Raw genomic sequence first — 110,999 nt, 5'->3', positions numbered from 1 at the left:
CGCCTGGCGCGCCGGTGGCCGGGTCGGCGGCGTAGGGTGTGCAGCTCACGCCTTTGGGCAGCTTGGGCCGGTGGCGCGCCGAGAGCTTCCTCATGTCGGCGCGGATCTCGGCCACCACCAGCGCCTGACCGGGCTTGCGCTTGACCTTGCGGCGCAGGTAGAAGTTGATGACCGAGGCGGTGAGGCTCATGACGACGGTGGGTGGAACTGTTCGGCCCTAAAGCGCCGGGTGAGCCGTCGGAACGCGAAGGTCGAGCCCGGCCACAGCGCGGTGTTGCGGCCGCTCGCGTTGAGATACCAGCTGCGGCAGCCGCTTGCCCACACCGTGCGTCCGAGCCGGCGGCGCAGGCCCTCGTTGTAGCCGGCCTCGACCTCGGCCTTCACCTCGAGGCTGCGCGCGCGGCCCTGGCGCAGCGCGCGCAGGGCCTGCATGACGAACTCGATCTGCGACTCGATCATGAAGATCATCGAGCTGTGGCCGAGCCCAGTGTTGGGACCGACCAGCATGAACAGGTTGGGGAAGCCGTTGATGCAGCTGCCGAGGTAGGCCTGCGGGCCGCCCTGCCCGGCCCAGCGCTCGCCCAGATCGAGGCCGTCGCGGCCGAAGAACATGCCCGGCGGCACGCCCTCCTGCACCTTGAAGCCGGTGGCGTGGATGATCACGTCGACCTCGCGCTCGACGTCGCCAACGACACCTCGCTCGGTGATGCCACGGATCGGCTCGGTGATCACCTGCACGTTGGACCGCGCCAACGCAGGGTAGTAGTCGTTGGCGATCAGGATGCGCTTGCAGCCGGGCGTGTAGCCGGGCGTGATCTTCGCGCGCAGCGCGGGGTCGTCGATGCGGCGTGCGATCTCCTTCTTCACCAGGCTGCCGAGCAGCTTCATGACCCTTGGCCCGCGCAGGAACAGCAGCACGCGCGACTCCAGCGCCCAGTAGATGCCGAAGCGCCAGAGGCGCTGGCGCCAGGGCTGGCGCTCGAAGCGCTCCTGTTCGGCCGGCGCGATCGCGCGATCGGGCTTGGGCAGCACCCAGGGTGGCGTGCGCTGGTAGTAGTCGACGCGCGCCGCGCCGGCCGCGATCCGCGGCAGGAACTGGACCGCGCTCGCGCCGCTGCCGATCACGGCCACGCGCAGCCCGTCGAGCGGCAGGTCGTGGCGCCAGTGCGCCGAGTGGAAGCTCGGGCCGGCAAAGCTGTCGCGCCCGGGAATGTCGGCGAAGGCCGGGTTGCTCAACGCGCCCATCGCCGGCACCAGCACCGGCGCCTCGAAGCGGCGGCCGTCGGCGCAGCGCACCCGCCACAGCGCATGTTCTTCGTCCCAGCGCGCCTCGACCACCTCGGCGTTGAAGCGGATGTGCGGCAGCAGGCCGTGCCGGTGCGCGCAGCCCTTGAGGTAGTCGAGGATCTCGCTCCAGCCCGAGTACATGCGGCTCCAGCGCGGGTTGGGCTCGAAGGAGTAGCTGTAGAGATGCGAGGGCACGTCGCAGGCACAACCAGGGTAGGTGTTGTCGCGCCAGGTGCCGCCCAGTTCGGCCGCGCGTTCGAGCAGCACGAAGTCCTCGACGCCATCGCGCCGCAGCCGCATCGCCATGCCGAGGCCGGCAAAGCCGGTGCCGATGATGATGACGTCGTGGTGGGCCGGCGTGGTGTCGCCGGCGCTGGGGGCGAGCTCCATCAGCGCGCCGGCAGTTGCGGCGGGTTCGGGTGCAGCCGCGCCATCGAGTGCGAGTCGACGTAGGCGCCGTCGCGCAGCGCGTAGGCACGGTGCGTGCCCTCGATCTCGAAACCGTGCTTGCGGTAGAGCGCGATCGCCGGCGCGTTGTCGCAGTAGACGTTGAGTTCGAGTCGCAGCACATGCGCCCAGCGGTCGGCGTAGTCGCACAGCGCCTGCATCAGCGCGCTGCCCACACCCTGGCGCTGCGCCTGCGGCAGCACCGAGATGCCGAGGATCATCGCGTGCCGGCGCCGCACCGAGGGATGCACCGGGTGCAGCCCGCAGGTGCCGAGCACCTCGCCGGCGCGCTCGGCCAGCAGCATCAGCTCGGGCGGTTGCAGCGGCTTGGCCAGGCGCTCACGCCACAGCTCGACGCTGGTGTACGGGATCTGCATCAGGCCAGGATAGATGCCCGGGTCGCCCATCACGCGCGCCACGGCGGCGGCGTCGTCGAGGGTCACGCGGCGGATGATGAGCGCGTCGTTCATGCCGGCGATGCTGCCATGAAGAAGGGGCGCCGCAGCGCCCCTCGGGATCGGGTCGTGGTCAATCAGACACGCTCGGCGACCCAGCCGCGCACCGAGGCCAGCGCCTGCGCCAGCTTGCTGGCGTCGGTGCCGCCGGCCATCGCCAGGTCCGGCTTGCCGCCGCCCTTGCCGCCGACCTGCTGGGCGACGAAGTTGACCAGCTCGCCGGCCTTGAGCTTGCCGGCGGTGTTGGCCAGCACATCGGCGGTGACGCCGGCCGCCAGCTGCACCTTGTCGCCATCGACCGCCGCCAGCACGATCGCCGCGCTCTTGAGCTTGTCCTTGAGCTTGTCCATGGTGTCGCGCAAGGTCTTCGCATCGGCGCCTTCGAGACGCGCCGCCAGCACCTTGAGGCCGCCGACGTCGACTGCCTGCGCCATCAGCTCGTCGCCCTGGGCCGAGGCCAGCTTGCCCTTGAGCGCGGCAATTTCCTTCTCGAGCGCACGCACCTGTTCGAGCACCGCCGCGACGCGCGGCTCCAGCTCGGCCGGCGTCACCTTGAGGCTGCCGGCCAGATGCGAGACGGTGCCCTCGAGCGACTGCAGATAGGCCAGCGCGCCGGCGCCGGTGACCGCCTCGACCCGGCGCACGCCGGCCGCGACGCCGCCCTCGGCGACGATCTTGAACAGGCCGATGTCGCCGGTGCGCTGCACGTGCACGCCGCCGCACAGCTCGCGGCTGCTGCCGATGTCGAGCACGCGCACCGTGTCGCCGTACTTCTCGCCGAACAGCATCATCGCGCCGAGCTTCTGCGCGTCGTCGATAGTCATCACGCGCGCCTGCGTGCCGGCGTTGGCCAGGATCTCGGCGTTGACCTGCTGCTCGATGCGGCGGATCTCGTCGTCGCTCAGCGGCGCGTTGTGGCTGAAGTCGAAGCGGGTGCGCTCGGCGTTGACCAGCGAGCCCTTCTGCGCCACATGGGCGCCGAGCACCTCGCGCAGCGCCTTGTGCATCAGGTGCGTCGCGCTGTGGTTGCGCACGGTGCGGGCGCGCGTTTCGGCGTCGACCTTGGCGGCGAGCGCGTCGCCCACCTTGATCGAGCCTTCGAGCACCCGACCCTGGTGGCCGAAGACATCGGCCTGGATCTTGGTCGTGTCCTCGATGCGCACCCGCGCGGTGGCGTTGCGCAGCTCGCCGGTGTCGCCGACCTGGCCGCCGCTCTCGGCGTAGAAGGGCGTGTGGTCGAGCACGATCACCGCGTCGTCGCCGGCATTGACCTGCTGCACCGGTGCACCGTCGAGGTACAGCGCCGTGACCTTGGCGCCCTCGTGCGTGAGCTCGTCGTAGCCGTGGAAGGCGGTGGCCACGCCGCTGTAGGCCAGGCCCTGCGCCATCTTGAACTTGCCGGCGGCGCGTGCCTGCTCGCGCTGGCGGTTCATCGCCAGGTTGAACGCGGCCTCGTCGACCGTGACGCCGCGCTCGCGGCAGACGTCGGCCGTGAGGTCGAGCGGGAAGCCGTAGGTGTCGTGCAGCTTGAAGGCGAGTTCGCCGTCGAGGGTCTTGGTGCCCGCCGTTTCAACGTCCACGAGCGCCGACTCCAGGATCTCCATGCCGTTGGCGATGGTCTGGAAGAAGCGCTCCTCCTCGGTCTTGAGCACCGCGGTGATGCGCTGCGCGTCGCGCGCCAGTTCGGGATAGGCCCCGCCCATCTCGGCGGCCAGCGGAGCGACCAGCGTGTGGAAGAAGGGCTTGCGCGCGCCGAGCTTGTAGCCGTGGCGGATCGCGCGGCGCGCGATGCGGCGCAGCACGTAGCCGCGGCCCTCGTTGCCAGGGATCACGCCGTCGGCGATCGTGAACGAGCAGGCGCGGATGTGGTCGGCGATCACCTTCAGCGAGGCGGAGTCCTTGTCGCACCCGCCGCCGTCGGCGGCGGATCCAGGTCCGCCGGCACCGGCCGCATCGACCGCCTTCTTGGCCGCCGTCAGCAACGCGACGAACAGGTCGATCTCGTAGTTGCTGTGCACATGCTGCATCACCGCGGTGATGCGCTCCAGGCCCATGCCGGTGTCGACGCTGGGCTTGGGCAGCGGATGCATCACGCCGTCTTCAGTCCGGTTGAACTGCATGAAGACGTTGTTCCAGATCTCGATATAGCGGTCGCCGTCCTCGTCCGGGCTGCCCGGCGGGCCGCCGGCCACGTCCGGGCCATGGTCGAAGAAGATCTCCGAGCACGGGCCGCAGGGGCCGGTGTCGCCCATCATCCAGAAGTTGTCGGAGGCGTAGCGCGCGCCCTTGTTGTCGCCGATGCGCACGATGCGCTCGGCCGGCAGGCCGATCTCCTTGAGCCAGATGTCGTAGGCCTCGTCGTCCTCGGCGTAGACGGTGGCCCAGAGCCTCTCGGCCGGCAGCTTGAACTCGACCGTCAGCAGCTCCCACGCAAACTTGATCGCGTCGCGCTTGAAGTAGTCGCCGAACGAGAAGTTGCCGAGCATCTCGAAGAAGGTGTGGTGGCGCGCCGTGTAGCCCACGTTCTCGAGGTCGTTGTGCTTGCCGCCGGCGCGGATGCACTTCTGGCTGGTCGCAGCGCGGCTGTAGGGCCGCTTGTCGAAGCCGAGGAAGACGTCCTTGAACTGGTTCATCCCGGCGTTGGTGAACAGCAGCGTCGGGTCGTCGCCGGGCACCACGGGGCTCGAGGCCACGATCTGGTGGCCCTTGGACTCGAAGTACTTCAGGAAGGTGGAGCGGATCTCGGCGGCTTTCATGCAGGCTCTCGGTCGACGGCGCTGCGCGGTGAACGCGCGCAAGTGCTTGAAAAAGCAAAGATTTTCATTATAGGTTTGGCGTCCTTATGGACCGGGCCGGCGGGTCGGCGCGACTATCATCAACCGAGGCAGCAACCGATCGAGACGACGATGGACATGAACACCTCTCCGCTGGCAAGCTTGGCCGATGCCGGCCTGCTCAAGACCGATGCGCTGATCGATGGCGAGTGGGTTGGCCACGCCAGCCGCTTTGCCGTCAACGACCCGGCCACCGGCCGCGAACTCGCGCAGGTCGCCAACCATGGCGCCGCCGCCGCCGAGCAGGCGATCGCCGCCGCCAACGCCGCCTGGCCGGCCTGGGCCGCCAAGCCGGCCAAGGAACGCGCCGCGATCCTGATGGCCTGGTTCAGGCTGATGCAGCAGCACGCCGACGACCTGGCGCGCATCATGACCGCCGAGCAGGGCAAGCCGCTGGCCGAGGCCAAGGGCGAGGTCGGCTACGGCGCCAGCTTCCTCGAGTGGTTTGCCGAGGAAGCCAAGCGCGTCTACGGCGAGACGGTGCCGACCACCGATGCCAACAAGCGCTACCTGGTGCTCAAGCAGCCGATCGGCGTCTGCGCGGCGATCACGCCGTGGAATTTCCCGATCGCGATGATCACGCGCAAGGTCGCACCCGCGCTGGCCGCCGGCTGCCCGGTGGTGATCAAGCCGGCCGAGCAGACGCCGCTGTCGGCGCTGGCCGTGGCCGAACTGGCACAGCGCGCCGGCATGCCCAAGGGCGTGCTCAACATCCTCACCGCCGACGGCCCCAACTCGATCGCGATCGGCAACGTGCTGTGCGCGAGCGACGTGGTGCGCCACCTCAGCTTCACTGGCAGCACCGAGGTCGGCCGCATCCTGATGAAGCAGTGCGCGCCGACGGTCAAGAAGCTCGGGCTCGAACTCGGCGGCAACGCGCCCTTCATCGTCTTCGACGATGCCGACATCGACGCCGCGGTCGAGGGCGCGCTCGCCAGCAAGTACCGTAACGCCGGCCAGACCTGCGTCTGCGCCAACCGGCTCTACGTGCAGGACGGCGTCTACGAGGCCTTCGTCGAGAAGCTGGCGGCCAAGGTCAAGGGCATCAAGGTCGGCAATGGCTTCGAGGCCGGCGTCAACCAGGGTCCGCTGATCGACGACGCGGCGATCGCCAAGGTCGAATCGCACGTGGCCGACGCGATCGCCAAGGGCGCGAAGCTGCTGGCCGGCGGCAAGCTGATCGAAGGCCGATTCTTCGAGCCCACCGTGCTGGCCAACGCCACCAGCGAGATGCTGTGCGCGCGCGAGGAGACCTTCGGCCCGGTGGCGCCGGTGTTCCGCTTCAAGACCGAGGCCGAGGCGATCGCGGCCGCCAACGACACCGAATTCGGCCTCGCCAGCTACTTCTACAGCCGCGACATCGGCCGCATCTTCCGCGTCGGCGAGGCGCTCGAGTACGGCATGGTCGGCGTCAACACCGGCCTGATCTCGACCGCCGAGGTGCCCTTCGGCGGTGTCAAGCAGAGCGGGCTCGGCCGCGAAGGCTCGCACCACGGCATCGACGACTATGTCGAGGTCAAGTACCTGTGCCTGGGTGACATCCTCAAATGAGGCGCCCGGGAAGGCCGCATTCGACCGAACACTCGAGCCACCTGCGGGCCGGCTTCGCGGTCGCCGGTCTGGCGCTGACGCTGTCGGCGGCGCAGACCGCCGCGCAGCCGCCGTCGGCCGCTGCGGCGCCCGTCGCCGAGGCCTCGCGGGCCTGCGTGGTGCTGCTGCACGGCCTGGGCCGCACCTTCCGCTCGATGGACCGCATCGCCGACGCCACCCGAGGCGCCGGCTACGCCACCGTCAACGTCGACTACGCCTCGCGCAGCTACCCGATCGAGAAGCTGGCCGCCGAGGCCGTGCCGCGCGGCGTCGCCCAGTGCCGCGCGCTGAGCGCGGCGCCGATCAACTTCGTGACCCACTCGATGGGCGGCCTGGTGCTGCGCTACTACCTCAAACACAACCCGCTGCCCGAACTCGGCCGCGTCGTGATGATGGGGCCGCCCAACCAGGGCAGCGAGATCGCCGACCTGCTGCGCGAGCAGACGGCCTACCAGCGCATCAACGGCCCGGCCGGCCAGCAGATCGGCACCGGCCCCGACGGCATCCCGGCCCGGCTCGGGCCGGTGGCCTTTCCGGTCGGCATCCTCACCGGCAACGACCGGACCTACATCGACGAGCTGCTGTCGGGCTTCATCCCGGGGCCGAACGACGGCAAGGTTTCGGTGGAGCGCGCCAAGGTCGATGGCATGACCGACTTCATGGTGCTGCCGGCGACCCACACCTTCATCGTCAACGACCCGGTGGCGATCGACCAGACGCTGTACTTCCTGAGCAACGAGCGCTTCCGACGCTGATCGCGGCGCCGGCGCAAGCCAACAAAAAAAGGGCCCTGACGGGCCCTTGTGCATGCTGGAGCGGGTGAAGGGAATCGAACCCTCGTATGAAGCTTGGGAAGCTGCCGTTCTACCATTGAACTACACCCGCAGTGCCGCGAATTCTACGCGGGCAGCGATGCCAGCCTGCCCGGCGACCCGCTCCTCGCGTCGAGCCTGCCCTTTCGGGCGTGCGCATGCCGGACATGTCTTCCGTCCTAGTGCCGGCCTGAGGTGCAGGTCACCGCGATCACGTCGCCCGTCGCCGGGTCGACGGTCGTCGTGCAGTTGCTCGGCTCCACCGGGCCGACCGGCGGCGTCCAGGGGTCGCCGGGCAGGCCGGTCGGCATGCCGCAGGATCCCTTCTTGCCGCTCGGGCAGGTCGCGTTGTCGGTGATGACCGCGGTGCCCGAGCTGCCGCCGCCGAGCTTGGTCGGCGGCCGGTTCACCGCGAAGTACTGGTACTGCACCGGCTTCTGGTAGCGGTCGGGGTCGGCCAGCACTTCGATGTAGACCTTGCCCTCGTCGGTGGTGCTCACCGCGGCGTTGTAGAGGTTGGCGCAGCTCAGGTCGGCGCCGATCAGGGTCGCCCCGCGCAGGTTGGCGGTACCGAAGACCGCCTTGGTGCCGCAGGTGGTCCCGCCACCGGCGCTCGCGCTCGTCAGGTCGGCGTTGATCAGTTGCGTGTTGGTCATGTTGACGCTTTGCAGGACCGCGTTCCTCAGGTCGAGGTTGGGCAGGTCCGCCAGGTTGAAGCTCGCGCCGGTGAGGATCGCGTTGGCCCCGCTGGCGTTGCCCACGCCCGGGCTGCTGTTGAACCACGAGGCCCCGTCGAGCACCGCGCCCACCATGTGGGCGGCGGACAGGTCGGTGTTGGCCATGTACGAGCCCGCGAGGATGGTCGGACCCTGGCCGCCCGCGTCGCTCTCCATCCAGGCGCCGGCGAGATTGGCGCCGCCCAGGTTGCTCGGCGACATCTGCGTGCCGCGGAAGAAGGCGCCCGGCAATTGCGCGTTCTTCAACGAGGCGCGCGCCATCAGCGCCAGGTTGAACACCGGCGGGCTGCCTGCGGGTGCGCTGGCCGATTCGAAGCTGGAGCCACTGAGGTCGGCCCCGCTGAAGTCGGTGCTGGCGAGGGTCGCGTGCGCGAAGGTCGTGCCGACCGCGCTCACGCCCGTCATCACGACGTTGTCGAGCCGGGCGCTGCTCAGGTCGGCGCTGCTCAGGTCGGCCGCCGGGTACACCGCGCCGCCGCCGTTGGGCACCGCGCCGTCGCTCTGGAAGATGGCGTTCGTCAGCACCGCGCCGCTGAGCTTGGTGCCCACGAGATGCGCGCTCGCAAACAGGGCGCGCGCCGCCTTGGCGTTGCTGAGGTCGGCGTGGCTGAGGTCGGCGCGCGAGAGGTCGGCATCGTTCAGTACGGCGCCCTGCAAGGGCTGGTTCGACAGGTCGACGGCCTGCAGGTTGCACTTCTCGCAGGCGTTGGTGCTGAGCAGCGTCGTCCTGCTCGTGCTGGGCGTGTAGGTTTCGGCGACCATCGACCTGGCCTGCGGATAGCCGTGGCCGTTGTAGTCGTAAAAGTTCAGGTTCGGCGTGATCAGCTTGCGCGAGCCGCGAAAGCCGGTTTCCGAATAGACCGTCACCTGGGTGTTGGGCCCCGCGTAGTAGAGAAGGTAGGTCGTGGAGCTCGAGGAGGCCGAGGGCGCGATCAGCCCGATGTCGCCGCAGGCCCCGGTCACGGTGACCGCCTCTAAAGGTGCGTGTTGGAGCACGAACTCGCTGGTCGCGATGTCGTCGAATGTGAGGATCGCCTGCGGACAGGTCCAGACCGGGACCGCGGCCACCGGCGTCGCGGCCGCCGCGGCCGCCGCGGCCCGGGAGGCTGCCAGCGCGCGCGCCGCGGTGTCCTGCTGCGGCATCAGGAAGACCAGGTCGAGCGCGCTGCTGCGGCCCTCGCCGAAGCGCAGCAGCGCCGTGTAGCGACCGGCCGCAATCGTCTGCGTCACGCAGGGGCCGCCTTCCTCGACCACCAGCACCTCGCGCCGCGCCTCGTCGCGCAGCACCATGCGGTGCGGCACGCCGCCGCCCGCCGCCTGCCGCGCCGCGCCGTCCCAGCAATAGGTGCGCGGCCCGGTGTCGAGGAAGTCATAGGGAACGACGTCGAAGCCCAGCTTGTCGAGCGCGGCCGCGGCGCTCGCGCCGAGTTGTGCCGGGTTGTGCAGCACCACCAGCACGCCGTTGTCCGGGTTCGCGGCCAGGCGCGAATCGGCCAGGAAGTGGCCCCCGGTGTAGAAGCTCTGCGTGCTGACCCGCGGCGCGCTGGCGGGGACCGCCTCCTCATCGTCGTCGCCGCCGCACGCGACGAGCAGCACGGCCGTGCAAAGTGTCGCGGCGGCGAGCCACCGCGACGCCGGCGAGGGCGGGATCCGTTGTGCCATGAGGCCTCTCCTGCTTCGTGCCCTGGACCAGGACCGCCGACCTAGGTCGACGGGCTCCATACGCTCACCGATGGCTCGACGACCGGCGAGCCCTTCACGGTCTCGTAGTTCAGCGTGTAGAGCCCGCGGAAGCGGTCGACAACGATGCTGGCGGCGGCGATGCCGGTGTTGCGCACGATGCGCTGGCCGGTGCCGCTGTCGTAGATGTCGAGCCGGAAGTCCGACATCTGCGTGCCGGTGCCGGTGTGCGAGAGCACGTAGAGCAGGTTCGTCGGCTCGATGCTGATGTCGAGCCAGGTGACGACGAGGCCCGCTTCCGCCACCAGATCCAGCACGCTGCTGGTCTCGCCCTTGAAGAACTTCCACGGCTTGCCGTCGATGTCGAAGGCCTTCACGCTCTTGGTCGCGCCGCCTTGCAGGATGAGGATCGCGCCGCCGTCTGCGATCGCCAGCGCGCTCGGGGCGTACAGCAACTCATCGTTGCCCTCGCCCTGGCCCGACATCACTTTCGCGTTGTTGGCGAACTCGTCGCCGTCGTAGGGCGCGTCGGGCAGGTCGAGCACCGCCAGTTTGTGGGCCAGCGTCGAGATGCCGACCACGCGCGGCGACGAGCCCTTGCTGTAGACCGCGATGCGGTCGATCGGGATGCGAAAGCGCCCCCAGCTCTGGGTCGACGGCGCCGTGACCGGCGTGCTCGTGTCGAGCACGATGCGGCGCAGGTGGCTTTCCGGGCTGCTCTTGCTGACGTCGATGACGTCGAGATAGAAGTGCAGGCCGTTGGGGGCCCCGACCTTGGCCGACATGTCGTAGGCCAGCGGCGCGGCCGCCGGGAAGCCGCAGCCCGGCGTCTTGTAGGCCAGGTTCGGGTCGCTCTTCAGGCTCAGGTTGCGCAAGGCGTAGAGCTGCCCGGTGGCGCTGCCACCGCGGCAGCTGGTCACCGTCGGCGAGGCGGCCTGCCACGAGGCTCCGATCATCCCGCCGGGCAGCCAGACGGCGAGATTGCCGAGCCGGCACAAGCCGCTGGCGTTGGTGCACACGGCGGCTTCGATGGCCGGGGGCGTGGCGGTGTACGTCCAGCCGTAATGGCCCGATGCGTACGTGAGCTTGTGGTGGTGGGTGTACTTGGTCGACGCGGTGATCGGCACCGCGTTCTCGACGGTCGGCACGTTGACCACCAGTGTGCTGCCGTCCGCCGGCGCCGAGTTGGTGAAGCTCACGTCGCCGGCGACCGGGTTGCCGTTGGCATCGGGCACCGGCTTGCCGTTGATGTCGACCGCCGCGCTGTGCGCCAGCGGATAGTTCGTGCTCGACAGGAAGATCACGCTGACGGTCGCCGGCGCGCCGGTCGCGGGGATGTCGTCGATCGTCACGCTGAGCGTGTCCGGCCAGGTGTTCCCCGGACGCTGCACGACGGTGCCGGGCGTGATCGCCGTGGTGCCGGCGGTGACGCTGAGCACGCAGTGCGTCGCGTCGCGCGGGAACTCGAAATCGAGCGGGTCGTAGCTGATCGAGAAGTTGATCGAGTGCTTGAACGAGACCGTGTTGCTGATGACGATCGGGTTGCCGGCGATCTCGGCGGTGGTGGCGACCATCGCGCCGATGGTGCCGGCCACGGCCACCGCGCGCAGGATCCAGCCGACGAAGGGCACGCTGTCCTCGACCTCCTCGCTCACGAAGGTGCCGGTGATCCACGCCCACAACTCGGGCGACAGCTCCTCCATCGGGATGACCAGCGCGTTCTGCACCACGGCCGTCAGCAGGCTCTCGACCGAGCCCTCCAGCCCGAGATCGTTCTTGTTCGAGCCGGTCGCGCTGGAGATGATCGCCGACAGCTCGCCCAGCGTCTTGATCCAGATGCTGGGCTTGTCGAGGATCAGCTCGATCAGCGTCTTGGTCGAGTCGATGCCGGTGCCGCTCGCCAGGAAGAACATCGGCAGCATGTACTGGCACACCGCGGTCATCGCGATGCCGGGGATGGCCGACGGCCCCCACGGCAGGTTGCCGTAGCCGCCCGGCCCGATCAGGTTCAGCCGCACCGAAGCCACGCCCGCCGGCAGGTCCTTCATCGTGATGCTGTAGGGGAACGGCGTCGGGATGCCGAAGATCGCCGGCGGGCTGCTGATCATGTCCCAGAACGCCAGCCGGTCGGTCTCGATGAGCAAGTCGCCCATGACACCGGCGAGCGTGCCGCTGCCGGTCACGTTCATCGCGTGTCCGCTGGCGTCGAGGTGTTCGAAGAACAGCCCGTACCAGACGAAGTTCATGTTCAGGATCTTGAGCGTGAACTGCCGATTGGCCGCCGAGCCCTGATCGCCGTAGAAGAGGATGTTGTGGTGGTAGCCCAGCGTGCTGAAAGTGACCTCGGAGGCGGTGGCCTGCGGCGCCGGGACGCTGCCGCCATCGCCCACCAGTGGCGTCGGGTTCGCCTCGGGAAAGCTCGCGGTGTCGATCGGGTCGCCGTGGTAGATGACCTGGTACTGCTGGTCCTTCAGCGCCGCGTCGTTCCTGATCGCCTGCACGATCGCCTGCACCGGGTCCACCAGCGCCTTGCTGGTGGCGTCGTTGTAGACGTAGTCGAAGGTGGGATTGCCCTCGCTGTCGAGGATCTTCGAGCCGTCGGACAGCAGCCGCGGCACCAGCACGGCCCAGCCGTCGTGGAATTGGCCGGTGATGTCATGCTCGTAGGCCGGCCCCAGGTCGCACAACACCTGGGTGAAATTGTCGACCGCGGCTGCCTGGTCGCCGTCCATGTGCGTCTCGACCTGCGCCGCGATGTCGCCATCGAGGTTCAGCACGTCGGGGTAGTGCGTGATGATCGCCTTCGCGGTGCTGCGGCCGCTGACGAAGCCATCCTCGACCTGGTCCTCGAAGGTGCAGATATCGTCGCCTGCGGCGCTCGCGCACAGGCCGCGGCACGACGCGGCACCGAGGCCGCGCGCGCGGCGCGCCGCGATGCGCGAGGCAGTCGGGATGTACATCGCGACCAGCGCCACGCCGTGACCTCGCGTCGGGCTCCGGGTCGTCACGTGCATGCGCTGCTGGCGCGTCAGGCTCACCGCGACGCCGTCGACATAGTGGGTCAGGTGCCGGTCGGGCACGCCCGCAAGGCCGGGCCTTGCCAGGCGCGCGGCCTGGCGCGACTGCTCGTCATGCACCTTCAGCGGATAGCGCCTGCCGCCGACGCGCAGCACATGCGGGTCATCCGCCGGCACCGCGCTGAGGTCGAAGTGGAAGCTCTTGAGCTCCGCATCCAGCGGCGCTGCAGGTGGCAGTTCGTAGTCGCTGCCGCCGCACGAGCCGAGCACGACGCCGGCCGCGCCGGTCAGGCCCAGGCGCCACGCCGCGCCGTTGAACTGCCGCCGAGTGATTCCCATCGCCATCGCCCTCGCATGGCCCCGCGTCCGGCACGTCGCTCGGACCAGAGTTCAAAGGCAGTAGGCTCCCTGAGACCACGGCGGTCTGCCTGCGTGCTTCTGCAGCAGCGGCGCCACGGAAGCGGCGGACACTAGCGAAGATCGCCGCCCTCGTCCAGCCCCACGAGCCGCGCGTCCCACGTGCTTGGGAGCTCGCGATTGCCGCTCTGGCGGCCGAGCCAAGCGGCGTGCACGGAGGTCTCCGCTGAACGACGGTCCCGGTTCAGCGTGCGCCTTCGCCCGGAAGCGCGAGTTCGCCGCGATGCTCGAAACGCACGCTGTTGAACAGCGGGCCGCCGATCTTGCCGCGCAGCTCGTAGTCGATCTTCTGCGGCATCTGGCCACCGGTGGCGACGCCGATGATCTGGCGCACCGCGCGCAGCGCCGACACGCTGACCGGCACCACCAGCACCGTCTCGCCAAAGCGCGGGATCGTGCCCTTGGCGTCGCTGACGCCGGTGGCGAAGCTCCTGCCCTGCACGTCCAACTCGACGAACAGGCCGTCGAAGTCGATCGGCGCGTCGTTCGGGTTCTGCACTCGCAGCTTGACGTTGAAGCGCAGTTCCATGCCCTCGCCCGCCAGCGGCTCGATGCCGACCACGCTGACCTGCACCGGTTCGCGCCCGGGCATGCTGGCGCAGGCGCCGAGCAGCGTGGCGACGGTCACGGTGGCGAGCGCGGCGAGCGCGCGGCGGCGTGTGGCCATGAGAGAGGCTCCCGACAGGCCCGGATCGGGCGCCGACGCAGTCTAGCGTCGCATGCCTGACGCGCCTGTCGCCGGGCGCGCCGATCACGCCTCTCAGCGCGCGCTCGGCTGGAACGTCCGGGCCACGCCCTTGCCCGCCATCGCCTCGATCGCCGAACCGAGGCCCAGCGGTGCCGGCAACGCGTTGAGGATCCGGCGGAACACCGTGCGATAGGCCTCGTCGCCCTCGTAGCCGGCAAGCGGATCGCGGTTCTGCTCGAAGGCCGCATCCAGTTCGGCCCAGTCCTGCTCGGTCAGCACGCGCTCGGCCAGCGGCAGGACGAGACTTTCCTCGATCCGCATGTGCTCGAGATAGAAGCCGACGTAGCGGTTCATCGCGTCCTCGAAGCGCTGGCGCCGGGCCGGCCCCTGGACCGTGTCGGCCATCATCTCGAAGCCGAGCAGATCGTGCTCGAGTTCGCGGATCGCCACCTCGCCGCCGGCGTGGTCGCGGTCGAGCCGGCTCAGTACCTCGGCCGCCTCCGGGCTGCGCTGGCGCAGCCTCGGGAACAGCAGCTCGCTCTCCTTCGTGTGATGCAGGCGCTGCGGGAACTCGTCGACATAGAACAGCATTGCGCGCAGCACGCCGAAGTCGGGCAGTGCGTCGTGCCTGCGCAACTCCGCCAGCAGCAGCACGATCGAGCGCAGCATGGCCGACAACGCGGTGTGCTCGCGGCGGATGATGGTGAGCGTGGCGTGAGTCATGGCGCGGACCTCCGATCGAAGCGCGCGGTGCACGCGGCACCTCGCCTGCGCAGCGTGCGCCTTGCGGCCGGCGCCCGGCTTGCGCTGGATCAATGGAGGCCCAAAAGCAAAAGCCCGCCGGAGGGCGGGCTTTGCGGATGGGTTGGCGGAGTCGGAGGGATTCGAACCCTCGATGCACGTTTTAGCGCACATACTCCCTTAGCAGGGGAGCACCTTCGGCCACTCGGTCACGACTCCAGGCCAGACCGCGATTATGCCTCAGCCGGCTGGTCGAGGTCGAAGGCCTTGTGCAGCGCACGCACGGCCAGCTCCATGTACTTCTCGTCGATGACGACCGAGGTCTTGATCTCGCTGGTCGAGATCATCTGGATGTTGATGCCCTCCTCGCTCAGCGAGCGGAACATGCGGCTGGCCACACCGACATGCGAGCGCATGCCGATGCCGACGATGCTGACCTTGCAGATCTTCGGGTCGCCGACCACGCTGCTGGCGCCGCAGGCCGGCGCCACGGTGTTCTTGAGCAGATCCATCGCGCGCGCGTAGTCGTTGCGGTGCACGGTGAACGAGAAGTCGGTGCGGCCGTCGTGCGAGACGTTCTGGATGATGACGTCGACGTCGATGTTGGCGTCGGCCACCGGGCCCAGGATCTGGAACGCGATACCCGGCTTGTCGGGCACGCCCATCACGCTGACCTTGGCCTCGTCGCGGTTGAACGCGATGCCGGAAACAACGGCCTGTTCCATTTTTTCGTCTTCCTCGAAAGTGATCAGCGTGCCCGAGCGCGCCTCTTCATTGATGTCGATGTCCCAGTCGGTGAAGCTGCTCAGCACGCGCAGCGGCACCCGGTACTTGCCGGCGAACTCGACCGAGCGGATCTGCAGCACCTTGGAGCCAAGGCTGGCCATCTCGAGCATTTCCTCGAAGCTGATGGTCGAAAGGCGCCGGGCCTCGGGCACGATGCGCGGGTCGGTGGTGTAGACGCCATCCACGTCGGTGTAGATCAGACACTCGGCCGCCTTCATCGCCGCCGCCACCGCCACCGCCGAGGTGTCGCTGCCGCCGCGGCCGAGCGTGGTGACGTTGCCCTCGGGGTCGATGCCCTGGAAGCCGGTGATGATTACCACGCGGCCGGCTTCGAGATCGGCACGCACCCGGACGTCGTCGATGCTCTGGATGCGCGCCTTGGTGAAGGCGCTGTCGGTGGCGATCGGCACCTGCCAGCCGGCGTAGCTGACCGCGTCGATGCCTTCGGCCTGCAGCGCGATCGCCAGCAGTCCGACCGAGACCTGCTCGCCGGTGGCGGCGATCAGGTCGAGCTCGCGCGCCAGCGCGGTGCTGTGCGTCGCGGGCGAGAGTTCCTTGGCCAGGCCGAGCAGGCGATTGGTCTCGCCGCTCATTGCCGAGGGCACCACCACCATCTGGTGGCCGGCGCGATGCCACTTGGCAACGCGCTTGGCGACATTGCGGATGCGCTCGGTCGAGCCCATCGACGTGCCGCCGTACTTGTGAACGATCAAAGCCATGAGTTGAACTAAGGCCGACGCGGGCACCCACGGCGCCCAAACGCGAACCCGGGATTCTACTGAGGCGGCTGACGCGGCTCTTGCGCGCCAGGCTCCCAGCGCAGCGCGAGCTGCGCCACACCGGGCGCGGCCTGCGCGCGGGCGTCGACGCCCAGGCCGGGCACCATCAGCAATGCACCGTCGGCCGCGTAGAGCAGCGGACCGTCGCGCTGCCACTCGGGCACGCCGAGCGCCTGGTACTGCTTCTTCAGGCTGCGCGGCGGCCGCTGCGGGCCGAGCTGGAACTGTTCGCCGCCGCTGCGCGCGCGCAGGCTGAGCGCGGCCAGCTGCTCGGTGGCAATGCCGCCCTGCTTCACGCGCGTCGCCACCAGCGTGCCGCCCCAGCCGGGCACGGGGAAGCGGCCGGCGCGGTGCAGGCCGAGCGTGGCTTCGACGGCCGGCGGCTTGGCAAGCGGGACCACTTCAAGACGCAGTTCGCCCCGGTAACGCCTGAGCTCGCGTGCATCGCCGGCGCCGACTGGCCAGCGCGCCGGGTCGCGGCCGACGCCAATCTCCCCGCACAGTCGCTCGACCAGTGCCGCGCTCGGTGCGCGACCCAGACGCGCCTTGAGCCAGTGCCGCAACAACAGTCGTGACTCGGACGGCGGTCGCCGCGCCCAGGCCGCGATGTCGAGCCGCTCCGGCATCGGTTCGGCCGCGGCAGCGGCCTTCGTGGCATCGATGGTCTGCTGCGCGCGGCGTGCCGCATCGGCAAGGCTCGCCTCGGCCTGCGGGAAGGCGGCGACCAGCGCCGGCCAGACCTCGAGCCGCAGCCGGTTGCGCGCGAAGCGCGGATCGTCGTTGCTGTCGTCGTCGATGAAGCGCAGGCGGCGTCGGCGCAGATAGGCCTCGATCGCCTCGCGCGGCTGCTCGAGCCAGGGTCGCAGCCAGCTGATGCCATCGCGCTCGACGCCGCGCGGCATTGCGGCCTGGCCTTCGGCGCCAGCCCCACGCAGCGCCTGCAGCAGGAAGGTCTCGGCCTGGTCGCGCCGGTGGTGGGCGAGCAGCACGATCGTCGCGCCCGCCGCGTGCGCCATGCGCGCCAGCGCCGCGTAGCGCGCGTCGCGCGCGAGCGCCTCGACGCTCTGGCCGCGCCGCGGCTTCAGGCTCAAACGCTCGTGATGAAGAGTGACCGGCAAGCCGGCACGGTGCCAGCGCTCGCACTGCGAGGTGCAGTGCGCGAGCCACTCGTCGGCGTGTGCACTCAGCCCGTGGTGGACGTGCAGCGCATGAACCTGCAGGCCGGCGTCGCGCGCGGCAAGCAGGGTTGCATGCAGCAGCGCAGTCGAATCGCGCCCGCCGCTGTAGGCGACCGCGAGATCCACACCTGCCGTGCTCATCTTGCCGCTCGCAGAGCTCGCGGCCCTCGACCCGTCCATGTCCAAACTGTTGGACATGGAGCCGCGCGCCATCGTGCCACTCGCAGAGCTCGCGGCCCTCGCGAGCCGTCCAAGCCCGAACTGTCGGGCTTGGAGCCGCGGCTCATCGGTCCTTGGTGTCGTTGAAGCGGCCGTAGCTCTTGAGCCGGTCGTAGCGCCGGTTCAGCAACTCGGTCGGCTTGAGGTCGGCCACCTGGCGCAGCGCGTCGTTGAGGGCGCGCTTCAAGAACGCCGCCATCGCCTTCGGGTCGCGGTGGGCGCCGCCAACCGGCTCGTTGACGATCTTGTCGATCAGACCGAGTGCCTTGAGGCGGTGAGCGGTGATGCCCATGGCCTCGGCCGCCTCGCTGGCACGTTCGGAGGTCTTCCACAGGATCGAGGCGCAGCCCTCGGGCGAGATCACCGAGTAGACCGAGTGCTGCAGCATCAGCACCTGGTCGCCGACGCCGATCGCCAGCGCGCCGCCGGAACCGCCCTCGCCGATGATGGTGGTGATGATCGGCACCTCGAGCCCGGCCATTGCGAAGATGTTGTGGCCGATCGCCTCGCTCTGGCCGCGCTCCTCGGCGCCGATGCCGGGGTAGGCGCCGGGCGTGTCGACGAAGGTGAAGACCGGCAGGCCGAACTTCTGCGCCAGCGTCATCAGGCGCAGCGCCTTGCGGTAGCCCTCGGGCCGGCTCATGCCGAAGTTGCGCGCGGCGCGCTCCTTGGTGTCGCGACCCTTCTGGTGGCCGAGCACCATGCAGGCCTGGCCGTTGAAGCGGGCCAGGCCGCCGACGATGCTCTGGTCGTCGGCAAAGGCACGGTCGCCGTGCAACTCGTGGAAGTCGGTGAACAGCTCGTTCACGTAGTCGAGCGTGTAGGGCCGCTGCGGATGGCGCGCGATCTGCGTCACCTGCCACGGCGTCAGGCTCGAATAGATCTCCTTGGCCAGTTGCTGGCTCTTCACGCTCAGGCGGTCGATCTCTTCGGAGATGTCGACCGCCGACTCGCTTTGCACATAGCGCAGCTCGTCGATCTTGCTCTCGAGTTCGGCGATCGGCTGCTCGAACTCCAGGAAATGCTTCTTCACCGTGCTCATGCGGGAAGCTCCTTGTGCTCATGCGCCGGCAGGAACCGGCGATCATGGATTGTCAGTAGTCCACCGGCAGCGGGTCAAGGCTGCGCCAGAGGTACCAGGTGGCGACGCTGCGGTACGGCGCCCAGGCGTCGCCCACCTCGCGCGCCTCGGCGCGCGAGACCGGCTCGCCGCTGAAGTAGTTGTCGCTGATGCCCTTGAGCAGCCCGAGGTCGTCGAGCGGCAGCACGTTGGGGCGCATCAGGTGGAAGATCAGGAACATCTCGGCTGTCCAGCGACCGATGCCGCGAATAGCGACCAGTTCCTCGATGATCGCCTCGTCGTCCATCGTGCCCCAGCGTTTGACATGCACGCTGCCCGACTCGAAATGCTGGGCCAGGTCGCACAGGTACTCGACCTTCCGGGCCGAAAGCCCGGCGCCGCGCATATCGGCGTTGCTCAGTTCGAGCACGCCGCCGGGCGCGATGCGGGCCGCCTCGCCGGGCAGCAGCGCGGCAAAGCGGTTCCACACCGACTGCGCCGCCTTGACCGAGATCTGCTGACCGACGATCGAGCGCGCCAGCGTCGTGAAGGCATCGCCCTTGCTCTGCAGTCGCGCCTCGCCAAACTGCGGGATCAGCTTCTTCATGACGCGATCGCGCCGCGAAAGGTGCTTGCAGGCCTCGTCCCAATAGTCTGGAGTCACTTCGGGAGTGACACGGGCGGATGTGCCGCGTGGAGCCATGATCGATCCGATGCGGGCGCCGGTACTCAGGCCCGCACCCAGGTCGTGCCCTGGGCCGAGTCCTTGAGCACGATGCCGCGCGCGAGCAGCGCCAGCCGGATGCGGTCGGCCTCGGCCCAATCCTTGGCCGCCTTGGCCTGCGCCCGCAGCGCGATCTGGGCCTCGATCTCGGCCGCCTCGTCGACACCCGCGCCGCCGCCCTGCAACCAGACGGCCGGGACCTGCTGCAGCAGGCCGAGCGTGCCGGCCAGCACCTTCAACAGCCCGGCCAGCGCGCTCGAGCGGCCGCGATTGATTTCGCCGGCAAGTTCGAAGAGCACCGACACCGCGATCGGCGTGTTGAAGTCGTCGTCCATCGCGGCCCTGAAGCGGGCCGCGTACGGCTCGGTCCAGTCGACCGTCGCCACGTCATCGGCCGCCACCGCATCGAGCGCGGTGTAGAGGCGGGTCAACGCGGCCTTGGCATCGACCAGTCCAGCGTCGCTGTAGTTGAAGGGGCTGCGGTAGTGGGCGCGCAGCATGAAGAAGCGGATCGTCTCGCCGTCGAAGTGCTTGAGCACGTCGCGGATGGTGAAAAAGTTGCCCAGCGACTTGGACATCTTCTCGTTGTCGACGTTGAGGAATCCGTTGTGGACCCAGAACCTGGCCATCTGGCGGCCATGCGCGGCCTCGCTCTGCGCGATCTCGTTCTCGTGATGAGGGAACTGCAGGTCCATGCCGCCGCCGTGGAGGTCGAAGCTCTCACCAAGCAAGGCGCAGGCCATTGCCGAGCATTCGATGTGCCAGCCGGGGCGGCCAGCACCGAAGGGCGCGTCGTACTTGGCGTCGGCCGGTTCCTCGGGCTTGGCGGCCTTCCACAGCACGAAGTCGAGCGGGTCGTCCTTGCCCTCGAGCACCGCCACGCGCTCGCCGGCGCGCAGCTGGTCGATCGACTTGCCGCTGAGCTTGCCGTAGCCCTCGAAGCGGCGCACCGAGTAGTTCATGTCGCCGCCGCTGCCCTGGTAGGCGTAGCCCTTGCCCTGCAGCGCCTGGACCATGCCGATCATCTGCGACACGTACTCGGTGGCGCGCGGCTCGTGCGTCGGTCGCTCGATGCCGAGCGCGCCGATGTCCTGGTGCATCGCGGCAATCATCTCGTCGGTCAGCGCGCGGATCGTGATGCCGCGCTCGAGCGCACGCTTGATGATCTTGTCGTCGATGTCGGTGATGTTGCGCACGTAGGTGACGCGATAACCGCTCACCTTGAGCCAGCGCTGCACCACGTCGAAGGCCATCATCATCCGCGCATGACCCACATGACACAGGTCATAGATCGTCATGCCGCACACATACATGCGGACATGACCGGGTTCGAGCGGGGTGAAGACTTCGGTGCTGCGGCTGAGCGTGTTGTGGATGCGCAGGCTCATCGGGCTGGGAACGGCAGGCACTCGTGGTGGCAGGTCGGCGCGCAAATGCTGGTGGCAAAAGCCCGGCGGCCGACGGAAGAAGCGCCGCAGTATAGCCACGCGACCGGCAACCGGAAGCGGCCTTCCGTGGACAATAGCGCGACCGACCCACCGGAGTTTCCATGAGTCCCGTCTCATCCATTGTTGCCGCCATCGGGCGGCGCGCAGCGTTGCTCGCCGGCTGTGCCTTCGTGCTGGCCAGCCTCGCCGCCCCGGCCCAGGCCGCCACCGAGCGCGTGCGCCTGAAGACCAGTGCCGGCGACATCGTCGTCGAGCTCGACCGCGCCAAGGCGCCCAAGACCGTCGACAACTTCGTCGCCTACGTCAAGGCCGGCCAGTACGACGGCACGATCTTCCACCGCGTGATCCCGAACTTCATGATCCAGGGCGGCGGCATGAGCAAGGACATGAGCGCGAAGCCGACCAAGGCGCCGATCGCGCTCGAGAGCCGCAGCGGCCTCGTCAACCAGCGCGGCACGATCGCGATGGCGCGCACCGCCGACCCCAACTCGGCCACCGCGCAGTTCTTCTTGAACCTCAAGGACAACGCCTTCCTCGACCAGGCCAACGCGCGCGACGGCCAGGGCTACGCGGTGTTCGGCAAGATCGTCTCGGGCATGGAGGTGGTCGACAAGATCGCGGCCGTGCCCACCACCAGCAAGGGGATGCACCAGAACGTGCCGGTCGAGCCGGTGGTGATCCTCCAGGCCAGCATGGAGAAGTAAATGAGCAAAGTCGAACTGCAAACCAACCACGGCAAGATCGTCCTCGCGCTCGACGAGGTCAAGGCACCCGAAACCGTCGCCAACTTCCTCGCCTACGTCAGGAGCGGCCATTTCGACGGCACGGTGTTCCACCGCGTCATCAAGGGCTTCATGATCCAGGGCGGCGGCATGGAGCCGGGCCTCAAGCAGAAGCCGACGCTGGCGACGATCAAGAACGAAGCCACCAACGGCCTCAAGAACGACAAGTACACGGTGGCGATGGCGCGCACCAACGATCCGCACTCGGCGAGCTCGCAGTTCTTCATCAACGCCGCCGACAACGCCTTCCTCAACCACACCGCGCCCTCGGGCAGCGGCTGGGGCTACGCGGTGTTCGGCAAGGTGGTCGAGGGCCAGGCCGTGGTCGACGCGATCGAGAAGGTCAGGACCGGCCGCAGCGGCTTTCATGACGACGTGCCGGTCGAGAACGTGCTGATCGAGCGCGCGGTCGTCGTTGACTGAGATCGCGAGGCGCGTGAGCACCGGTGCAGCCGCGGCCCTGCCGCTGCCGAGCTTCTGGGAGCTGGCCGCGCCGCGCGACTGGCAACGGATCGACCTGATCTCGGACCTGCACTTGCAGCAGGGCGAGCCGGGCACCTTCGACGCCTTCGCCGCCTACCTGCACTCGACGGCCGCCGACGCGGTGCTGATCCTGGGTGACCTGTTCGAAGTCTGGGTCGGCGACGACGCGCGCTTCGAGGGCTTCGATGCCCGCTGCACCGAACTGCTGCAGGAGGCCTCGAGCCGGCTCAGCCTGAGTTTAATGGCCGGCAACCGCGACTTCCTGGTCGGCGCCGAGATGCTGCGCCACTGCGGCATCACCGCGCTGCCCGACCCGAGCGTGCTGGTCGCGTTTGGCGAGCGCGTGCTGCTGACCCACGGCGACGCGCTGTGCCTGGCCGACACCGGCTACCAGCGGGTGCGCGCCGAACTGCGCAGCGAGGCCTGGCGCACGCGCATGCTGGCACTGCCGCTGGCGCAGCGACGCGCGATCGCGGCCCAGGCACGCAGCGCCAGCCAGGCCCACCAGGCCGAACAGAATCGGCGCCAACCCGAGGGCTACGCCGACGTCGACGCCGCGAGCGCGGTGCAGTGGATGCACCAGGCGGCCGCGCCGGTGATGATCCACGGTCATACCCACCGACCCGGTACCGAGGAACTGGCGCCGGGCTTCACGCGCATGGTGCTGAGCGACTGGGAACTCGACCACCAACCGCCGCGGGCCGAGGTGCTGCGGCTCTCGGCGCGCGGCTTCGAGCGGCTCGCGCTGGACCAGGTCGGATGATCGGCGGCTGGTGGCGACGCCGCCGTGATGCGCGCGCACTGCGCGAGCGGGCGATCCCCGACCCGCTCTGGGACGAGATGCTGGCGCGCTACCCATTCATCGCCGGCCGCTCCGAGGCCGAGCGACAGCAGTTGCGGCGGCTGAGTTCGTTGTTCCTCGACCGCAAGGAGTTCCATGCCGCCGGCGGCCTGCAACTCGACGACGGCATGGCGCTGGCGGTGGCGGCGCAGGCCTGCCTGCCGGTGCTGCACCTCGGCCTGGACGCCTACGATGGCTTCGTCGGCATCGTGCTGCATCCGGACGAGGTGCTTGCACCGCGCAGCGTGACCGACGAGCACGGCATCGTCCACGAGTACGAGGAGCCGCTCGCCGGCGAGGCGATGGAAGGCGGGCCGCTGATGCTGTCGTGGCGCGACGTGGCCGACGCCGGACCGCGGCCGGACGGTGCCTACAACGTCGTGATCCACGAGTTCATGCATGTGCTCGACATGGCCGACGGCCGCGAGCCCGACGGTGCGCCGCCGCTGCCCGATGCGGCCGCGCGCCGCCACTGGCTGCGCGTGATGGAGGCCGGCCACGACCGGCTTTGCCGCGCGGTCGATGCCGGGCGCGTCACCGTGCTCGACCCCTACGGCTGCGAGGGCGTCGACGAGTTCTTCCCGGTTGCCAGCGAGGCCTTCTTCGTCGATCCGCACGGGCTGCGCGACGAGGCGCCGGCGCTCTACGAGCTGCTGGCCAACTACTTCAGGCAGGACCCGGCGCGCGATCTGCCGCCACCATGAGAAAGGGCTCCCGAGGGAGCCCTTTGCACTGGTCGCGCGTACTCTGATCAATCGGCCGTCGCCGGCTCCGCCTTGTTCGGCTTGTCGTTCTTCTTGATCGGCTGGATGTCGAGCACTGGCTGGCCTGCGGCATCGATGTCGACCGTCAGCCGGCCGCCGTCGACCAAGCGGCCGAACAGCAGTTCATCGGCCAGCGCGCGCCGGATCGTGTCCTGGATCAGGCGCTGCATCGGCCGCGCGCCCATCAGCGGGTCGAAGCCCTTCTTGGCGAGGTGCTTGCGCAACTCGTCGCTGAAGCTCACCTCGACCTTCTTCTCGGCCAGCTGGCCCTCGAGCTGGAGCAGGAACTTGTCGACCACCCGCATGATGATGTCTTCATCGAGCGAGCGGAAGCTGACGATCGCGTCGAGCCGGTTGCGGAACTCGGGCGTGAACAGGCGCTTGATGTCGGCCATCTCGTCGCCCTGCTCGCGCTGGGTCGTGAAGCCGATCGTCGCCTTGTTGATGGTCTCGGCGCCCGCGTTGGTGGTCATGATGATGATCACGTTGCGGAAGTCGGCCTTGCGCCCGTTGTTGTCGGTCAGCGTGCCGTGGTCCATGACCTGCAGCAGGACGTTGAAGACATCCGGGTGCGCCTTCTCGATCTCGTCGAGCAGCAGTACCGAATGCGGCTTCTTGCTGATCGCCTCGGTCAGCAGCCCGCCCTGGTCGAAGCCCACGTAGCCCGGCGGCGCGCCGATCAGGCGGCTCACCGTGTGGCGCTCCATGTACTCGCTCATGTCGAAGCGGATCAGGTCGATGCCGAGGATGAAGGCGAGCTGCTTGGCGACCTCGGTCTTGCCGACCCCGGTCGGGCCGCTGAACAGGAAGCTGCCGATCGGCTTCTCCGGCTTGCCCAGGCCCGAGCGCGCCATCTTGATGGCGGCGGCCAGCGCGTCGATCGCCGGATCCTGGCCGAAGACCACGCTCTTGAGGTCGCGATCGAGCGTCTTGAGCTTGCTGCGGTCGTCGTTGCTGACGCTCGCGGGCGGGATGCGCGCGATCTTGGCGACGATCTCCTCGACCTCGTTGCGGGTGATGGTCTTCTTCTGCTTGCTCTTGGGCAGGATGCGCTGCGCGGCGCCGGCCTCGTCGATCACGTCGATCGCCTTGTCGGGCAGGTGGCGGTCGTTGATGTACTTGGCGGCCAGCTCGGCCGCGGCCTGCAGCGCGCCAAGGGCGTACTTGACCTGGTGGTGGTCCTCGAAGCGCGATTTCAGGCCCTTGAGGATCTCGATGGTCTGCTCGACCGAGGGCTCGACCACGTCGATCTTCTGGAAGCGCCGCGACAGCGCCGCGTCCTTCTCGAAGATGCCGCGGTACTCGCTGAAGGTGGTGGCGCCGATGCACTTGAGCTGGCCGGTCGACAGCGCCGGCTTGAGCAGGTTGCTGGCGTCGAGCGTGCCGCCGCTGGCGGCGCCCGCGCCGATCAGCGTGTGGATCTCGTCGATGAACAGCACCGCGCCGGCCTGATCCTTGAGCGACTTCAGCACCGCCTTGAGGCGCTGCTCGAAGTCACCGCGGTACTTGGTGCCGGCCAGCAGCGCGCCCATGTCGAGTGAGTAGACGGTGGCCTCGGACAGCACCTCGGGCACCTCGCCCTGGGTGATGCGCCAGGCCAGGCCCTCGGCGATCGCGGTCTTGCCGACGCCAGCCTCGCCCACCAGCAGCGGGTTGTTCTTGCGCCGCCGGCACAGGATCTGGATCACGCGCTCGACCTCGTGCTCGCGGCCGATCAGCGGGTCGATCTTGCCGTCGCGGGCGAGCTGGTTGAGGTTCTGCGTGTACTGCTCGAGCGGCGAGCCCTTGGCCTCGGCCGCCTCTTCCTTGTCGGCATCGGCACCACCGCCCTCGCTGCCCTTGCTGGGCTCGGGCGGCTCGCTCTTCTTGATGCCGTGGGCGATGAAGTTCACCACGTCCAGGCGCGTCACGCCCTGCTGGTGCAGGTAGTAGACGGCGTGCGAATCCTTCTCGCCGAAGATCGCCACCAGCACGTTGGCGCCGGTCACTTCCTTCTTGCCGGAGCCGGTGCTCTGGACGTGCATGATCGCGCGCTGGATCACGCGCTGGAAACCCAGCGTCGGCTGGGTGTCCACCTCGTCGGAGCCGCCCACGGTGGGCGTGTTCTCCTTGATGAACTGGGTCAGGCTCTTGCGCAGGTCGTCGATGCTGGCCGAACAGGCCTTGAGCACCTCGGATGCGGAAGGGTTGTCCAGCAGCGCGAGCAGCAGGTGCTCGACAGTGATGAACTCGTGGCGCTGCTGGCGGGCTTCGACGAAGGCCATGTGCAGGCTGACTTCTAGTTCCTGGGCAATCATGCGGCCTCCATGGTGCATTGCAACGGGTGCCCGGAGCGCTTGGCAGCGGTGAGCACCAACTCGACTTTGGTGGCGGCGACATCCTTGCTGTAGACCCCGCACACGCCCCGACCCTCATGATGGATCTTGAGCATGATCTGAGTCGCGGTCTCGATGTCGCGCTGGAAATACTCCTGCAGCACCATCACGACGAACTCCATCGGCGTGTAGTCGTCATTCAGCATCACGACCTGGTACATCCGCGGCGGCTCGGTCTTCTGGACCTTGCGCTCGGCCACGACCGCACCCTGGCCGGCGTCCGCCGGTGGCGGCGCGGGACGAGGTGGAACGGGCGGAACGGAGGGCTCGTCGGGCATGGTTCATTCTATAGACCGGACCTGATCCCAGGCCGCCTGTGGCGTCGATAGCGACGCTGCAAATAGTGCTGCTCTGCACAGTCAAGTGGAGGCGGCGCCCGCCCCTTCAAGGCCCCCGTCGATGGTCTGACCAAGGCGTTGCGGCCTCATGGTAGACGCTCCCTTGACACTAGTTTGGGGCCTTCAGAGAATCCCTAGAGAAGACCACAGCGCCACGAGCGCATACATACAAGCAGGAGGGGCGCCATGGCAACCGGCACCGTCAAATGGTTCAACGACGCCAAGGGATTCGGGTTCATCGAGCCCGAAGGCGGCGGTGAAGATGTGTTCGCCCATTTCTCGGCGATCCAGATGGAGGGCTTCCGCACCCTCAAGCAGGGCTCGCGCGTGAGTTTCGAGCTGGTCGACGGTCCCAAGGGCAAGCTGGCGCAGAACATCTCGGCGCTCGAGACGGGCAGCGTGGCCCGCTCGGGAAGCGAGGCCTCGGCCCCGCAGATCTCTCCCTGAGCAGGCCACCCGAGCAAAAAGCCCGCCTTCCGGCGGGCTTTTTGCGTGTTGCGTCTTCGCCTCGGCGCAGTGGCCGGCGCGCGACGACGCATGTTCTCGATCAAGGCAGGGTGACGCGCCCAAGCCACGGCCAGGCAACGCGTCGCGGCCCCGACAACGTCCGCCGATCGACCGCCGGCCTCCCGATCCTCAGCGGCAGGCTCGGCAAGAGGACATACTCACCTTGACCTTGCCGCGCAAGGCGCGCCGGCAACATCGTGCTGGTTGGCGATGTTTCCCCAGTGGCCCCCTGGAGGAGTCCAAGCCATGAGCCGGTTTTCCGTCGCGTTCGCCGTTCTCACGACTCCTGCGCTGCTGCTGGCATCGGCCGGCCTCGTCGCGGCCGAGCCGCCGCCGCGTCCGGACAAGTACTTCGTGCCGTTCTCGGCGCCGCAGAACTTCATCGACCACGCCCGCTACTTCAAGGAAGAGGCGATCAAGGTCGGGCCGTACAAGATCTGGAGCATCAACACGCCGAACGGCGGCATCGGCAACGTCATCGTCATCGAGGGCACCGATGGCGTGGTGCTGATCGACTCCAGCGTGGGCGTCGAGCACGCCACCAGGGCCCGCGAACTGATGCGCGGGCTCACCAGCAAGCCGGTCGTCGCGCTGATCTACACGCACCACCACGCGGATCACACGAACGGCACGGCGGCCTTCGTCAGCCGGGAGGACGCGCAAAGCGGCAAGGTCAAGATCATCGCCGCCGAGAACTTCATGCGCGAGAACGAGCGCGAGAACGGCGCCAGCGGCCCGATCATGGCGCTGCGCGCGGGCTACATGTACGGCGTCCTGCTGCCGCCCGACGCCGAGGGCACCCACTACCACATCGGCTGCTGCGGCTTCACCGTCACCGGCGCGCCCGGCTTCATCGCTCCCAACACGCTGGTGCCGCTCGACAAGCCGACCGAGATGACGCTGGCCGGGCTCAAGTTCGTGTTCTTCCACACCGGCGGCGAGGCGGCCAGCCACATCGGCATCTACCTTCCCCAGCAACGCATCGTCTTCGCGGGCGACGAGATCCAGGGGCCGACCTTCCCGCAGCTCCATTCGCTGCGCGGCACACGGCCGCGCGACATCGAACGCTGGTTCGGCGCGATCGACAGGATGCGCGCCTACAAGGCGGACTACCTGGTGCCCGGCCATGGGCAGATCGTCGCCGGGGCCGACAAGGTCGAGACCATGCTCACCAACTACCGGGACGCGATGCAGTACGTGCTCGACCAGAGCGTGCGGCTCATCAACATGGGCCTGACGCCGGACGAGCTCGCCGAGACCGTGGCCCTGCCCAAGGCGGTGCAGGTCGAGCCCTGGGGCATCGAGTACTACGGCAACGTCCACGTGAGCACCCGCAACGTGTACGGCGGCTACATCAGCTGGTGGAACGGCGATCCGGCCGAGCTCGGCCCGACCCCGCGCCTGGAGAAGGCACGCCGGACGGTCGCGATGATGGGCGGTCGCGACAAGGTCTTTGCCGAGGCGGAGCGGGCCTTCTTTGCCGGCGACGCCCAGTGGGCGGCCGAGCTGACGACCCCGCTGATCCGAATCGACATGAACGACTGGCCGGCGCGACACCTGAAGGCGGCGGCGCTGCGGGTGATCGGCTACAAGCAGACCAGCAGCAGCCTGCGCGGCTTCTACCTGACCGGCGCGCTCGAGATCGAGGGCAAGGTCGATCCGGCCGCGCTGCAGCGCAAACTCGCCGCGCAGATCTTCGCGGCCGAGACCGAGCCGAGCGAAACACTGTTCAACATGCTGCGCTACAGGATCAATCCGCAGCGAGCCTCCGGCAAGCTCCTGAGGCTGGGCTACAGGCTCACCGACACGAACGAGGACTTCACGCTGACGCTGCGCAACAGCGTGCTGCAGGTTCAGACCGAGCGCGTGGCCGAGGAGGATGCCCGGGTCGAGATGACGCGCAAGCAGTTCAACCAGTTGCTCGACGGCACCCTGAGCCACGACAAGGCGGTGGCCGGCGGCGCCAGGATCAGCGGCAATCCGGCGGTCATCGGCGAGCTCTTCGCAGTGATGGACCGACCCGAGGAACTGCCGACGCCCAACACCTCGCTGCGCTGAAGCCGAAGACAGGACGCTCCGACAACGACAAGGCCCCGATCTCCTGCGGGAGATCGGGGCCTCGTTGCGAGAACTCAGCGGACGTCGTGAGACGGACTCACATGTGCTCGATCATCACCTGGCCGAAGCCCGAGCAGCTGACCTGGGTCGCGCCCTCGAGCAGGCGCGCGAAGTCGTAGGTCACCTTCTTGCTCAGGATCGACTTCTCCATCGACGAGATGATCAGGTCGGCGGCCTCGGTCCAGCCCATGTGGCGCAGCATCATCTCGGCCGAGAGGATCTCGGAGCCCGGGTTCACGTAGTCCTTGCCGGCGTACTTGGGCGCGGTGCCGTGGGTGGCCTCGAACATCGCGATCGAGTCGCTCAGGTTCGCACCCGGGGCGATGCCGATGCCGCCGACCTGCGCGGCCAGCGCGTCGGAGACGTAGTCGCCGTTGAGGTTGAGCGTGGCGATCACCGAGTACTCGGCCGGCCGGAGCAGGATCTGCTGCAGGAAGGCATCGGCGATCACGTCCTTGATGACGATGTCCTTGCCGGTCCGCGGGTTCTTGAACTTGGCCCACGGGCCGCCGTCGATCAGCTCGGCGCCGAACTCCTTCTGCGCCAGCGCGTAGCCCCAGTCACGGAAGCCACCTTCGGTGAACTTCATGATGTTGCCCTTGTGCACCAGCGTCACGCTCGACTTGTCGTTGTCGATCGCGTACTGGATCGCCTTGCGCACCAGGCGCTCGGTGCCCTCGCGCGAGACCGGCTTGACGCCGATGCCCGAGGTGCCGGGGAAGCGGATCTTCTTGACGCCGAGTTCGTCCTGCAGGAACTTGATCAGCTTCTTGGCCTTGTCGCTCTCGGCCTCGAACTCGATGCCGGCGTAGATGTCTTCCGAGTTCTCGCGGAAGATCACCATGTCGGTCTTGTGCGGCTCCTTCACCGGGCTCGGCACGCCCTTGAAGTACTGGATCGGGCGCAGGCAGACGTAGAGGTCGAGTTCCTGGCGCAGCGCGACGTTGAGCGAGCGGATGCCGCCGCCCACCGGCGTCGTCAGCGGGCCCTTGATCGAGACCACGTACTCCTTGAGCACCTGCAGCGTCTCTTCCGGCAGCCAGACGTCGGGGCCGTAGACCTTGGTCGACTTCTCGCCGGCGTAGATCTCCATCCAGTGGATCTTGCGCTTGCCGCCGTAGCTCTTCTCGACCGCGGCGTCGACGACCTTGATCATCACCGGCGTGATGTCGAAGCCGGTGCCGTCACCCTCGATGTACGGAATGATCGGCTGGTCGGGGACGTTCAGCGAGTAGTCGGCGTTGACGGTGATCTTCTGGCCGCCCGCGGGCACCTTGATGTGCTGGTACATGAGGCTCTCTTTCGTCTTCGCGAAGGCATCGCGATGGGATTCGGGGCAGACCCTGAAGCACTACCGGGTCCGGCTTGAAATTGTAGGCGACACCCGGCTCGGTCCAGCCCGGCTCGCGAGCTCAACCCGGAAGGCACCAGGGCGCTGCGGCGCCACCGCGCAGCGTCTGCAGCAGGGTCCAGGCGCCGGCTGCCACCAGCAGCGCGCCGGCACCGCGGATCGCCAGCGTGGCCACGCGCTGGCCGCGCTCGGCCGCGGCGAGTCGCCCCAGCAGCAGCGGCAGCGCCAGCAGGCCACCGGCGCTGGTCAGCGCGAAGGCGCCCATCACCAGCGCCCCCGACGCCGGCGAGCTCGCCAGCGTCGCGACGGCCAGCGCCGCGTAGAGCAGTCCGCAGGGCCAGCCGACCCAGGCCAGGCCCAGGCCGAAGGCCAGCGCCGGTCGCCGCTTCGGTGGCGCCGCGTGCCGACCCGGCCCCTGCACCGGCAGCCACGCCGCCGGGCCGGGGCCGAGCGACCAGAACGGCGGCCGACCGCTGATCAGCAGCCACAGGCCGAGCACCAGGCCGGCCGCCTGCAGCAGCGTCCACAGCGGGCGCAGCCAGGCCGAGCTGCGCACGAGTTCGAACATCGCACCGCTGCCGGCCGCGACCAGCGCACCGGCAGCGGCATAGGCCAGCAGGCGACCACCATGCCAGGCGCCGAGCGCCCGCGCCGGGCGGTCGCCGCCACAGCCGCGCGCGATCGCATGGCAGGGCGCGGTGCACATCGCCAGGCAATGCGGGCTGCCGGCCGCGCCCATCAGCGCGGCGGCGGCGATCAGTGGCCAGTCCAAGGCTTCAGCGCGTCGGCGTGGCGCCGCTGCGCTCCGGTGTCGGCGCCGCAGGCGTGTTCGCGAGGTTGCGCCCCTCGCGTGCCGGCAGCGCGGCGCGCCCCGCATCGCTCGCGTCGCGCGGCACGACGATGTCGGCGCCGCGCACCGCGATCACCACCGTCGTCAGCCCCGCCACCACCACCACCAGCGGCCCGCCGATCACCAGCCACCAGATCGGCATTCGCCACCAGCGGTTGTCGGTGTCGGCCGGGTCGGCTTGCGAATCCTGATTCATGGCATCAACGGGGAATGATGAAGGTCGATTTCTCGGCCACGTGGGCGCCCTCGCCCTGCTGCCTGACCACGAACTCGATAGCATGGGCGCCGGCACCAAGAGTCTGCGCCGCCTGCGGCGGAATCTGCACCGCCACCGGCACCCAGCGGGATTCGGCCGGGCCGAGCACGAGCGCGCCGCGAACCTCGGCCTGGGCGCCGTCGATACCGCGCACCTCGATCACCAGCGGCACCGCCGACTCGGTGCTGTTCATCAGTTGCAGCCGGTAGCTGTTCTCGATGCGGCCGTCCTCGACCAGACGCGCCAGGGCACCGCGGTCGCGCACGACATCGACCCGCAAGGGCTGACGCAGCCAAAGCGAGGCGACGAAGGCGCTGCCGATCGCCGCCAGGATCAGCCCGTAGACGATCACCCGTGGCCGCAGCATGCGCTTGAGCGTCAGGTGCTCGCGTTCGCCGGCGTCGATCTCGCGCTGGGTGGCGTAGCGGATCAGCCCGCGCGGGTACTCCATCTTGTCCATCACGCCGTCGCAGACGTCGATGCAGGCGGCGCAGCCGATGCATTCGTACTGCAGGCCCTTGCGGATGTCGATGCCGGTCGGGCAGACCTGCACGCACAGCGTGCAGTCGATGCAGTCGCCCTTGCCGGCGGCCGCCAGTGCCTCGTGCTTGGTGCTGCGCGGGCGCGAGCCGCGCGGCTCGCCGCGGTGGGGGTCGTAGCTGATGATCAGCGTGTCGGGGTCGAACATCACGCCCTGGAAGCGGGCGTAGGGGCACATGTACTTGCAGACCTGCTCGCGCATGAAGCCGGCGTTGCCGTAGGTCGCGAAGCCGTAGAACAGGATCCAGAAGCTCTCCCAGGGTCCGAGCCCGAAGGACGCCACGCCGCGCGCGAGTTCGCGGATCGGCGTGAAGTAGCCGACGAAGGTGAAGCCGGTCCACAGGCCGATCGCGATCCAGATCAGGTGCTTGCCGCCGCGGCGCATCAGCTTTTGCGCGGTCCAGCCGGAGGCATCGAGCTTGAGGCGCGCGTTGCGGTCGCCCTCGCACTTGTGCTCCACCCACATGAAGATCTCGGTGTAGACCGTTTGCGGGCAGGTGTAGCCGCACCACAGGCGGCCGGCGACCGCGGTGAACAGGAACAGGCCATAGGCGCTGAGGATCAGCAGCCCGGTCAGGAAGATGAAGTCCTGCGGATACAGGACCAGGTTGAAGATGTAGAAGCGGCGCTCGCCGAGGTCGAACAGCACCGCCGGTCGGCCGTTCCAGCTGAGCCACGGCAGGCCGTAGAACACCAGTTGCGTGAGCCAGACCATGGCCCAGCGCCAGGTCGCGAAACGGCCGCTGACGGCGCGCGCCTGGATCTTGGCCTCCGACTGGAACATCGAGACGATCTCGCCGGCGGCATCGCCCGCCGCCGGCATGATCGGCACGACGCGCGCGCCGGGCCGTGGGGTTTCAGCCATGAACGGGTCAGGCCAGGCGCCGGGCTGCCCCGAGCGGGCCTGCAGCCCCTCGTGGGGCCGCGAGCGAGGCGAGCGCCGTCGTCGTCATTTCAGCGCGATGCCGGGACGCCGGCGGCAGGCACCGACAGGCTCTTGACATGGGCGGCCAGGATGCGGATCTGCGGCTCCGAGAGCCGCCCCTCGAAGGCCGGCATCACGTTGAGCTTGCCCTCGCTGATCATCCTGATCACCGCCTCCTCGCCCCAGCCGTGCAGCCAGTTCTTGTCGGTGAGGTTGGGCGCGCCGAGCGCGGCGTTGCCCTTGCCGTCGGCACCATGGCAGGCCGCGCACGCGACGAACTTGGAGCGACCGAGCTGCGCGGCAATGTTATTGTGCGGGCTGCCCGACAGGCTCAGCACGTAGTTGGCGACGTTGCGCACGTCCTCGGCGCTGCCGACCGCGGCGGCCATCGGCGGCATGTTGCCCTGGCGACCCTGGGTGATGGTCTGGACGATGTTGGCCTGCTCGCCACCCCAGAGCCAGTCGCCGTCGGTCAGGTTGGGGAAGCCCTTGCTGCCGCGCGCGTCCGAGCCATGGCACATCGCGCAGTTGTTGAGGAAGAGCCGCTCGCCGATCGCACGCACCTCGGCATTGCCGATCAGCTGCTCGTCCGACATCGCGGCAAAGGGCGCGTAGCGCTCGGCCATCTTGGCCGCCGCACGCGCCTGCTCGGCCTCGTACTGGCCTTCGGATGTCCAGCCGAGCCGGCCCGGGTTGGCGCCAAGGCCGGGATAGAGCACCAGGTAGATCGCGCCGAACACGACCGTCAGCACGAACAGCCCCATCCACCAGCGTGGCAGCGGATTGTTGAGCTCCTTCAGGTCGACATCCCAGGTGTGGCCGGTCGTGTTGTCGGCCGCCATCACCTTGCGCCGCGCCGCGATGACCAGCAGCGCAAGGCAGGCCAGCAGGCTCAGCACGGTGACGATCGCGATGTAGAGCGACCAGCCGCGCGAGACGAAGTCACTCATGGCGAGGCTCCTTCTTCAGAGAGTTCGGGCCATCCGGATCAGCGTGGGCGGCGTTCGCCTCGCGCCTGCGGTCGTCGAGGAAGGGCAACTGCGCCGCCTCGTCGAAGCGCTGCTTGTTGCGCCGCGAGTAGGCCCAGACGACGATGCCGACGAAGACGACCAGCAACAGCACCGTCGTCAGGCTGCGCCATTGGTTGATGTCCATCGGCCGCTCCTACTTGATCGAGGTGCCCAGCACCTGCAGGTAGGCGACCAGCGCATCGAGCTCGGTCTTGCCCTTGACCTCGGCGGCGGCGCCGGCGATCTCCTCGTCGGTGTAGCCCGCGCCAAGCGTGCGCAGCGCGCGCATCTTGGGCGCCAGTTCCTCGGGCACCAGCGCGGTCTTCGGCAGCCAGGGATAGGCCGGCATGTTGGACTCGGGCACCAGGTCGCGCGGGTTGATCAGGTGAATGCGGTGCCAGTCGTCGCTGTACTTGCCGCCCACGCGGTGCAGGTCGGGGCCGGTGCGCTTGCTGCCCCACTGGAACGGCCGGTCGTAGACGAACTCGCCGGCGCGCGAGAAGGGCCCGTAGCGCAGCGTCTCGGCACGCAGCGGCCGGATCATCTGCGAGTGGCAGTTGTAGCAGCCCTCGCGCACGTAGATGTCGCGCCCGGCCAGTTGCAGCGGACCGTAGGGCTTGAGTCCCGGCGCCGCGGTCGTGGTGCTGGTCTGGAAGAACAGCGGCACGATCTCGACCAGCCCGCCGATCGCGATCGTGATCAGGATCAGCACGATCAGCAGCAGGTTGTTGGTCTCGATCTTCTGGTGGCTGAAGCCGTCGGAGGATGGATCACTCATGCCTTGCTCCCCTGTTGCGTTTCGGCGGATCGATCAGGCCGTCGCCAGCACGGCCGGCACCGGCTCGCGCACGACCTGGCCGGCGCGCACCGTCATCACCACATTCCAGGCCATCAGCAGCATGCCGGCCAGGTACAGCAGGCCGCCGAGCAGGCGCACCACGTAGAACGGATAGGTGGCCTTGACGCTCTCGACGAAGCTGTAGACCAGGGTGCCGTCGGGGTTGACCGAACGCCACATCAGGCCCTGCATCACGCCCGCGATCCACATCGCGGCGATGTAGAGCACGATGCCGATGGTGGCGATCCAGAAGTGCAGCTCGATCGCCGGCACGCTGTACATCTGGCGCCTGCCGTACATGCGCGGGATCAGGTAGTAGAGCGAGCCGAAGGAGATCAGGCCGACCCAGCCGAGGGCGCCGCTGTGCACGTGGCCGATGGTCCAGTCGGTGTAGTGACTGAGCGCGTTGACCGTCTTGATCGACATCATCGGCCCCTCGAAGGTCGACATGCCGTAGAAGCTCAGCGAGACGATCAGGAACTTCAGGATCGGGTCATCGCGCAGTTTGTGCCAGGCACCGCTGAGCGTCATGATGCCGTTGATCATGCCGCCCCAGCTCGGTGCCAGCAGCACCAGCGAGAACACCATGCCGACGCTCTGCACCCAGTCGGGCAGCGCGGTGTAGTGCAGGTGGTGCGGGCCGGCCCACATGTAGGTGAAGATCAGCGCCCAGAAGTGGACGATCGACAGCCGGTACGAATACACCGGGCGATCGGCCTGCTTCGGGATGTAGTAGTACATCATCCCGAGGAAGCCGGCGGTGAGGAAGAAGCCGACCGCGTTATGGCCGTACCACCACTGCACCATCGCGTCCTGCACGCCGGCGTAGGCCGAGTAGCTCTTCCACAGGCTGACCGGCAGCGCCGCGCTGTTGACCACGTGCAGCAGCGCCACCGCCAGGATGAAGGCGCCGAAGAACCAGTTCGCGACGTAGATGTGGCGCACCTTGCGCATGCCGATGGTGCCGAAGAAGACGATCGCGTAGGACACCCAGACCAGCGTGATCAGGATGTCGATCGGCCACTCGAGCTCGGCGTACTCCTTGGAACTGGTGATGCCCAGCGGCAGCGTGATCACGGCCGAGACGATCACCAGTTGCCAGCCCCAGAACGTGAGCTCGGCCAGCCAGGGCGCGAACAGCCGGGTCTGGCAGGTGCGCTGCACGACGTGGTAGCTGGTGGCGAAGAGCGCGCAGCCGCCGAAGGCAAAGATCACCGCATTGGTGTGCAGCGGCCGCAGCCGGCCATAGCTGAGCCAGGGGATGCCGAAGTTGAGCTCCGGCCAAGCCAGCTGGGCGGCGATGAAGACGCCGACCGTCATGCCGACCACGCCCCACAGCACCGCCGCCAGCGAGAACTGGCGTATCACGCGATCGTCGTAGCTCGGCATGGCCGTGCCGCGGGTTCCGGCTGAAGCTGCAGCTGCACTCATCGTCCCTCTCCTTGTCGGCTATGGCTCAAACAGCGGACATTCTCCGGGGCCGGGCGTCGACCGGACTTGACCTGGATCAGGGTCTCACTCGACGCGCGTTGCTTCGGCCGGGGTCTCTTCGAGCAGCCGCTGGCCCTCGCGCTCGAGGTCCTCGAACTGCCCGCTGTGAAGCGCCCAGGCAAAGACGCCAAGGATCGCAAGCACCAGCAGCACCGACAGCGGCACCAGCAAAAAGAGAATGTCCACGCTTGATGCTCGCACGCCGGGCGCCGCCTGTCACCCGCTGGTTGTTGCCGGCGTCCGGTCGCTGTCCATGCGCGGGCTCGACAGCAGCCGCAAGGAGTTACCCACCACCAGCAGCGAGCTCAGCGCCATGCCGAGCCCGGCGGCCCACGGCGCGAGCAGGCCGGCCAGCGCCAGCGGCAGGGCCAGCAGGTTGTAGATCACGGCCCAGGCCAGGTTCTGGCGCATCAGCTGCCGCGTGCGGCGCGCCAGCCTGCGGGCCGCGGCGATCTCCGGCAGGCGGCTGCCGAGTACCACCAGATCGGCGCGCAACTGCGTCAGCGCGGCGCCATGGCCGAGTGCGATCGAGACATCGGCCTGGGCCACCACCGGCGCATCGTTGAGGCCGTCGCCGACCACCAGCACGCGCCGTCCCTCGGCCTGCTCGCGCTCGACCGCCAGCCGCTTGTCCTGCGGCGTGGCCGAGGCCTGCCAGGCATCGGCTCCGACCCGCCGCGCCAGCACCTCGACGGCGCCGGCACGGTCGCCGGACAGCACCTGCACCCGCACGCCGTCGGCACGCAACGCAGCTACCAGCGCGTCCGCCCCGGCGCGCGGGACCTCGTCGAACTCGAAGCGCCACGCGCTGCCGGTGGCGCCGGGCGTCACCGCGGCGAAGTACAGCGCCGGCCGGCCCGGGTCGCTGTCGTCGTCGGCGCCGACGAAGGACGCGCTGCCCAGCCGCCAGCGCCGGCCCTGGGCGTCCGCAGCCTCGAGACCGGCGCCGGGCTGCTCGCGCAACTCGGTCCAGGCGGTCGCGTCGGCATCGACGCTCGCCGCCAGCGCCTGCGCCAGCGGGTGGCGCGACTGGCGCGCTAGCGCCGCGGCGGCGGCCAGCGGCGCGCCCTGCTCCGGCACGACGCGCGCCAGCGCCAGGCGCTCGTCGCTGAGCGTGCCGGTCTTGTCGAAGGCCGCCACGTCGATCGCCGCCAGCGTCTCGATCGCGTCCAGCCGTTGCACCAGCACGCCGCGCCGCGCCAGTTCGGTCGCCGCCGCCAGCAGCCCGGTCGGCGCGGCGATAGCCAGCGCGCACGGGCAGCTCACCACCAGCACAGCGACCGCGACCGCGAGCGCCTGCGTCGGATCGATCCGTTGCCAGCCGATGAAGGCAGCCAGCGCGAGCAGCAGCACCACGGCCATGAACGGCCCGGCGATGCGGTCGGCCAGGCGCAGCGTCGGCGGCCGCGCGAGACCGGCGCGATCGACCAAGTCGGCAATCTGCTGCTGGCGTGTGTCGGCACCGAGGCGCTCGACGCGCATCAGCAGCGGCGCGGCAAGATTGAGGCTGCCGGCCACCACCGCATCGCCGACACGGCGCTCGACCGGGCGCGACTCGCCGCTGAGCAGCGCCTCGTCGAGCGCGCTCTCGCCCTCGAGCACCACGCCATCGCCCGGCACCAGTTGCCCGGCGGCGACGCGGACGCGGTCGCCGACGCGCAGCCGCAGCACCGGCACCAGGCTGAAGCGGCCGTCGTCGCTCTCGCGCTCGACGCTGTCGGGCAGGCGCCGCAGCAGCACGTCGAGCGCGCGCCGACTGCGCCCGCGCAGGCGCTGCTCGAGCCAGCGACCGGCAAGCAGGAAGGTGACGAACATCGTCAGCGAGTCGAACCAGACATCATCGCCAAAGGCGCCGCCAGGGGCGAAGGTGGCGCCGGTCGAGGCGACGAAGGTGATGACGATCGCCAGCGCCACCGGCAGGTCCATACCGATGCGCCCGGCGCGCAGCGCGCGCCAGGCGCCGCTGAAGAAGGGCGTCGCCGAGAACATCAGCACCGGCAGGCTCATGACCCAGCCGGCCCAGCGCAGCAGCTGGTCGAACTCGGCGCCGATCTCGGCCCGCGTCGCGAGGTAGGACGGTGCCGCCACCATCATCACCTGCATCATGCAGAAGGCCGCGACGAACAGCCGCCACAGTGCGTCGCGCTCGGCACGCCGCTGCGCCTCGAGCACGGCCTCGGCATGGGCCGGATGGGCGCTGTAGCCGGCGCGCCGCACCGCCTCGATCAGCGCGGCAGCGCCGGTGCGCTGCGGGTCCCAGCGCACCAGCGCCCGCTCGCGCGCCGCATTGACCTGCACCGCGCCGACGCCGGGCTCCTGGCGCAGCGCGGCTTCGATGATGCCGGCGCAGGCGGCGCAGTGCAGGCCGCCGAGTGCGAACAGCGTCTGCGCCTCGCGCGTGCCATCGGCGCGCTCGCGCCACTCGGTGCACTCGGCAAGCGCCAGGTCGTCGTCGAGCGCGGTGGCGGCACGGGCGTCGAGCGCCAACGAAGCCGGCGTCGGCTGCACGGGGCTGATCGGCGACGAGATGGCTGCGCTCATGGGCTGCGCTAATCTAGCCGCATTCCCTGCCTTCGTTTCCGTCCATGCGCGTCGCCTTGATCCATCGCATCCTTCGTTCCTTCTTCACCCGCATGCTGTTGCCGGCAGGCCTCGTTGCGGCGCCATTTGCACAGGCCCAGGAGGCGCCGCAGAAGCTGAGCCAGGTCCAGCTCAGCGCCGGCATGCACCTGATCCATGCCGAGGTCGCGCGCACCGAGGAGCAACGCTCGATCGGCCTGATGCACCGGCCGAGCCTGGCCGCCAACGACGGCATGCTGTTCGTCTTCGACCGGCCGGGCGTGCAGTGCTTCTGGATGAAGAACACGCTGATCCCGCTGTCGATCGCCTTCGTCGCCGACGACGGCACCATCGTCAACATCGCCGAGATGAAGCCGCGGAGCCTTGACTCGCATTGCTCGGCCAAGCCGGTCAGGCTCGCGCTCGAGATGAACAGCGGCTGGTTCGCCAAGCGCGGCATCGCCAGCGGCGCCACGATCGGCGGCATCGCCGCCAAATGAGAACGGCCGGCCGGGACATCAAGCCCGGCCGGCCGTTCTGTTCAGACCGGGCACTCAGGCGAAGTTGGCCTGCGCGAAGTCCCAGTTCACCAGCGAGTTGAGGAAGGCCTCGACGAACTTCGGCCGCGCGTTGCGGTAGTCGATGTAGTAGGCGTGCTCCCAGACGTCGATCGTCAGCAGTGCCTTGTCGACGCCGGTCAGCGGCGTGCCGGCAGCGCCCATGTTGACGATGTCGACGCTGCCATCGGTCTTCTTGACGAGCCAGGTCCAGCCGGAGCCGAAGTTGCCGACCGCGCTCTTGGCGAAGGCTTCCTTGAAGGCGGCATAGCTGCCCCACTTGGCATCGATGGCCGCGGCCAGCGCGCCGCTCGGTGCGCCGCCGCCGGCCGGCTTCATGCAGTTCCAGAAGAAGGTGTGGTTCCAGATCTGCGCCGCGTTGTTGTAGAGGCCGCCGGAGGCCTTCTTGACCACGTCCTCGAGCGGCGCTTCTTCGAACTCGGTGCCCTTGATCAGGTTGTTGAGGTTCGTGACGTAGGCCTGATGGTGCTTGCCGTAGTGGTATTCGAAGGTTTCCTTCGACAGGTGCGGCGCGAGCGCGTCCATCGCGTACGGCAGCGGCGGCAGGGTGTGTTCCATGAGCGGTGTCCTTCCTTCTGGCTTGAAGAGCTTGGGTGGGTGACCGGGTTGTCGATGGCGGCAGTTGCCGGCTCGAGATCGAATGATTGTAGGCAGCGCGCTTGGCCTTGGCGGGCGCGCAGGATCAGCCTGCAGGCAACGCCGCCGGCTGCACGGCCGTGACGCTGGCCTCGACCCGGCCATCGGCCAGCATCGCCGCGAACTCGGCGCCGACCGAGAGTTGCGACACCGAGCTCAGCGGCGCGCCGCCGGCATCGACCAGACGCGCGTAGCCACGCGCCAGCACGCGCTGCGGATCGAGCCCCTCCAGGCGCGTCGCCGCCAGCGACAGCCGCTGCTGCTGGCGCTCGCGGCCGCGCGCCCCGGCCTGCAGCCAGCGCGTCGCCAGACGCCGCTCGCGCTCGGCGCACTCGGTGAGCCTGCGCGCCACCGCGGCGCGCAGGCGACCGGCCAGCAGCGCCAACCGGGCCTGACGCGCCGCCAGCGCGTGGCCGGGGCGGGCCAGCCGCAGCGCCGCGCGGTCGAGCCGCTGCGCATCGGCGTCGAGGCGCCGGTGCAGGCCACGCCACAGGCCATCGGCCAGCGACTGCAAGTCGGCCAGCAGTTCATCGCGCGGCGGCGCCGCGAGCTCGGCGGCCGCGGTCGGCGTCGGCGCGCGCAGGTCGGCCGCGAAGTCGGCCAGCGTGACGTCGGTCTCGTGGCCGACGCCACTGATCACCGGCACCGAGCAGGCCGCGATCGCGCGCACGACGACCGCCTCGTTGAAGGCCCACAGATCCTCGAGCGAGCCGCCGCCGCGGCAGACCAGCAGCGTGTCGACCTCGGCCCGGCGCGAGGCGAGAGCTATCGCCGCCGCCAGTTGCGCCGGTGCGTCGGCGCCCTGCACCGGGCTCGGGTAGACCAGCAACTCGACCTGCGGCGCGCGCCGTGCCAGCGCGGTGGCCACGTCGCGCAGCACCGCGGCGCCGAGTGAGGTGACGATGCCGACGCGGCGCGGATAGCCCGGCAGCGGCCGCTTGCGCGCCGCATCGAACAGGCCCTCGGCCTCGAGTTCGGCCTTGAGCCGCAGGAAGCGCTCGTAGAGAGCGCCGGCTCCGGCGCGCTGCAAGGACTCGACGATGAACTGCAACTCGCCACGCGGCTCGTAGACCGCAAGCCGGCCACGCAACTCGACCGCGTCGCCCTCCTGCGGCGGCGAGGCCATCAGCGCCGCCGCACGACGAAACATCGCGCAGCGCAGCGAGGCCGCGCCTTCGGCATCCTTCAGCGTGAAGTAGCAATGACCGCTGGCGGCACGCGTGAAGCCGCCGATCTCGCCGCGCACGCTGACCACCGCGAAGCGCTGTGCCAGCGTGTCGGCCACCGCGCGCACCAGCGCGGCGACCTCCCACACCTGGCGCGCGCCGGTGCGCTCCGTCAGGTCTTCAAGCCCGGCCATGGACCTGCGCATCCGCCGCCAGGGCGCGCCATTGCTGGCCCGGGTACTCCACACGCCAGCAATGGCGCGGGCCGCGCCGCATTGAGCTTGTCATCATCTCGTCGCAATCTCGCAAGACGTTGATTTATATAGACTTTTTGTTGCTCATTCTTTGAGCAATCTGAACCGGAGCACGCAACGACGCGGTCTGCGCGGGTGTCGGGGGCGGTTTCCCACAAAGTTGTCCACAAGTTCGGTGGACGGCGCGGCCGCCATTCGTGAACTGTCCACGCCAGAAAACAAATGGACGCCGTTTGCAAGGCCGTGGTCTGCCGTTGGCCGCCATAATCCGCGCCGATTCAGGTCGCGGTCTTCGCGATCGACACTGGAGTTTTCCCTTGTTTTCGATCATACAAGCGGCCGGCTGGCCGATCTGGCCCCTGCTGCTGTGCTCGGTGGTGGCACTGGCCCTGGTACTGGAGCGTTTTGCCAGCCTGCGCACCGCCCGGATAGCTCCGCCCAAATTGCTCGACGAGGTGCTGGCGGTCAGCCGCAACAGCCTGCCGGCCCCCGACGTCGTCACCAAGCTGGCGCAGAACTCGGTGCTCGGCCAGGTGCTGGCGAGCGGATTGCATGCGGTGATCAGCGAGCCGCGCATCAGCGAGAACGCGCTGCGCAATGTCTTCGAGAGCCAGGGCGCGGCTGCGATCCACAAACTGGAGCGCTACCTCAACACGCTCGGCACCATCGCCGCCGCCGCGCCCTTGCTGGGCCTGCTCGGGACGGTGATCGGCATGATCGAGATCTTCGGTTCGCAGTCGCCTACCGGCGGCAGCAATCCGGAGCAGCTGGCGCATGGCATCTCGATCGCGCTCTACAACACCGCCTTCGGCCTGATCGTCGCGATCCCGACGCTGATGTTCTACCGCTACTTCCGCGGCCGCGTCGACGACTACGCGGTCGAGCTCGAGCAGGCCAGCGAGAGGATGGTGCCGCACCTGATGCGCTTCTCGGTGCGCACGCCGCTGCACACCGCCGGCACGCCTTCCTCGTTCTGAAGCCACCATGGCCGTCAACTTCCGCCACCGTCGCACCGAGGACCCGGAGATCAACCTGATCCCGTTCATCGACGTGCTGCTGGTGATCCTGATCTTCCTGATGCTGACCACCACGTACAGCAAGTTCACCGAGCTGCGCGTGAACCTGCCGGTGGCCGACGCCGAGAAGGCGCGCAACGCGCCCAAGGAGATCATCGTCGCGGTCTCCGCGGATGGCCGCTTCTCGGTCAACAAGCAGGCGGTCGACGGGCGCGACGTGACGCAACTCGCGTCGGTGCTTGCCAACGCCGCGGCCGGCTCCGAGAACCATCTGGTGATCATCTCGGCCGACGCCAACGCGACCCACCAGAGCGTCATCACGGTGCTCGACGCGGCGCGGCGCGCCGGCCTGCCGCAGCTGACCTTCGCGACCCAGAGCGCACGCGGCGCCGCGCGCGCCGGCGACGGCCGCTGAGCGGCAGCCAGGAAGCACGGTGAGCCTCGAGCAGCGGCTCACACAAGCCTGGCAGCGACGCGGGCCACTGGCGCTGCTGCTGTGGCCGCTGTCGCTGGTCTACGGCGCGCTGATCGCGCTGCGCCGGCTCGGCTATCGGCACGGATGGCTGCGCAGCGAGCACCCCGGCGTGCCGGTGGTCGTGGTCGGCAACCGCATCGTCGGTGGCGCCGGCAAGACACCGGTCGTGATCGCGCTGGCCGAACACCTGCGGCAACGCGGCATGCGGCCAGGCATCATTTCGCGCGGCCACGGCCGCGCCGATGTCGAGGACATCCGCGCCGTGCACGCCGATGACCCGGTCGACGCGGTCGGCGACGAACCCCTGCTGCTGGCGCTGCGCACCGCAGCGCCGGTGTTCGTCGGACGCGACCGCGCCGCCACCGCGCGCGCGCTGCGGGCGGCGCACCCCGAGGTCGACGTGATCCTCAGCGACGACGGCGCCCAGCACCTGGCGCTGGCACGCGACATCGAGATCCTCGTCTTCGATGCGCGCGGCGCCGGCAACGGCTGGCTGCTGCCGGCCGGGCCGCTGCGCGAGCCGCTCGCGGTGGCCTCGACCGCGCGCCACGCGCTGGTGCTCTACAGCGGCAACGAGCCCAGCACCCCGTTGGCGGGAAGCGTCTCCTCGCGCGGCCTGCGCGGCCTGGTCGAGCTTGGCGACTGGTGGGCCGGGCGCGCGGCCACGGCGCAGGCGCTGGCCGCGCTGGCGCAGAGGTCGCGGGCTGCGCCCGAGGCCGTCTTCGCCGGTGCCGGCATCGCCCGGCCACAGGCCTTCTTCGAGATGCTGGCCGCGGCTGGCGTCCGCGCCGCCGGCCTGCCGCTGGCCGACCACGAGCGCTACGCCGAACTGCCGTGGCCGGCGGCGGCGCGCGAACTGGTGGTGACGGAAAAGGACGCCGTCAAGCTGCGCCCCGATCGTCTCGCCCTCGAGCGGCCCGGGCTGCGGGTCTGGGTGGCGCCGCTAGACTTCGAGCCCGAGGCCGCGTTCTGGCCGCGGCTCGACGCCGCACTGGACGATGTCGTGGCGACGGCCTCGTGAAATTCTGAAAGCTCCCCACATGGAAACGCGCCTGATCGAATTGCTGGTGTGCCCGATCTGCAAGGGCCCGCTGACGCACGAGCGCGAGGCGCGCGAGCTGGTCTGCGCGGCCGACCATCTTGCGTTCCCGATCCGCGACGGCATCGCGGTGATGCTGGAGTCGGAGGCACGCACGATCGACGACAGCGCGCCCGTGGCCCCGGTCTTCCCCGCACCCGAGGCGCCCGCGGCCGAATGAGCTTCACGGTCCTGATCCCGGCCCGGCTGGCCTCGACGCGGCTGCCCGACAAGCCACTGGCCGACATCGCCGGCAAGCCGATGGTGGTGCACGTGGCCGAGCGCGCGGCGCGCAGCGGCGCGCGCCAGGTGGTCGTCGCGGCCGACGACGCACGCATCGTCGCGGCCTGCGCCGCGCATGGCGTGCGCGCGATCCTGACCCGCGTCGACCACGCCACCGGCAGCGATCGCCTGGCCGAGGCCTGCACCCTGCTCGGCTTGGCCGACGAGGAGATCGTGCTCAACGTGCAGGGCGACGAGCCGCTGATCGATCCGGCGCTGGTCGACGCCTGCGCGGCGCTGCTGGCGGCGCGCCCCGAATGCGTGATGGCGACCGCCGCGCATGCGATCGACACGGTCGAGGAATTCGTCAACCCGAACGTCGTGAAGCTCATCTGCGATGCGCAGGGGCGCGCCCTCACCTTCTCGCGCGCGCCGCTGCCCTGGTGGCGCGACGGCAATGTCGCGGGCGTGATCGCGCAACTGCCGAGTCCGCCGCCGCTGCGTCATGTGGGTCTGTATGCCTACCGCGCGGGCTTCCTGCGCCGCTATCCGACATTGCCAGCCTGCCCGCTGGAGACGATCGAGTCGCTCGAGCAACTGCGCGTGCTGTGGCACGGCGAGCGCATCGCGGTCCATGTCGCCGCGTCGCGGCCCGGGCCTGGGGTCGATACGCCGGAAGACCTCAAGCGCGTGCGGCGCCTGCTCGCTCAGGGCTAGCGCGCAAGTAGTTCCACCGAGGCGCGACGGACGCGTCGGCGTCAGCTTGCGCAAGGGGTGCGTGCTATCCTCGTTTTGAAGATCCGGCCTCCGGCGTGGCAGCGGTCTCACCGCCGCCGCGAGCGTGTCGCTCTACGCACGTTGCCGACCCCATAAGAACTCCGAGGATTCCCATGAGACTGATCCTGTTGGGCGCTCCCGGCGCCGGCAAAGGCACGCAGGCCGCGTTCCTGTGCAAGCACTTCGGCATTCCGCAGATCTCGACCGGCGACATGCTGCGCGCCGCCGTCAAGGCCGGCACGCCGCTCGGCCTGGCCGCCAAGCAGGTCATGGACAGCGGTGCCCTGGTCGGCGACGACATCATCATCGGCCTGGTCAAGGAACGCATCGCGCAGCCCGACTGTGTCAACGGCTTCCTGTTCGACGGCTTCCCGCGCACGATCCCGCAGGCCGACGCGATGAAGGCCGCCGGCGTCAAGATCGACGTCGTGCTCGAGATCGACGTGCCCGACGAGGCCATCGTCGAGCGCATGAGCGGCCGCCGCACGCACGCGCCTTCGGGCCGCACCTATCACCTCAAGTTCAACCCGCCCAAGGTCGAGGGTCGCGACGACCTGACCGGCGAAGAACTGATCCAGCGCGACGACGACAAGGAAGAGACCGTCAAGAAGCGCCTGGCGGTCTACCAGAGCCAGACCCGGCCGCTGGTCGACTACTACTCGGCTTGGGCCGCGACCGGCGATGCCCAGGCGCCGCGCTATCGCAAGATCGCCGGGCTCGGTTCGGTCGACGACATCACCGCGCGCGCGCTCGCCGCCCTCGCCTGATTTCCCGCTAGATTCCAAGCAGAGGCCGCCGCACGCGGCCTTTGTTTCCAGCCCCGGTTGACGTTGACGTCAACGTCAACCTCATCTCTTCAGGAGCAACTTCATGGATATCGCAAACAAGGTCTTCATCGTCACCGGCGGCGCCTCAGGCCTCGGCGAAGGCACGGCACGCATGCTCGCCGCGCACGGCGCCAGGGTCGTGATCGCCGACCTGCAGGTCGACAAGGGCGAGGCGGTCGCCAAGGAACTCGGCGGCGCCTTCGTCAAGTGCGATGTCTCGAGCGAGGCCGACGGCCAGGCCGCCGTCGCCAAGGCGCTCGAGCTGGGCGCGCTGTTCGGCCTGGTCAACTGCGCCGGCATCGCGCCCGCGGTCAAGACGGTCGGCAAGGACGGCGCCCATCCGCTGGCGGTGTTCGCCAAGACCATCACCGTCAACCTGATCGGCAGCTTCAACATGATCCGGCTCGCCGCCGAGGCCATGAGCAAGAACGCGCCCGAGCCGACCGGCGAGCGCGGCGTGCTGATCAGCACCGCCTCGGTCGCCGCATTTGATGGCCAGATCGGCCAGGCGGCGTATTCGGCCAGCAAGGGCGGCGTGGTCGGCATGACGCTGCCGATCGCGCGCGACCTGGCGCGCAGCGGCATCCGCAACATGACGATCGCGCCCGGCATCTTCGGCACGCCGATGATGTTCGGCATGCCGCAGGAGGTGCAGGACTCGCTGGCCGCCAGCGTGCCCTTCCCGAGCCGGCTCGGCACGCCGGCCGACTTCGCCAAGCTGGTGCACCAGATCGTCACCAACGAGATGCTCAACGGCGAGGTGATCCGCCTCGACGGCGCGATCCGGCTGGCGCCGCGCTGAGCGAGCCGGCATGAGCCGGCGGACGGCGACCTGCTGGGCTGCCGCCGCGCTGACCGCGCTCACGGGTTGCCAGGCGCCGCCGCCGCTCGCCGATCCGGCCCTGCAGCCTGAGGCAGCGAGCGACTACCGGGGGCGCGCGCCGCAGCGCTTCCAGCGCGAGGCGGTGGTCGCTGCCCATCCGCTGGCGGCCGAGGCCGGTGCGGCGATGCTGGCCGCCGGCGGCAGTGCCGCCGATGCCGCGATCGCGGCGCAACTGGTGCTGGCGGTGGTCGAGCCGCAGTCCAGCGGCCTCGGCGGCGGCGGCTTTGCGCTGGTCTGGGACGGGCAGCGCGTCAGCAGCTGGGACGGCCGCGAGAGCGCGCCGGCGGCCATCGACGAGCGCCTGTTCCTCGATGCCGACGGGCGGCCGCTGGCCTTCGAGGCGGCCGCGCTCGGCGGCCGTGCGGTCGGTGCGCCGGGGTTGCCGCGGCTGCTGGAGTCGCTGCACCGGCAGCACGGTCGCCTGCCGTGGGCAGCACTGTTCGAACCGGCGATCCGCGCCGCCGATGCCGGCTTCGCGCTCGGCCCGCGTCTGCACCGGCTGCTGACCGACGACGCCGCCCGGCTGACGACCGACGCGCGGGCCCGAGCCCTGTTCTTCGATGCCGACGGTCGGCCCTGGCCGATCGGCCACCAGTTGCGCAACCCGGCGCTGGCGCAGACCCTGCGCCTGCTCGCGGCGCGTGGCGCCGAGGCCTTCTACGCCCCCGGGCAGCCGATCGCGCCGGCCGTCATCGCGGCGGTGCGCGGCGACGCCGGCAATCCGGGCCGGCTGGCGCTGGCCGACCTGGCGACCTACCGCAGCATCGAGCGCGAACCGCTGTGCCGGCTCTGGCAGGCCTACCGGATCTGCGGCATGGCGTCGCCCTCCTCGGGTGGCTTCACGCTGCTGCAGATCCTGCTGCTGCTCGACCGCGTGCCGGCCACCTCGGCGCCGCTGCTGGATGGCTTGCCCGCGCCGGAACTGCTGCATCGCTACAGCGAGGTATCGCGCCTGGCCTTTGCCGATCGCGAGATCCTTGTCGCCGACCCCGCCTTCGAGCCCGCCGCGACCGCGGCGATCGCGCGCGCCCTAGCGCCGACCTACCTGGACGCGCGCGCGGCACGCGTCGGCACGCGCTCGATGGGCCGCGCCGAACCGGGCCTCGAACTCGGACTCGGCCGCGATGCCGGCCTGCCGCCACCGTCGACCACCCATCTTTCGGTGGTCGACGCGCAGGGCCGGGCGGTGGCGCTCACCAGCAGCATCGAGTCGCAGTTCGGCGCGCGCCGGATGGTGAGTCCGTGGCCCGGCCTGGCCGGCGGCTTCCTGCTCAACAACCAGCTCACCGATTTCAGTTTCCTGCCCCGCGATGCGCAGGGGCGGCCCGTCGCCAATCGCCCGGCGCCGTCGAAGCGGCCGCGCTCGAGCATGGCGCCGACGCTGGTATTTGCCTGCCCGCCGGCCGGCTGCGCCGAAACCGCGGACGACCAGCCCGGGCCGGGCGAGCGCCTGCAACTCGTCACCGGCTCGCCCGGCGGCGTGCCGATCATCCACTTCACAGCCAAGACGATTCTCGGCACGCTGGCCTGGAACCTGGACGCGCAAGCCGTCGCCGATCTGCCGAACTTCGGCTCGCTGAACGGGCCGACCTTGCTGGAGTCGGGGCGCTTTGCCGCCGCCACCCTGCGCCCACTCGAGGCCCGCGGCCACCGAATCGTCGAAACCGCGCTTCCGAGCGGCGCCCATCTGCTGCTGCGGGCCGGGCCGGGCTGGGATGCCGGGATCGATCCACGGCGCGAAGGTGCCGCCAGCGGTCGCTGAGGCCCAGAAATAGAAACCCCGCCCGACCTTTGACGGTGGGCGGGGCTGGTGGATTAACCACCGTGGTGCTCCGGAGAGTTGAGGTCCGGGGCCCCTGGTGCGCAGAGACTGCGCCTTTGAGATTGCCTGCGTGCAGGCAACTGAACATTAACCGGCGGCGGACGCGATTGCCAGCACTGGCTGTCAATGAAGCGTCATACGTTCATTGAACTGCAGCCATTGACGCCGCCCGCCTTCGGGGGCATGCGTTCAGCTCTTCACCAGCACGGCACGCACCAGCGCCTCGACCCTTGCCTCGATCCCGGGCTCCATCACGATCGGCCGACCCCATTCCCGGCTGGTCTCGCCCGGCCACTTGCTGGTGGCATCGAGCCCCATCTTGCCGCCCAGGCCCGAGACCGGCGAGGCGAAGTCGAGGTAGTCGATCGGCGTCTGCTCGACCAGCGTGGTGTCGCGCACCGGGTCCATGCGGGTCGTGATCGCCCACACCACTTCCTGCCAGTTGCGGATGTCGATGTCCTCGTCGACGACGACGATGAACTTGGTGTACATGAACTGGCGCAGGAAGCTCCACAGGCCGAACATCAGTCGCTTGGCATGGCCCGGATAGGCCTTGCGGATGCTGATGATCGCCATCCGGTAGCTGCAGCCCTCGGGCGGCAGGTAGAAGTCGGCGATCTCCGGAAACTGCTTCTGCAGGATCGGCACGAAGACCTCGTTGAGCGCCACGCCCAGCACCGCCGGCTCGTCGGGCGGCTTGCCGGTGTAGGTCGAGTGGTAGATCGCGTCCTGGCGACGGGTCAGGCGCGAGAGCTCGAAGACCGGGAACCAGTCCTGCTCGTTGTAGTAGCCGGTGTGGTCGCCGAAGGGGCCTTCCAGCGCATGCAGGTAGCCGCCAATCTCCTTGAGCGGCACGCCATGTGCGCTAACGCCCGCGAAGCCGGGCGCCGCGACCGGGATGTGGCCTTCGAGGACGATCTCGGCATGGGCCGGCACCTGCAGCTTCAACTCACCTTCGCCGACCGTGGTGTCGGCCACCTCGGTGCGGCCGCCGCGCAGCAGGCCGGCGAACTGGTACTCGGAGAGCGTGTCTGGCACCGGTGTCACCGCACCGAGGATGGTGGCCGGGTCGGCGCCCAGCGCCACCGCGATCGGGAACGGCTGGCCCGGATTGGCTCGGGCAAATTCGCGGAAGTCGAGCGCCCCGCCGCGATGGGCCAGCCAGCGCATGATGACCTGGCGCGGGCCGATCACTTGCTGACGGTAGATGCCCAGGTTCTGGCGCCGGCGCGGCGCCGCCACGCCCTGCGGGCCGCGGGTGACGACCAGGCCCCAGGTGATCAGCGGCCCAGCGTCCTCAGGCCAGCAGGTCTGGACCGGCAGTTCGCCGAGATCGATGTCGCCGCCCTCGAGTACCAACTCCTGGCAGGGCGGCTTGCGCAGCACGGACGGCTTCATGTCCCACAGCGCCTTGGCCATCTGGACCAGCCGGCCTGCATCCTTCAGCCCCTTGGGCGGTTCGGGCTCCTTGAGCGAGGCCAGCAGGCGACCGACCTCGCGCAGGTCGGCCAGCGACTCGCTGCCCATGCCGAGCGCGACCCGATCCGGCGTGCCGAAGAGGTTCAGTAGCACCGGAAATTTGTAACTGCGGTGACCGTCGATCGGGTTCGACAACAGCAGCGCCGGCCCCTCGGCTCGCAGCACACGGTCAGCGAGCGCTGTCATTTCAAGCCGCGTGGACACTGGCTCCCGAACATGTCGAAGCTGGCCACGGTGTTCAAGCCCGTGCAGAAAGTCGCGCAGATCCCGGTATTTCATTCTGAATTAGAATTAAGAACTACTTCATTAGTCTTGACAGGCATTTCAGAGGCTCCCTAGACTCCGCCCGCTTCCCTTTACCAAGGGATTTCCCGCGCCCTCGTGGCGCGACGCTGCCGATCAAGCCTTGCCGCCGCCAACCCTGTTGCCGGGGCTGTCACTGTAACGGTGAGGCTGGATTGCTGTGACGAAGCGAGGCCGGCTGGACGCACATTCAGCTTGCAACGCGGAGTCCACAGACATAAGGAGTGACATGACAGCGTTCGCTTCCGCTACCGCCGCCTTGAGCCGCGGCGCCCGCCATGCCGGTCGTCCGGTGGTGGTCTTTCTCAAGGATGCCGGGCATGGGCTGCTCGAGGTGTCCCACAGCTCGCTGGCCCTGGTCGGGCTGACGGTGGTCGGGCTGTGCCTGTTCCTGGCCAGTCGTCCAGACATGCGTCAGACGCTCGAACTCGAGGCCTTCGGCTGGCTGCAGTCGCGCCAGGTGGCCCGAGTCGACACCGACCCGAGCGTGGTCGTGGCGCTGGCCGAGCCGGACGCCGTGCAACGCGCCACCGCCATCGACCCGCGCGAACTGAGCAAGCAGCAGGCCGCGGTCGCGACCTGGATCTCGCGCCGCTACAAGGTGGCGGTCGAGCCGGTCAGCCGCCTGGTGCAGGAAGCCTGGTCGGTGGGCCAGCGCACCCGCCTCGATCCCACGCTGATCCTGGCGATCATGGCGATCGAATCCGGCTTCAACCCCTTTGCCCAGAGCCCGGTCGGCGCCCAGGGCTTGATGCAGGTGATGACCCGGGTCCATGACGACAAGTACGAGTCCTTCGGCGGCAACCATGCGGCCTTCGACCCGGTGACCAACCTGCGCGTCGGCGTCCAGGTGCTCAAGGAGTGCATCGCGCGCGCCGGCTCGCTCGAGGGCGGGCTCAAGTTCTACGTCGGCGCCGCTAACCTCGCCGACGATGGCGGCTATGCCGGCAAGGTGCTGGCCGAGCAGGCCCATCTGCGCTCGGTCGCGGCCGGCAAGAGCGTGCCGCCGAGCGCGCCTTCGATCCCGCTGCCGGTCATCGTGCCGCCGACGCCGAACATCGAGGCGGCCGAGCAGCCGCGCGAAGACGACGAACGGGTCGCGCTGTTGCGCTGAACCGCGGTCGCTGCCTGCAGAGCGGGCACGAGCTCCCGCTACACTTGCAATCTCTCGCAGCGCGACTGGCGATAAGGCCTGCGCCCGCAGGCCCGAGGTGGTGAACCACTGGGAAGCGCTGCCGCACCGGTGAGCCACACCGGAGGCGCTTTCCGCCGTTCGCCTGGGCAGCCCCGAACCCGTGCCTCACGGGCTCGCGGGCTCTTCACCCTGAAGAGCACTGCCACGCCATGTTCGACCGTTCCACCTCCACCGTTGCTTCCGTCGACCCCGAAGTCTGGGCCGCGATCCAGGCCGAGAACCGCCGCCAGGAAGAGCACATCGAGCTGATCGCCTCCGAGAACTACGCCAGCCCGGCGGTGATGGAGGCGCAAGGCAGCCAGCTGACCAACAAGTACGCCGAGGGCTATCCCGGCAAGCGCTACTACGGTGGCTGCGAGCATGTGGACGTGGTCGAGCAACTCGCGATCGACCGCCTCAAGAGCCTGTTCGGCGCCAACTTCGCCAACGTGCAGCCCAATTCCGGCTCGCAGGCCAACCAGGGCGTGTTCTTCGGCCTGCTGCAACCGGGCGACACGATCATGGGCATGAGCCTGGCCGAGGGCGGCCACCTGACCCACGGCATGCCGCTCAACATGAGCGGCAAGTGGTTCAAGGTCGTCAGCTACGGCCTCGACGCCAACGAGGCGATCGACTACGACGCGATGGAGCGCCTGGCCCACGAGCACAAGCCCAAGCTGATCATCGCCGGCGCCTCTGCCTACGCGCTGCGGATCGACTTCGAGCGCTTCGCCAAGGTCGCCAAGGCGGTCGGCGCGTACTTCATGGTCGACATCGCGCACTACGCGGGCCTGGTCGCCGGTGGCGTCTACCCGAACCCCATGCCCTTTGCCGACGTGGTCACCTCGACCACCCACAAGAGCCTGCGCGGCCCGCGCGGCGGCATCATCCTGGCCAACGACGAGGCCATCGCCAAGAAGATCAACAGCGCGATCTTCCCCGGCATCCAGGGCGGCCCGCTGATGCACGTGATTGCCGCCAAGGCGGTCGCCTTCCAGGAGGCGCTGCAGCCGGCCTTCAAGACCTACCAGCAGCAGGTGCTCAAGAACGCCGATGCGCTGGCCCGCACGCTTGTCGAGCGCGGCCTGCGCATCGTCAGCGGCCGCACCGAGAGCCACGTGATGCTGGTCGACCTGCGGCCGAAGAACCTGACCGGCAAGGAAGCCGAGGCGATCCTGGGTAGCGCCCACATCACCTGCAACAAGAACGGCATCCCGAACGACCCGCAGAAGCCGATGGTGACCTCCGGCATCCGCCTGGGCAGCCCGGCGATGACGACGCGAGGCTTCAAGGAAGAGCAGGCGGTGCTGACCGGCCATCTGGTGGCCGACGTGCTCGACGCGTCGCACGACCAGGCCAGGCTCGCCGCAGTGCGCGCCAAGGTCGCGGCGCTGACGCGCGACTTCCCGGTGTACCGCTGACCGATCGAGCACGGGCCGCTCACGCGGCCTCTTTCTCTGAAGCCACTGCCCGATGCGCTGCCCCTTCTGCACCCACGAAGACACCCAGGTCGCCGAGACCCGCGAGTCCGACGAGGGCGATGTGGTGCGTCGGCGGCGGCGCTGCCCGGCCTGCGACAAGCGCTTCACCACCTACGAGCGGGCCGAGCTGGCGATGCCGGCGATCGTCAAGAAGGACGGCTCGCGCAGCGAATTCGACCGCAACAAGATCCGCGCCTCGATGTCGTTGGCGCTGCGCAAGCGCCCGGTCAGCATGGATCAGGTCGACGCCGCGCTGGCCCGCATCGAGGAGAAGCTGCTGGCCAGCGGCGCCAACGAGATCGCCTCGGCCAAGATCGGCGAGATGGTGATGCGCGAGCTCAAGAAGCTCGACAAGGTGGCCTATGTGCGCTTCGCCTCGGTCTACCGCAGCTTCGAGGGCGTGGACGAGTTCAGCCGCCTGATCAAGGACATCTAGCACCCCCGCGCTTGCGACCACGTCGCGGCGCTGCCCCATGGGGCGCAGCCGGGTTTGGGCGGTCTGTCGCTCCGGCAGACCCTCCAAGGGGTGCCCTCCGCGGCTCCCCCGCGCGAGCGAAGAGCGGCCAGACGACGCTGCCTAGAGTGATTCCCACGGTCCAGCCGGACCGGCCAGGGGGATCAAATGAACAGCAACCGCAAGAGCAGCGGACCGCGCCAGCGCGGGCTCACGCTGATCGAGGCCGCGATCACCACCACCATCGTCTGCATCGCGCTGGCCGGCACGATGGGGGGCTTCGGCGACATGCTGCAGCGCCATCGGCTCGAGGGCCAGGCACATCGGCTGGTGGCCGATCTGCAGCAACTTCGCTTCGAGGCAGTCACCCGTAGCGAGGGCCTGCGCGTGCGCTTCGACAGCCATGCCGAGGGCAGTTGCTACGTGCTCCACTCGGGGGCCGCCGGGGACTGCCACTGCGACGCCGGCGGCGCCGCACAGTGCAGCAATGGCGCGGCCGAGATCAAGACGGTCTGGCTGCCAGTGGCCGAACGCGTGCAGTTCGACGCCAACGTCAGTTCGCTGCGCTTCGACCCGGTGCTCGGCACCGTCACCCCAGCCGCCAGCGTGCGGATGGCCAGCGGCACGCGCCGCCTCAACGTGGTCGTCAACCTGATGGGCCGGGCACGGGTCTGCGCGCCGGATGGCTCGATGCCGGGGCAGCGGCCATGCTGATGTCTGCCCCCAAGGTCGCCGCTACGCGGCGCCCGTCCCCCCGAGGGGGAGCAAGGAAGCTTGGGGCGGCCCGGCGCTTCCGTGGGCTCGGCGGTTTCACGCTCGTCGAGATGGTCATCGTGATGGCGGTGACCGCGGTGCTCACGACCATTGCGCTGCCCTCGTTCATCAGCCAGGTGCATGCCGCCCGGCGCCTGGAGGCGATCGCCGACATCGGCCGCGTGGTCCAGGCCCAGGAGCGCTACCGGGCCCAGCAGCCCGGCTACGGCGATCGCTTCATCGTCGCCGGTGGCGCGCTGCGCGGCGTCGGCAGCAGCACCGACAGCGGTGCTGCCGACAGTGTCGACAGCGCCGGCGCCCACTATCTGCTGAGCCTGGCCGATGTCGGCACCAGCCGGCATGCCGTGCTTGCCACCGCGCAAGGCGGCCAGGCTGCCGACAGTGCCTGCCGCGTGCTGCGCCTGAGCCTGGTCGGCGGCAACCTGGCACTCGACGCCGGTCCTAGCGCGACCGAGCTGCACGGCGCCGGATCGAGCGCGGCCCGGCGCTGCTGGAGGCAGTGATGACGAGCCGCTTCACCCAGCGTGGCCTGTCGCTGGTCGAGCTGATGGTCGGCGCGGCAGTCGGCCTGATCGTCGTCGCCGGGGCGCTGCAGTTGCACGCGCGCCACCTGCGCGACAACCGCCAGCTGCTCATCGAGGCCCGGCTGCAGCAGGAGCTGCGCGGCGCGACCGATCTCATCGCGCGCCAACTGCGGCGCAGCGGCTACTGGCAGCATGCGATGGCCGGTATTGCGCGACAGCCCTTCGAGCCGGCCGCCAGCAACCCGCATGACGGGCTGACCACCGGCGTCGCCGGCGCCTTCGGCGCCGATGTCGACGACGTGGAGGGCGCCGCCACCGACGGCGAGGCTCGCTGGGGACTGCGCCTCAACGGCTCCCGGCTGCAGGCCCGCATCGGTGCGGGCACCTGGCAGGACCTCAGCGACCCGGGTTTCGTCAGCATCGAGTCCTTCGAACTTCGGCCGGTCGAAAGCGAGGTCGACCTGCTGCCGCGCTGTGTCGTCGGCACCTGCCCGGCTGGCAGCACGAGTTGCCCGCCGGTGCAACTGATCCGCAGTGTCGAGATCCTGCTGCGGGCGCGCGCCAGCGCGGATGCGAGCCTCGTGCGCGAAGCGCGCGAGACCGTGCGCCTGCGCAACGACGCGGTCCGCGGCACCTGCCCACCGGCCTGAGACGACCCACGCGAGGAGCCCTGATGGACACCTTCTGCTGCACCCGCGCTTCACGGCCGCATCGCCAGCGCGGCATCGCCGCCCTCGGCGTGGCCCTGGTGCTGCTGTTCACGATGAGCGTGATCCTGCTGTTCGCCAATCGCAACCTGATCTTCGAGCAGCGCAGTGCCGCCAATCATCAGCGCGCCACGGCCGCGCTCGCCGCCGCCGACGCCGGCCTCGAATGGGGCCTGGCACGCCTGAACGATCCGCGACGCGCTGACACGAGCTGCCAGCCGGCCGCGACGCCGGGCCTCGTCTCGGCGCGCGAACGCTGGCTCGGCAACGCCGTCGGCAGCTTTGACGCCATTGCCACCGGCGCGCGCCCGGGCTGCCACATGGCGCACGGCGGCGAGCTGCACTGCGTCTGTCCGGCCGTCGGCGGCAGCGCGCCCGCCGGCAGCAATGGCGCGCGCTTCACGCTGCGCCTGGCGCCAGTGGCCGGCGATCCGCTGGCGGTCGAACTGCGTAGCGCCGGTTGCATCAACGAAGCCGGCGATTGCAGCGGCGCCGGCGACGCCGTCGCCACCACCCGCCTGCTTGCCCGCCTGCTGCCGCGCCCGCGCCAACTGCCGGCCGCGGCCGTCACTGCCGGTGGCGAACTGGCGGCGGGTGCCGGCGTGACGCTGGTCAACATCGATGCCGACGCGATGGGCCTGGCCGTCCACACGGCCGGCAGCGCGCCCGAACTGCCCGGCCAGATCAGGACGCTTCCCGGCACGTCCGAGACCTCCGCCCGCGCCACCGGCGATCCGATGCTGCTCGGCCTGGCCGCGGCCGACACCAGCGGCCAGCGCCTGCTGCGCGCCTACCTCGGCGCCGAGGCCGCCAGCCTGCGCGAGCTGCCGTCCTCCGCCTGGTTGTGCAACGCCGGCCAGTCGGCGTGCGCGCCGCGAGCGACCGCCTGCGCCGATGCCGATGCCTGCGGCACTGCAGCGCGCGATGCCGCCGACGCCGGCTTCAGCCTGATCTGGATCGATGGCGCGCTCACGCTGGACGGCCCGCTCGGCGACGCCACGCATCCTGTGCTGCTGGTCACCAGCGGCGCGCTGAACCTGCGAGCCGGCGCCTCGCTCACCGGCATGGCGGTCGGCTCGACCCCGATCTGGACCTTGAGCGGCGAGACCGGCAGCCGTGTGCTCGGTGCCGCGCTGGCGGCGCGCGATCTGGCACTGCAGGGCACGCTGGAGATCGGCTTCGATGCCGAGGTGTTGCGCCGCCTTCAGCGCGAAGCCGGCCAACTCGTGCGGGTCGCCGGCAGCTGGCGCGATGAACTCTGACCGAGCCCGGAGCCAGCCATGTCAACTCTTCGCCTTCGTCAACGCGGCTTCACGCTGATCGAAGTGCTGGTCGCGCTCACGGTGCTCGCGATCGGCACCCTGGCGCTGAGCAGCCTGCAGCTCTGGCTCGACCACGGCACCGCGCTCGCACGCCAGCGCAGCGACGCCGTGCGCCTGGCGCAGAGTCAGCTCGAGCAACTGCGTGGATTCGATCGCATTGCCAGCGCCTCCGGCCACCTCGCCCACGCCGACCTCGCCAGCGGCAGCGATGCGCCGGCCGCCGCCAGCGACGCGAGCTTCGAACGCCGCTGGAGCGTGAACCAGCCGAGTGCCTTCGAGAAGCAGCTCGTGGTGGAGGTCGGCTGGGCCGATCGCCACGGCCAGGCGCAGCAAGCACAGCTGGCCACCCTGCTCGCGGCCATCGAACCCGCCGACAGCGGGGCGCTCGCCGCGCCGCCCGCAGCCGGCGCACTGGCGTTGCCGGCGCATGCGCTGCCACCGGTGCCGGGCGCGGCGCACTACCTCGGCCGCGGCCTGAGTGCGCTGCAATGGCCCGGCAGCGGCAGCTATCTCGTCTTCGATGCCATCCGCGGCCGCACCACGAGCCGCTGCGTCGGCGCCGTCAGCGCCAGCCTCAGCGCCGACAACGTCTGCAGCACGCCCTTCGAAGCCACCATCGTCAGCGGCAGCATCGGCGGCCTGCCGGCCGGCTTCGACAGCGACGCGCAGGCCGCCGCCCTCGCGCTGGAACTCGCTCCCGGCCACAGTGCGGCGGCAGCGGCCGAGTGCCTCGTCAGCCGCGTGCCGGTGCCCGGCCCCTGGCCGCGCAGCCCGGGCACCTCGGCACCCGCCGCCAGCGCCACGTCGAGCTACCACTACGCCTGTCTGGTGCCGATGAGCGCCGACAGCTGGTCGGGCACGCTACGGATCGCAGCGCGCAGCGCAAGCCTGCTGCGCAGCAACGATCGCTTCTGCGCGCTCAGCTGGGAACGCAACCGCAGCGGCGTGCGCGGCGATGCCAACGAGGAGCATCCGCCCGTTTATGCCGGGGTGGAGCGCTCGCTGGCGGCGCAGAACTTCCTGTTCATGCCGCGCATCGACGCCACCACGCCGGCGCCCTGCCCGGCCGACGCGACGGTCGGCGGGCTGCTGGTCGCCTACCTGCCGCTCACGCCACTCTGAGCGGGCAGTGGTTAGCATCGCCGCATGCTCAACGATCGCGATGCCGTCTTCACCCGCACCCTCGCGCTTGCCGAACAGGCCATCGGCCTGAGCGATCCCAACCCGCGCGTGGGCTGCGTGCTGCTGGCGGCCGACGGCGCGGTGATCGGCGAAGGCCACACCCAGCGTGCCGGCGAGGCCCATGCCGAGATCATGGCGCTGCGCGCGGCGCGCGCCGCCGGCCTCGACCCGCGTGGCGCAACCGCCGTGGTCTCACTCGAACCCTGCTCGCACCACGGCCGCACGCCGCCCTGCTGCGACGCGCTGGTCGAGGCCGGCGTCGCGCGCGTGCTGGTCGCCAGCACCGACCCCAACCCGCAGGTGGCAGGGCGCGGCATCGAGCGCCTGCGCGCGGCAGGCATCGAGGTCGAGCTGGTCGGCGGCGCCTGGGGCATGGCGGCGCGCGAGCTCAACATCGGTTTCTTCTCGCGCATGGAGCGCGGCCTGCCATGGGTGCGGCTGAAGATCGCCGCCTCGCTCGACGGCCGCACCGCGCTGGAGAACGGCGCGAGCCAGTGGATCACCGGCCCCGAAGCGCGCGCCGACGGCCATGCCTGGCGCCGGCGTGCCGGCGCGGTGCTGACCGGCATCGGCACCGTGCGCGACGACGACCCGCGGCTGGACGTGCGGCTGGTGCCGAGCGCCCTGCAGCCGCTGCGGGTGGTGGTCGACTCGCGGCTCGAGCTGGCACCAGCCGCACGCCTGCTGGCGCCGCCGGGACTGGTGCTGGTGGCCTGCGCGCTCGACCCTGACGGCGCCGAGCAGGCAAGCCGCGCCGCCGCGCTGCGCGATGGCGGCGCCGAACTGGTCTGCCTGCCCGGAGCCGGCAACAAGGTCGATCTGGGACGCCTGCTGCAGCACCTGGCCGAGCGCGAGCAGGTCAACGAGCTGCACATCGAGGCCGGCCACAAGCTCAATGGCTCCCTGCTGCGCGCCAGCCTGGTCGACGAGCTGCTGGTCTACCTCGCGCCCACGCTGCTTGGCCTCGGCCGCGAGATGGCGGCCTTCGGCCCGCTGAGCTCGCTGACCGAGGCGCTGGCCTTCGGCTTCACCGGCGTCGAGCGCGTCGGCGCCGACCTGCGCCTGCTGGCGCGACGGCGAGAATAGGCCGATGTTCACCGGAATCATCAGCGGCGTCGGCCGCATCGACACGGTCGACGCGCTCGGCGCCGATCCCGACCACGGCAAGCGCCTCACCATCGCGGCGCCGGCCGGCTACCTCGACGACGTCGCCCTCGGCGACAGCATCGCGCTCAACGGCGCCTGCATGACGGTCACGTCCTTCGACGCCGCCGCCGCCCGTTTCACGATCGACATCTCGGCCGAAAGCCTGGCGCGCACCGCCGGCCTCGACGCGCCGGGCGCGATCAACCTCGAGAAGGCGCTGCGCGCCCACGACCGGCTCGGCGGCCACCTGGTCGCCGGCCACGTCGACGGCATCGGACGCGTCGGCCACTTCGCGCCGGTCGGCGAGAGCTGGGAACTGCGCATCGACGCACCGCGTTCGTTGGCGAAGTACCTGGCCTACAAGGGCTCGATCACCGTCAACGGCGTCAGCCTTACCGTCAACTCGGTGCTGGACCGCGCCGAGAGTTGCGAGATCAGCATCAACCTGATCCCGCACACGGTTCAGAACACGGCGCTCGGCGCACTGGTCGCGGGTGCCCCCGTGAATCTGGAGGTCGACTTGATCGCGCGCTATGTGGAGCGCATGCTGGGCAATCGCAACTGATAGCCCGAGCATGCGTCACCGCCTGAGCCGCTTCGCGCTGGGACTGCTGTTGTTCGCCGGCAGTTCAACCGCCTTCGCGGCCGACACGGCGGCCTGTGCGCCGCTCGACCTGGGCTTTGGCAGCGGCAACGGCTGGAGCTACCGGCCCCTGTCGAAACTCAAGCGCGACACCGCCTATTCGCTGCTGACCGAGGACAAGGTCGGCAGCGTGTTGCAGGCCGTCGCCGACAACTCGGCATCCCTCTACGTCAGGCCGATCGACAAGGCACCGGCCACGACGGCAACGCTGAGCTGGCGCTGGAAGACCGACGCGCTGGTGCCCGGCGCCGACAACCGCGACCGCAAGCGCGAGGACGCGCCGCTGCGCGTGATCGTCGCCTTCGACGGCGATCGCAGCAAGCTGACCGAGGCCGAGCGCGAACGCTTCAATCGGGCCAAGCGGCTCTCCGGCGTGGAGCCCCCCTATGCCACGCTGATGTACATCTGGAGCGACCAGGTGCCGGTAGGCACGCTGATTCCTTCGGCGCACAGCAGCCGGCTGAAGATGATCGTCGTCGCCTCCGGGGCGGCCGGGCTCGGCCAATGGCAGGCGGTGGAGCGCCGCCTGGCCGAAGACTTCAAGCGCAGCTTCGGCGAGCCGCCCGGGCCGCTGGTCGGGGTCGCGGTGATGACCGACACCGACAACACCGGCACCAAGGCCAGCGGCAGTTACGCGGACATTCGTCTCACATGCGCCGGCGCCTGATCCTGCTGGTAGTGCAGTTCACGGCGGTGCTGTCCGCTCTCGTCGGCTGTGCCTCGCTACCGTCGCAGGAAGGTCGCGGCGAATCGCATGCCATCGAGAAGACGGCGGACACCCGGCTCGGCCAGATCGCGGTTCGTGCCGCGGCGCCGCATCCGGGCCAGTCGGCCTGCATGGCCCTGCCCGACGGCGTCGAGGCCCTCGTGGCCAGGCTCGCGCTGGCGGGCCGGGCCGAGCGCTCGCTCGACCTGCAGTACTACATCTGGCACGACGACCTCACCGGCCGCTACCTCACCGAAGCCCTGCTGCGCGCCGCCGACCGCGGCGTGCGGGTGCGGGTGCTGCTCGACGACGTCGGCGCGCGCGCCGACGACCAGGTGCTCTCCAGCCTCGACGCCCACCCCAACATCGAGATCCGGCTCTTCAATCCGGTGGCCTGGCGCAGCCTTCGCCTGCTCGGCACCGCGGCCGACTTCGGGCGCGTCAACCGGCGCATGCACAACAAGGCCTTCGTCGCCGACAACCAGGTCGCGATCCTCGGCGGGCGCAACATCGGCGACGAGTACTTCGGCGCCCCCGGCGACGTTGCCTTCGGCGATCTCGACGTGCTGACTACCGGCCGCGTGGTGCCCGAGGTCTCGGCCTCCTTCGACCGCTACTGGAACTCCTCGCATGCCTACCCGATCGCCACGCTGCTCGGCCGGCCGGGCGATCCGGCGCAACTGGCGGCGCTGCGCGGTCGACTTGCGAACTACGTCGCGGCCCAGCGCGACAGCGCCTACGCTTCCGAGGCAACCGAGAGCTGGCTCGAGAGCCGGGCCGGGAACGGCCCGCGTCTGCACTGGGGACAGGTCCGGCTACTGGCCGACGATCCGGACAAGATCGAGCTGAGCGCGGACGAGATTGCCACCCAACGGGCGACCAACCGGTCGCCGACGGCGAGTCCGGTCCGACGCGAGCTGCTGATTGTCTCGCCCTACTTCGTGCCCGGCGACAAGGGCGTCGCGGCACTGGCCGCGCTGGTGGCGCGCGGTGTGCGCGTCACCGTGCTGACCAACTCGCTGGCGGCCACCGACGTCGGCGCGGTCCACGCCGGCTACGCCCGCCAGCGCAAGGCGCTGCTGGTGGCTGGCGTGCGCCTCTACGAACTGCGCCCGCACGCTGACAAAGACAGCGAGCCGGCGGCGCGGCGCAAGAAGGACACCTTCGGCTCCTCGCGCGCCTCGCTGCACGCCAAGACCTTCATCTTCGATCGCGAGTCGGTCTTCATCGGCTCGCTCAACCTCGACCCGCGCTCGCTCTACCTCAACACCGAGGTCGGACTGGTCTGCGAGAGCGCAGCGCTGTCGGCCATGCTCGCCGACGGCATCGAGCGCGGCCTCGACAGCGCCACCTGGCAGGTCCTGCTCGAGGACGACACGAGCGGCCGACGCCTGGCCTGGATGCAGAAGGACGGCGAGACTTTCAAGAAGCTCGACGCCGAGCCGGAGGTCGGCACGCTGCGCAAGCTCGGCGTCTGGCTGCTCGGACTGCTGCCGATCGAGTCCCAGTTGTAGCCCCACGAGGCGCCCGCAGGGGCGCCGCCACCTACAATTGCGGGCTTATGCCGATTGCACCGATTCCCGAACTCGTCAGCGAGCTGGCCGCCGGCCGCATGGTCATCCTGGTCGATGAGGAAGACCGCGAGAACGAGGGCGATCTGGTCCTCGCCGCCGACCTCGTCACGCCCGAGGCGATCAACTTCATGGCGCGTCATGGTCGTGGCCTGATCTGCCTGACGCTTACGCGCGAGCGCTGCGAGCGCCTGCGCCTGCCGCCGATGGCGGTGCGCAACGGCACCCAGCATGGCACCGCGTTCACCGTCTCGATCGAGGCGGCCAGCGGCGTCACCACCGGCATCTCGGCCGCCGACCGCGCCCGCACGGTGCAGGCCGCGGTCGCCAGGGACGCGCACCCGAACGACCTGGTCCAGCCCGGCCACATCTTCCCGCTCCAGGCCCAGGACGGCGGCGTGCTGATGCGCGCCGGTCATACCGAGGCCGGCTGCGACCTCACCCGCATGGCGGGACTGAGCCCGAGCTCGGTGATCTGCGAGATCATGAAGGACGACGGCACGATGGCCCGGCTGCCGGACCTGGAGATCTTCGCCCGCGAACATGGGCTGAAGATCGGCACCATCGCCGACCTGATCCACTACCGCAGCCGCCACGAGTCGCTGATCGAGCGCGTCACCCGGCGCACGCTCGACACGCCGCACGGTGCCTTCGAGGCAGTGGCTTACCGCGACCGCTCCGGCGCCGCCCACATCGCGCTCAGCGTCGGTCGCTGGACAGAGAGCGACGAGGTGCTGGTGCGCGTTCACGAGCCGCTGTCGGTGCTCGACCTGCTCGACACCGGCGCCTGCGCCCATTCGTGGCCGCTGGCGAAGGCGCTGGCCGCGCTGCGCGAGTCGGGCCGCGGCGTCGCGGTGCTGCTCAACTGCGGCGAGGCCGGCGATGCGCTGATCCGCGGCCTGTCGAACTCGCGCGAGGCGGCCCCGGCGCCGCGCGGCCAGATGGACCTGCGCACCTACGGTGTCGGCGCCCAGATCCTGCGCGACCTCGGCGTGCAGCGCATGAAGCTGCTCGGCAGCCCGCGCCGCATGCCGAGCATGACCGGCTACGGCCTCGAGGTCACCGGCTTCGTGGCTGCAGCCTGAACCCGTTTCTCCTTCTCCAGCAAAGCGACCCGATGCAAGACGCAGATCAAGGCACGCCCGAGGGGCTCGACGGCGAGGGTCTGCGCATCGGCATCGTGCAGGCGCGCTTCAACGCGCCGCTGACCGCCGCGCTGGCCAATGCCTGCCGGGCCGAGTTGATGGCGCTCGGCGTCGCCGAGAAGCACATCGAGCTGGTGCTGGTGCCCGGCGCGCTCGAGGTGCCGGTGGTGCTGCAGGCCATGGCGCGGCGCGACGAGTTCGACGCGCTGGTGGCCCTTGGCTGCATCATCCGCGGCGAGACCTATCACTTCGAGCTGGTCGCCAACGAGAGCGGCGCCGGCGTCACCCGTGTCTCACTCGACCACGGCGTGCCGATCGCCAACGCGATCCTCACCGTCGAGAACGAGGCCCAGGCCTGGGCCCGCGCCGAGGACAAGGGCCGCGACGCCGCGCGCGTCGCGGTCGAGATGGCCAATTTGCTGGAAGACATCACGTGAGCGAACAACATCCCGCGCCGAAGGCCGACGCTGCGCGCAAGGCGCCGACGCGGCGCCCCGGCCAGCCCAAGTCGGCCCGCCGCCGCTCGCGTGAACTGGCGCTGCAGGGTCTCTACGAGTGGCTGATCTCGGCCGCCGAGGCCGGCGTGATCGACGCCCACATGCGCGAGCAGGAAGAGTTCCGCGGTGTCGACGCCGCCCACTTCGACGCGTTGCTGCACGGCTGCATCGCCGAGGCCGCGCTGCTCGACGCGGTGCTGGCCCAGCATGTGGATCGCAAGACCAGCGAGCTGTCGCCGGTCGAGCATGCGGTGCTGATGATCGGCGCCTACGAACTCAAGCATTGCCTGGACATCCCCTACCGGGTGGCGATCAACGAGGCGGTCGAGCTGGCCAAGAGCTTCGGCGGCACCGACGGCCACAAGTACGTCAACGGCGTGCTCGACCGCGCCGCGCTGCAGTTGCGACCGGTCGAGGTCAAGGCGCGCAACGCACAGCGCTGAGAGCGTCGGGCGATCCGGGATCGATCGCGCGGCGCCTGCGCCTTCGTCGGCGCAGGCAGCTTCCAAACTAGGGGTCGGGCTGGCACCGCGGCGCCAGCGAGCCCACACTGCGCCACGACCTGAGCGAGTGCCCGTCGACGGCAAGGCTGGGGCCACGGCGACCGCCCCCTGGCGGCCTTCTTCACGTTCGGAGGAGCTGTCCATGAACGGATTCGATCTGGATGCAGGCGTCGCGCAGCGTCGACGCCAGCTGGCAGGCGCGTCGGCCTTGGCCGCGGCGCTGGTGGTCGCCGGCTGCGGCGGCGGCAGCGACGGTGACGAGCCGGCTTCAGCATCTTCTTCCAGCGCCGGCGCGCAGGCCGCAACGAATGCCTGCGCTGCGCGCGTCAACAACACCTTCAAGAAGCTGCTCGAGTGCGTCGGCCTGGCCGGCGTCCGCGCCCACCAGGCGGCGCTGCAGACCGTTGCCAATGGCAACGGCGGCAACCGCGCGGCGGGCACCACAGGCTACGACGCGAGCGTCGACTACATCGTCGGCAAGATGAGCGCGGCAGGCTATGTGGTCTCGCTCAACCCCTTCGCCTTCGTCTACAACCCGCCGTCGGTGCTACAGCAGACGGCGCCGGTGGCGGCCACCTACGCGACCGGCACCTTCACCGGCTCGGGTTTCGGCAGTGTCACGGCGAGCGTGACGCCGGTCGACATCAACCTCGTGCCACCGCGCGCGAGCACGAGTGGCTGCGAGGCGACCGACTTTGCCGGTTTCCCGGTCGGCAACATCGCGCTGATCCAGCGCGGCACCTGCTCCTTCGCCATCAAGGCGGTCAATGCGCAGGCCGCCGGCGCGGGCGGCGTGATCATCTTCAACCAGGGCGACACACCGCTACGCGAGGGGCTGATCGTCGGCACGCTGGCCCCTGCAACGGTCACCATTCCGGTGGTCGGCGCGTCCTTCGCCGACGGCTCGGCGCTGGCGCAGGCTGATTCGGTGGCGTTCATCAACGCGCCGGCACCGCAGAACGTGACGCAGTACAACGTGATCGCCGAGTCACGCGACGGTGACCCCGGCAACGTCGTGATGGTCGGCGCGCACCTGGACTCAGTGCAGGCCGGCCCGGGCATCAACGACAACGGCTCCGGCAGTGCCGCGATCCTCGAGACCGCGCTGCAGATGGCCAAGGTCAAGCCGCGCAACAAGCTGCGTTTTGCCTGGTGGGGCGGCGAGGAGTCCGGACTGGTCGGCTCTACCGCCTATGTCGCCGGGCTGAGCGAGTCCGAACGCCAACGAATCGCCCTGTACCTCAACTTCGACATGGTGGGGTCGCCGAACCACGTGTTCTTCATCTACGACGGCGACAACTCCGACGGCACCGGCGCGCCGGCAGGGCCGGCCGGCTCGGCCGAGATCGAGCAGGCCTTCGAGCAGTTCTACAGAGACCGCGGCGTGCCGTTCAAGGGCACGGACTTCAGCGGCCGCTCGGACTACGGCCCCTTCATCGCGCTGGGCGTCGACATTCCCGCCGGCGGCCTGTTCACCGGTGCCGAAGGTGTGAAGACAGCCGCCGAGGCAGCGCTTTGGGGTGGTACCGCCGGGCAGCAGTACGACCCCTGCTACCACCTGGCCTGCGACACCTACGCCAACAACAACGACGTCGCGCTCGACACCAATGCCGATGCGATTGCGTACACGACGCTGCTGTTCTCCATGAACACCGAGTCGGTGAACGGCAAGCGCGGCAAGGGGAACTTCTCACGGCCGGCGCTGAAGTGGCCGGAGCATCCGCCGCAAGAGCAGTGACGGCGCGCTCCTGACGAACCATGGCGCCTGGCTGCCGGCGGTGGCCAGGCCCCATTTGCAGCCCGACGCCGCGTCGGGCGCTTAGACTCGTTGCTTTTGCCCAACCGGCCGCGGTGGTCATGGCGCCGCTCCTGGCGCGCATGAAGCCGCCAGCGCGGGCATCGGATTCATGAAGCTTGCCAATCGACTGAGTTCGATCGAACCCTTCTACGTGATGGAGTGCGCCAAGGCGGCGCAGCGCATCGCCGCCAGCCCGGCCTGCGACCCGGCCCGGGGCGGCGAGCCGATGATCTACCTCAACATCGGCGAGCCGGACTTCGGCGCGCCAAGCGCGGTGCTCGAGGCGGCGCACGACTGCCTCGCCCAGGGCCGCACCCAGTACACCCAGGCCACCGGCCTGCCGGCGCTGCGCCGGGCGATCTCGGGCTGGTACGCCAGCCGCTTCGGGCTGGCCGTCGATCCCGATCGCATCATCGTCACCGCTGGCGCCTCGGCCGCGCTGCAACTGGCCTGCCTGGCGCTGTTCGAACGCGGCGACCAGGTCCTGATGCCCGATCCGAGCTACCCCTGCAACCGGCATTTCGTGGCGGCGGCCGATGCCGAACCGGTACTGCTGGCCTGCGGCCCGCAACAGCGCTTTCAGCCGAGCGCGGCCCAGATCGAGGCCGCGTGGACGCCACAGACGCGCGGCGTGCTCCTGGCCTCGCCGTCCAACCCGACCGGCACCTCGATCGAGCGCGCCGAGATGGGCCGCATCGTCGAGGCGGCGCGGGCGCGCGGCGGCGTCACGCTGGTCGACGAGATCTACCTCGGCCTGAGCTTCGACGAGGCCTTCGGCCACAGCGCGCTCGAGCATGGCGAAGACGTGGTCTCGATCAACAGCTTCTCGAAGTACTTCTGCATGACCGGCTGGCGCCTGGGCTGGCTGGTGGTGCCGCCGGCGCTGGTGGCCCCGATCGAGCGGCTGGCGCAGAACCTGTTCATCTGCGCCTCGAGCCTGGCCCAGCAGGCGGCGCTGGCCTGCTTCACGCCGGCCGCGATCACCGAGGCCGAGGCGCGCCGTGCCGCCTTCAGGGCGCGGCGCGACTTCGTCGTGCCGGAGCTGGAGAAGCTCGGGCTGCGCGTGCCGGTCATGCCGGATGGCGCCTTCTACGCCTGGGTCGACGCCTCGGCCCACCTGCGCCCCGGCCAGACGAGTTGGGAGCTGGCCTTCGAGCTGATGGACAGCGCCCACGTGGCGCTCACGCCCGGCCGCGATTTCGGGCCGGCGATCGCCGCCAGCCACCTGCGCCTGAGCTATGCCAGCAGCCTGGACCAGCTGGAACAGGCGATCGCGCGGCTGGCGCGGGTACTGGCGGCACGTCGATGAAGGAAGCCCGCCTCCAGGAGCCTGGTCGCGTGGCGGCGACGCCAATCCACGTGCCGGCGCCCGCGTGGCCGATTGCACGATCCCTCACGGGCGCCGTTACCTCCGGCAGCAATGCCGTGACGCCCGGCCGCCGGGTGGGCTTTGGCATGCTCTAAGCTCCGGATCGTGGCAAATCTTCCGGTCGACCCCTTTCCCCCCGCGTCCCCGTCGCTGGCATGGCGGGCGACGCTTGCGCGCTGGCGCCAGTTGCTCGGTGGCCGCCGCAGGCAGGCTGCCGCCGACAGCACCGGCCTGGCCAGCACCGTGGTCGACACGGTCCAGATGAGCGAGCAGCCCGATCCGACCGCCGCCGCGCCGCTCGATGGCGCGCCGACGCGCATCGGCCGCTACACGCTGCGCCAGCGCATCGGTGAAGGCGGCCTCGGCACCGTCTACGCGGCCGACGATCCGCTGCTCTCGCGCCGGGTCGCGATCAAGACCGTCAATCTGGCCGCGGCCGGCGACACCCACCCCGGCGGGCGCTCCTACAACGAGCTGTTCCTGCGCGAGGCACGCGCCTCGGCACGCCTCTCGCACCCGAACATCGTCACCGTCTTCGATGCCGGCCTGAGCACCGAGGGCGCCTACATCGCGATGGAACTGATGCCCGGGCGCGACCTGCGCCAGCGCCTGGCCGAGGGCTGGCGGCCGACGATCGGCGAGGCGCTGCTGGTGGCGCGCCGGGTCGCCGACGCGCTGGCCTACGCCCACAGCAAGGGCGTGATCCACCGCGACATCAAGCCGGCCAACATCTTCATGGTCGGCCGCACCCACCCCAAGGTGCTCGATTTCGGCATCGCCCGCGTCACCCGCGTGCGGGTCGAGGGCGACAGCGAGCAGCCGGCCTTCCTCGGCGGCTCGCCGCACTACATGGCGCCCGAGCAGTTGCTGGGCGGCGAGACCGACGCCCGCACCGACGTCTTCGCGCTCGGCGCCGTGCTCTACGAGATGCTGGCCGGGCGCAAGGCCTTCGACGGCCAGACGCTCGAAGAAATCGGCCAGGCCGTGCTCGCCACGCCGCCGCGCCCGGCGCACGAGCTGGCGCCCGGCGTGCCGGCGGCGGTGTCGCAGATCGTCTCGCGCGCTCTGGCGCGCGAGCCCGACGCCCGCCCGCGCTCGGCGCGCGCGCTGGCGCGCGAACTGCGCGACTGGCTGCGCGACCACCCGGAATCGCTCGAAGCCGGCGACGTCGAGGCCCAGCCGCTGGCGCAGGCCGGACGCTGGGTGCTGGCCGGCGTGACCGCGGCCGGTCTGATGGTGGCCGGCTTCGGTGTCTGGCTCGCCAACGAGCGCAACCATGACGACCTGCTGGTGGCGGCAACGGCTCCGGCCATCGACTCGGCGCCGCCAGCAGCCGCGCTCGAGGCCACGGCTCCCGTGCCTGCGATCGCGCCGCAGCCGGCGCCGGTCGCCGCCCCGGTGGCGGTGGCGCCTCCGGTGGTGCGCGAATCGACGCAGCCCGCCCCGCTGCCCGCCACGACAGCCAAGGCCGTCGCTACCACCACGACGGCGACGGCGGCCGCGGCAACCGCGCCGGCCGTGGCCGCCAGCGGCGTGCTGCAGCTGGCCGTCACGCCATGGGCCGAGGTCGAGGTCGACGGCAAGAAACTCGGCGTCACGCCGCCGCTGAACCGGCTCGTGCTCGCCACCGGTCAGCATGAGCTGGTGCTGCGCAACAGCGGACGTCCGCCGCAGCGCATCACGGTCGAGATCGACGCCGAGCAACCGACCACCATCAGACACCGCTTCTGACTATGATTTCGAACGCCGCGCATCGTCAGCCGTCGACTTCTTCTTCATCCTTCGCCTCGTCGTCGCGCCCCTGGCTGGCGCTGCTGGCTACGTGCACCGTGCTGCTTGCGGCCTGCCAAACCGCGCCGCCGCCGGCCCCGGCGCCGATCGCCGTGCCCAGCTGCCCGCCGCCCCCCGCCCCCGCGCCGGCGCCGGCCTGCCCCATGCCGGCGCCGGTGAGCGTGGTCGAACTGAGCTCGCGCCCGGCCGAGAAGGCCTTGCTGGCCGGTCTGCGCGCCTATGAAGACGCGCAATACAAGACCGCCGAGCAACGCCTCACCCTGGCCCTCAAGACCGGCCTCCCGGCGCCGGCCGATGCCGCCGCGGCCCACAAGACCCTGGCCTTCGTTTATTGCAGCAGCCAGCGCATCAAGCCATGCGAAGCGGCGTTCCGCAGCGCGCGCGCGGCCGACCCGTCCTTCGACCTGAGCAAGACCGAAGCCGGGCATCCGCTCTGGGGACCGGTCTGGAAGCGGGTTGCCGCCGAGAAGCCGGCGAGCTGATGAGCGGCGCCCCTGACAGCATCGACTACCGCCACCGCCTGCGCGTCTACTGGGAAGACACCGACGCCGGCGGCGTGGTGTTCTACGCCAACTACCTCAAGTTCTTCGAGCGCGCGCGCACCGAGTGGCTGCGTGCGCTCGGCTTCGAGCAGCAGGCGATGCGCGAGCAGGACGGCGCGATCTTCGTCGTGAGCTCCACCGCGGTGAACTACCTCGCGCCGGCACGGCTCGACGACCAGCTCGAGGTGACGGTGCAATTACGCGAACGCGGCCGTGCCAGCCTGGCGTTCCACCAGCAGGCCTGGCGCCTCGGCGCCGACGGCGCGCCGGCGCTGATGCTGGCCGAGGGCACGATCCGCATCGGTTGCGTCGATGCGGGAACCATCCGGCCGCGGAGGATTCCGACGCCAGTGCTCGATCGGCTCGGCGCCGGATGATGGACGAGCAGGCCTCGTAGCTCCCACCGACAAGCGGCGCCCGAGGCGCCGGCACTCACCATCTGGCAAGCCTGCGGGCTTGCAGAATCAGCTTCCAGCATGAACCAACAAGACCTCTCCATCGTCCAGCTCATCCTCCACGCCAGCTGGGTCGTGCAACTCGTCATCGTGATCCTGGTCGCGATGTCGCTCGCCAGCTGGACCGTGATCTTTGGCAAGCTGGTCGGCCTCAACCGGGTGCGCGCGCTCAACGACGCCTTCGAGAAAGAGTTCTGGGCCGGTGCCAGCCTGCAGGCGCTGTATGACGAGGCCCAGCGCCGCGCCGAGCGTGACGGTCCGCTGTCGCGCATCTTTGCCTCCGGCATGCGCGAGTTCCTGAAGCTGCGCGAGAAGCGCATGGCCGACGCCGGCATGATGCTCGACGGCGCCCGCCGCGCGATGCGCGCAAGCTTCCAGCGCGAGCTCGACGTGGTCGAGTCCAAGCTCTCCTTCCTCGGCTCGGTCGGCTCGGTCTCGCCCTACATCGGCCTGTTCGGCACCGTCTGGGGAATCATGCATGCCTTCACCGGCTTTGCCAGCCTGCAGCAGGTGACTCTGGCGACCGTGGCGCCCGGCATCGCCGAGGCGCTGGTGGCCACCGCGATCGGCCTGTTCGCCGCGATCCCGGCGGTGCTCGCCTACAACCGCTTCGCGCGCCAGATCGACCGCATCGCGATCCAGATGGAGACCTTCATCGAGGAGTTCTCCAACATCCTGCAGCGCAACGCCAGCCACTCGGCCCCGGCAGCGGCGCACTGAAGCAAGGAGCTCGCGATGGCCTCGATCGCCCCGCGCGCCGGCTCGCGCCGACGCGTCATCAACGAGATCAACATGGTCCCGTTCATCGACGTGATGCTGGTGCTGCTGATCATCTTCATGGTCAGCGCGCCGCTGATCACCACCGGCACCATCGACCTGCCCAGCGTCGGCCGCGCCAAGAGCACGCCCGACAAGGTGATCGAGATCTCGGTCGCCGAGGATGGCGCGCTCAAGCTGCGGGTCGATGGCGGCGACCCCAAGCCGGTGCGGCTGGCCGACCTGGCGAGCACCGTGAGCCGGCTGCAGGGTGGCTCGAAGGATGCGCCGGTCGTCATCGCCGCCGACCGCAATGTCAAGTACGACAAGGTCATGCAGGCGATGGACGTGCTGCGCAAGGCCGGCGTGCAGCGCGTGGGGCTGGCCGTCAAGAGCACGGGCTGAGCCTTGGCCCAAGCAGCCTTCCTGCACCTGGCCGGCGCGCATGGCGGTGCCGCGGCCGACGACCTGCGCCCGCGCAGCCCCGACGCCGTCGGCCGCGGCGCGGCGATGGCGCTCGGCGCCCATGCCTTGCTGATCGTGGCGCTGGCCTTCGGCGTGAGCTGGAAGCGCAGCACGCCCGAGGGCATCGAGGCCGAACTGTGGGCCGCGGTGCCGCAGGTGGCCGCGCCGCGCGCGGAACCGCCGCCGCCGGCACCCGAGCCCAGGCCCGAGCCGAAACCGACGCCGCCGGTGGCGGTGAAACCGCCGCCACCGCCCGACACCAGCGAGGCCGACATCGCGCGCGAGAAGCGCAAGAAGCAACTCGAACTCGAGAAGCAGAAGGCGGCCGAGGAAGCCGAGCAGAAGAAGCTGGCCGACAAGAAGGCGGCGGAGAAGAAGGCCGCCGAGGACGAGAAGAAGCGTGAACTGGCCGAGAAGCAGAAGCTGGAGAAGGCTGCGGCCGACAAGCGCCAGGCCGATGCGGCTGAGACAGCGCGGATCGAGAAGCAGCGTCAAGCCAACATCAAGAACATGATGGGCGCCGCCGCCGGCACCGGCGCGCCCGACAGCAGCGGTGCGGCGGCGCAGAGCGCCGGCCCCTCGGCCGGCTACGCCGGACGCATCAAGGCCCGCATCAAGCCCAACGTGGTGTTCAACGCCGACGACGTGGATGGCAACCCGCTGGCCTCGGTCGAGGTGCGCACCGCGCCCGACGGCCGCATCATCGGCCGCAAGCTGCTCAAGAGCAGCGGCTCGGCGGCCTGGGACGAGGCGGTGCTGCGCGCGATCGACAAGACCGAGATGCTGCCGCGCGATACCGACGGCCGCGTGCCCTCGAGCCTGGTGATCGACTTCAAGCCGCGCGACCTCTGAGCCAGGCCCGCAGCCGCGGCCACAGCAGGTGGTCGAGCGACCACTTGCCCGGCCCCCACAGCGCGACCACCGCCAGCAGCGCGCCCCACAGATGATGCTGGCCCAGCGCGGCCGGCGCGATCTCGGCCAGGCTCAGCACCGCGATCGCGTTGACCACCGACAGCCCGAGCGCGCCGAAGCGCCCGGCCAACCCCAGCACCAGCAGCACCGGCAGCACCAGTTCGCCGGCGGTGCCCATGACGGCGGCGACGCCGGTCGGCAGCAAGGGCACGTGGTACTCGTCCTGGAACAGCGCCAGCGTCGTTTCCCAGTCGACGATCTTGGTCAGACCCGAGCGAAAGAAGGCCAGCCCCACGTAGATGCGCGCGGCCAGCAGCGCCGGCGCCTGCAGCCATCCGAGCAGGGCCACGCCCCACTCCCAGAGCCGCAGCAAGGAGCCGGCGACGCCGGGAGTGCCGACATGCAGCGCGGCGGAGGTGGTCGGGATCGGGTTCATCGTGTTGCTCCGCAGAGGGTCGGCGCGGGCAGCTAGCGCACGCGCCACAGATGGCCTTGGGACAGCGCCTGCGCCAGCCACGCGCCCACGTCGAAGTCCGCGCCGGCCGCGGCCAGGGCAGCGTCGAGCGCGAGGCCCTGCTGCAGTGCTGCCAGCCAGCGCCAGGTCGGCGCGTCGAGTTCGACCGGCATCGCACGCCAGCCTTCGCGTGCGATCAGGATGTGCTGTGGCCGCGGTCGCCGGCGGCGCTCGTCGACGGCCAGCCTCACCGCCGCGAGCGCGGCCTCCTGCGCCGCCGCGTCGATGCCGGGCGCATGCGCGGCCTGCAACTCCAGCAGCGGCCATGCGCTCTGCAGCAGTCGCAAAGACGGCGCGAGATCGATGCACAGCGCATCCGGCGCGTGCTCGGCCAGCAGTTGCAGACTCTGCGTCTCGAGCGGCGCATCGGCGGCAGCCTCGGCCTCGGCGATCGCCAGCTCCAGCCTTGCCACGTCGGCCAGCCAGGGCCAGGGCTCGAACTCGGCCTGGCACTCGATCAAGTCCGGCAGTTCGTGCCCCCACTGCGCGAGGTCGCCGCGCCGCGGCGGGTGCGCCCGCCACAGTCCGCGCGCCAGCGCCACCAGGCCCTCGTCGCCGAGCATCTGCTGCAGCAGCGGATGGCGCGCCGCCAGCGCGCGCTCGGCCACCATGCCTGCGTTGGTGCGGTAGACCGCCAGGCCGCGGGCCAGCGCGGCGGCGCCTCCGGCCACCACGAGCGCCGGCTCGGCGCCGAGGATGGCCGCCAGCACCGCCTGCTGACGCCGCGCCTCGCTCATCGCAGCCGTCATGCCGGCACTCCCGTCGCGGTGCCCGCGCGCTGCTGCGCTTCGGCGGCCAGGCGCGCCTCGTCGAGCAGCACCTCGAGCGCCGGTACGTCGGTGTCCCATTCGATCAGCGTCGGCATCTGGGCGCCAAAGCGATCGATCGCATGCGCATAGGCCTGCCAGACCTCGGCGCAGACCCGGCTGCCGTGGTCGTCGATCACGATGTTGCCGCGATCGCAGTGGCCGGCAAGGTGGATCTCGCCGACGACGCCGCTCGCCGGCAGGGCATCGATCCAGGCCCGCACCGCGGCCAGTGGCGCCGGCGCGGTCGCGTCGTCGCGCCGCGCGTTGAGCGCGTTGACGTAGAGATTGTTGACGTCGAGCAGCAGCGCGCAGCCGCTGCGCCGGCTCAGCTCGGCCAGGAAGGCCGGCTCGTCGAAGTCGGCCTCGTCGAAGCCGAGGTAGGCCGAGAGGTTCTCGACCAGGATCGGCCGCCGCAGCCGCTCCTGCACGCGCTGCACGTTGGTGCACAGGATCTCGAGCGCGGTGCGCGTGAAAGGGATCGGCAGCAGGTCGGCCGCGTGGGCGAGTTGCCCGCCGATCGCCGCGCGGGCGAAGCAGGCATGGTCCGAGACCCGTACCGGCTCGATACGCTCGACCAGGCGCGCGAGTCGATCGAGATGCCATTCGTCGATGCCGACCGCCGAACCGAGCCCGAGGCCGACGCCATGCAGGCTGATCGCGTAGTGCCCGCGCATCTGCTCGAGCACCGCGAGCGCGGCGCCGCCATCGGCGAAGAAGTTCTCGCTGTGGACCTCTAGGAAACCGAGCGCCGGTCGGCGCTCGGCAAGCTCGCGGTAATGCGGCTGGCGCAGGCCGATGCCCACCACCGGACATCCGGTACCGGACTCCGGCATTGAACGGTGCTGCGCCATCGCCGCGCTCACTTCTTCATCATCTCGGCCTTCTTCTTGGCCTCATCGGCGCTCATGCCCTTCATGCTGGCGCAGGTGCCCTTGGCGACGTACTTCCAGTCGACCGGGCTCATGTCCTCCTTGGACTGGCCGGCGCAGGAGTGGCTGCCGCTGAGGTTGGCGCAGTCGTTCTGACCGGCCTTGGCGATGCCGTAGCACTTCTCCTTCTCCTGCGCGGCCGCGGGACCGACGGCGCCGAGCGCGAGCAGGGAAGCGAGGGCGGAGGCGGTGATCAGACGCTGGTTCATGTGTTGCTCCTTCGGATTGATGCTCGAATCGGTGAAACGTTGTGATGCCGCTGAACGTTGCGACCTTCGTGGGTCGGTCGCGGCCGCGCATCCTTACACTCCCGCCCGCAAGCCTCAATCACGGATGAACGATCTCCCCAGTCTGCTCGCTGCCTTGCGGCCCCAGTTGCTGCGCTATGCCCGCCTGCAACTGCGCAATGAGGCCTGGGCCGAGGACGCCGTTTCCGAGACCCTGCTGGTGGCGATCGAGAAACCCGATGCCTTTGCCGGCCGGGCCCAGCCCAAGACCTGGCTGATCGGCATCCTCAAGCACAAGCTGGTCGACCAGTTGCGCCGCCACGCGCGCGAATGCTCGCTGACGCGCGAGGACGAGAGCCAGGACGAGGCCTTCGAGGACCTGCTGTTCAAGGGCGACGGCCACTACCGCGAGGCGCCGCAGGACTGGGGCGACCCCGAGGGCACGCTCAACCAGCAGCAGTTCATCGCGGTGCTCGACGCCTGCGTCGAGAAGCTGCCCAACCAGCTCGGCCGGGTCTTCCTGATGCGCGAGTGGCTGGAGCTGGACACCGAAGAGATCTGTAAGGAGCTGCAGATCACCTCGACCAACCTGTGGGTGATGCTGCATCGCGCCCGCCTTCGCTTGCGCGAATGCCTGCAGCTCAACTGGTTCGGTGCGGCCGCCCGCGCCGGCTGAAGCCGATCGACAATCCATCTTCCCGAACGCCGCGATGTACCCGCGCCTGACCTGCAAGCAAGCCTCGAGGCTCATCACCTCGCGGTTCGACCGCACGCTGCCGCTGGGCGCGCGCGTGTCGCTGCGCCTGCACCTGCTGATCTGCAAGGCCTGCCCGACCTTCGAGCGGCAGCTCAAGCTGATGAACGGCGCGATGGGTCGCTGGCGCAGTTACGCCGACGACGGCGAGCAGCCCTAGCCGGCCAGGCTCAGCCGGCGCTGCCGTAGCCGCCGCCGCCGGGCGTCTCGATCACGAACAGGTCGCCGACGGCCATCTCGACGCTGCCGATGTGGTCCAGCGCCTCGACACTGCCATCGACCCGCTCGACCCGGTTGGCACCGACCTCGCCCGGCGCGCCGCCGGCCAGGCCGAAGGCCGGCTCGCGGCGACCGTTGGCGAGGATCGACGCGCTCATCGATTCGAGAAAGCGGATCGCGCGCAGCGCCCCGTCGCCGCCGCGCCAGCGCCCGGCGCCGCCCGAGCCGGGACGGATCGCGAAGCGCTCCAGGCGCACCGGGAAGCGGTGCTCGAGCACCTCGGGGTCGGTCAGGCGCGAATTGGTCATGTGGGTCTGGACCACCGCGGTGCCGTCGAAGCCCCCGACGACGGCACCGCCGTCGTCCGTCCAGACACCGGCGCCGCTGCCACCGGCGATGGTCTCGTAGTACTGGTGGCGCGCGTTGCCGAAGCTGAAGTTGTTCATCGTCGGCTGGCCCGAGGCCATCAGGCCGAGCGCGCCGAACAGCGCGTTCGTGACGCATTGCGAGGTCTCGACATTGCCCGCCACCACCGCCGCAGGCGGCCGCGGGTTGAGCATCGAGCCCGCCGGCACGACAACGGTCAATGGCCGCAGGCAACCGGCGTTGAGCGGGATGTCGTCGTCGACCAGGCAGCGAAAGACGTAGAGCACCGCCGCCATCGTCACCGCCTTCGGCGCATTGAAGTTCGATGCGAGCTGCTCGCTGGTGCCGGAGAAGTCGATCGTCGCGCCGCGGGCGGCGCCATCGACCCGGATCGCGACCTCGATGCGCGCGCCGTTGTCGAGCTTCATCGCGAAGCTGCCGTCGCGCAGCGCACCGATCGCGCGCCGCACGCTCGCCTCGGCGTTGTTCTGCACATGGCCCATGTAGGCACGCACGGTGGCCGCGCCATGACGCTCCACCAGCGCCAGGAGCTCGGAACGGCCCTTCTCGTTGGCGGCGATCTGGGCACGCAGGTCGGCCAGGGTCTGGGCCGGGTTGCGCGCCGGATAGCGCCCGGCGCCGAGCGCGGCCATCAGCTCGACCTCGCGCAGCGCGCCGTCGCGCACCAGCAGGAAGCAGTCGAAGCGCACGCCCTCCTCGTCGATCGTGGTCGAGAACGGCGGCATCGAGCCCGGCGTGAGCCCGCCGACGTCGGCGTGGTGGCCGCGGGATGCCACGTAGAAGGCCGGCCGTTCGTCGTGGAGCCAGACCGGCGTGACGACCGTGATGTCGGGCAGGTGGGTGCCGCCGTGGTAGGGATCGTTGAGCAGGTAGACGTCGCCCTCGCGCATCGACGGCCCGGCGGTGCGGATCACATGCAGGATCGATTCGCCCATCGAGCCCAGGTGCACCGGCATGTGCGGCGCGTTGGCGATCAGCGCACCCTCGGCATCGAACAGCGCGCAAGAAAAGTCGAGCCGCTCCTTGATGTTGACCGAGTGCGCGGTGTTCTGCAGCACCAGCCCCATCTGCTCGGCCAGCGCCATGAACAGATGGTTGAAGAGTTCCAGCCGCACCGGGTCGAGTGCGGTGCCGGCGCCGGAGCGGCCCTCGATCGGCACCACGCGCTGCAGTTCGAGCGCACCGCCGGCGGCGCGCGTCGCGCGCCAGCCGGCGTCGACGCAGACGGTGGTGTTGGGCTCGGCGATGCGGGCCGGGCCGTCGACCGGGGTCATCGGCGACACCGCCTCCGGCGCCGGCGCTGCGCTGGCGCCGCCGCTGCCGATCGCCTGCGCCGCGACCGCCTCGATCAGCAGCGCACGCCCCGGCATCAGGAAGGCATAGCGGCGGCGGTAGGCCGCCTCGAAGGCGGCGCGCGCGCCCTCGGCATTGGCCGCGTCCACGACCAGCGCGGTGTCGGTCCCGGCGTAGCGCAGGTGCAGCCGGCGCCGCAGCTCGATGCGGTCGGCCGCCACGCCCTGCGCGCGCAGTTCCTCGCAGGCCGCCTCGGCCAGCGCATCGAGGCGCCCGGCGGCCACCTGCAGGCCGGCCGCGTCGAGCGCCAGCTCCAGCGAGGCTTCCCGCATCGCCGTCGGCTCGGCCAGGCCCATGCCGTAGGCGCTGAGCAGGCTGGCCAGCGGGTGCAGGTAGATGCGCTCGATGCCGAGCTGGTCGGCCACCGCGCAGGCATGCTGGCCGCCGGCGCCGCCGAAGCAGTGCAACGTGTAGCCGACCAGGTCGTGGCCGCGCGCGATCGAGATCTTCTTGATCGCCTGCGCCATGCTCGCCACCGCGATCGCGATCGCGCCCTCGGCCACGGACTCGGCGCTGGCCGCACCCATCTCGCGCGCCAGGGCCTCGAAGCGCCGCACGACGAGTTCGCGATCGAGCGGCTGGTCGCCGCGTGGCCCGAACAGCGCCGGGAACTCCTCGGCGCGGATGCGGCCGAGCAGCAGGTTGGCGTCGGTCACGGTCAGCGGGCCGCCACGCCGGTAGCAGGCCGGGCCGGGGTCGGCGCCGGCCGACTCGGGGCCGACGCGCAACCGCGCGCCGTCGAAGCGGATGATCGATCCGCCACCGGCGGCCACGGTGTGGATCGCCAGCATCGGCACCCGCAACCGCACGCCGGCCACCGTGGTGTCGAAGTCGCGTTCGGCGTCGAGGATGCCGTCGCCGGCGAAGTGGCTGACGTCGGTGCTGGTGCCGCCCATGTCGAAGCCGATCAGGCGTCGATGGCCGGCCGCCAGCCCGGTGCGCACCATGCCGTTGATGCCTCCCGCCGGGCCCGAGAGCACCGCGTCCTTGCCCTGGAAGCGGGCCGCCTCGACCAGGCCGCCGGAGGACTGCATGAACTCGATGCGCACGCCCGGAAGCGCCTGGGCGAGGCGGTCGACGTAGCGCCGCAGCACCGGCCCGAGATAGGCGTCGGCGACCGTCGTGTCGCCGCGCGCGACGAACTTCATCAGCGGACTCAGCGCGTGCGACACGCTGATCTGCGTGAAGCCGGCCTCACGCGCCAGCGCCGCGGCACGCGCCTCGTGCTGCGTATGGCGCCAGCCGTGCATGAAGCAGATCGCGCAGGCGCGCAGCCCGGCCGCATGGGCCTCGCGCAGTCCGGTGGCCAGTGCCGCCTCGTCGAGCGGGCGGATCACGGCACCGTCGGCGCCGATGCGCTCGTCGGCCTCGAGCACGCGCGCGTAGAGCGGCGGCGGCAGCTCGATGTGGCGCGCAAACAGCTTCGGCCGATGCTGGTAGGCGATGCGCAGCTGGTCACCGAGGCCGCGCGTCGTCACCAGCAGCAGCGGCTCGCCGCGGCGCTCGAGCAGCGCGTTGGTCGCAACGGTGGTGCCCATCTTCACGCACTCGACCTGGCGCGCCGTGACGGCCTCGCCGACGGCCAGCCCGAGCAGCCGGCGGATGCCCTCGACTGCGGCATCGGCGTACTGTTCCGGGTGTTCGCTGAGCAGCTTGAGTGTGTGCAGCCGACCATCGGGCGCGCGGCCGATAACGTCGGTGAAGGTGCCGCCGCGGTCGATCCAGAACTGCCAGCGGGCGGGAGTGTTGGAGTGGCCTGACATGCTGCGCTATCGAGTGGTGGTCGCAGCGTACACGCTCGCGATCGGATGCAAGATGGTGGGCGATCGCGCCCCCGGGCAAAGGACAGCATGAGCACTGAAGCGACACCGACCCGCAGCGGCGGCACGCCAGGACTGCGCCGACTCAGCGAGCTGCCAGGCCCCCGTCGCCTGCCGTTGCTCGGCCAGCTCGGCCAGTTCGACATGGCCCAGGTGCACCGTGCGATGGAGGGCTGGGCCCGGCTGCACGGCCCGCTGTTCCAGGTGCACTTCGGGCCTCAACCGGTGCTCGTCGTCGCCGACCACGAGGCGGTCGCACGCCTGCTGCGCGAGCGCCCCGAGCGCTTCGGCCGCAGTTCGCGGCTGCGCGAGATCACGCTCGAGCTCGGTGGCGTCACCGGGCTCTTCGCGGCCGAGGGCGAGGCCTGGCGTCAGCAGCGCAAGATGGTGATGAGCAGCTTCTCGCCCGGCCAGGTGCGCGCCTATTTCCCGGCGCTGCTGGGCGTGACGCAGCGGCTGCAGTCGCGCTGGGCGCGCGCGGCGCGGGACGGCGCGCGCATCGACCTGCAGGCCGACCTCAAGCGCTTCACGGTCGACGCGATCGCCGGGCTGGCCTTCGGCACCGAGGTCAACACGCTGGAGTCGGATGCCGACCCGATCCAGCGGCACCTCGACCTGGTGCTGGCCGGCATCTTCAAGCGGGTGATGTCGCCGCTGCCCTACTGGCGCTGGGTCCGGCGCGCGGCCGACCGCGAGCTCGAGCAGAGCATGGCGGCGGTGCAGGAGGCGATCGGCGGCTTCGTCGCCCAGGGTCGCGCCCGGCTGGCGGCCGACCCGGCACGACGCGCGCAGCCGCCCAACCTGCTCGAGGCGATGCTGGTCGCGGCCGAGCGCGGCGACGCCGGCGTCAGCGAGCGCGACGTGGCCGGCAATGTCTCGACGATGCTCTTCGCCGGCGAGGACACCACCGCCAACACGCTGGCCTGGACCATCCACCTGCTGCACCGCCATCCGCCGGCACTGGCGCGAGCCTCCGCCGAGGTGCGCGCGCTGGCACCGCAGACGGCCGCCTTCACGCCCGAGGCGATGGCCGCACTGGAGTACCTCGAGGCCTGCGCGCTGGAGGCGATGCGGCTCAAGCCGGTGGCGCCCTTCCTCGGGCTCGAGGCGCTGCACGACACCGAGGTCGAGGGCGTCGCGGTGCCGGCCGGCGGCGTGATCTGGTGCGTGCTGCGCCACGACAGCGTCGACGAGCGCCACTTCCCGAACCCCGACGCCTTCGAGCCCGGGCGCTGGCTGGCAGCCGATGCGGCTGCGGCCTCGGGCAAGCGGGTCGCGATGCCCTTCGGCAGCGGCCCGCGCATCTGCCCGGGGCGCTACTTGGCGCTGCTCGAGATCAAGCTGGCGCTGGCGGTGCTGCTCGCCAACTTCGAGATCGAGGGCGTCGACACGCCCGACGGCCGCGAGGCGGCCGAGACGATGCACTTCACGATGAACCCTGTCGGTCTGTCGATGCGCTTGCGCGAGCGAGGTTGAGATCACTCGGGCAGGCTCGCACCCGAACCCGCAAGAACGCCGGGGGCGGCTGTCGGCGCATTGCTGACGTTTGTTGGTTCGCTCCGCCATCTGAGCGAGCAACGCCCCGGGCGGTCAGCCGGCTGCGCTTCGCTGCGGCGGCCTTCGCTTCGCTCAGGCTCCCCTGCGATGCTCGGGCGCATGGCCACGTCGCGGAACTCACTTCGCTCACTGCGTTCGCTGCGTTCAGACAGTCGCGACGAGCCAGTTCACGATTCGCGCTGCGCGCGTGGCCACGCGCCCTGTGCTTCTCGGCGCCGCAGAGGCGCTGCATCGACTGCCCGCCCAGGGCGTTGCCAACGACGCTGGAGCGGCTCGAAGAATTGCAACGCGCGCCACCGCTGCCTGTTGCCAAGCCGCGGCCGGGTGGCGGGCGCAGCGCCTCTGCGGCGGCGAGGAACGCAGGGACCGGGGCCGAGCGCGAAGCGCGGTGCGTGTTCTGACTCGTCGCCGTTGTCTGAGCGTAGAGAGCGCAGCGAACGAAGCGAGTTCGGCGACGCGGCCACGGTCCCGAGTACCGCAGCGCAGTCCGACCACAGGGAGGACCGCCGCAGCGAAGCGGAGCCCGCCGCCCGGGCGTGGCTTGGCGAAGCGATCGAGCATGGCAAAAGAGACTGACCTCAATGCGCCGCAAGCAGTCAGCGAGGCTTGTGCGTCGTTCGCAGGCTCGCCTCAGGCCGATACCAGGAAGTCGCGGCTGATGCCGCGCCCGAGGTCGTTGACGCGATCGAGGAATTGCGTGAGGAAGGCGTGCAGGCCGGTGGCGAGGATCTCGTCGATGCGGCCGTACTGCAGGTCGGCGCGCAGCCGGCCGGCGCGGCGCAGGGTCTCGACGCTCTGCTCGTTGCCGACCACGCGCAGGTTGGCCAGCAGCTCGTTGACGCAGGCCGCCAGGGAGCGCGGCATGTCGGGGCGCAGGATCAGCAACTCGGCCACCTTCTCGGGCCGGATCACGTTGCGGTAGACCTTGCGGTAGACCTCGAAGCCCGAGACCGAGCGCAGCACCGCGCTCCAGTGATAGAAGTCGACCTCGAGTTGGTCGCGCTGCTGGCCGGCGCCGAAGAACTCGCTGTCCTGCGCGTGGTACTTGACGTCGAGCAGGCGCGCGGTGTTGTCGGCACGCTCGAGGAAGGTGCCGATGCGCAGGAAGTGGAAGGCCTCGTCCTGCAGCATCGTGCCGAGCGTGACGCCGCGCGACAGGTGCGAACGGTGCTTGACCCACTCGAAGAACTCGCCGGCATCGCGCTCGAAGGCGCCGGCCGCGTGCAGGCGGCGGAACTCGAGCCAGGTGGTGTTGGCGGTTTCCCAGACCTCGGTGGTCAGTGCACCGCGTACCGCGCGCGCGTTCTCGCGCGCCGCGCGCAGGCAGGACACGATCGACGAGGGATTGCTCTCGTCGCTGACCATGAAGTCCATCACCGCGCGCTGCGTGACCTTGTGGTGGCTGCGCAGGAAGTCCGGCATCAGCTCGCTGATGCTCAGCAGGCCGCGCCAGCCCTGCTCGGCCACCGCGCTCGACTGCGGCAGCAACGCCATCTGGTAGTTCACGTCGAGCATGCGGGCGGTGTTCTCGGCGCGCTCGGTGTAGCGCGCCATCCAGAACAGATGGTCCGCGGTTCGGGACAACATGCCGTGCGCTACGTTCATCAGGCCTCCAGCACCCAGGTGTCCTTGGTACCTCCGCCCTGGGAAGAATTGACCACCAGCGAGCCCTCCTTGAGCGCCACGCGGGTGAGGCCGCCGGGCACCATCTGCACCGTCTTGCCCGAGAGCACGAAGGGCCGCAGGTCGATGTGGCGCGGCGCGATGCCGGCCTCGACGTAGGTCGGGCAGGTCGACAGGCTCAGCGTCGGCTGCGCGATGTAGTTGCTCGGGTTGGCCAGCAGCCGCGCGCGGAAGGCCTCGATCTCGGCCTTGCTCGCCGCCGGACCGACCAGCATGCCGTAGCCGCCGGCACCGTGCACCTCCTTGACCACCAGTTCGTCCAGGTGGGCCAGCACGTGGGCCAGGTCGGCCGGCTCGCGGCACAGCCAGGTCGGCACGTTCTGCAGGATCGGCCGTTCGCCGAGGTAGAACTCGATCATCTTCGGCACGTAGGCGTAGATCGACTTGTCGTCGGCCACGCCGGTGCCGACCGCGTTGCTCAGCGTGACGTTGCCGGCGCGGTAGACGTCGAGCAGGCCGGCGCAGCCGAGCGTGCTGTCCTTGCGGAAAACGGTGGGATCGAGGAAGTCGTCGTCGACCCGGCGATAGATCACGTCGACGCGCTTAGGGCCCTGCGTCGTGCGCATGTAGACGAAGGCGTCCTTGACGAAGAGATCCTGGCCCTCGACCAGCTCGACCCCCATCTGCTGGGCGAGGAAGGCGTGCTCGAAGTAGGCGCTGTTGTACATGCCGGGCGTGAGCACCACGACGGTCGGCTCGTTGACGCCGAGCGGCGCCACCGCGCGCAGCGTGTCGAGCAGCAGGTCGGGATAGTGCGCGACCGGAGCCACGCGGTGGCCGGCGAACAGCTCCGGGAACAGCCGCATCATCATCTTGCGGTTCTCGAGCATGTAGCTCACGCCGCTCGGCACCCGCAGGTTGTCCTCGAGCACGTAGTAGGTGCCGCTGCCGTCGGCATTGGCGGCGCGCACGATGTCGATGCCGGCGATGTGCGAGTAGACGTCGCCCGGCACGCCGATGTTCATCACCTCGCGCCGGAACTGGGCGTTCTCGAGCACCTGCTCGGGCGGGATGACGCCGGCGCGCAGGATCGCCTGGTCGTGATAGACGTCGTGGATGAAGCGGTTGAGCGCGGTCACGCGCTGGCGCAGGCCACGCTCCATCTCGCGCCACTCGTGGGCCGGGATGATGCGCGGGATCAGGTCGAAGGGGATCAGCCGCTCGGTGCCGCCGTTGTCGGTGTCGGACGCCTCGTCCTTGGCACCGTAGACCGCGAAGGTGATGCCGACCCGCCGGAAGATCAGCTCGGCCTCGTCGCGCCGGCTGCGCATGGCCTCGCTCGGCTGGCGGCCGAGCCACTGGGCATAGCCGGCATAGTGCTCGCGGACCGCGTCGGTGCCGGTGCCGGTGCCGGGATGCATCTCGTCGAAGGGTGGTCTGGAGCTCATGGTGCGTGCCAGGGACGAGTTAGCAGGGATTGTGCCAATCAGGGCTCGAGTTTCGCGGCCGCGGCCTGCAAGCGCCGAGTCTGCACCCGCACGCTCGGCGTGTGGGCGCCGCCGCCACGAATCACACCGCGCAGCGGCGCCACGTCGCCATAGTCGCGGCCATGGGCCAGGCGCACATGTTCGCCGGCGGCGATGCAGTCGTTGGTCGGATCGAGCTCGAGCCAACTCGTGCCACCGTCGGGCTGCGGCAGCGCCAGCGCCAGCCAGGCGTGCGAGGCACCGGCGCCGACCAGCGCGCCGTGCATGCCGCCGGCGCTGCGTGCGCTGGCCAGGTAGCCGCTCACGTAGCGCGTCGCCAGCCCGAGCGAGCGCAGCATCGCGATCATCAGGTGGGCGAAGTCCTGGCACACGCCCTCGCGCCGGGCAAAGACCTCGAGCACCGGCGTGGCCACCGTCGTCGAAGCGGGCCGGTAGCGCCAGTCGGCGTGCAGGCGGTGCATCAGCTCGAGCGCCGCCTCCACCAGCGGTCGGCCGGGCCAGAACGAGCGCAGCGCATAGGCCTGCAACGCCGGATCGCCCAGCACCGGGGCCGGCAGCAGCGGCGAGGCAAAGCAGAACTCCTGCGCAGGATCGTAGGCGGCGCCGGCGCGGTAGTGGCCGATCGCGGCAGCCGCCTCCCATCCCAGCACCGGCAGCGGCGCCTGCGGCTGCGTGCACAGCTCGATGCGACTGCGCGCCTGCACCAGCAACTCGGTGTGCGGTGCCGCCACCTGGAACCAGCAGCGCCGGTTGCCGAAGCTGTCGTTCCCGCTCTGGCGGTAGGCCGGCGTCGGCCGGATCTGCATCTCGAAGCCGAGCAGTCGCTGCAGGCCCGGAACCTCGCACGGCTGCAGCATCGCCAGATGCTGCGCCAGCTCGACCGCGCTTTCGTAGCGGTAGACCGTCTCGTGCTCGACCTCGATCAGCGCGACCGGGGCGGCCGGCAGCGCGACGGCCGCACTGCGGGCCTGGTAGCCGGTCGCTTCAGCCGAAGACATGCTGCAGTTCCGAGGCAGCGTGGGCAAAGTAGCGCCGGCCCACTTCGTCCGAGAGCCGTTCGCCGGCCGCCGCCAGGCGATCGGCCAGCGCCACCACCTGCTCGTCGCTGACGTGGAAGCCACCGTCGGCGTCGAAGCGGCCGAGCTGCTCGAGCGTGCGGCCGCTGCCCTGCGCCGGCAACAGCGCCAGCAGCGCATCGGTCGGCCCGGCCACGGCCGGCAGCTTGGCCAACTCGGTGCGCAGGCGGCGCAGCACGCAAGCCAGCGCGCGCGGGTTGCTCTCGTCGTCGACCAGCAGTTCGAGCAGCGCCAGCCGCTCTTCTCGGCCCGGATAGCGGGCGCGGTAGGTGATGCTGCTGTCGAACAGCGCCACCAGCAGATCGAAGCCACTGCGGTGGCCGACGGCGGCCTCGCCGCGTGCGGCAGGAGCAGCAAAGAAGGCGCGCAGCGCCAGCGCCTGGCCGACCAGGCGCTCGATGAGGCGGCCGACGGTGAGCAGGCGCCAGCCGTCGTCGCGCGTCATGCGGTCGGTCTGGGCGCCGGTCAGCGCGGCCAGTTGCAGCGCCAAGTGGTCGAGCGCCTCGCCCAGGACGGGATTGGCGAAACCGGTCCCCGGCCCCTCGCCCAGCCGCGCCATCGAGGCCATGAAGTCCTGGCCCATCGCGCGCACCAGCCGTCCATGCTCGGCCGACATGCGCTCGCGCACCGCGTCGGCCGCGCGCGCCAGCGCCGCCAGGTTCCAGGCCACGCTGGTGCCGTGCTGCGCATCGCGCATCTGGGCCAGCGCGGCGCGTTCGAAGACCCGCGGCGACAAGGCCACCGAGGGCACGCCGGGCGGCGCCAGGCCAACGTCCTCGGCCAGGGCGCTGAGCGCATCGAGCACGCCGGCCGGCACCTCCTCGTCTTCCTCGAGCAGGTCCGCGATCGACAGGGCCAGCCGCACCAGTTGCTCGGTGCGCTCGGTGTAGCGGCCGGCCCAGAACAGGTTCTCGCCGGTGCGGCTCGCCACCGGCGAGCGGAAGGCGGCCAGCGAGGCCGGCCGCAGCTTCTCGGGCAGCATCGACCAGGTGTCGACCTCGCCCTCGCTCAGCACCCAGGTGTCGAGGCTGGCGCCGCCGCGCTGCATCGAGACGAAGTGTGCGTCGCGCGTGGCCACGCGCGTCAGCCCGCCGGGCAGCACGCGCCAGCCGCCGCGACCGTCGGCGATCGCGTAGACGCGCAGCACCGCGCTGTGCGGCTGCAGCCGGCCGTGCTCCAGCACCGGGGTCTGCGAAAAAGGCAGGAAGCGCTGCAGCGCGTAGGCCTGCGGCCGCGCCTCGACCCGATCGCGCAGGCGGGCTCGCGCCACGCCGCCGAGCGTGGCCACGATCACCGCCTCGTCGGGGCCGCCCGGATCGGCGCCGCCGTGGGTCGGGCGCAGCACGCTGTCGTCGAAGCCGGCCTGCGCCTCGTGCCAGGCGGCCGCCTCGCCGCACCACCAAGTCGGCAGCGAGCCCAGCCGGAGCTCCTCGCCGAACAGCGCCTGCGCGATCGCCGGCATGAAACCGTGCAGCGCTGGCGACTCGAGGAAGCCCGCGCCGAGCGCGTTGGCGATCACCACCTGCTGCGCCCGGATCACCTGCAGCAGGCCGGGCACGCCGAGCGTCGATTCGGCCAGCAGCTCGAGCGGATCGCACCAGGCATCGTCGAGCCGGCGCAGCAGCCCGTGCACCGGCTGCAGGCCCTGCACGGTCTTGAGGTAGAGCCGATCGCCGCGCACGGTGAGGTCGCTGCCCTCGACCAGCGGCAGCCCGAGGTAGCGCGCCAGGAAGGTGTGCTCGAAATAGGTCTCGTTGAACGGGCCGGGGGTCAGCAGCACCAGGCGCGGCGCCGGGTCGCCGGCAGCCTCGGCGATCGGCGCGGCCTGCGCCATCAGGGTGTCGATCAGCTGCCGGTAGGCCAGCGCCAGGTGCTGGACCCGCAGTTCACGGAAGGGCTCGGGGAACAGCTTCGAGACAATGAGCCGGTTCTCGAGCACGTAGCCCAGGCCCGAGGGCGCCTGCAGCCGCTGCGACAGCACGCTCCAGCGGCCGTCGGCGCCGCGGCCGAGGTCGAAGCCGACCACGTGCAGCCGGGTGCCGGCGGCCGGCGTGGCGCCGTGCAGCGTGTGCAGGTAGCCGGGGTGGCCATGCACCAGCGCCGCCGGCAGCAGACCGTCGCGCAGCAGGCGCTGCGGGCCGTAGCAATCGGCCAGCATCGCCTGCAGCAGCGATGCGCGCTGGATGGTCCCGGCCTCGATCGCGGCCCAGTCGCGGGCCTCGATCAGGAAGGGCAGCGCATGCAACGGCCACGGACGATCGGCACCCGCGGCCACGCCGGCGACGCCGGCCTGCTCGGCATAGACGTTATGGGTGATGCCGTTGAGCGCGACCTGCTGCTCGATCTGCTGCGCGCGCGTGGCCGCGTCGGCCAGGCCGCGCGGGCCGAGCAGCCCGAAGAAGCGCGCCCAGCCGGGGCGCAGCGCGGCGCCGTCGCGCAACTCGTCGAGATGGCCCTCGGCGGCCGCCGCGGACGCCGCATAGGCGAGCCGGCGACCGAGCTGCGCCGGGTCGGCGTCGGTGTCCAGTTCGAGTTGCGACTGCTTCGGCTTCAAGGCTTCACTCGTCTTCGGGTTCCGGCGCGGATCGCGCTGCCGATGGGTCGAGGTTAGCAACATCCAAGCCACCGGGCGCGGGCGGCGTGCCGGCCAGCGCCTGCTGCCAGCCGTCATGCTGCCAGTAGCGTCGGCGCGCGGCGCGCTCGCAGCGGGCACCCGCCGCGTCAAGGGTCCAGGCGCCGCAGCGTGCGCTCTCGACCACCTCGATGTGCCGCTCGCGCAGGCGCTGCATCACCGGCGGCGCCGGATGGCCGAAGCGATTGCGATAGCCGGCCTGCACCAGCGCCACGCGCGGCGCCACCGCCTCGAGCCAGGCCGGACTCGACGAGGTGACGCTGCCATGGTGGGCCAGGACCAGGATCTCGCTGCGCAGCGCGCCGGCGGCGCTGCGCTCGAGCACCGCCACCTCCTGCGCGCGTTCCATGTCGCCGGCCAGCAGCAGGGTCGGCGCCCCGCCCGCCGCATGCACGCGCAGCACGCAGGACAGGGCATTGGGCTTGATGCGCGCAGCCGCCGGCGTCGGCGCGTGCGCGGCGGCCAGCAGTTCGGCGTCCGGATGCAGCCATTCGAAGCCGACGCCATCCCAGTCCCAGCGCGCGCCCGCCAGGCAGGGCTCGACCGCGGCACCCCGCTCGCGCGCCAGCGCCAGCAACGGGTGTCCGGGTTCGAGCGAACTCTGCAGCCGCGCCACCGGCAGCGACTTCAGGAGCGTGGCGGCACCGCCAACGTGGTCGATGTCGCGATGGCTCAGCACCAGCATGTCGAGCGCGGCGACGCCCTGGGCGCGCAGCAGGGGCCGCAGCACGCGCTCGCCGGCGTCGGCCTCGCGTGAATACTGCGGCCCGGCGTCGAAGAGCAGCGCGTGGTGCGCCGTGCGCAGCAGCACCGCGCTGCCCTGCCCGATGTCGGCCGCCAGCACGGTGAGCGATCCCGGCGCCACGCCCGCCAGCGCGGGCCACAGCAGCGGCACCGCCAGCGGCAGGCCGAGCAGCCGCCAGCGCCGCGGCAGCGGCAGCACGAACAGCAGCGCGCCGACCAGGGCGGCGACGCCGGCCCAGACCGGTGCCGCCGCGGCCGTCCACGCCGCGCCGCCGCTGGCAGCGAGCATCCAGGCCAGTCCGGCGTTGAGCCCCTGCACGGCCCACGCCGCCGGCCACCAGAGCAGCGGCACCAGCACGCCGAGCAACGCCAGCGGCGTGATCAGCAGCGTCACCAGCGGGATCGCGAGCAGGTTGGCGCCGAAGCCGACCAGCGAGACTTGCTGGAAGCACAGCAGCGACAGCGGCGCCAGGCCGATGGTGGCGATCCACTGCGCGCGCACGCCACCATGCGCGGCGCGCCACAGGCGGCGCGGTCGCGAGGCCGGCAGCGGCACGGCGGCCTGGTCACGCGCGCCACGCTCGTCGCCCGCGGCCAGCAGCAGTGCCACCGCACCGAAACTGAGCCAGAAGCCCGGCTGCAGCAGCGCCCAGGGATCGAGCAAGGTGACCGCCACCGCCGCCACCCCCATCACCGCCGGCCAGCGCCAGACCAGCCCGGCACTGCGCAAAAGCACCGCGGTGGCCAGCATCAGCAGCGTGCGCTGGGCCGGCACGCCAAAGCCGGCCAACAGCGCGTAGAGCAGCGCGCAGAGCAGGCCGCCCCAGCGCGCCGCTTGCGGCGCGGGCAGCCAGTGCATCGCGCGCGTGCTCAGCCGCCACAGGCGGCCGACCAGCAGTCCGGCCAGCCAAGCGAACATCGTGACGTGGACGCCGCTGATGCTCATCAGGTGCGCGACCCCGGTATCGCGGTAGAGCGCCCAATCCTCGCGGTCGATCGCGCCCTGGTCGCCGACCGCCAGCGCGGCCAGCACCGAGGCCGCCTTGGCGCCGGCTTCGTCGTGTCCGACCTGCGCGAAGATCGCCTCGCGCACCCACTGCCGCGCGCGATCAATCCGGTGGCCCTGCGCGAAGCCCAGCCGCACCGGCGCCGGCAGCTTGTCGTCCCGCACGTAGCCGGTGGCGCGCAGCCGCTGCTCGAACAGCCACAGCTCGTAGTCGAAGCCGTGCGGATTGACCAGCCCGTGCGGCCGCTTGAGCCGCACCGGCAACTGCCAGCGCTCGCCGGCACGCAAGGCCGGCAGCGGCGGCGAGCCGGGGTTCGCGTACCAGCCGAGCAGAACACGGCGTGGCACGCGCAGCTCGCCACCATCCGGCAGTCGCGCCGACTCGACCTCGAAGGCAAAGCGCCAGCGCTGCGGGCTGGCGTCGGGCAGGCCGTCGACCACGCCGACCAGCAGCAGGTCGCGGCCCTCGATCTCCGCGGCGAGCGTGTCCTGCAGGCGCCATTCCGCGCGCATCGAGGCGAGCGCGAAGCCGAACAGGGCGGCACCCGCCGCGAGCACCAGCAGGCTCGGCGCCGGCCAGCGAAAGCGCCCACCCCGGCCCGCCGCCACCAGCAGCAGCGCTGCAACCAGCGCCAGCGCGCTCCATGCCAGCGGCCACAGCTGCGGCTGGCGCAACTGCCACGCGGTACCGGCGATGAACCCCAGCCCCGCGCTGAGGATCGAGGCCCCGGGCGGCATGGGGGCGCAGTGTAGGATTCCAAGACGGGCGCAAGAGCGCCCGCCCCCGCCTTCAGGAGCCCCTCGAATGTCCGCCCCCTCCTCGATCGCCACCCGCCTGCAGGAGCTCGGCATCACGCTGCCGCCGCTGGCGATTCCGGCCGCGGCCTACGTGCCTTTCGTGCAGAGCGGCAAGCTGCTGTTCGTCTCCGGCCACATCGCCAAGCGCGACGGCAAGGCGCAGGTCGGCCAGCTCGGCCGGAACATGGACACCGAGGCCGGCAAGCAGGCCGCGCGCGGCGTCGCGATCGACCTGCTCGGCACCCTCAACGCCGCGCTCGACGGCGACCTCACGCGCGTGGTGCGCATCGTCAAGCTGCTGAGCCTGGTCAACAGCACGCCCGACTACACCGAACAGCACCTGGTGACCAACGGCGCTTCCGAGCTGATCGGCCAGGTCTTCGGCGCCGAGGTCGGCGCCCATGCGCGCAGCGCCTTCGGCGTGGCGCAGCTGCCGCTGGGCGCCTGCGTCGAGATCGAGCTGATTGCGGAAGTATTGTGACAACCCCCACGCTCGTCGCTTCGCACCGTCGCTGCCCCCCGAGGGGGCGCAGGCCGGCTTGGGGCGGCCCGGCGCCGACCTGATCTCCGTTTGACGATGACCGATGTCTACACCCGGCTGCCGCGCGGCGTACTCGCGCTGGTGGCCCTGGTGGCCGTGAGCGCGGTCGGCGCGGCCCTCGTTTCGCAGCATGTCTTCGACATGAAGCCCTGCCCCTGGTGCATCTTCCAGCGGGTGGTGTTCCTCGCCATCGCGCTGGCGGCCTTCATCGGCTGGATCTCGAAGCCTCGTGGCATCACCGTCGCCAGCGCCACCGCGGTGTTGCTGCTGGCGCTCGGCGGCGTGGCGGCGGCCGTGTTCCAGAACCGGGTGGCGGCGCTCGACAGTTCCTGCGCGCTGACCTTTGCCGACCGCTTCCTGTTCGCGACCGGGCTCGAAAGCAGCCTGCCCTATCTGTTCCAGGTCACGGCGACCTGCATGGAAGCGGCCAGCTACCGCCTGCTCGGCCTGCCCTTCGAGGTCTGGAGCGGGCTGCTGTTCGTCCTGATCGCGCTGGCCGCGGCGCTGGTGCTGCGCGGCACGCTGGCGCCGCCGCGCGGGCAGCGATAAGCTGGACATGTGGGCGCCGATCATGGCGCCGTGGCCCTGCTGATGGAGGAGCCGATGAGCACCTCGCGTCGACCCGAATCCGGCCCGCCGCACGACTGGTGGGAGGCCGTTCACCAGTGGAGCGAATCATGGTGGGCCATGTGGCGCGCCACGTTGCCGCAGATGCCATGGCCGCCGGCCGGCACCGTCGTGCCGCCGCCGGTGGAGTCGCGCGAAGCGCCAACGCAGGACGCGGCCGCGGCACCGGCCGCCGAGATCGCGCCGCCACGCGGCCGCGCCCGGCGCGCCTCCGCGGCGGCTCCGCGCAAGGCGCGCACCGCGCCGCGCAGCGGCAAGCGCGGCGGTTGATCAGCGCTGGCGCTGGTCCGGGCGCAGTAGCAGCGTCGGCTTGAAGCCGAGTTCGCTGGCCTTGCCCTTGCGGGCCCGGTGGCCGCGATAGGCGCCCGCGGCGTTCGCCGTCAGCGTCTCGTCCTTGGCCTTGCCGCCGCGACCGGTGCCGATCGCGCGCAGCTTGCCATCGAAGGCGGCAACGCTGACCAGCGCATCCTTGGCGTCGAGGTCCATCAGCGTCAGGCCGCGGCCGCCCTTGGGCTGGTGCTTGAGTTCGTCGAGCGCAAAGACCAGCAGCCGGCCCGAGAGGCTGGCGCAGGCCACGTCCTTGCAGCCGTCGGCACGCGCCGGCGGCAAGGGCAGATCCTTCTCGCCCAGCGTCAGGAAGCTCTTGCCGCCGCGCTGGCGGGCGAACAGGTCGGAGGCAGCGGCGAGCAGGCCATAGCCGGCGGTCGAGGCCAGCAGCAGCGTCGCCTCGCCCGCGCCGGCCCAGTAGTGCAGCAACTGGGTGCCGGATTCCAGATCGATCATCGTCGTGATCGGCGCGCCGTCGCCGCGCGCGCTCGGCAGCGTGCTGACGGCGACGCTGTAGACGCGTCCGTTGGAGCCGAACACCAGCAAGGTGTCGACGGTGCGGCATTCGAAGGTGCCGTAGAGCCCGTCGCCGGCCTTGAAGGCAAATGACGCGGCGTCGTGGCCGTGGCCCTGCCGCGCCCGGACCCAGCCCTTGGCGCTGATGACGACCGTGACCGGTTCGTCAACCACCTTGATCTCGGCTACCGCGCGCTTCTCGGCCTGTATCAGCGTGCGGCGCTCGTCGCCATGGGTCTTGGCATCGGCCTCGATCTCGCGGATGACGGTGCGCTTGAGTGAAGCCGGGCTGCCGATGATGTCTTCGAGCTTGCCCTGATCGGTGCGCAGCTCCTTCAGCTCCTGTTCGATCTTGATCGCCTCCAGCCGCGCCAGCTGGCGCAGGCGGATGTCGAGGATGTCGTCGGCCTGGATCTCGCTCAGGGCAAAGCGCTCGATCAGCGCCGGCTTGGGCTCGTCGGCGTTGCGGATGATGCGGATCACCTCGTCGATGTTGAGCAGCACCAGTTGCCGACCCTCGAGCACATGGATGCGCGCCAGCACCTTGGCCAGCCGATGTTCGCTGCGGCGGGTCACGGTGGCCAGGCGGTAGCCGATCCACTCGGAAAGGATCTGGCGCAGGCTCTTCTGCGTCGGCCGGCCGTCGGCACCGACCATCGTCAGGTTCAGCGGCGCGTTGCTCTCGAGGCTGGTGTGCGCCAGCAGCGTCGTGATCAGTTCCTGCTGCTCGACCGTGCGACTCTTGGGCTCGAACACCAGGCGCACCGCGGCGTCCTTGCTCGATTCGTCGCGCACCGCGTCGAGCACCGCCAGCACGCTGGCCTTGAGCTGCACCTGCTCGGCGCTCAGCGCCTTCTTGCCGGCCTTGATCTTCGGGTTGGTGAGTTCCTCGATCTCCTCCAGCACCTTCTGCGCGCTGGTGCCGGGCGGCAACTCGGTGACGACCAGGTTCCACTGACCGCGGGCCAGGTCCTCGATCTTCCAGCGCGCGCGCAGTTTCAGCGAACCGCGGCCGGTGCGGTAGGCCTCGCGGATCTCGGTCTCGCCGGAGATCAGCTGGCCGCCACCCGGGAAGTCGGGGCCTGGCAGCAGCGCGAACAGCTCGTCGTCGCTCAGTTTCTCGTTCTTCAGCAGGGCGACGGAAGCCGCCGCCACCTCGCGCAGGTTGTGGCTCGGCACCTCGGTCGCGAGACCGACCGCGATGCCCGAGGCGCCGTTGAGCAGCACGAAGGGCAGGCGCGCCGGCAATTGGCGTGGCTCCTCGGTCGAGCCGTCGTAGTTGGGAACGAACTCGACCGTGCCCTCGTCGATCTCGTCCATCAGCAGGCGCGCGATCGGCGCCAGGCGCGCTTCGGTGTAGCGCATCGCCGCGGCACCATCGCCGTCGCGCGAGCCGAAATTGCCCTGGCCGTCGATCAGCGGGTAGCGCAGCGAAAAGTCCTGCGCCATGCGCACCAGCGCGTCGTAGGCGGCGGTGTCGCCATGCGGGTGGTAGCGGCCGAGCACGTCGCCGACCACGCGGGCGCTCTTCACCGCCTTGGGGCCGTTGGCGCTGTTGAACACCAGGCCCATGCGGGCCATCGAGTAGAGGATGCGCCGCTGCACCGGCTTCTGCCCGTCGCAGACATCGGGCAGCGCACGGCCCTTGACCACGCTCAGCGCGTACTCGAGGTAGGCGCGCTGGGCGTAGGCGGCCAGCGTCAGGGCGTTGGGGTCATCGTCTGCCGGCGGCGGCGGGGCGAGGTCGAGCTGTTGCATCGGATCGGCATTCACGGCGAAAACGCGATTGTCGTTCGAGTGCGTACGCCCTCCTGTCGCCCTGCCCGCTGCACGAGCCACCGGCGGCGGTCCACGCGGCATTGCCGCGACTGCTTCGGTTATGGACTACCCTGCAACCGCCGCCTGGAGCCAAGCGATGCCGACCATGCCGTTCTTTCACGAGCCCACCGCCGCGGTTCGCTTCTGGGTCGCGATCGACGGCGTGGAGATCGGCGCCAGCATCAGCGGCGACACGCTGCACTATCGCTACCGCCGAGGTGCCGAGCGCGAAGACCCGCTGCAGACCTACCGCGCCCATGCCGACGAGATCGATGCCGCCGTGCGACGCCGTGTCGCGCAGGGGTCGATCGAGCCTGTGATGGTGCGCGAGTTCGATCTGCGCGCCAGCGGTTGAGCGTGCTTGCCATGCTCGTCCTGCTCGCACATCGGAGAAAGCTCGCCCGATGAACGAAGAGCTCGAATACGTCGGTTTCTGGTTGCGTGTCTGGGCGGCGCTCATCGACACGCTGCTGGTGCTGCTGATGACGCTGCCGCTGGTGGCGCTGTTCTACGGCTGGGATCTCGACAAGCTCGCCAGCAGCAGCGGCGAGCGGCCGCTCGACCTGATCATCAACTGGGTACTACCGGCCATCGCGGTGCTCCTGTTCTGGCACTACCGGCAGGCGACGCCGGGCAAGATGGTCATCGGCGCGCGCATCGTCGATGCCGGCACCGGCGCCAAGCCGAGCACCGGCCAGAACATCGGCCGCTATCTGGGCTATTTCGTCTCGATCGTTCCCTTCTGCCTTGGCCTGCTGTGGGTGGGCTGGGACGCGCGCAAGCAAGGCTGGCACGACAAGCTGGCGGGAACGGTGGTGGTCCGCAACCGGCGGCGCGGCACCGAATCGGTCCGCTTCACGACGGAGCGCACCGACCCGCACTGACGCTGCGTGGCGGCCGGCGCCCTATGCGCCGCGCTGCATATCGCCGACGCGAGGCAGATTCCCTAGGCTGCGGGAATCCCAGCTTGCAGACACCGCCAGCCATGCGCCGATCGTCGACCACAGCCGTCGTGGCATGGCTCATCGCAATTTGCGGTGCGTCGTTGACCATGCCCACGTTCGCCGTTGCCCAGACGCCTGCACTCGAGGTCTTCGCAGCCGGCAGCCTGAGATCGGCCCTGACCGAGGTCGCGAAGGCCTTCGAGCAGGCCGAACCCGGCACCGGCGTGCGCCTGAGCTTCGGCGCCTCGGGCCTGCTCAAGGACCGCATCGCCGCCGGCGAACGCGCCGACGTGTTCGCCTCGGCCAACATGGAGCATCCGCAGGCGCTGGCCACCGGCGGCGCGGCCACGCCGGTGCAGCGCTTCGCGCGCAACGCGCTGTGCGTGCTGGCAGCGCCGGCCGCCGACGTCACGCCGCAGAACCTCGTCGATCGCATGCTCGACCCGGCGCTCAAGCTCGGCACCTCGACGCCCAGCGCCGATCCCTCCGGCGACTACGCTTGGCAGATGTTCGAGCGCGTCGAGCAGCAGGGGCGCGCGGGCGCCTTCAAGACGCTCACGACCAAGGCGCTGCAACTCACCGGCGGCCCAACTTCGCCGCCACCGCCGGCCGGGCAGAACGTCTACGGCGCGCTGGTCGCGCAGGGCCAGGCCGACCTGTTCGTCACCTACTGCACCAACGCCACCGCGGCGTTGCGCGAGCAACCGCAGTTGAAGCTGGTGCAGGTGCCGGAGACCATCAACGTCAGCGCCAGTTACGGTGTCACCACGATGGCCGGCACGGCACCGGGCGCAGGCCGCTTTGTCGACTTCCTGCTCGGCCCGACCGGCCAGGGCATCCTCGCCCGCCATGGCTTTGCGCCGCGATGAAGGAGCCATCGATGCTTGCTGAGGGCCGGCGCGCGCTGCTCCTGGTGTTGCTCGCGAGCGCGGCGCTGCCCGCGGCTGCGCAGGCGCCGGGTCCCGGTCCCGCAGGCGTCAGCGTGCGCGGCGACGTGCTGCGCCCACTGCAACTCGGCCGCGAGGAACTGGCCGCCTTTGCCGCCGACGAGCAGGCGAGCACCAGCGTGCTGCGTCGCGTCGCCGGCCAGGAGCGCCAGACGACAGCGCGCGGCGTGCGACTGCGCGCGCTGCTCGCCAGGGCCGGCCTGGCCGAGCGCGATCGCCTCGACTGGCGCAAGACCGTGGTCATCGTCAGCGCCAGCGACGGCTACCGCGTCGTGTTCTCGTGGCCGGAACTCGAGAACACCGAAGCCGGCGCCCAGGTGCTGGTGCTCTACGAACGCGACGGCGCGCCGCTGCCCGCCAGCGAGGGCCCGCTGGCCCTGCTCGCTGCCGCCGATCTGCGGCCCGGGCCGCGGCACGTGAAGTGGCTGTCCACCGTTGAGGTGCGCATCCTGCGCGAGTAGCCGCAAGACGCGGCCTCATACTCGCGTCTTCCCTGTCCCCACCGGAGCCGCCCCATGCGGGCTTCGCAAGAAGCCCCTCGATGCCAGGCTACCTGACCAAGCAAGAGCAGATCGCCGTTGCCGGGGTCGATGATCTCTGCATCCGTTCGCTGCTCGACAAACTGCAGTTCGCCGATCCCTTGGGCGAGGCCGAGCGGCTTGGAATCTCGTCGGCCGCATGGCCGCTGTTCGGTCTGCTGTGGCCCTCTGGCGCGCACCTCGCGGCACATCTGGCGGCACGGCCGGTGCTCGCGGCCGAGCGGATCCTCGAGATCGGCTGCGGCCTGGCCCTGGCCAGCCTGGTCGGCCACCGGCGCGGAGCCGACGTCACCGCCAGCGACTGCCATCCGCTGGCCGAGCGATTCCTGCTCGAGAACCTGCGCCTGAACGGTCTGCTGCCGTTGAAGTACCGCCATGCCCAGTGGCGCGATCCGGGCCTGGCGGACGGCCTCGCGGATGTCTCGGCAGCGGCTCGGGTGCGCGGCCACTACGACCTCATCATCGGCAGCGACCTGCTCTACGAGCGCGATGCCAACGGCGCGCTGGCGGCCTTCATCGGCCGCCACGCAGCACCGGCAGCCGAGGTCTGGATCGTCGACCCGAACCGCGGCAACCGATCGGCGTTCAACCGGCAGATGTCGGCAGAAGGCTTTTGCCTGCAGGAAACTCGGCTCGAGTACCCGGCGACCGCCTCCGCCCCGGCCTACAAGGGTCGGTTGCTGAGCTTCCGACGCGGCGCGGCCGCAGCGTCAGGCCCGCGCTAACGCATCGGCGCGCTGGCGCCGCCGGCCAGTGCCCCGGCCGTGTCGACCCAGCCGCCGCCGAGCGCCTTGTAGAGCCCGATCATCTGGGCCTGGATCGCCGCCTGGCCGCGGGTGAAGTCGAGCTCGGCGCTGAACAGGCTGCGCTCGGCATCGAGCACTTCCAGGAAGCTGGAGTAGCCGCCTTCGTAGCGGGCCCGGGCCAGCCGCGCGTAGTTGCGCAGGGCCTTGACCTGGAGTTGCTGCGCGGCCAACCGCTCGCGGTACCTGGCCTGGCCGACCAGCGCATCCTCGGCTTCCTGGAACGCGGTCTGCACCGCCCGCTGGTAGCCGTAGAGCGCCTGTTGCTCGGCCGCCTCGGCACTCTGCACCTGACCCTTGATGCTGCCGGCGGTGAACACCGGTGCCGTGATCGCGGCACCATAGGTCCAGACCCGGGCCGGCCCGTCGAACAGGCCGCTGAGCGAAGTGCTGGCGCCGCCGAACAGACCGGTCAGCGAGATGCTCGGGAAATACAGCGCCTTGGCCGCGCCGATGCGGGCATTGGCCGCGACCAGCGCCTGCTCGGCGCCGAGCACGTCGGGCCGGCGCTCGAGCAGTTCGGAGGGCAGCCCGGCCGGCACCGCCGGCAGCACCAGCGCGTCGATCGTCGCGCCGCGCGCGACCGGTCCCGGCCCGCGCCCGACCAGCACCGCCAGCGCGTTCTCCTGTTGCGCGACCTGGCGCTCCAGGTCGGGCACCGCGGCGAGCGCGGTCGCGTACTCGGAGCGCGACTGCTCGAGTTCGAGATGCGAGATCACGCCGCCCTTGAAGCGCTTCTCGAAGACCTCGAGCGACTCGCCACGGCTCTTGAGCGTGGCGCGCGAGATCTCGAGCTGGCGGTCGAGCGCGCGCAGCGTGACGTAGCCGTTGGCGATCGCCGCCACCAGCGACAGCACAGTCGCGCGTCGACCTTCCTCGCTGGCCAGCAGCTCGGCCTGGGCCGCCTCGTTGAGCCGCCGCAGACGACCGAACAGGTCGATCTCCCAGCTTGCGAAGACATCGGCCTGGACCGCGTTGTAGGGGTTGCCGGGCGGGAAGCCGGTCGCGCTGCGCTCGCTGGCGCGGGTGCGGCTGCCGGTAAGTTCGGCACCGACCTGCGGAAACAGCTGGGCGCGCGTGCTGCCGAGCACGCCGGCGAACTGGTCGACCCGCGCCGCGGCGATGCGCAAGTCGAGGTTGTTGCGCAGGCCTTCCTCGATCAGCGCGTCGAGCACCGGGTCGCCGAACTGCGTCCACCATGCCGTGTTGGCAAGCTCGCGCGCCTCGCTCGAGGCGTAGTAGTAGCGATCGGGCACCTCGAGCAGCGGGCGCTTGTAGTCGGGGCCGAGCATGCAGCCGGCCGTGGCCACGGCCGCTGCCAGCAACACCCACCGCGAGCCGGACGCGCGGATCGTCTTCATTCCGGAAGCTGCGCGGGCGGCGCCGCGTCCCTGGCCGACTTGCCGCGCTCGGACAGGGTCTCGAGCGCCCAGAAGAACATCGGAATGAAGACCATCGCGATCAGCGTCGCGCCGAGCATGCCGCCGATCACGCCGGTGCCTAGCGAATGGCGGCTCGCCGACGAGGCGCCTGAGGCGATCGCCAGCGGCACGCAGCCGAGGATGAAGGCGAGCGAGGTCATCACGATCGGGCGCAGCCGCAGCTTGGCCGCCTGCACCGCGGCCGCGTAGGCCGACAGGCCCTCCTTGTGGCGCAGTTCGACCGCGAACTCGAAGATCAGGATCGCGTTCTTGGCCGCCAGCGCGATCAGCACCGTCAGGCCGATCTGGAAGTAGACGTCGTTCTCGATGCCGCGCAGGAAGATCGCCAGCAGCGCACCGAAGAGCGCGAACGGCACCGCCATCAGCACACCGAGCGGCAGCGACCACTTCTCGTACTGCGCGGCGAGGATCAGGAACACCATCACCAGCGCAAAGGCGAACACCAGCGCCGCGGTCGAGCCGGCCTGGCGCTCCTCGAAGGCCTGACCGCTCCACTCGTAGCCGAAGTCGGACGGCAGGTGTTCCTTGGCCAACTGCTCCATCGCCAGCAACGCCTGGCCCGAGCTGAAGCCGGGCGCAGCGTCGCCGACGATCTTGGCGGCCGGGAAGTTGTTGAAGCGGGTCACGATGTCGGCCCCGGTCACGTACCGCGTGGTCGTGACGGCCTTGATCGGCACCATCTTGCCGGCCTTGCTGCGCACGTAGAGCTGCTCGAGATCCTCGGGGTTGTCGCGAAACTCGGCGTCGGCCTGCAGGATCACCTGGAACAGCCGGCTGTTCTTGGGAAACTGGCTCACGTAGAGCGAGCCGAACATGGTCTGCAGCACCGAGTAGACATCGGCGGTCGCCACCCCCTGCGTCTCGGCGCGCTCGCGGTCGACCTCGACCAGCATCTGGCGCGAGCGGGTGTTGATGGTCGAGCTCAGCGCCGCCAGCTCGGGTCGCTTGCGACCCTCGGCGATCAGCGCACGGGTGACCTCCTCGAGCCGCTGCAGCGTGGCGTCGCCCTTGCTCTGCAACCAGAACTCGAAACCGCCAGTGGTGCCGAGGCCGGGGATCGACGGCGGATTGAGCGGCACCACCACGCCCTCGCGCACCGCGTTGAAGTCGCGCCGCGCCTCGTTGATCACCATGTCGGCGCCGCGCCCGGGGCGCTCCTCGAAGCCCTTGAGCGTGACGAACAGGATGCCGGCGTTCGACTTGATCTGGCCGTCGAGCAGGCTGAAGCCGACCGCCTCGGCGACCGAGTCGACCGCCGGATCCTTGGCGAAATGCTCGCGCGCCTTGGTCGACACCGCCTGGGTGCGGTCGAGGCTGGCGGCGTCGGGCATGATCACCGCGGTGTAGAGATAGCCCTGGTCCTCGACCGGCAGGAACGAGCCCGGCACCTTCTTGAACAGCAGCAGCGTGGCCGCCAGCATCGCGGCGATCAGTAGCAGCGAGACCACCCAGCGCCGGATGCTCCACTCGACGCCGAACAGGTAGCGCCGGTTGAGGCCGTCGAAGCCGCGGTTGAAGCCGCGGAAGAAGCGGTTCGGCTCGCCATGCTGCGGCTTGAGCAGGATCGCGGCGAGCGCCGGCGACAGCGTCAGCGCGACGATGCCCGAGATCACCACCGAGACCGCGATCGTCACCGCGAACTGCTTGTAGAGCGCGCCTGTGATGCCCGAGAGAAACGCCACCGGCACGAACACCGCGCACAGCACCAGCACGATGGCAACCACCGGGCCCGAGACCTCGTCCATCGCGCGCTTGGCGGCGTCCTTGGGCGGCAGGCCGAACTCGCTCATGTTGCGCTCGACGTTCTCGATCACGACGATCGCGTCGTCGACCACGATGCCGATCGCCAGCACCATCGCGAACAGCGTCAGCATGTTGATCGAGAAGCCGAAGGCCGTCATGCCGATGAAGGCACCGATGATCGACACCGGCACCGCCAGGATCGGCACCAGCGTCGCGCGCAGGCTCTGCAGGAAGATGAAGACCACCAGCACCACCAGCACCACCGCCTCGAAGAAGGTGTGGACCACCTCGGTGATCGACTCCTGCACGAAGACCGTGGTGTCGAGCGCGACCTCGTACTCCAGCCCGGGCGGAAAGCTCTTGCGCAGTTCGGCCAGCGTCGAATGCACCTGCTTGGAGACGTCGAGCGCGTTGGCGCCGGCCTGCTGGTAGACCGCGATCAGCGTCGCGGTCTTGCCCTGGTAGCGGCTGCGCACCGAGTAGTCCTTCTGGCCCAGTTCGGCGCGGCCGATGTCCTTGATGCGCACGATCGCCGCATCGCCGCTCTTGGCGCGCAGGATGATGTTCTCGAACTCGGCCGGCTCGGTCATGCGGCCGAGCGTGGCCAGCGGAAAGGTCTGCTGCACCGCGTCGCCGGTCGGCGCCTGGCCGATGCGGCCGGCCGAGTACTGCTGGTTCTGCGCCGCCACCGCGTTCTGCACGTCGGCCACGGTGATGCCCAGGCTCGCCATGCGGTCGGGCTTGAGCCAGAGCCGCATCGCGTAGTCGGGCGAGCCCAGGATCGCCGCCTGGTTGGCGCCCGGGATGCGCTTGATCGCATCGAGCACGTAGATGTTGGCGTAGTTGGCGATGTAGGCCGTATCGAAGCTCTCGTCGGGCGAGAACACCGCCAGCACCATCATGAAGGCGCTGGAGCGCTTCTGCACGCTGACGCCCTGCTGCGTGACCGCGGTCGGCAACAGCGGCAGCGCGAGGTTGACGCGGTTCTGCACGTCGACCTGGGCCAGCGCCGGATCGGTGCCGGTCTTGAAGAAGACCGTCAGCGTCATGTTGCCCGTCGACGAGCTCGACGAGTACATGTACATCATGTTGTCGGCGCCGTTGACCTGCTGCTCGATCGGCGCCGCGAGGTTCTGCGACACCACTTCGGAGCTGGCACCGGGGTAGGTCGCGCTGACCGTCACGGTGGGCGGCGTGATGTCCGGGAACTGCGAGATCGGCAGGTTCAGCATCGCGACCAGCCCGGCCAGGACCAGGACGATCGAGATCACCGACGCGAAGATCGGTCGGTCGATGAAGAAGTGCGAGAACTTCATCGGCGCGAACTCCGGCTGGCCTGCTGGTCGAGTCCCGCGTGCCGCGTCATTGCTTGCCCGCCGCGACCACGTCGACCCGGCGTGCCGCCGCGTCGCTGCCGCTGCCGGTCACCGATGCAGGTGCGCGCAGTTGCACCTGTGACTCGCTCGCGCCACCGACCAGCAGCGCCGAGCGCACGCCCTCGGCACGCGCCTTGGCCAGCGCGACGTTGGCCGCCGCCCCGCCGCGCCGATCGGTGTAGCCGGTGATCGCGACCTGTGCGCCCGGGTTGGCGGCCAGATGGGCGGCCACCTGTGCCAGCCGCTTGGCGTCGGTGGCAGGCAAAACCGAGCTGCCGGTGGCGAAGTTCACGCTGGCCGGCAAGCCGCTGCCACCCGTCGCAGGTGCTTTTGCCGCGGTCGCCGCGGTCGCCGCGGTCGCCGGGGCCGTTCCCGGCTTCAGCAGCTTCTCGCCGGCCTGCAGTGCCGGGCTGGTCTTGCCGGTAGCGACCGCCACGGCGGCCGGTGCCGGAGTCGGCGCCAATGTCTTGACCACCTTGATGGGCGCCCCCGGCGCCAGCTTGAGCGTGCCGTCGACGATGACCGCCTCGCCGGGGCGCAGGCCGTTGGTGATGAGCCAGTCGTCGCCGACCCAACTGCCGGTCACGACCGCGCGCTGCTCGGCCTTGCCCTCCTTGTTGGCGATCCAGACATAGGCACCGCGCGGCCCCTGCTGCACCGCGCGCTGCGGCACCAGGTAGCTGCCCGGCCGCGTCGCGCCGATCAGGCGCACCCGCACGAACTGCCCCGGCCGCAGGCTGCCCTCGGGGTTGGGCAACTCGGCCCGCACGAGGAAGGTGCCGGTGTCCTGGCTGAACGCGACATCGGAGAAGGTCAGCTTGCCGCGCGCCGGGAACACCGAGCCGTCGGCCAGCACGATCTCGACCTCGAAGGCGTCGGCCGGCGGCGCCTTGACCACGCCGCGCGCGACCTCGTCGCGAAAGCGTAGCACCTCGTTCTCCGACAGGCTGAAGTTGACCCGCATCGGGTCGAGCTTGGCGACGTAGGTCAGCAGGCTGTTGGAGACATCGACATAGCTGCCTTCCTGCAGCTTGGCGAAGGAACTCAGGCCGGTCACCGGCGCATTGATCGTGGTGTAGCCGAGGTTCAGCTCGGCCTCGATGACCTTGGCCTTGGCCGCCTCGACCGCGGCCGCGGCCGACTGCTCCTGGCCGACCGCGTCGTCCAGGTCCTTCTGCGACAGCGCGTTCTGCGCCGCCAGCGGCTTGACCCGCGCCAGGTTCTGGCGCGCGACGTCGAGCCGCGCCTGCTGCGCGGCCTTCTCCGAGCGCGCCGCCTGCAGCGCCGCCTCGAAGGGCTTGCGGTCCATGATGAACAGCGGCTGGCCGGCCTTGACCGTCGCGCCCTCGGTGTAGACGCGCTTGTCGAGGAAGCCCGAGACGCGCGCGCGCACCTCGACCTGCTGCGAGCTCTCGGTCTGGCCGACGTACTCCGGCGAGACCGGCGCCGCCTGCGGCGTGACCACCAGCGTCGTGACCTCGACCGCCGGCACAGCGGCAGCCGGCGCCGGCTTGTCGCCACAGGCGGCCAGCAGCACGACTGCGCAGAACGCCGCGAGCAGCGCGGTCGGCGCAGGCGCTGCGGGCGTGCGGCAACGTGGGTTCATCGCGGCGCCTCCTCGATCGTTCTGCGAAAAGCCTGCCGCGCTTGTGCCATGAGGACAAGCTGAAGTAAAGCCCGAAGGCCTATGGCCGCGGGCCGCCGTGCGGGCGGGGTCAGCCAGCCGTTTCGGCGTGCTTGACGATCGTCACCGGCAGCCTGGCTGCGGCCAACACCGCCTGCGATACCGAGCCCAGCAGCGCGCCGCGCAGGCCGCCGAGACCGCGCGCACCGAGGATCAGCGCCGCGCAACCATGGCGCTCGGCCATCTCGATGAGCGTCGGTGCCGGCAGGCCGGAGCCGATTTCGCGCTCGCAAGGCAGGCCGGCCGCATCGAACAGCGCCTGCGCACCGGCCAGCGCGCGTGAACCCACGGTGCCGCCGAGCCGCTCCAGCACCTCGGCATCGGGCGCCAGCACCATTTCATAGACGTAGGTCGGCTCCTGCACCGTCGCCAGCAGGAAGCTGGCCTGCAGACCGTGACGACGCAACTCGAGCGCATGGCGCGCCGCGTCGAGCGCGAGCTCGGAACCGTCGACGGCGACGAGGATCTTCATGGCGGGTCTCCGGTGGATCGGCGTGTCCCGCAGCCTAGAGCACCAGGCCGCGCGCCGCTTGCGCTCGATCAAGGGCCCGGCGAGCACGGCTTGCCCCGGCGCGCCGCATTTGACACAGAATCCACCTCGTTCGCCAGGCCGCAGAACCCGCAAGGAGAAGCCATGAAGATCCTGCTTGCCGTCGACGGCAGTGCCTATACCAAGCACATGCTCGCCTATGTGGCGGGGCATCCCGAGTGGTTTGGATCGAACCACCAGTACACGGTGGTTCATGCAGTGCCGAAGGTCTCGCCGCATGCGGCATCGTCGCTCAGCCGGGAGATGCTCGACGAGTACTACCACGACGAGGTGGAGAAGGTCTTCGAGCCGATCCGCGCCTTCTTCGAACAGCACGGCCTGCAGGCCGAGTTCGTCGGCATGACGGGCCATGTGGCCGAAGTCATCTCCCAGAAGGCGGACTCGGGCGGCTTCGATCTGCTGATGATGGGCTCGCACGGCCAGGGCAGCGTGCTGAACATGGTGATGGGCTCGGTCGCCACCAAGGTGCTGGCCGGCTGCAAGTTGCCGGTGCTGCTGGTGCGCTGATTGATGAGTGCCCCCCGCACTCACAGCGTTCGTTGCCCCCCGAGGGGGCTCTCACGCCCTTCGGGCGGCCGGGCGGGCGTGAGATGAGCGACGCCACGCCGGACGAGGCGGAGTCGCTCGACCCGCAAGACTGGCCGGCGATGCGGGCGCTGGCCCATCGCATGGTCGACGACGCGCTCGACTACCTCGAGACCGTGGCCGAGCGGCCGGTGTGGCAGGCGGTGCCGCCCGAGGTGGCGCGCCGCTTCGACGGCCCGGCGCCGCGCGAGCCCGAAGGCGCGCAGGCGGCCTATCAGGCCTTCGCGAACGACGTGCTGCCCTACCCGACTGGCAACATCCATCCACGCTTCTGGGCCTGGTACATGGGCAACGGCACGGTGCTCGGTGCGCTGGCCGATTTCCTGGCCGCGACGATGAACAGCAACCTCGGCGGCGGCAACCATGCGGCCAACCTGGTCGAGGCGCAGGTGATCGGCTGGCTCAAGGACATGCTCGGCTTTCCGGCCGGCGCCAGCGGCCTGCTGGTGAGCGGCGGCTCGATGGCCAACCTGGTCGGGCTCACGGTGGCGCGCAACACGCACGCCGGTGCCGATGTGCGCCACCAGGGCGTGGCGGCCGCGCCGAAGCCGATGAGCGTCTACGCCTCGGTCGAGGTTCACAGTTGCAACCAGAAGGCACTCGAACTGCTCGGGCTGGGCAGCCAGGCGCTGCGGCGGGTGCCGGTGCTGGCCGACTACACGATCGACCTGGCAGCGTTGAAGCAGATGATCGACGCCGACCGCGGCGCCGGCCTGCAGCCGATCTGCGTGATCGGCAGCGCCGGCACCGTCAACACCGGCGCCATCGACGACCTCGACGCGCTGGCCGATCTGTGTGCGCGCGAGGGCCTGTGGTTCCACGTCGACGGTGCGATCGGCGCGGTGGCGGTGCTGGCCGACAACGTGCGGCCTCAGTTGCGCGGCATAGCGCGCGCCGACTCGGTGGCCCTGGACCTGCACAAGTGGATGCACGTCCCGTTCGAGGCCGGCTGCGTGCTGGTGCGCGACGAGCCGGCCCATCGCAACAGCTTTTCGCTGACGCCCGAGTACCTCGAGCACGGCACGCGCGGGCTGGCCGGCGGCAAGCTCTGGTTCAGCGACTACGGCGTACAGCTCTCGCGCCAGTTCCGCGCGCTGAAGGTCTGGATGTCGATCAAGGAGCACGGGCTCGATCGCTTCGGCCGCATGATCGCGCGCAACGTCGAGCAGGCGCACTACCTCGGCGAGTTGATCGCGGCGCGGCCGGCCGAGCTCGAACTGATGGCGCCGATCGGGCTCGACATCGTCTGCTTCCGCTACAACCCGGGCCGGCTCGACGACGCCGCGCTCGACGCGATCAACCGCGAGCTGCTGCTGCAGTTGCAGGAGCAAGGCATCGCGGCACCCTCGTACACGACGCTCGGCGGGCGTTATTGCCTGCGGGTGGCGGTGGCCAACCACCGCAGCCGGCGCGCCGACTTCGACGCGCTGGTCGAGGCCGTGCTGCGCATCGGCGCCGAACTCCTGGGCGCCGCGCCGGCGGCACGCGCCGCTTCCTGATCCGGCTGCCGCCGCGGCGGCAACCGGACCTGGACGGTCACTTCGCCAGCGCGTCGGCGCCCGCCTTGGCGACCACGCCGTCCTGCTCGGAGGTCGCGCCGGAGACCCCGATGGCGCCGATGATCTTGCCTTCGACCACCAGCGGCAATCCGCCTTCGACCGCGCTGGCACCGCGCAGCGAGAGGACACGCGTGCCGGCGCCGCCACCAGCGACCGCGTCCTGAAAGGCCTTGGTCGGACGCCGGTACATCGCGGCCGAGACCGCCTTGTCCTGCGCCACCGCGGTGCTGGCGGTCTGGGTATTGTTCATGCGCTCGAAGGCCACCAGTTGGCCGGCGGTGTCGACCACGGCCACCGCCATCGGCAGGCCCTGCTTGCCCGCATCCGCGATGGCCGCGTCCACGGCCTTGCGCGCCTGCTCGAGTGTCACGTTGGGCCCGTACTGCGGAACCTGCGCCTGCGCGGCGACCGCCAGCCCGCACAGTGCGGTGGCAGCGAGCCGACAGAACAGTCTTCTGACATGCATGGGAGTCTCCTCGTCTGGGGTTTGCAGAAGGCTCGGCCGGCGGCATGCGTTGCCGCATGAGCTTGGCCGAAGTTTCAGCCTAGCACCGGGCCTGCCGGATTGCATGGTGCCGATCCCGCGGTCGCGATGCGGCCGGCGCCACGCGGCTGCACTGCCCACCGACTCAACGCTCAACGCGCAAAGCGCTCGCGCAGCTTGAGCTTCCAGAACTTGCCGGTCGAGGTGCGCGGCACGGCGTCGATCACCTCGTAACGGTCCGGCAACTGCCATTTCGCAAAGCCCTGCGCGAGCAGGTGCGCACCGAGTGCCGCGGCGTCGGCCTGCTGGCCCGGCTTGAAGACGAGGCAGGCCAGCGGGCGCTCGCCCCACTTCTCGTCGGGAAGCGCGATCACCGCGGCCTCGGCCAGCGCCGGGTGCGCCATCAGCGCGTTCTCCAGATCGACCGAACTGATCCACTCGCCGCCGCTCTTGATGAGGTCCTTGGTGCGGTCGGTGATGCGCACGAATCCGAGCGCGTCCATGGTCGCGACATCGCCGGTGCGCAGCCAGCCGTCGGGCGTGAACTTGTCTTCGGCGACCGGCACCTCGTGGTACTCGCGGGTGATGAAGGGGCCGCGGACCTGGATCTCGCCCATCGTGACGCCGTCCCAGGGCGCGTCGCTGCCTTCGTCGGTGCGGATGCGCACCTCGACCAGCGGGGCCGGCACCCCGGCCAGCGCGGCGCGGCGATAGCGCTCGTCGATGCCCGCATCACGCAACTCGGCGCGCGGATAGGACACGGTCGCCAGCGGCGAGGTCTCGGTCATGCCCCAGCCCTGCAGCAGCCAGACACCGTGCCTGTCGAAGGCGCGGATCAGCGCCTCCGGCACCGCCGCCCCACCCACCAGCGAGCGCATGCCGGCCGGCAGCTTCCAGCGACCGGGCTCGCCGGTCTGCGCGGCGTCGAAGGTCTGGATCAGGCTCATCCAGATGGTCGGCACGCCCAGCGCCAGCGTTGGCGGCTCGAGTTGCATCAGGTCGAGCAGGTCGACCGGATGCAGGTGCGGGCCGGGGAACACCATCGTCACGCCGAGCATCACCGCCGCGTAGGGCAGGCCCCAGCAGTTGGCATGGAACATCGGCGTGACCGGCAGCACGACGTCGGTGCTCTTCAGGCCCCAGTGGTCGCCGAGACAGCCGATCAGCGTGTGCAGCACCGTCGAGCGGTGCGAATAGACCACGCCCTTGGGCCGGCCGGTGGTGCCGCTCGTGTAGCACATGGCGACCGGATCGGTCTCCTCGTGTGGCAACGCAACGAAGCCCTCGCCGTCGGCGCCGGCCAGCAACTGTTCGTAGTCGCTGAATTCGTCGGGCACCGGCGCGCCCGTGAACGGGAACACGATCACGCGCTCGAACTTGTGCAGGTGCGCGAATTGCCGGTAGAGCGGCAGCAGCACGTCGTCGACGACCAGGAAGCGGTCCTGTGCATCGGCGGCGATCCAGCCGAGTTCCTCGGGCGCCAGGCGCAGGTTCAGCGTGTGCAGCACGCCACCGGCGGCCGGGACGCCGAAGTAGCACTCGAGGTGCGCGTGGTGGTTCCAGCTCAGCGTGGCGACGCGCTCGCCCTTGCGCAAGCCGAGCTCCTGCAGCGCCGCCGCCAGCGCCAGAGTGCGCCGGTGCCACTGGCCGTAGCTGTGTTCGCGCAGGCTCTTGTCGGGCAGGCGCGAGACGATGCGTCCACCGACGAACAGCGTGCCCGCGCGCTCCAGCAGATGGTTCAGAGACAGCGGGATCTCCATCATCGTGCTGCGCATCGCGGGCTCCTATTTCAGGGCTTCTCGACCATTCTCATCCCGGTGGCCACCCGCGCCTGGCGCTGTTGCAGAAGCGCCCAGTAGAGCTCGAGCACCTGTTGCACATGGGCGCGGGTCTCGTCGATCGGCGGCATCGCGCCGCCATGCTTGCGCACCGTGCCCTCGCCGGCGTTCCAGGCGGCGAGGGCCAGGTCGAGACGGCCGAAGCGGCGGTTCAGGTCGGCCAGCATGCGGGCGCCGGTCTGGATGTTGGTGCGCGCATCGAGCAGCCGCTCCGCGGCCGGCCTTTGCGCCTCGGCCCGGGTCGCGTAGCGGTCGGCGGTGACCGGCGTGATCTGCATCAGGCCGATCGCACCGCGCGGCGACACCGCGCGCGCATCGAAGGCCGACTCGACCGCGATCAGCGCGTTGAGCAGTTCGGCATCGACGCCGTGCTCACGCGCGGCGTGCCGCACCAGTGGCTGCACGCTGCGGGCTTGCGGTGCGATGTCGAGCCAGGTGAGCAGCGCCGTGTGGTTGTCGGCCTTGCCCGGTACGCGGCCAGCGCCACCGGGCGTGTCGGCCATCACCGGCGCATAGCGGCCGTCGATGCGGCTCGATGCGAAATGGGCGATGCCGGCACCGTCCACGTAGACCCAGAGCGAGGGGCCGCTCGCCGGCGCGTCGCCCGCGGCTCGCACGCCGCCGCAGGCCAGCAGCGCGAGCCAGCAGGCGCAGGCCAGGCGTTTCATGCGAGCGCCTCCAGCCCCATCGCCACCCGCGCCGCGTACTCGCGGTCGAGCATCGACATCAGGATCAGCGAGTCGTAGCCGTCGACACCGTCGATGTTGACCCGCACGCTTTCGCGCAGCCGGCCCTCCTCGACGAAGCCCTCGCTCGCGTAGAGCGCCTGGGCCCGGGTGTTGAGCGTCTTCACGTCGAGCCAGAAACGGTGCGCGTGCAGGTCGCGAAACGCCATCTGCTTGAGCAGACGCACGCAGGCGCGACCGAGGCCCTGCCCCTTGGACTGCAGCACGATGCGCTTGAGCTCGACCGAGCGATGCTGGCTGCGGCAGCCCTGCAGGATCACGAAGCCGGCGCGCTCGAAGCCCGGGCCGGCCTCGACGATGAAATGGCGAAAGTCCGGGAAGCGCACCGCGCCCTCGTGCTGGGTGCGCTCCCAGGGCGTGATGAACGGCAGGTTGGCAGCGTCGTTCTCGATCTCGATGACGTCATCGAGATCGGACAGCATGGTCGGGCGCAGGCGCACCGTGAGCACGGGAGCGGGCATGGGGAAGGCAGTATCGCCGTCGGGTGGCTCAACGTCGCCAGCCGGCACGGCCGGCCGGCCAAGTCGTGCACTGTGCACGAACGCGACGCCGGGAGCCGGCCCGCGGCGTGGTTGCGGCGCCTCGGGGCGCGCCACCGGAGCCCGGTCGCGCGCCGCTACACTGGACCGTCGCTAGCTCCAGAGGGCAGAGATGCATCACTACATCGGGATCGTGCTGGGCGCGATCGTCTCTTACTCGCTGCTGCTGCTGTTCCATGGCGGCCGGTTCGTGAGCGACCCGAACAGCGCCTACATGGTTGCGGTCTCGAGTGGCGCCATCGTCGCGGCGCTCTGGCCCTGGCTGCTCGGCCTGTGGCTCGCACGGCGCCTGCGCGCGCGGCAAAGAGCCCGGGTGCAGTCGGAGGTGTCGCGCCAGATCGCCAAGAAGCAGGATCAGCCACCGACGCACTGAGCGCGGCCCGCGCGACGAGCAGCCCCCGATGTCGGTCGCGACGACATCGGTCGACCCGCACACGACGTCACGACCGCACGGTCGAAGCTGCCGCATACGGCCAGCGCCGGGGCGTGGCGGAGCCGTCAGTGCGCGATCTCCATGCGTCCAGGATATGGACGCCACCCCTCGAATGCATTGGACGCATCGAGGCGGTGGCCAAACAATGATCTGGATCAAGGGCACCGACCGGTGGTCGACACACCCTGCGGCAAACACACAAAGGAGATCGCGATGAAGACGTCTTCCGGCAAGATCGTACGCGCGCTCGGCATCGCACTCACGGGGTGCATTGCCGTGGCCACCCAGGCCGCCAGCGCCGACCCGCTGTCCGGCAAGCACTTCGACCCCAAGGGCAGCCCACCGTCGACCTTCACGATCGAACTGCGCAATGGCAACAAGGCAAAGCTGCCGCTGGACGACAAGCGCGATTTCGACGAGGCGAAGAAGGGCTTCATCGCCGAACCGCCCTTCAAGCAGATCAAGGCCGATGCCGGCCACGTGGCCTGGGACATGGGCAGCTACGCCTGGCTGCTCAAGGGCAAGGAGTTCGAGAGCATCCATCCTTCGCTGCAGCGCCAGGCAGTGCTGAACATGGCCTACGGGCTCTACGAGGTGCTTCCGGGCCGGATCTACCAAGTGCGCGGCTTCGATCTCGCCAACATCACGTTCATCAAGGGCGAC

The 110,999-nt window shown here is 70.1% G+C and carries 103 protein-coding genes, 2 tRNA genes and 1 riboswitch (2 of these 106 only partly in view); of the genes, 55 read left to right on the top strand and 50 right to left on the bottom strand.

What is annotated here, in order from left to right; all coding sequences use genetic code 11:
- The 4 genes from EV670_RS12020 to alaS all read right to left on the bottom strand — a co-directional run.
- Positions 1-190 carry the beginning of an alpha/beta hydrolase fold domain-containing protein gene (locus EV670_RS12020; protein WP_130432358.1) on the bottom strand. 908 nt of this gene lie to the left of the window's left edge, so 190 of the gene's 1,098 nt are visible here — the first part of the coding sequence; its start codon is at positions 188-190; the stop codon falls past the left edge of the window.
- Complete coding sequence (locus tag EV670_RS12015; RefSeq protein ID WP_130432356.1) at positions 187-1,677, bottom strand: flavin-containing monooxygenase; 1,491 nt, start codon at positions 1,675-1,677, stop codon at positions 187-189. Before EV670_RS12015 ends, EV670_RS12020 begins: the two co-directional genes overlap by 4 nt.
- On the bottom strand, positions 1,677-2,204 hold the full coding sequence (locus EV670_RS12010) for a GNAT family N-acetyltransferase (protein ID WP_130432354.1): 528 nt from the start codon (positions 2,202-2,204) through the stop codon (positions 1,677-1,679). Before EV670_RS12010 ends, EV670_RS12015 begins: the two co-directional genes overlap by 1 nt.
- A gap of 62 nt (positions 2,205-2,266) precedes the next feature.
- The gene (gene alaS, locus EV670_RS12005) at positions 2,267-4,945 is read right to left on the bottom strand and encodes an alanine--tRNA ligase (RefSeq protein ID WP_130432352.1); all 2,679 of its coding nucleotides are present in this window, start codon (positions 4,943-4,945) and stop codon (positions 2,267-2,269) included.
- 150 nt (positions 4,946-5,095) lie between these two features.
- Here alaS and EV670_RS12000 point away from each other — a divergent pair, with 150 nt between their 5' ends.
- Positions 5,096-6,574, top strand: a complete 1,479-nt coding sequence (locus tag EV670_RS12000) for an NAD-dependent succinate-semialdehyde dehydrogenase (RefSeq protein ID WP_130432350.1) — start codon at positions 5,096-5,098, stop codon at positions 6,572-6,574.
- Positions 6,571-7,368, top strand: a complete 798-nt coding sequence (locus tag EV670_RS11995; protein WP_130432348.1) for an esterase/lipase family protein — start codon at positions 6,571-6,573, stop codon at positions 7,366-7,368. The genes EV670_RS12000 and EV670_RS11995 overlap by 4 nt, the downstream gene beginning before the upstream one ends.
- Positions 7,369-7,424: 56 nt before the next feature.
- On the opposite strand, the gene EV670_RS11990 is transcribed toward EV670_RS11995, so the two are convergent.
- The 11 genes from EV670_RS11990 to cysS form a co-directional block, all read right to left on the bottom strand.
- Positions 7,425-7,498: transfer RNA gene (locus tag EV670_RS11990), tRNA-Gly, on the bottom strand.
- 106 nt (positions 7,499-7,604) lie between these two features.
- Positions 7,605-9,824 (bottom strand): pentapeptide repeat-containing protein, encoded by a 2,220-nt coding sequence (locus tag EV670_RS11985; RefSeq protein WP_165393307.1) that lies wholly within the window; start codon positions 9,822-9,824, stop codon positions 7,605-7,607.
- 41 nt (positions 9,825-9,865) lie between these two features.
- Positions 9,866-13,198: a hypothetical protein gene (locus EV670_RS11980; protein ID WP_130432344.1), complete on the bottom strand. Its 3,333-nt coding sequence runs from the start codon at positions 13,196-13,198 to the stop codon at positions 9,866-9,868.
- A gap of 262 nt (positions 13,199-13,460) precedes the next feature.
- Positions 13,461-13,943: an LEA/WHy family protein gene (locus EV670_RS11975; protein WP_130432342.1), complete on the bottom strand. Its 483-nt coding sequence runs from the start codon at positions 13,941-13,943 to the stop codon at positions 13,461-13,463.
- 93 nt (positions 13,944-14,036) lie between these two features.
- The gene (locus tag EV670_RS11970; protein WP_130432340.1) at positions 14,037-14,687 is read right to left on the bottom strand and encodes a hemerythrin domain-containing protein; all 651 of its coding nucleotides are present in this window, start codon (positions 14,685-14,687) and stop codon (positions 14,037-14,039) included.
- Positions 14,688-14,830: 143 nt separating this feature from the next.
- A tRNA-Ser gene (locus tag EV670_RS11965) sits at positions 14,831-14,924 on the bottom strand.
- Between the two features lie 14 nt (positions 14,925-14,938).
- Positions 14,939-16,210 carry an aspartate kinase gene (locus EV670_RS11960; protein ID WP_130432338.1) on the bottom strand — a complete coding sequence of 424 codons (1,272 nt, stop codon included), beginning with the start codon at positions 16,208-16,210 and terminating at the stop codon, positions 14,939-14,941.
- 56 nt (positions 16,211-16,266) lie between these two features.
- Complete coding sequence (gene tilS / locus EV670_RS11955) at positions 16,267-17,589, bottom strand: tRNA lysidine(34) synthetase TilS (RefSeq protein WP_242616933.1); 1,323 nt, start codon at positions 17,587-17,589, stop codon at positions 16,267-16,269.
- Positions 17,590-17,731: 142 nt separating this feature from the next.
- Positions 17,732-18,709, bottom strand: a complete 978-nt coding sequence (locus EV670_RS11950; RefSeq protein ID WP_130432336.1) for an acetyl-CoA carboxylase carboxyltransferase subunit alpha — start codon at positions 18,707-18,709, stop codon at positions 17,732-17,734.
- A 52-nt stretch (positions 18,710-18,761) separates the two neighbouring features.
- On the bottom strand, positions 18,762-19,430 hold the full coding sequence (locus EV670_RS11945; RefSeq protein WP_130432334.1) for a DNA-3-methyladenine glycosylase family protein: 669 nt from the start codon (positions 19,428-19,430) through the stop codon (positions 18,762-18,764).
- 26 nt (positions 19,431-19,456) lie between these two features.
- The gene (gene cysS, locus EV670_RS11940) at positions 19,457-20,839 is read right to left on the bottom strand and encodes a cysteine--tRNA ligase (RefSeq protein ID WP_130432332.1); all 1,383 of its coding nucleotides are present in this window, start codon (positions 20,837-20,839) and stop codon (positions 19,457-19,459) included.
- Positions 20,840-21,000: 161 nt separating this feature from the next.
- On the opposite strand from cysS, the gene EV670_RS11935 reads away from it, so the two are divergent.
- From EV670_RS11935 to EV670_RS11920, 4 genes are read left to right on the top strand one after another with little or no spacing between them, the layout of a single operon-like run.
- On the top strand, positions 21,001-21,603 hold the full coding sequence (locus EV670_RS11935; protein WP_130432330.1) for a peptidylprolyl isomerase: 603 nt from the start codon (positions 21,001-21,003) through the stop codon (positions 21,601-21,603).
- On the top strand, positions 21,604-22,104 hold the full coding sequence (locus tag EV670_RS11930) for a peptidylprolyl isomerase (protein WP_130432328.1): 501 nt from the start codon (positions 21,604-21,606) through the stop codon (positions 22,102-22,104).
- Positions 22,105-22,117: 13 nt separating this feature from the next.
- Complete coding sequence (locus EV670_RS11925; RefSeq protein WP_130432326.1) at positions 22,118-22,927, top strand: UDP-2,3-diacylglucosamine diphosphatase; 810 nt, start codon at positions 22,118-22,120, stop codon at positions 22,925-22,927.
- Positions 22,924-23,709, top strand: a complete 786-nt coding sequence (locus EV670_RS11920) for a M90 family metallopeptidase (protein WP_130432324.1) — start codon at positions 22,924-22,926, stop codon at positions 23,707-23,709. Before EV670_RS11925 ends, EV670_RS11920 begins: the two co-directional genes overlap by 4 nt.
- 47 nt (positions 23,710-23,756) lie before the next feature.
- Here EV670_RS11920 and clpA read toward each other — a convergent pair whose 3' ends face one another.
- Both clpA and clpS read right to left on the bottom strand, forming a co-directional pair.
- Positions 23,757-26,066, bottom strand: coding sequence for an ATP-dependent Clp protease ATP-binding subunit ClpA (gene clpA / locus EV670_RS11915; RefSeq protein WP_130432322.1), 2,310 nt, complete (start codon positions 26,064-26,066; stop codon positions 23,757-23,759).
- On the bottom strand, positions 26,063-26,422 hold the full coding sequence (gene clpS / locus EV670_RS11910; protein ID WP_130432320.1) for an ATP-dependent Clp protease adapter ClpS: 360 nt from the start codon (positions 26,420-26,422) through the stop codon (positions 26,063-26,065). The genes clpA and clpS overlap by 4 nt, the downstream gene beginning before the upstream one ends.
- Positions 26,423-26,668: 246 nt before the next feature.
- Between clpS and EV670_RS11905 the strand changes: the two genes are divergently transcribed.
- Together EV670_RS11905 and EV670_RS11900 are read left to right on the top strand one after the other, a co-directional pair.
- A complete protein-coding gene (locus EV670_RS11905; protein WP_130432318.1) occupies positions 26,669-26,929 on the top strand; it encodes a cold-shock protein in 261 nt (86 codons plus the stop codon).
- 306 nt (positions 26,930-27,235) lie between these two features.
- Entirely contained in the window at positions 27,236-29,047 is a 1,812-nt protein-coding gene (locus EV670_RS11900; RefSeq protein ID WP_165393306.1) for an alkyl sulfatase dimerization domain-containing protein, read from the top strand.
- A 97-nt stretch (positions 29,048-29,144) separates the two neighbouring features.
- Here EV670_RS11900 and icd read toward each other — a convergent pair whose 3' ends face one another.
- The 10 genes from icd to EV670_RS11850 form a co-directional block, all read right to left on the bottom strand.
- A complete protein-coding gene (gene icd, locus EV670_RS11895; RefSeq protein WP_130432314.1) occupies positions 29,145-30,398 on the bottom strand; it encodes an NADP-dependent isocitrate dehydrogenase in 1,254 nt (417 codons plus the stop codon).
- Between the two features lie 121 nt (positions 30,399-30,519).
- A complete protein-coding gene (locus EV670_RS11890; RefSeq protein ID WP_165393305.1) occupies positions 30,520-31,230 on the bottom strand; it encodes a sulfite exporter TauE/SafE family protein in 711 nt (236 codons plus the stop codon).
- A gap of 4 nt (positions 31,231-31,234) precedes the next feature.
- Positions 31,235-31,504, bottom strand: a complete 270-nt coding sequence (locus EV670_RS11885) for a nitrogen fixation protein FixH (protein WP_242616932.1) — start codon at positions 31,502-31,504, stop codon at positions 31,235-31,237.
- 4 nt (positions 31,505-31,508) lie between these two features.
- Entirely contained in the window at positions 31,509-32,969 is a 1,461-nt protein-coding gene (ccoG, locus tag EV670_RS11880) for a cytochrome c oxidase accessory protein CcoG (RefSeq protein ID WP_130432310.1), read from the bottom strand.
- A gap of 89 nt (positions 32,970-33,058) precedes the next feature.
- Positions 33,059-33,979: a cytochrome-c oxidase, cbb3-type subunit III gene (gene ccoP, locus EV670_RS11875; RefSeq protein ID WP_130432308.1), complete on the bottom strand. Its 921-nt coding sequence runs from the start codon at positions 33,977-33,979 to the stop codon at positions 33,059-33,061.
- Entirely contained in the window at positions 33,972-34,184 is a 213-nt protein-coding gene (locus EV670_RS11870; protein ID WP_130432300.1) for a cbb3-type cytochrome oxidase subunit 3, read from the bottom strand. The genes ccoP and EV670_RS11870 overlap by 8 nt, the downstream gene beginning before the upstream one ends.
- Before the next feature lie 9 nt (positions 34,185-34,193).
- A complete protein-coding gene (gene ccoO, locus EV670_RS11865; RefSeq protein ID WP_130432298.1) occupies positions 34,194-34,817 on the bottom strand; it encodes a cytochrome-c oxidase, cbb3-type subunit II in 624 nt (207 codons plus the stop codon).
- A gap of 33 nt (positions 34,818-34,850) precedes the next feature.
- Positions 34,851-36,308, bottom strand: a complete 1,458-nt coding sequence (gene ccoN, locus EV670_RS11860) for a cytochrome-c oxidase, cbb3-type subunit I (RefSeq protein WP_423213579.1) — start codon at positions 36,306-36,308, stop codon at positions 34,851-34,853.
- A gap of 84 nt (positions 36,309-36,392) precedes the next feature.
- Positions 36,393-36,554 (bottom strand): cbb3-type cytochrome oxidase assembly protein CcoS, encoded by a 162-nt coding sequence (gene ccoS, locus EV670_RS11855; RefSeq protein WP_130432296.1) that lies wholly within the window; start codon positions 36,552-36,554, stop codon positions 36,393-36,395.
- A gap of 30 nt (positions 36,555-36,584) precedes the next feature.
- A complete protein-coding gene (locus tag EV670_RS11850; protein ID WP_130432294.1) occupies positions 36,585-38,909 on the bottom strand; it encodes a heavy metal translocating P-type ATPase in 2,325 nt (774 codons plus the stop codon).
- 44 nt (positions 38,910-38,953) lie between these two features.
- On the opposite strand from EV670_RS11850, the gene EV670_RS11845 reads away from it, so the two are divergent.
- Positions 38,954-39,427, top strand: coding sequence for a DUF192 domain-containing protein (locus EV670_RS11845; protein WP_130432292.1), 474 nt, complete (start codon positions 38,954-38,956; stop codon positions 39,425-39,427).
- 54 nt (positions 39,428-39,481) lie between these two features.
- Here the strand turns inward: EV670_RS11845 and EV670_RS11840 are convergent, their stop codons facing one another.
- Positions 39,482-40,063, bottom strand: coding sequence for a superoxide dismutase (locus EV670_RS11840; protein WP_130432290.1), 582 nt, complete (start codon positions 40,061-40,063; stop codon positions 39,482-39,484).
- 124 nt (positions 40,064-40,187) lie between these two features.
- Complete coding sequence (xseA, locus tag EV670_RS11835) at positions 40,188-41,501, bottom strand: exodeoxyribonuclease VII large subunit (protein ID WP_130432288.1); 1,314 nt, start codon at positions 41,499-41,501, stop codon at positions 40,188-40,190.
- 377 nt (positions 41,502-41,878) lie between these two features.
- On the opposite strand from xseA, the gene EV670_RS11830 reads away from it, so the two are divergent.
- The 8 genes from EV670_RS11830 to EV670_RS11795 all read left to right on the top strand — a co-directional run bounded on the left by EV670_RS11830 (position 41,879) and on the right by EV670_RS11795 (position 48,601).
- On the top strand, positions 41,879-42,538 hold the full coding sequence (locus EV670_RS11830) for a MotA/TolQ/ExbB proton channel family protein (protein WP_130432286.1): 660 nt from the start codon (positions 41,879-41,881) through the stop codon (positions 42,536-42,538).
- A gap of 7 nt (positions 42,539-42,545) precedes the next feature.
- Positions 42,546-42,992 (top strand): ExbD/TolR family protein, encoded by a 447-nt coding sequence (locus EV670_RS11825; RefSeq protein WP_130432284.1) that lies wholly within the window; start codon positions 42,546-42,548, stop codon positions 42,990-42,992.
- A 19-nt stretch (positions 42,993-43,011) separates the two neighbouring features.
- Entirely contained in the window at positions 43,012-44,073 is a 1,062-nt protein-coding gene (lpxK, locus tag EV670_RS11820) for a tetraacyldisaccharide 4'-kinase (RefSeq protein WP_130432282.1), read from the top strand.
- A 19-nt stretch (positions 44,074-44,092) separates the two neighbouring features.
- Positions 44,093-44,311, top strand: coding sequence for a Trm112 family protein (locus EV670_RS11815; RefSeq protein ID WP_130432280.1), 219 nt, complete (start codon positions 44,093-44,095; stop codon positions 44,309-44,311).
- Positions 44,308-45,069 (top strand): 3-deoxy-manno-octulosonate cytidylyltransferase, encoded by a 762-nt coding sequence (gene kdsB, locus EV670_RS11810; RefSeq protein ID WP_130432278.1) that lies wholly within the window; start codon positions 44,308-44,310, stop codon positions 45,067-45,069. The genes EV670_RS11815 and kdsB overlap by 4 nt, the downstream gene beginning before the upstream one ends.
- Positions 45,070-45,242: 173 nt before the next feature.
- Positions 45,243-45,896 carry an adenylate kinase gene (gene adk / locus EV670_RS11805; protein ID WP_130432276.1) on the top strand — a complete coding sequence of 218 codons (654 nt, stop codon included), beginning with the start codon at positions 45,243-45,245 and terminating at the stop codon, positions 45,894-45,896.
- A 103-nt stretch (positions 45,897-45,999) separates the two neighbouring features.
- Positions 46,000-46,758 carry a 3-hydroxyacyl-CoA dehydrogenase gene (locus EV670_RS11800; RefSeq protein ID WP_130432274.1) on the top strand — a complete coding sequence of 253 codons (759 nt, stop codon included), beginning with the start codon at positions 46,000-46,002 and terminating at the stop codon, positions 46,756-46,758.
- A gap of 10 nt (positions 46,759-46,768) precedes the next feature.
- Positions 46,769-48,601, top strand: a complete 1,833-nt coding sequence (locus EV670_RS11795) for a gamma-glutamyltransferase family protein (RefSeq protein WP_130432272.1) — start codon at positions 46,769-46,771, stop codon at positions 48,599-48,601.
- Positions 48,602-48,850: 249 nt separating this feature from the next.
- Here the strand turns inward: EV670_RS11795 and EV670_RS11790 are convergent, their stop codons facing one another.
- Complete coding sequence (locus EV670_RS11790) at positions 48,851-50,419, bottom strand: UbiD family decarboxylase (protein ID WP_130432270.1); 1,569 nt, start codon at positions 50,417-50,419, stop codon at positions 48,851-48,853.
- Between the two features lie 253 nt (positions 50,420-50,672).
- On the opposite strand from EV670_RS11790, the gene EV670_RS11785 reads away from it, so the two are divergent.
- From EV670_RS11785 to EV670_RS11700, 18 genes are all read left to right on the top strand, one after another.
- Entirely contained in the window at positions 50,673-51,557 is an 885-nt protein-coding gene (locus EV670_RS11785) for a lytic transglycosylase domain-containing protein (RefSeq protein WP_130432268.1), read from the top strand.
- Between the two features lie 51 nt (positions 51,558-51,608).
- A riboswitch (ZMP/ZTP riboswitch) is annotated at positions 51,609-51,733 on the top strand.
- 54 nt (positions 51,734-51,787) lie between these two features.
- On the top strand, positions 51,788-53,038 hold the full coding sequence (glyA, locus tag EV670_RS11780; RefSeq protein WP_130432266.1) for a serine hydroxymethyltransferase: 1,251 nt from the start codon (positions 51,788-51,790) through the stop codon (positions 53,036-53,038).
- 52 nt (positions 53,039-53,090) lie between these two features.
- Positions 53,091-53,534, top strand: a complete 444-nt coding sequence (nrdR, locus tag EV670_RS11775) for a transcriptional regulator NrdR (protein ID WP_130432264.1) — start codon at positions 53,091-53,093, stop codon at positions 53,532-53,534.
- Positions 53,535-53,720: 186 nt separating this feature from the next.
- On the top strand, positions 53,721-54,266 hold the full coding sequence (locus EV670_RS11770; protein WP_130432262.1) for a GspH/FimT family pseudopilin: 546 nt from the start codon (positions 53,721-53,723) through the stop codon (positions 54,264-54,266).
- Positions 54,260-54,829 (top strand): type IV pilin protein, encoded by a 570-nt coding sequence (locus EV670_RS11765; protein WP_130432260.1) that lies wholly within the window; start codon positions 54,260-54,262, stop codon positions 54,827-54,829. The genes EV670_RS11770 and EV670_RS11765 overlap by 7 nt, the downstream gene beginning before the upstream one ends.
- Positions 54,829-55,500: a prepilin-type N-terminal cleavage/methylation domain-containing protein gene (locus EV670_RS11760; RefSeq protein WP_130432259.1), complete on the top strand. Its 672-nt coding sequence runs from the start codon at positions 54,829-54,831 to the stop codon at positions 55,498-55,500. Before EV670_RS11765 ends, EV670_RS11760 begins: the two co-directional genes overlap by 1 nt.
- A 23-nt stretch (positions 55,501-55,523) precedes the next feature.
- Positions 55,524-56,819: a PilX N-terminal domain-containing pilus assembly protein gene (locus EV670_RS11755; RefSeq protein ID WP_130432257.1), complete on the top strand. Its 1,296-nt coding sequence runs from the start codon at positions 55,524-55,526 to the stop codon at positions 56,817-56,819.
- Positions 56,820-56,837: 18 nt separating this feature from the next.
- Entirely contained in the window at positions 56,838-58,001 is a 1,164-nt protein-coding gene (locus EV670_RS11750) for a type IV pilus modification PilV family protein (RefSeq protein WP_130432255.1), read from the top strand.
- A 24-nt stretch (positions 58,002-58,025) separates the two neighbouring features.
- Positions 58,026-59,147: a bifunctional diaminohydroxyphosphoribosylaminopyrimidine deaminase/5-amino-6-(5-phosphoribosylamino)uracil reductase RibD gene (gene ribD, locus EV670_RS11745; RefSeq protein WP_130432253.1), complete on the top strand. Its 1,122-nt coding sequence runs from the start codon at positions 58,026-58,028 to the stop codon at positions 59,145-59,147.
- 4 nt (positions 59,148-59,151) lie between these two features.
- Positions 59,152-59,772: a riboflavin synthase gene (locus EV670_RS11740; protein ID WP_130432251.1), complete on the top strand. Its 621-nt coding sequence runs from the start codon at positions 59,152-59,154 to the stop codon at positions 59,770-59,772.
- A gap of 10 nt (positions 59,773-59,782) precedes the next feature.
- Positions 59,783-60,517: a DUF3047 domain-containing protein gene (locus EV670_RS11735; protein WP_165393304.1), complete on the top strand. Its 735-nt coding sequence runs from the start codon at positions 59,783-59,785 to the stop codon at positions 60,515-60,517.
- The gene (locus EV670_RS11730) at positions 60,502-62,070 is read left to right on the top strand and encodes a phospholipase D family protein (protein WP_130432247.1); all 1,569 of its coding nucleotides are present in this window, start codon (positions 60,502-60,504) and stop codon (positions 62,068-62,070) included. Before EV670_RS11735 ends, EV670_RS11730 begins: the two co-directional genes overlap by 16 nt.
- A gap of 47 nt (positions 62,071-62,117) precedes the next feature.
- Entirely contained in the window at positions 62,118-63,212 is a 1,095-nt protein-coding gene (gene ribBA, locus EV670_RS11725) for a bifunctional 3,4-dihydroxy-2-butanone-4-phosphate synthase/GTP cyclohydrolase II (RefSeq protein ID WP_130432245.1), read from the top strand.
- A 32-nt stretch (positions 63,213-63,244) separates the two neighbouring features.
- On the top strand, positions 63,245-63,709 hold the full coding sequence (gene ribH / locus EV670_RS11720) for a 6,7-dimethyl-8-ribityllumazine synthase (protein WP_130432243.1): 465 nt from the start codon (positions 63,245-63,247) through the stop codon (positions 63,707-63,709).
- Positions 63,706-64,212 (top strand): transcription antitermination factor NusB, encoded by a 507-nt coding sequence (gene nusB, locus EV670_RS11715; RefSeq protein WP_130432241.1) that lies wholly within the window; start codon positions 63,706-63,708, stop codon positions 64,210-64,212. The genes ribH and nusB overlap by 4 nt, the downstream gene beginning before the upstream one ends.
- A 202-nt stretch (positions 64,213-64,414) precedes the next feature.
- A complete protein-coding gene (locus EV670_RS11710) occupies positions 64,415-66,010 on the top strand; it encodes a M28 family metallopeptidase (RefSeq protein WP_130432239.1) in 1,596 nt (531 codons plus the stop codon).
- Positions 66,011-66,179: 169 nt separating this feature from the next.
- Positions 66,180-67,379, top strand: coding sequence for a pyridoxal phosphate-dependent aminotransferase (locus EV670_RS11705; RefSeq protein WP_130432237.1), 1,200 nt, complete (start codon positions 66,180-66,182; stop codon positions 67,377-67,379).
- A 165-nt stretch (positions 67,380-67,544) separates the two neighbouring features.
- A complete protein-coding gene (locus EV670_RS11700; RefSeq protein ID WP_242616931.1) occupies positions 67,545-69,170 on the top strand; it encodes a serine/threonine-protein kinase in 1,626 nt (541 codons plus the stop codon).
- Positions 69,171-69,195: 25 nt separating this feature from the next.
- Here EV670_RS11700 and EV670_RS18860 read toward each other — a convergent pair whose 3' ends face one another.
- On the bottom strand, positions 69,196-69,375 hold the full coding sequence (locus EV670_RS18860; RefSeq protein ID WP_130432235.1) for a hypothetical protein: 180 nt from the start codon (positions 69,373-69,375) through the stop codon (positions 69,196-69,198).
- Here EV670_RS18860 and EV670_RS18855 point away from each other — a divergent pair.
- The 5 genes from EV670_RS18855 to tolA all read left to right on the top strand — a co-directional run bounded on the left by EV670_RS18855 (position 69,374) and on the right by tolA (position 72,300).
- Complete coding sequence (locus tag EV670_RS18855) at positions 69,374-69,712, top strand: TssQ family T6SS-associated lipoprotein (RefSeq protein WP_130432233.1); 339 nt, start codon at positions 69,374-69,376, stop codon at positions 69,710-69,712. The two genes, EV670_RS18860 and EV670_RS18855, sit on opposite strands and share 2 nt — an antisense overlap.
- A complete protein-coding gene (gene ybgC / locus EV670_RS11685; RefSeq protein ID WP_130432231.1) occupies positions 69,712-70,149 on the top strand; it encodes a tol-pal system-associated acyl-CoA thioesterase in 438 nt (145 codons plus the stop codon). Before EV670_RS18855 ends, ybgC begins: the two co-directional genes overlap by 1 nt.
- A 99-nt stretch (positions 70,150-70,248) precedes the next feature.
- Positions 70,249-70,947: a protein TolQ gene (gene tolQ, locus EV670_RS11680; RefSeq protein WP_130432229.1), complete on the top strand. Its 699-nt coding sequence runs from the start codon at positions 70,249-70,251 to the stop codon at positions 70,945-70,947.
- 15 nt (positions 70,948-70,962) lie between these two features.
- Positions 70,963-71,388, top strand: a complete 426-nt coding sequence (tolR, locus tag EV670_RS11675) for a protein TolR (RefSeq protein ID WP_130432227.1) — start codon at positions 70,963-70,965, stop codon at positions 71,386-71,388.
- A 3-nt stretch (positions 71,389-71,391) separates the two neighbouring features.
- On the top strand, positions 71,392-72,300 hold the full coding sequence (tolA, locus tag EV670_RS11670) for a cell envelope integrity protein TolA (RefSeq protein WP_242616930.1): 909 nt from the start codon (positions 71,392-71,394) through the stop codon (positions 72,298-72,300).
- On the opposite strand, the gene EV670_RS11665 is transcribed toward tolA, so the two are convergent.
- From EV670_RS11665 to EV670_RS11650, 4 genes are read right to left on the bottom strand one after another with little or no spacing between them, the layout of a single operon-like run.
- Positions 72,281-72,796 carry a DoxX family protein gene (locus EV670_RS11665; protein WP_130432225.1) on the bottom strand — a complete coding sequence of 172 codons (516 nt, stop codon included), beginning with the start codon at positions 72,794-72,796 and terminating at the stop codon, positions 72,281-72,283. The genes tolA and EV670_RS11665 overlap by 20 nt on opposite strands.
- A gap of 32 nt (positions 72,797-72,828) precedes the next feature.
- Complete coding sequence (locus EV670_RS11660) at positions 72,829-73,623, bottom strand: HvfC/BufC N-terminal domain-containing protein (protein ID WP_165393302.1); 795 nt, start codon at positions 73,621-73,623, stop codon at positions 72,829-72,831.
- Positions 73,620-74,534 carry an MNIO family bufferin maturase gene (gene bufB, locus EV670_RS11655; RefSeq protein WP_423213583.1) on the bottom strand — a complete coding sequence of 305 codons (915 nt, stop codon included), beginning with the start codon at positions 74,532-74,534 and terminating at the stop codon, positions 73,620-73,622. Before bufB ends, EV670_RS11660 begins: the two co-directional genes overlap by 4 nt.
- 8 nt (positions 74,535-74,542) lie before the next feature.
- A complete protein-coding gene (locus EV670_RS11650) occupies positions 74,543-74,821 on the bottom strand; it encodes a BufA1 family periplasmic bufferin-type metallophore (protein WP_130432221.1) in 279 nt (92 codons plus the stop codon).
- A 124-nt stretch (positions 74,822-74,945) separates the two neighbouring features.
- Between EV670_RS11650 and EV670_RS11645 the strand changes: the two genes are divergently transcribed.
- Positions 74,946-75,515, top strand: coding sequence for a sigma-70 family RNA polymerase sigma factor (locus EV670_RS11645; protein ID WP_130432219.1), 570 nt, complete (start codon positions 74,946-74,948; stop codon positions 75,513-75,515).
- A 34-nt stretch (positions 75,516-75,549) separates the two neighbouring features.
- Positions 75,550-75,753 (top strand): zf-HC2 domain-containing protein, encoded by a 204-nt coding sequence (locus EV670_RS11640; protein WP_130432217.1) that lies wholly within the window; start codon positions 75,550-75,552, stop codon positions 75,751-75,753.
- Positions 75,754-75,763: 10 nt separating this feature from the next.
- Here the strand turns inward: EV670_RS11640 and EV670_RS11635 are convergent, their stop codons facing one another.
- Positions 75,764-79,315, bottom strand: coding sequence for a hydantoinase B/oxoprolinase family protein (locus EV670_RS11635; RefSeq protein ID WP_130432215.1), 3,552 nt, complete (start codon positions 79,313-79,315; stop codon positions 75,764-75,766).
- Positions 79,316-79,402: 87 nt separating this feature from the next.
- Between EV670_RS11635 and EV670_RS11630 the strand changes: the two genes are divergently transcribed.
- Entirely contained in the window at positions 79,403-80,848 is a 1,446-nt protein-coding gene (locus EV670_RS11630; RefSeq protein ID WP_130432213.1) for a cytochrome P450, read from the top strand.
- Positions 80,849-81,559: 711 nt separating this feature from the next.
- Here EV670_RS11630 and EV670_RS11625 read toward each other — a convergent pair.
- The 5 genes from EV670_RS11625 to EV670_RS11605 are packed head-to-tail and all read right to left on the bottom strand — an operon-like array spanning position 81,560 to position 90,235.
- Positions 81,560-82,516, bottom strand: a complete 957-nt coding sequence (locus EV670_RS11625; RefSeq protein ID WP_130432823.1) for an alpha-E domain-containing protein — start codon at positions 82,514-82,516, stop codon at positions 81,560-81,562.
- A 17-nt stretch (positions 82,517-82,533) separates the two neighbouring features.
- On the bottom strand, positions 82,534-84,000 hold the full coding sequence (locus EV670_RS11620) for a circularly permuted type 2 ATP-grasp protein (RefSeq protein ID WP_130432211.1): 1,467 nt from the start codon (positions 83,998-84,000) through the stop codon (positions 82,534-82,536).
- 38 nt (positions 84,001-84,038) lie between these two features.
- Positions 84,039-85,037, bottom strand: coding sequence for a transglutaminase family protein (locus tag EV670_RS11615; protein WP_130432209.1), 999 nt, complete (start codon positions 85,035-85,037; stop codon positions 84,039-84,041).
- Entirely contained in the window at positions 85,024-87,669 is a 2,646-nt protein-coding gene (locus tag EV670_RS11610; protein WP_242616929.1) for a circularly permuted type 2 ATP-grasp protein, read from the bottom strand. Before EV670_RS11610 ends, EV670_RS11615 begins: the two co-directional genes overlap by 14 nt.
- A gap of 4 nt (positions 87,670-87,673) precedes the next feature.
- Positions 87,674-90,235 (bottom strand): DNA internalization-related competence protein ComEC/Rec2, encoded by a 2,562-nt coding sequence (locus EV670_RS11605; protein WP_130432205.1) that lies wholly within the window; start codon positions 90,233-90,235, stop codon positions 87,674-87,676.
- A 67-nt stretch (positions 90,236-90,302) separates the two neighbouring features.
- Here EV670_RS11605 and EV670_RS11600 point away from each other — a divergent pair, with 67 nt between their 5' ends.
- The 3 genes from EV670_RS11600 to EV670_RS11590 all read left to right on the top strand — a co-directional run bounded on the left by EV670_RS11600 (position 90,303) and on the right by EV670_RS11590 (position 91,733).
- The gene (locus EV670_RS11600; RefSeq protein ID WP_130432203.1) at positions 90,303-90,776 is read left to right on the top strand and encodes a RidA family protein; all 474 of its coding nucleotides are present in this window, start codon (positions 90,303-90,305) and stop codon (positions 90,774-90,776) included.
- A gap of 96 nt (positions 90,777-90,872) precedes the next feature.
- Positions 90,873-91,385, top strand: a complete 513-nt coding sequence (locus EV670_RS11595) for a disulfide bond formation protein B (protein WP_130432201.1) — start codon at positions 90,873-90,875, stop codon at positions 91,383-91,385.
- Between the two features lie 54 nt (positions 91,386-91,439).
- Complete coding sequence (locus EV670_RS11590) at positions 91,440-91,733, top strand: hypothetical protein (RefSeq protein ID WP_130432199.1); 294 nt, start codon at positions 91,440-91,442, stop codon at positions 91,731-91,733.
- Here the strand turns inward: EV670_RS11590 and parC are convergent, their stop codons facing one another.
- Positions 91,734-94,064 (bottom strand): DNA topoisomerase IV subunit A, encoded by a 2,331-nt coding sequence (parC, locus tag EV670_RS11585; RefSeq protein WP_130432197.1) that lies wholly within the window; start codon positions 94,062-94,064, stop codon positions 91,734-91,736.
- 157 nt (positions 94,065-94,221) lie between these two features.
- Between parC and EV670_RS11580 the strand changes: the two genes are divergently transcribed.
- The 5 genes from EV670_RS11580 (at position 94,222) to EV670_RS11560 (ending at position 97,279) form a co-directional block, all read left to right on the top strand.
- Positions 94,222-94,479, top strand: a complete 258-nt coding sequence (locus tag EV670_RS11580; protein ID WP_130432195.1) for a DUF1488 family protein — start codon at positions 94,222-94,224, stop codon at positions 94,477-94,479.
- 49 nt (positions 94,480-94,528) lie between these two features.
- Positions 94,529-95,008 carry an RDD family protein gene (locus EV670_RS11575; protein ID WP_130432193.1) on the top strand — a complete coding sequence of 160 codons (480 nt, stop codon included), beginning with the start codon at positions 94,529-94,531 and terminating at the stop codon, positions 95,006-95,008.
- A 167-nt stretch (positions 95,009-95,175) separates the two neighbouring features.
- The gene (locus tag EV670_RS11570; protein ID WP_130432191.1) at positions 95,176-95,937 is read left to right on the top strand and encodes a molybdate ABC transporter substrate-binding protein; all 762 of its coding nucleotides are present in this window, start codon (positions 95,176-95,178) and stop codon (positions 95,935-95,937) included.
- Positions 95,938-95,948: 11 nt separating this feature from the next.
- Entirely contained in the window at positions 95,949-96,476 is a 528-nt protein-coding gene (locus EV670_RS11565; RefSeq protein WP_165393301.1) for a molybdopterin-dependent oxidoreductase, read from the top strand.
- Between the two features lie 80 nt (positions 96,477-96,556).
- Entirely contained in the window at positions 96,557-97,279 is a 723-nt protein-coding gene (locus EV670_RS11560) for a class I SAM-dependent methyltransferase (RefSeq protein WP_130432187.1), read from the top strand.
- On the opposite strand, the gene EV670_RS11555 is transcribed toward EV670_RS11560, so the two are convergent.
- From EV670_RS11555 to EV670_RS11540, 4 genes are all read right to left on the bottom strand, one after another.
- On the bottom strand, positions 97,276-98,718 hold the full coding sequence (locus tag EV670_RS11555) for an efflux transporter outer membrane subunit (protein WP_130432185.1): 1,443 nt from the start codon (positions 98,716-98,718) through the stop codon (positions 97,276-97,278). The genes EV670_RS11560 and EV670_RS11555 overlap by 4 nt on opposite strands.
- Positions 98,715-101,858 carry an efflux RND transporter permease subunit gene (locus EV670_RS11550; protein WP_130432183.1) on the bottom strand — a complete coding sequence of 1,048 codons (3,144 nt, stop codon included), beginning with the start codon at positions 101,856-101,858 and terminating at the stop codon, positions 98,715-98,717. The genes EV670_RS11555 and EV670_RS11550 overlap by 4 nt, the downstream gene beginning before the upstream one ends.
- A 46-nt stretch (positions 101,859-101,904) precedes the next feature.
- Positions 101,905-103,524, bottom strand: coding sequence for an efflux RND transporter periplasmic adaptor subunit (locus EV670_RS11545; RefSeq protein ID WP_130432181.1), 1,620 nt, complete (start codon positions 103,522-103,524; stop codon positions 101,905-101,907).
- 109 nt (positions 103,525-103,633) lie between these two features.
- Positions 103,634-104,074: a universal stress protein gene (locus EV670_RS11540; protein ID WP_130432179.1), complete on the bottom strand. Its 441-nt coding sequence runs from the start codon at positions 104,072-104,074 to the stop codon at positions 103,634-103,636.
- Between the two features lie 162 nt (positions 104,075-104,236).
- On the opposite strand from EV670_RS11540, the gene EV670_RS11535 reads away from it, so the two are divergent.
- The gene (locus EV670_RS11535) at positions 104,237-104,659 is read left to right on the top strand and encodes a universal stress protein (RefSeq protein ID WP_130432177.1); all 423 of its coding nucleotides are present in this window, start codon (positions 104,237-104,239) and stop codon (positions 104,657-104,659) included.
- 83 nt (positions 104,660-104,742) lie between these two features.
- Entirely contained in the window at positions 104,743-106,236 is a 1,494-nt protein-coding gene (locus EV670_RS11530; protein ID WP_130432175.1) for a pyridoxal phosphate-dependent decarboxylase family protein, read from the top strand.
- 37 nt (positions 106,237-106,273) lie between these two features.
- On the opposite strand, the gene EV670_RS11525 is transcribed toward EV670_RS11530, so the two are convergent.
- The 4 genes from EV670_RS11525 to EV670_RS11510 form a co-directional block, all read right to left on the bottom strand.
- Positions 106,274-106,762: a GlcG/HbpS family heme-binding protein gene (locus EV670_RS11525; RefSeq protein WP_130432173.1), complete on the bottom strand. Its 489-nt coding sequence runs from the start codon at positions 106,760-106,762 to the stop codon at positions 106,274-106,276.
- Positions 106,763-106,932: 170 nt separating this feature from the next.
- Positions 106,933-108,555, bottom strand: a complete 1,623-nt coding sequence (locus tag EV670_RS11520) for a long-chain-fatty-acid--CoA ligase (RefSeq protein ID WP_130432171.1) — start codon at positions 108,553-108,555, stop codon at positions 106,933-106,935.
- Between the two features lie 14 nt (positions 108,556-108,569).
- Positions 108,570-109,286, bottom strand: coding sequence for a lytic transglycosylase domain-containing protein (locus EV670_RS11515; RefSeq protein ID WP_130432169.1), 717 nt, complete (start codon positions 109,284-109,286; stop codon positions 108,570-108,572).
- Positions 109,283-109,825, bottom strand: coding sequence for a GNAT family N-acetyltransferase (locus tag EV670_RS11510; protein WP_130432167.1), 543 nt, complete (start codon positions 109,823-109,825; stop codon positions 109,283-109,285). The genes EV670_RS11515 and EV670_RS11510 overlap by 4 nt, the downstream gene beginning before the upstream one ends.
- Positions 109,826-110,015: 190 nt before the next feature.
- Here EV670_RS11510 and EV670_RS11505 point away from each other — a divergent pair, with 190 nt between their 5' ends.
- Positions 110,016-110,276 (top strand): hypothetical protein, encoded by a 261-nt coding sequence (locus EV670_RS11505; protein WP_130432165.1) that lies wholly within the window; start codon positions 110,016-110,018, stop codon positions 110,274-110,276.
- Positions 110,277-110,549: 273 nt separating this feature from the next.
- Positions 110,550-110,999, top strand: the 5' end (the start) of a protein-coding gene (locus tag EV670_RS11500) for an alkyl/aryl-sulfatase (RefSeq protein WP_130432163.1). The gene runs 1,641 nt beyond the window's last position; the window shows 450 of its 2,091 coding nt (coding positions 1-450); the start codon lies at positions 110,550-110,552; the stop codon falls past the right edge of the window.

The sequence above is a fragment of the Rivibacter subsaxonicus genome, assembly GCF_004217215.1.
Classification (GTDB): domain Bacteria; phylum Pseudomonadota; class Gammaproteobacteria; order Burkholderiales; family Burkholderiaceae_C; genus Rivibacter; species Rivibacter subsaxonicus.
This window is presented reverse-complemented; position numbering and strand designations above follow the sequence as displayed.

What these genes read in the sequence shown, in the direction of transcription:
- EV670_RS12015 (WP_130432356.1), bottom strand. Translation starts at nt 1,677, where the DNA reads ATGGAGCTCGCCCCCAGCGCCGGCGACACCACGCCGGCCCACCACGAC.
- EV670_RS12010 (WP_130432354.1), bottom strand. Translation starts at nt 2,204, where the DNA reads ATGAACGACGCGCTCATCATCCGCCGCGTGACCCTCGACGACGCCGCC.
- alaS (WP_130432352.1), bottom strand. Translation starts at nt 4,945, where the DNA reads ATGAAAGCCGCCGAGATCCGCTCCACCTTCCTGAAGTACTTCGAGTCC.
- EV670_RS12000 (WP_130432350.1), top strand. Translation starts at nt 5,096, where the DNA reads ATGGACATGAACACCTCTCCGCTGGCAAGCTTGGCCGATGCCGGCCTG.
- EV670_RS11995 (WP_130432348.1), top strand. Translation starts at nt 6,571, where the DNA reads ATGAGGCGCCCGGGAAGGCCGCATTCGACCGAACACTCGAGCCACCTG.
- EV670_RS11985 (WP_165393307.1), bottom strand. Translation starts at nt 9,824, where the DNA reads ATGGCACAACGGATCCCGCCCTCGCCGGCGTCGCGGTGGCTCGCCGCC.
- EV670_RS11980 (WP_130432344.1), bottom strand. Translation starts at nt 13,198, where the DNA reads ATGGGAATCACTCGGCGGCAGTTCAACGGCGCGGCGTGGCGCCTGGGC.
- EV670_RS11975 (WP_130432342.1), bottom strand. Translation starts at nt 13,943, where the DNA reads ATGGCCACACGCCGCCGCGCGCTCGCCGCGCTCGCCACCGTGACCGTC.
- EV670_RS11970 (WP_130432340.1), bottom strand. Translation starts at nt 14,687, where the DNA reads ATGACTCACGCCACGCTCACCATCATCCGCCGCGAGCACACCGCGTTG.
- EV670_RS11960 (WP_130432338.1), bottom strand. Translation starts at nt 16,210, where the DNA reads ATGGCTTTGATCGTTCACAAGTACGGCGGCACGTCGATGGGCTCGACC.
- tilS (WP_242616933.1), bottom strand. Translation starts at nt 17,589, where the DNA reads ATGAGCACGGCAGGTGTGGATCTCGCGGTCGCCTACAGCGGCGGGCGC.
- EV670_RS11950 (WP_130432336.1), bottom strand. Translation starts at nt 18,709, where the DNA reads ATGAGCACGGTGAAGAAGCATTTCCTGGAGTTCGAGCAGCCGATCGCC.
- EV670_RS11945 (WP_130432334.1), bottom strand. Translation starts at nt 19,430, where the DNA reads ATGGCTCCACGCGGCACATCCGCCCGTGTCACTCCCGAAGTGACTCCA.
- cysS (WP_130432332.1), bottom strand. Translation starts at nt 20,839, where the DNA reads ATGAGCCTGCGCATCCACAACACGCTCAGCCGCAGCACCGAAGTCTTC.
- EV670_RS11935 (WP_130432330.1), top strand. Translation starts at nt 21,001, where the DNA reads ATGAGTCCCGTCTCATCCATTGTTGCCGCCATCGGGCGGCGCGCAGCG.
- EV670_RS11930 (WP_130432328.1), top strand. Translation starts at nt 21,604, where the DNA reads ATGAGCAAAGTCGAACTGCAAACCAACCACGGCAAGATCGTCCTCGCG.
- EV670_RS11920 (WP_130432324.1), top strand. Translation starts at nt 22,924, where the DNA reads ATGATCGGCGGCTGGTGGCGACGCCGCCGTGATGCGCGCGCACTGCGC.
- clpA (WP_130432322.1), bottom strand. Translation starts at nt 26,066, where the DNA reads ATGATTGCCCAGGAACTAGAAGTCAGCCTGCACATGGCCTTCGTCGAA.
- clpS (WP_130432320.1), bottom strand. Translation starts at nt 26,422, where the DNA reads ATGCCCGACGAGCCCTCCGTTCCGCCCGTTCCACCTCGTCCCGCGCCG.
- EV670_RS11905 (WP_130432318.1), top strand. Translation starts at nt 26,669, where the DNA reads ATGGCAACCGGCACCGTCAAATGGTTCAACGACGCCAAGGGATTCGGG.
- EV670_RS11900 (WP_165393306.1), top strand. Translation starts at nt 27,236, where the DNA reads ATGAGCCGGTTTTCCGTCGCGTTCGCCGTTCTCACGACTCCTGCGCTG.
- icd (WP_130432314.1), bottom strand. Translation starts at nt 30,398, where the DNA reads ATGTACCAGCACATCAAGGTGCCCGCGGGCGGCCAGAAGATCACCGTC.
- EV670_RS11885 (WP_242616932.1), bottom strand. Translation starts at nt 31,504, where the DNA reads ATGAATCAGGATTCGCAAGCCGACCCGGCCGACACCGACAACCGCTGG.
- ccoG (WP_130432310.1), bottom strand. Translation starts at nt 32,969, where the DNA reads ATGGCTGAAACCCCACGGCCCGGCGCGCGCGTCGTGCCGATCATGCCG.
- ccoP (WP_130432308.1), bottom strand. Translation starts at nt 33,979, where the DNA reads ATGAGTGACTTCGTCTCGCGCGGCTGGTCGCTCTACATCGCGATCGTC.
- EV670_RS11870 (WP_130432300.1), bottom strand. Translation starts at nt 34,184, where the DNA reads ATGGACATCAACCAATGGCGCAGCCTGACGACGGTGCTGTTGCTGGTC.
- ccoO (WP_130432298.1), bottom strand. Translation starts at nt 34,817, where the DNA reads ATGAGTGATCCATCCTCCGACGGCTTCAGCCACCAGAAGATCGAGACC.
- ccoN (WP_423213579.1), bottom strand. Translation starts at nt 36,308, where the DNA reads ATGAGTGCAGCTGCAGCTTCAGCCGGAACCCGCGGCACGGCCATGCCG.
- EV670_RS11850 (WP_130432294.1), bottom strand. Translation starts at nt 38,909, where the DNA reads ATGAGCGCAGCCATCTCGTCGCCGATCAGCCCCGTGCAGCCGACGCCG.
- EV670_RS11845 (WP_130432292.1), top strand. Translation starts at nt 38,954, where the DNA reads ATGCGCGTCGCCTTGATCCATCGCATCCTTCGTTCCTTCTTCACCCGC.
- EV670_RS11840 (WP_130432290.1), bottom strand. Translation starts at nt 40,063, where the DNA reads ATGGAACACACCCTGCCGCCGCTGCCGTACGCGATGGACGCGCTCGCG.
- xseA (WP_130432288.1), bottom strand. Translation starts at nt 41,501, where the DNA reads ATGGCCGGGCTTGAAGACCTGACGGAGCGCACCGGCGCGCGCCAGGTG.
- EV670_RS11825 (WP_130432284.1), top strand. Translation starts at nt 42,546, where the DNA reads ATGGCCGTCAACTTCCGCCACCGTCGCACCGAGGACCCGGAGATCAAC.
- EV670_RS11815 (WP_130432280.1), top strand. Translation starts at nt 44,093, where the DNA reads ATGGAAACGCGCCTGATCGAATTGCTGGTGTGCCCGATCTGCAAGGGC.
- kdsB (WP_130432278.1), top strand. Translation starts at nt 44,308, where the DNA reads ATGAGCTTCACGGTCCTGATCCCGGCCCGGCTGGCCTCGACGCGGCTG.
- adk (WP_130432276.1), top strand. Translation starts at nt 45,243, where the DNA reads ATGAGACTGATCCTGTTGGGCGCTCCCGGCGCCGGCAAAGGCACGCAG.
- EV670_RS11800 (WP_130432274.1), top strand. Translation starts at nt 46,000, where the DNA reads ATGGATATCGCAAACAAGGTCTTCATCGTCACCGGCGGCGCCTCAGGC.
- EV670_RS11795 (WP_130432272.1), top strand. Translation starts at nt 46,769, where the DNA reads ATGAGCCGGCGGACGGCGACCTGCTGGGCTGCCGCCGCGCTGACCGCG.
- EV670_RS11790 (WP_130432270.1), bottom strand. Translation starts at nt 50,419, where the DNA reads ATGAAATACCGGGATCTGCGCGACTTTCTGCACGGGCTTGAACACCGT.
- EV670_RS11785 (WP_130432268.1), top strand. Translation starts at nt 50,673, where the DNA reads ATGACAGCGTTCGCTTCCGCTACCGCCGCCTTGAGCCGCGGCGCCCGC.
- glyA (WP_130432266.1), top strand. Translation starts at nt 51,788, where the DNA reads ATGTTCGACCGTTCCACCTCCACCGTTGCTTCCGTCGACCCCGAAGTC.
- nrdR (WP_130432264.1), top strand. Translation starts at nt 53,091, where the DNA reads ATGCGCTGCCCCTTCTGCACCCACGAAGACACCCAGGTCGCCGAGACC.
- EV670_RS11770 (WP_130432262.1), top strand. Translation starts at nt 53,721, where the DNA reads ATGAACAGCAACCGCAAGAGCAGCGGACCGCGCCAGCGCGGGCTCACG.
- EV670_RS11765 (WP_130432260.1), top strand. Translation starts at nt 54,260, where the DNA reads ATGCTGATGTCTGCCCCCAAGGTCGCCGCTACGCGGCGCCCGTCCCCC.
- EV670_RS11760 (WP_130432259.1), top strand. Translation starts at nt 54,829, where the DNA reads ATGACGAGCCGCTTCACCCAGCGTGGCCTGTCGCTGGTCGAGCTGATG.
- EV670_RS11755 (WP_130432257.1), top strand. Translation starts at nt 55,524, where the DNA reads ATGGACACCTTCTGCTGCACCCGCGCTTCACGGCCGCATCGCCAGCGC.
- EV670_RS11750 (WP_130432255.1), top strand. Translation starts at nt 56,838, where the DNA reads ATGTCAACTCTTCGCCTTCGTCAACGCGGCTTCACGCTGATCGAAGTG.
- ribD (WP_130432253.1), top strand. Translation starts at nt 58,026, where the DNA reads ATGCTCAACGATCGCGATGCCGTCTTCACCCGCACCCTCGCGCTTGCC.
- EV670_RS11740 (WP_130432251.1), top strand. Translation starts at nt 59,152, where the DNA reads ATGTTCACCGGAATCATCAGCGGCGTCGGCCGCATCGACACGGTCGAC.
- EV670_RS11735 (WP_165393304.1), top strand. Translation starts at nt 59,783, where the DNA reads ATGCGTCACCGCCTGAGCCGCTTCGCGCTGGGACTGCTGTTGTTCGCC.
- EV670_RS11730 (WP_130432247.1), top strand. Translation starts at nt 60,502, where the DNA reads ATGCGCCGGCGCCTGATCCTGCTGGTAGTGCAGTTCACGGCGGTGCTG.
- ribBA (WP_130432245.1), top strand. Translation starts at nt 62,118, where the DNA reads ATGCCGATTGCACCGATTCCCGAACTCGTCAGCGAGCTGGCCGCCGGC.
- ribH (WP_130432243.1), top strand. Translation starts at nt 63,245, where the DNA reads ATGCAAGACGCAGATCAAGGCACGCCCGAGGGGCTCGACGGCGAGGGT.
- EV670_RS11710 (WP_130432239.1), top strand. Translation starts at nt 64,415, where the DNA reads ATGAACGGATTCGATCTGGATGCAGGCGTCGCGCAGCGTCGACGCCAG.
- EV670_RS11705 (WP_130432237.1), top strand. Translation starts at nt 66,180, where the DNA reads ATGAAGCTTGCCAATCGACTGAGTTCGATCGAACCCTTCTACGTGATG.
- EV670_RS18855 (WP_130432233.1), top strand. Translation starts at nt 69,374, where the DNA reads ATGCCGGCGCCGGTGAGCGTGGTCGAACTGAGCTCGCGCCCGGCCGAG.
- EV670_RS18860 (WP_130432235.1), bottom strand. Translation starts at nt 69,375, where the DNA reads ATGGGGCAGGCCGGCGCCGGCGCGGGGGCGGGGGGCGGCGGGCAGCTG.
- ybgC (WP_130432231.1), top strand. Translation starts at nt 69,712, where the DNA reads ATGAGCGGCGCCCCTGACAGCATCGACTACCGCCACCGCCTGCGCGTC.
- tolQ (WP_130432229.1), top strand. Translation starts at nt 70,249, where the DNA reads ATGAACCAACAAGACCTCTCCATCGTCCAGCTCATCCTCCACGCCAGC.
- tolR (WP_130432227.1), top strand. Translation starts at nt 70,963, where the DNA reads ATGGCCTCGATCGCCCCGCGCGCCGGCTCGCGCCGACGCGTCATCAAC.
- EV670_RS11665 (WP_130432225.1), bottom strand. Translation starts at nt 72,796, where the DNA reads ATGAACCCGATCCCGACCACCTCCGCCGCGCTGCATGTCGGCACTCCC.
- EV670_RS11660 (WP_165393302.1), bottom strand. Translation starts at nt 73,623, where the DNA reads ATGACGGCTGCGATGAGCGAGGCGCGGCGTCAGCAGGCGGTGCTGGCG.
- bufB (WP_423213583.1), bottom strand. Translation starts at nt 74,534, where the DNA reads ATGGCGCAGCACCGTTCAATGCCGGAGTCCGGTACCGGATGTCCGGTG.
- EV670_RS11650 (WP_130432221.1), bottom strand. Translation starts at nt 74,821, where the DNA reads ATGAACCAGCGTCTGATCACCGCCTCCGCCCTCGCTTCCCTGCTCGCG.
- EV670_RS11645 (WP_130432219.1), top strand. Translation starts at nt 74,946, where the DNA reads ATGAACGATCTCCCCAGTCTGCTCGCTGCCTTGCGGCCCCAGTTGCTG.
- EV670_RS11640 (WP_130432217.1), top strand. Translation starts at nt 75,550, where the DNA reads ATGTACCCGCGCCTGACCTGCAAGCAAGCCTCGAGGCTCATCACCTCG.
- EV670_RS11635 (WP_130432215.1), bottom strand. Translation starts at nt 79,315, where the DNA reads ATGTCAGGCCACTCCAACACTCCCGCCCGCTGGCAGTTCTGGATCGAC.
- EV670_RS11630 (WP_130432213.1), top strand. Translation starts at nt 79,403, where the DNA reads ATGAGCACTGAAGCGACACCGACCCGCAGCGGCGGCACGCCAGGACTG.
- EV670_RS11625 (WP_130432823.1), bottom strand. Translation starts at nt 82,516, where the DNA reads ATGTTGTCCCGAACCGCGGACCATCTGTTCTGGATGGCGCGCTACACC.
- EV670_RS11620 (WP_130432211.1), bottom strand. Translation starts at nt 84,000, where the DNA reads ATGAGCTCCAGACCACCCTTCGACGAGATGCATCCCGGCACCGGCACC.
- EV670_RS11615 (WP_130432209.1), bottom strand. Translation starts at nt 85,037, where the DNA reads ATGTCTTCGGCTGAAGCGACCGGCTACCAGGCCCGCAGTGCGGCCGTC.
- EV670_RS11605 (WP_130432205.1), bottom strand. Translation starts at nt 90,235, where the DNA reads ATGCCGCCCGGGGCCTCGATCCTCAGCGCGGGGCTGGGGTTCATCGCC.
- EV670_RS11600 (WP_130432203.1), top strand. Translation starts at nt 90,303, where the DNA reads ATGTCCGCCCCCTCCTCGATCGCCACCCGCCTGCAGGAGCTCGGCATC.
- EV670_RS11595 (WP_130432201.1), top strand. Translation starts at nt 90,873, where the DNA reads ATGACCGATGTCTACACCCGGCTGCCGCGCGGCGTACTCGCGCTGGTG.
- EV670_RS11590 (WP_130432199.1), top strand. Translation starts at nt 91,440, where the DNA reads ATGAGCACCTCGCGTCGACCCGAATCCGGCCCGCCGCACGACTGGTGG.
- parC (WP_130432197.1), bottom strand. Translation starts at nt 94,064, where the DNA reads ATGCAACAGCTCGACCTCGCCCCGCCGCCGCCGGCAGACGATGACCCC.
- EV670_RS11580 (WP_130432195.1), top strand. Translation starts at nt 94,222, where the DNA reads ATGCCGACCATGCCGTTCTTTCACGAGCCCACCGCCGCGGTTCGCTTC.
- EV670_RS11575 (WP_130432193.1), top strand. Translation starts at nt 94,529, where the DNA reads ATGAACGAAGAGCTCGAATACGTCGGTTTCTGGTTGCGTGTCTGGGCG.
- EV670_RS11570 (WP_130432191.1), top strand. Translation starts at nt 95,176, where the DNA reads ATGCCCACGTTCGCCGTTGCCCAGACGCCTGCACTCGAGGTCTTCGCA.
- EV670_RS11565 (WP_165393301.1), top strand. Translation starts at nt 95,949, where the DNA reads ATGCTTGCTGAGGGCCGGCGCGCGCTGCTCCTGGTGTTGCTCGCGAGC.
- EV670_RS11560 (WP_130432187.1), top strand. Translation starts at nt 96,557, where the DNA reads ATGCCAGGCTACCTGACCAAGCAAGAGCAGATCGCCGTTGCCGGGGTC.
- EV670_RS11555 (WP_130432185.1), bottom strand. Translation starts at nt 98,718, where the DNA reads ATGAAGACGATCCGCGCGTCCGGCTCGCGGTGGGTGTTGCTGGCAGCG.
- EV670_RS11550 (WP_130432183.1), bottom strand. Translation starts at nt 101,858, where the DNA reads ATGAAGTTCTCGCACTTCTTCATCGACCGACCGATCTTCGCGTCGGTG.
- EV670_RS11545 (WP_130432181.1), bottom strand. Translation starts at nt 103,524, where the DNA reads ATGAACCCACGTTGCCGCACGCCCGCAGCGCCTGCGCCGACCGCGCTG.
- EV670_RS11540 (WP_130432179.1), bottom strand. Translation starts at nt 104,074, where the DNA reads ATGAAGATCCTCGTCGCCGTCGACGGTTCCGAGCTCGCGCTCGACGCG.
- EV670_RS11535 (WP_130432177.1), top strand. Translation starts at nt 104,237, where the DNA reads ATGAAGATCCTGCTTGCCGTCGACGGCAGTGCCTATACCAAGCACATG.
- EV670_RS11530 (WP_130432175.1), top strand. Translation starts at nt 104,743, where the DNA reads ATGAGCGACGCCACGCCGGACGAGGCGGAGTCGCTCGACCCGCAAGAC.
- EV670_RS11525 (WP_130432173.1), bottom strand. Translation starts at nt 106,762, where the DNA reads ATGCATGTCAGAAGACTGTTCTGTCGGCTCGCTGCCACCGCACTGTGC.
- EV670_RS11520 (WP_130432171.1), bottom strand. Translation starts at nt 108,555, where the DNA reads ATGCGCAGCACGATGATGGAGATCCCGCTGTCTCTGAACCATCTGCTG.
- EV670_RS11515 (WP_130432169.1), bottom strand. Translation starts at nt 109,286, where the DNA reads ATGAAACGCCTGGCCTGCGCCTGCTGGCTCGCGCTGCTGGCCTGCGGC.
- EV670_RS11510 (WP_130432167.1), bottom strand. Translation starts at nt 109,825, where the DNA reads ATGCCCGCTCCCGTGCTCACGGTGCGCCTGCGCCCGACCATGCTGTCC.
- EV670_RS11505 (WP_130432165.1), top strand. Translation starts at nt 110,016, where the DNA reads ATGCATCACTACATCGGGATCGTGCTGGGCGCGATCGTCTCTTACTCG.